The 104,522-nt window shown below is 54.1% G+C and carries 88 protein-coding genes and 1 other annotated feature (1 of these 89 only partly in view); of the genes, 10 read left to right on the top strand and 78 right to left on the bottom strand.

Annotated features, from left to right (window positions below):
• From BCV73_RS11035 to BCV73_RS11000, 8 genes are all read right to left on the bottom strand, one after another.
• Window positions 1-1,871, bottom strand: a 1,871-nt coding sequence (locus tag BCV73_RS11035) for a glycoside hydrolase family 95 protein (protein ID WP_256993136.1), incomplete at its 3' end; no start/stop codon positions are given.
• Window positions 1,872-1,903: 32 nt separating this feature from the next.
• Complete coding sequence (locus BCV73_RS11030; RefSeq protein ID WP_089550201.1) at window positions 1,904-3,568, bottom strand: ABC transporter substrate-binding protein; 1,665 nt, start codon at window positions 3,566-3,568, stop codon at window positions 1,904-1,906.
• A 70-nt stretch (window positions 3,569-3,638) separates the two neighbouring features.
• The gene (locus BCV73_RS11025) at window positions 3,639-4,559 is read right to left on the bottom strand and encodes a carbohydrate ABC transporter permease (RefSeq protein WP_076166224.1); all 921 of its coding nucleotides are present in this window, start codon (window positions 4,557-4,559) and stop codon (window positions 3,639-3,641) included.
• 25 nt (window positions 4,560-4,584) lie between these two features.
• Entirely contained in the window at window positions 4,585-5,439 is an 855-nt protein-coding gene (locus BCV73_RS11020) for an ABC transporter permease (protein WP_076169336.1), read from the bottom strand.
• Window positions 5,440-5,740: 301 nt separating this feature from the next.
• Window positions 5,741-8,053: a helix-turn-helix domain-containing protein gene (locus BCV73_RS11015; RefSeq protein ID WP_089547118.1), complete on the bottom strand. Its 2,313-nt coding sequence runs from the start codon at window positions 8,051-8,053 to the stop codon at window positions 5,741-5,743.
• A 134-nt stretch (window positions 8,054-8,187) separates the two neighbouring features.
• A complete protein-coding gene (locus BCV73_RS11010) occupies window positions 8,188-9,204 on the bottom strand; it encodes a zinc-binding alcohol dehydrogenase family protein (RefSeq protein ID WP_089547117.1) in 1,017 nt (338 codons plus the stop codon).
• Window position 9,205: 1 nt separating this feature from the next.
• On the bottom strand, window positions 9,206-10,153 hold the full coding sequence (locus BCV73_RS11005; protein WP_089547116.1) for an aldo/keto reductase: 948 nt from the start codon (window positions 10,151-10,153) through the stop codon (window positions 9,206-9,208).
• A gap of 52 nt (window positions 10,154-10,205) precedes the next feature.
• Window positions 10,206-11,051 (bottom strand): amidohydrolase family protein, encoded by an 846-nt coding sequence (locus BCV73_RS11000; RefSeq protein ID WP_179231955.1) that lies wholly within the window; start codon window positions 11,049-11,051, stop codon window positions 10,206-10,208.
• Window positions 11,052-11,263: 212 nt separating this feature from the next.
• On the opposite strand from BCV73_RS11000, the gene BCV73_RS10995 reads away from it, so the two are divergent.
• Entirely contained in the window at window positions 11,264-12,133 is an 870-nt protein-coding gene (locus BCV73_RS10995; protein ID WP_089547115.1) for an AraC family transcriptional regulator, read from the top strand.
• Between the two features lie 128 nt (window positions 12,134-12,261).
• On the opposite strand, the gene BCV73_RS10990 is transcribed toward BCV73_RS10995, so the two are convergent.
• From BCV73_RS10990 to BCV73_RS10940, 12 genes are all read right to left on the bottom strand, one after another.
• Window positions 12,262-12,672 carry a VOC family protein gene (locus BCV73_RS10990; RefSeq protein ID WP_089547114.1) on the bottom strand — a complete coding sequence of 137 codons (411 nt, stop codon included), beginning with the start codon at window positions 12,670-12,672 and terminating at the stop codon, window positions 12,262-12,264.
• Between the two features lie 206 nt (window positions 12,673-12,878).
• Window positions 12,879-14,165, bottom strand: a complete 1,287-nt coding sequence (locus tag BCV73_RS10985; RefSeq protein ID WP_089547113.1) for an ammonium transporter — start codon at window positions 14,163-14,165, stop codon at window positions 12,879-12,881.
• Window positions 14,162-14,578 carry a hypothetical protein gene (locus BCV73_RS10980; RefSeq protein WP_076166245.1) on the bottom strand — a complete coding sequence of 139 codons (417 nt, stop codon included), beginning with the start codon at window positions 14,576-14,578 and terminating at the stop codon, window positions 14,162-14,164. The genes BCV73_RS10985 and BCV73_RS10980 overlap by 4 nt, the downstream gene beginning before the upstream one ends.
• A gap of 281 nt (window positions 14,579-14,859) precedes the next feature.
• On the bottom strand, window positions 14,860-15,447 hold the full coding sequence (locus BCV73_RS10975; RefSeq protein ID WP_089547112.1) for a TetR/AcrR family transcriptional regulator: 588 nt from the start codon (window positions 15,445-15,447) through the stop codon (window positions 14,860-14,862).
• Complete coding sequence (locus BCV73_RS10970) at window positions 15,448-16,125, bottom strand: alpha/beta fold hydrolase (protein ID WP_343219893.1); 678 nt, start codon at window positions 16,123-16,125, stop codon at window positions 15,448-15,450. It lies immediately after the preceding gene.
• 252 nt (window positions 16,126-16,377) lie between these two features.
• Window positions 16,378-16,773 (bottom strand): VOC family protein, encoded by a 396-nt coding sequence (locus BCV73_RS10965; RefSeq protein ID WP_089547111.1) that lies wholly within the window; start codon window positions 16,771-16,773, stop codon window positions 16,378-16,380.
• Window positions 16,774-16,950: 177 nt separating this feature from the next.
• Window positions 16,951-17,124, bottom strand: coding sequence for a hypothetical protein (locus tag BCV73_RS35020; protein ID WP_167372827.1), 174 nt, complete (start codon window positions 17,122-17,124; stop codon window positions 16,951-16,953).
• A 16-nt stretch (window positions 17,125-17,140) separates the two neighbouring features.
• Window positions 17,141-17,335 (bottom strand): small acid-soluble spore protein H, encoded by a 195-nt coding sequence (locus BCV73_RS10960; RefSeq protein ID WP_076166259.1) that lies wholly within the window; start codon window positions 17,333-17,335, stop codon window positions 17,141-17,143.
• Between the two features lie 139 nt (window positions 17,336-17,474).
• Complete coding sequence (locus tag BCV73_RS10955; RefSeq protein WP_076166262.1) at window positions 17,475-17,777, bottom strand: putative quinol monooxygenase; 303 nt, start codon at window positions 17,775-17,777, stop codon at window positions 17,475-17,477.
• A 170-nt stretch (window positions 17,778-17,947) separates the two neighbouring features.
• On the bottom strand, window positions 17,948-19,033 hold the full coding sequence (asd, locus tag BCV73_RS10950; protein ID WP_089547110.1) for an aspartate-semialdehyde dehydrogenase: 1,086 nt from the start codon (window positions 19,031-19,033) through the stop codon (window positions 17,948-17,950).
• Window positions 19,034-19,232: 199 nt separating this feature from the next.
• Window positions 19,233-19,500 (bottom strand) — a binding site (T-box leader).
• 119 nt (window positions 19,501-19,619) lie between these two features.
• Window positions 19,620-20,537 (bottom strand): NAD(P)/FAD-dependent oxidoreductase, encoded by a 918-nt coding sequence (locus BCV73_RS10945; protein ID WP_089547109.1) that lies wholly within the window; start codon window positions 20,535-20,537, stop codon window positions 19,620-19,622.
• Window positions 20,538-20,593: 56 nt separating this feature from the next.
• Window positions 20,594-21,079, bottom strand: coding sequence for an RrF2 family transcriptional regulator (locus BCV73_RS10940; RefSeq protein WP_089547108.1), 486 nt, complete (start codon window positions 21,077-21,079; stop codon window positions 20,594-20,596).
• Between the two features lie 225 nt (window positions 21,080-21,304).
• On the opposite strand from BCV73_RS10940, the gene BCV73_RS10935 reads away from it, so the two are divergent.
• The 4 genes from BCV73_RS10935 (at window position 21,305) to BCV73_RS10920 (ending at window position 26,613) form a co-directional block, all read left to right on the top strand.
• A complete protein-coding gene (locus BCV73_RS10935; protein ID WP_089547107.1) occupies window positions 21,305-22,444 on the top strand; it encodes an NADH-dependent flavin oxidoreductase in 1,140 nt (379 codons plus the stop codon).
• 176 nt (window positions 22,445-22,620) lie between these two features.
• Window positions 22,621-24,228, top strand: coding sequence for a spore germination protein (locus BCV73_RS10930; RefSeq protein WP_089547106.1), 1,608 nt, complete (start codon window positions 22,621-22,623; stop codon window positions 24,226-24,228).
• A gap of 36 nt (window positions 24,229-24,264) precedes the next feature.
• Window positions 24,265-25,488, top strand: coding sequence for a Ger(x)C family spore germination protein (locus tag BCV73_RS10925; protein WP_076166282.1), 1,224 nt, complete (start codon window positions 24,265-24,267; stop codon window positions 25,486-25,488).
• An 18-nt stretch (window positions 25,489-25,506) separates the two neighbouring features.
• Complete coding sequence (locus BCV73_RS10920; protein WP_089547105.1) at window positions 25,507-26,613, top strand: GerAB/ArcD/ProY family transporter; 1,107 nt, start codon at window positions 25,507-25,509, stop codon at window positions 26,611-26,613.
• 158 nt (window positions 26,614-26,771) lie between these two features.
• On the opposite strand, the gene BCV73_RS10915 is transcribed toward BCV73_RS10920, so the two are convergent.
• From BCV73_RS10915 to rhaB, 27 genes are all read right to left on the bottom strand, one after another.
• Window positions 26,772-28,601 carry an alpha-L-fucosidase gene (locus tag BCV73_RS10915; RefSeq protein ID WP_089547104.1) on the bottom strand — a complete coding sequence of 610 codons (1,830 nt, stop codon included), beginning with the start codon at window positions 28,599-28,601 and terminating at the stop codon, window positions 26,772-26,774.
• 49 nt (window positions 28,602-28,650) lie between these two features.
• Window positions 28,651-29,826: a glycoside hydrolase family 88 protein gene (locus BCV73_RS10910; protein WP_256992817.1), complete on the bottom strand. Its 1,176-nt coding sequence runs from the start codon at window positions 29,824-29,826 to the stop codon at window positions 28,651-28,653.
• 37 nt (window positions 29,827-29,863) lie between these two features.
• Window positions 29,864-30,895 (bottom strand): glycoside hydrolase family protein, encoded by a 1,032-nt coding sequence (locus tag BCV73_RS10905; protein ID WP_256992816.1) that lies wholly within the window; start codon window positions 30,893-30,895, stop codon window positions 29,864-29,866.
• Between the two features lie 85 nt (window positions 30,896-30,980).
• Window positions 30,981-32,186, bottom strand: coding sequence for a glucuronate isomerase (locus tag BCV73_RS10900; protein WP_089547103.1), 1,206 nt, complete (start codon window positions 32,184-32,186; stop codon window positions 30,981-30,983).
• Between the two features lie 22 nt (window positions 32,187-32,208).
• Window positions 32,209-34,593 carry a glycoside hydrolase family 95 protein gene (locus BCV73_RS10895; protein WP_089547102.1) on the bottom strand — a complete coding sequence of 795 codons (2,385 nt, stop codon included), beginning with the start codon at window positions 34,591-34,593 and terminating at the stop codon, window positions 32,209-32,211.
• 57 nt (window positions 34,594-34,650) lie between these two features.
• Complete coding sequence (locus BCV73_RS10890) at window positions 34,651-36,213, bottom strand: extracellular solute-binding protein (RefSeq protein ID WP_089547101.1); 1,563 nt, start codon at window positions 36,211-36,213, stop codon at window positions 34,651-34,653.
• A gap of 209 nt (window positions 36,214-36,422) precedes the next feature.
• Window positions 36,423-38,264 carry a cache domain-containing sensor histidine kinase gene (locus BCV73_RS10885; protein WP_256992815.1) on the bottom strand — a complete coding sequence of 614 codons (1,842 nt, stop codon included), beginning with the start codon at window positions 38,262-38,264 and terminating at the stop codon, window positions 36,423-36,425.
• Between the two features lie 29 nt (window positions 38,265-38,293).
• Window positions 38,294-39,319, bottom strand: a complete 1,026-nt coding sequence (locus BCV73_RS10880) for a response regulator transcription factor (protein ID WP_089547099.1) — start codon at window positions 39,317-39,319, stop codon at window positions 38,294-38,296.
• A 76-nt stretch (window positions 39,320-39,395) separates the two neighbouring features.
• Entirely contained in the window at window positions 39,396-40,976 is a 1,581-nt protein-coding gene (locus BCV73_RS10875; RefSeq protein WP_089547098.1) for an extracellular solute-binding protein, read from the bottom strand.
• Window positions 40,977-41,193: 217 nt separating this feature from the next.
• Window positions 41,194-42,057: a carbohydrate ABC transporter permease gene (locus BCV73_RS10870; protein WP_076166310.1), complete on the bottom strand. Its 864-nt coding sequence runs from the start codon at window positions 42,055-42,057 to the stop codon at window positions 41,194-41,196.
• 19 nt (window positions 42,058-42,076) lie between these two features.
• Window positions 42,077-43,036: an ABC transporter permease gene (locus tag BCV73_RS10865; protein ID WP_084203699.1), complete on the bottom strand. Its 960-nt coding sequence runs from the start codon at window positions 43,034-43,036 to the stop codon at window positions 42,077-42,079.
• Window positions 43,037-43,145: 109 nt separating this feature from the next.
• Window positions 43,146-45,560 (bottom strand): glycoside hydrolase family 95 protein, encoded by a 2,415-nt coding sequence (locus BCV73_RS10860; RefSeq protein WP_256992814.1) that lies wholly within the window; start codon window positions 45,558-45,560, stop codon window positions 43,146-43,148.
• A gap of 44 nt (window positions 45,561-45,604) precedes the next feature.
• Window positions 45,605-46,897: a cupin domain-containing protein gene (locus tag BCV73_RS10855; protein WP_089547096.1), complete on the bottom strand. Its 1,293-nt coding sequence runs from the start codon at window positions 46,895-46,897 to the stop codon at window positions 45,605-45,607.
• Window positions 46,898-47,154: 257 nt separating this feature from the next.
• Window positions 47,155-49,836, bottom strand: coding sequence for a discoidin domain-containing protein (locus tag BCV73_RS10850; protein WP_089547095.1), 2,682 nt, complete (start codon window positions 49,834-49,836; stop codon window positions 47,155-47,157).
• A 270-nt stretch (window positions 49,837-50,106) separates the two neighbouring features.
• On the bottom strand, window positions 50,107-50,424 hold the full coding sequence (locus BCV73_RS10845) for a thioredoxin family protein (protein WP_089547094.1): 318 nt from the start codon (window positions 50,422-50,424) through the stop codon (window positions 50,107-50,109).
• Window positions 50,425-50,799 (bottom strand): MerR family transcriptional regulator, encoded by a 375-nt coding sequence (locus BCV73_RS10840; RefSeq protein WP_076166323.1) that lies wholly within the window; start codon window positions 50,797-50,799, stop codon window positions 50,425-50,427.
• Between the two features lie 79 nt (window positions 50,800-50,878).
• Window positions 50,879-51,559, bottom strand: coding sequence for a serine/threonine protein kinase (locus BCV73_RS10835; protein ID WP_089547093.1), 681 nt, complete (start codon window positions 51,557-51,559; stop codon window positions 50,879-50,881).
• A gap of 210 nt (window positions 51,560-51,769) precedes the next feature.
• Complete coding sequence (locus BCV73_RS10830) at window positions 51,770-53,845, bottom strand: serine hydrolase domain-containing protein (RefSeq protein ID WP_089547092.1); 2,076 nt, start codon at window positions 53,843-53,845, stop codon at window positions 51,770-51,772.
• 209 nt (window positions 53,846-54,054) lie between these two features.
• A complete protein-coding gene (locus BCV73_RS10825; RefSeq protein ID WP_089547091.1) occupies window positions 54,055-56,301 on the bottom strand; it encodes an FAD-dependent oxidoreductase in 2,247 nt (748 codons plus the stop codon).
• A 4-nt stretch (window positions 56,302-56,305) separates the two neighbouring features.
• Window positions 56,306-57,151: a carbohydrate ABC transporter permease gene (locus BCV73_RS10820; RefSeq protein ID WP_076166330.1), complete on the bottom strand. Its 846-nt coding sequence runs from the start codon at window positions 57,149-57,151 to the stop codon at window positions 56,306-56,308.
• A 23-nt stretch (window positions 57,152-57,174) separates the two neighbouring features.
• A complete protein-coding gene (locus BCV73_RS10815; protein ID WP_076166334.1) occupies window positions 57,175-58,056 on the bottom strand; it encodes a carbohydrate ABC transporter permease in 882 nt (293 codons plus the stop codon).
• A 349-nt stretch (window positions 58,057-58,405) separates the two neighbouring features.
• The gene (locus BCV73_RS10805) at window positions 58,406-59,746 is read right to left on the bottom strand and encodes an ABC transporter substrate-binding protein (protein WP_089547089.1); all 1,341 of its coding nucleotides are present in this window, start codon (window positions 59,744-59,746) and stop codon (window positions 58,406-58,408) included.
• 150 nt (window positions 59,747-59,896) lie between these two features.
• Window positions 59,897-60,646, bottom strand: a complete 750-nt coding sequence (locus BCV73_RS10800) for a response regulator (protein WP_076166342.1) — start codon at window positions 60,644-60,646, stop codon at window positions 59,897-59,899.
• A gap of 119 nt (window positions 60,647-60,765) precedes the next feature.
• Window positions 60,766-62,556: a sensor histidine kinase gene (locus BCV73_RS10795; RefSeq protein WP_089547088.1), complete on the bottom strand. Its 1,791-nt coding sequence runs from the start codon at window positions 62,554-62,556 to the stop codon at window positions 60,766-60,768.
• Window positions 62,557-62,796: 240 nt separating this feature from the next.
• On the bottom strand, window positions 62,797-64,071 hold the full coding sequence (locus BCV73_RS10790) for a BNR-4 repeat-containing protein (protein WP_218828125.1): 1,275 nt from the start codon (window positions 64,069-64,071) through the stop codon (window positions 62,797-62,799).
• A gap of 514 nt (window positions 64,072-64,585) precedes the next feature.
• Window positions 64,586-65,863: an L-rhamnose isomerase gene (gene rhaA / locus BCV73_RS10785; RefSeq protein ID WP_089547087.1), complete on the bottom strand. Its 1,278-nt coding sequence runs from the start codon at window positions 65,861-65,863 to the stop codon at window positions 64,586-64,588.
• Window positions 65,864-65,899: 36 nt separating this feature from the next.
• Entirely contained in the window at window positions 65,900-67,348 is a 1,449-nt protein-coding gene (gene rhaB / locus BCV73_RS10780; protein ID WP_089547086.1) for a rhamnulokinase, read from the bottom strand.
• Between the two features lie 254 nt (window positions 67,349-67,602).
• On the opposite strand from rhaB, the gene BCV73_RS34770 reads away from it, so the two are divergent.
• On the top strand, window positions 67,603-68,496 hold the full coding sequence (locus BCV73_RS34770) for an AraC family transcriptional regulator (protein WP_179231954.1): 894 nt from the start codon (window positions 67,603-67,605) through the stop codon (window positions 68,494-68,496).
• Between the two features lie 86 nt (window positions 68,497-68,582).
• Here the strand turns inward: BCV73_RS34770 and BCV73_RS10770 are convergent, their stop codons facing one another.
• From BCV73_RS10770 to BCV73_RS10760, 3 genes are all read right to left on the bottom strand, one after another.
• Window positions 68,583-70,301, bottom strand: a complete 1,719-nt coding sequence (locus BCV73_RS10770; protein ID WP_089547085.1) for a histidine kinase N-terminal 7TM domain-containing diguanylate cyclase — start codon at window positions 70,299-70,301, stop codon at window positions 68,583-68,585.
• Between the two features lie 200 nt (window positions 70,302-70,501).
• Window positions 70,502-71,371 (bottom strand): sugar phosphate isomerase/epimerase family protein, encoded by an 870-nt coding sequence (locus tag BCV73_RS10765; RefSeq protein ID WP_089547084.1) that lies wholly within the window; start codon window positions 71,369-71,371, stop codon window positions 70,502-70,504.
• On the bottom strand, window positions 71,371-72,363 hold the full coding sequence (locus tag BCV73_RS10760; RefSeq protein WP_076166373.1) for a Gfo/Idh/MocA family protein: 993 nt from the start codon (window positions 72,361-72,363) through the stop codon (window positions 71,371-71,373). The genes BCV73_RS10765 and BCV73_RS10760 overlap by 1 nt, the downstream gene beginning before the upstream one ends.
• Before the next feature lie 304 nt (window positions 72,364-72,667).
• On the opposite strand from BCV73_RS10760, the gene BCV73_RS10755 reads away from it, so the two are divergent.
• The gene (locus BCV73_RS10755) at window positions 72,668-72,868 is read left to right on the top strand and encodes a hypothetical protein (RefSeq protein WP_256992813.1); all 201 of its coding nucleotides are present in this window, start codon (window positions 72,668-72,670) and stop codon (window positions 72,866-72,868) included.
• A 67-nt stretch (window positions 72,869-72,935) separates the two neighbouring features.
• On the opposite strand, the gene BCV73_RS10750 is transcribed toward BCV73_RS10755, so the two are convergent.
• The 10 genes from BCV73_RS10750 to BCV73_RS10705 all read right to left on the bottom strand — a co-directional run bounded on the left by BCV73_RS10750 (window position 72,936) and on the right by BCV73_RS10705 (window position 84,974).
• Complete coding sequence (locus tag BCV73_RS10750) at window positions 72,936-73,313, bottom strand: discoidin domain-containing protein (protein ID WP_089550195.1); 378 nt, start codon at window positions 73,311-73,313, stop codon at window positions 72,936-72,938.
• 29 nt (window positions 73,314-73,342) lie between these two features.
• On the bottom strand, window positions 73,343-74,239 hold the full coding sequence (locus BCV73_RS10745) for a lysyl endopeptidase (protein WP_179231953.1): 897 nt from the start codon (window positions 74,237-74,239) through the stop codon (window positions 73,343-73,345).
• Window positions 74,240-74,416: 177 nt separating this feature from the next.
• A complete protein-coding gene (locus tag BCV73_RS10740) occupies window positions 74,417-76,369 on the bottom strand; it encodes an elongation factor G (protein ID WP_089547083.1) in 1,953 nt (650 codons plus the stop codon).
• A 262-nt stretch (window positions 76,370-76,631) separates the two neighbouring features.
• Window positions 76,632-77,189, bottom strand: coding sequence for a GNAT family N-acetyltransferase (locus BCV73_RS10735; protein WP_089547082.1), 558 nt, complete (start codon window positions 77,187-77,189; stop codon window positions 76,632-76,634).
• Between the two features lie 127 nt (window positions 77,190-77,316).
• Window positions 77,317-77,601: a DUF4183 domain-containing protein gene (locus BCV73_RS10730; RefSeq protein WP_076166384.1), complete on the bottom strand. Its 285-nt coding sequence runs from the start codon at window positions 77,599-77,601 to the stop codon at window positions 77,317-77,319.
• Between the two features lie 163 nt (window positions 77,602-77,764).
• Window positions 77,765-80,053, bottom strand: coding sequence for a 5-methyltetrahydropteroyltriglutamate--homocysteine S-methyltransferase (gene metE, locus BCV73_RS10725; protein ID WP_089547081.1), 2,289 nt, complete (start codon window positions 80,051-80,053; stop codon window positions 77,765-77,767).
• 177 nt (window positions 80,054-80,230) lie between these two features.
• A complete protein-coding gene (locus BCV73_RS10720) occupies window positions 80,231-81,268 on the bottom strand; it encodes an iron-hydroxamate ABC transporter substrate-binding protein (protein WP_256992812.1) in 1,038 nt (345 codons plus the stop codon).
• Between the two features lie 101 nt (window positions 81,269-81,369).
• A complete protein-coding gene (locus tag BCV73_RS10715; RefSeq protein ID WP_089547080.1) occupies window positions 81,370-82,302 on the bottom strand; it encodes a DMT family transporter in 933 nt (310 codons plus the stop codon).
• Window positions 82,299-83,159: an AraC family ligand binding domain-containing protein gene (locus BCV73_RS10710; RefSeq protein ID WP_076166395.1), complete on the bottom strand. Its 861-nt coding sequence runs from the start codon at window positions 83,157-83,159 to the stop codon at window positions 82,299-82,301. Before BCV73_RS10710 ends, BCV73_RS10715 begins: the two co-directional genes overlap by 4 nt.
• Before the next feature lie 207 nt (window positions 83,160-83,366).
• A complete protein-coding gene (locus BCV73_RS10705) occupies window positions 83,367-84,974 on the bottom strand; it encodes a gamma-glutamyltransferase family protein (protein ID WP_089547079.1) in 1,608 nt (535 codons plus the stop codon).
• Window positions 84,975-85,247: 273 nt separating this feature from the next.
• On the opposite strand from BCV73_RS10705, the gene BCV73_RS35015 reads away from it, so the two are divergent.
• Entirely contained in the window at window positions 85,248-85,391 is a 144-nt protein-coding gene (locus tag BCV73_RS35015; RefSeq protein ID WP_179231952.1) for a hypothetical protein, read from the top strand.
• On the opposite strand, the gene BCV73_RS10700 is transcribed toward BCV73_RS35015, so the two are convergent.
• On the bottom strand, window positions 85,372-86,337 hold the full coding sequence (locus tag BCV73_RS10700; RefSeq protein WP_089547078.1) for a DMT family transporter: 966 nt from the start codon (window positions 86,335-86,337) through the stop codon (window positions 85,372-85,374). The two genes, BCV73_RS35015 and BCV73_RS10700, sit on opposite strands and share 20 nt — an antisense overlap.
• 123 nt (window positions 86,338-86,460) lie before the next feature.
• Between BCV73_RS10700 and pdxR the strand changes: the two genes are divergently transcribed.
• The gene (pdxR, locus tag BCV73_RS10695) at window positions 86,461-87,876 is read left to right on the top strand and encodes a MocR-like pyridoxine biosynthesis transcription factor PdxR (protein WP_089547077.1); all 1,416 of its coding nucleotides are present in this window, start codon (window positions 86,461-86,463) and stop codon (window positions 87,874-87,876) included.
• On the opposite strand, the gene BCV73_RS10690 is transcribed toward pdxR, so the two are convergent.
• From BCV73_RS10690 to BCV73_RS10615, 15 genes are all read right to left on the bottom strand, one after another.
• Window positions 87,873-88,697, bottom strand: a complete 825-nt coding sequence (locus BCV73_RS10690) for an isocitrate lyase/PEP mutase family protein (RefSeq protein WP_089547076.1) — start codon at window positions 88,695-88,697, stop codon at window positions 87,873-87,875. The genes pdxR and BCV73_RS10690 overlap by 4 nt on opposite strands.
• Before the next feature lie 160 nt (window positions 88,698-88,857).
• On the bottom strand, window positions 88,858-89,091 hold the full coding sequence (locus BCV73_RS10685) for a hypothetical protein (RefSeq protein ID WP_076166411.1): 234 nt from the start codon (window positions 89,089-89,091) through the stop codon (window positions 88,858-88,860).
• On the bottom strand, window positions 89,081-89,521 hold the full coding sequence (locus BCV73_RS10680) for a hypothetical protein (RefSeq protein WP_076166414.1): 441 nt from the start codon (window positions 89,519-89,521) through the stop codon (window positions 89,081-89,083). Before BCV73_RS10680 ends, BCV73_RS10685 begins: the two co-directional genes overlap by 11 nt.
• Window positions 89,514-90,557, bottom strand: a complete 1,044-nt coding sequence (locus tag BCV73_RS10675; protein WP_089547075.1) for a discoidin domain-containing protein — start codon at window positions 90,555-90,557, stop codon at window positions 89,514-89,516. The genes BCV73_RS10680 and BCV73_RS10675 overlap by 8 nt, the downstream gene beginning before the upstream one ends.
• Before the next feature lie 12 nt (window positions 90,558-90,569).
• Window positions 90,570-91,160, bottom strand: coding sequence for a putative phage tail protein (locus BCV73_RS10670; RefSeq protein WP_244879256.1), 591 nt, complete (start codon window positions 91,158-91,160; stop codon window positions 90,570-90,572).
• Window positions 91,150-92,211 (bottom strand): baseplate J/gp47 family protein, encoded by a 1,062-nt coding sequence (locus tag BCV73_RS10665; RefSeq protein ID WP_089547074.1) that lies wholly within the window; start codon window positions 92,209-92,211, stop codon window positions 91,150-91,152. Before BCV73_RS10665 ends, BCV73_RS10670 begins: the two co-directional genes overlap by 11 nt.
• Window position 92,212: 1 nt before the next feature.
• Window positions 92,213-92,626, bottom strand: a complete 414-nt coding sequence (locus tag BCV73_RS10660) for a DUF2634 domain-containing protein (RefSeq protein ID WP_076166426.1) — start codon at window positions 92,624-92,626, stop codon at window positions 92,213-92,215.
• A complete protein-coding gene (locus BCV73_RS10655) occupies window positions 92,626-93,093 on the bottom strand; it encodes a DUF2577 family protein (RefSeq protein ID WP_076166430.1) in 468 nt (155 codons plus the stop codon). Before BCV73_RS10655 ends, BCV73_RS10660 begins: the two co-directional genes overlap by 1 nt.
• A 3-nt stretch (window positions 93,094-93,096) precedes the next feature.
• Window positions 93,097-94,107 (bottom strand): XkdQ/YqbQ family protein, encoded by a 1,011-nt coding sequence (locus BCV73_RS10650; RefSeq protein WP_076166433.1) that lies wholly within the window; start codon window positions 94,105-94,107, stop codon window positions 93,097-93,099.
• On the bottom strand, window positions 94,104-94,763 hold the full coding sequence (locus BCV73_RS10645; RefSeq protein WP_089547073.1) for a LysM peptidoglycan-binding domain-containing protein: 660 nt from the start codon (window positions 94,761-94,763) through the stop codon (window positions 94,104-94,106). The genes BCV73_RS10650 and BCV73_RS10645 overlap by 4 nt, the downstream gene beginning before the upstream one ends.
• On the bottom strand, window positions 94,763-96,769 hold the full coding sequence (locus BCV73_RS10640; RefSeq protein WP_089547072.1) for a phage tail tape measure protein: 2,007 nt from the start codon (window positions 96,767-96,769) through the stop codon (window positions 94,763-94,765). The genes BCV73_RS10645 and BCV73_RS10640 overlap by 1 nt, the downstream gene beginning before the upstream one ends.
• A 230-nt stretch (window positions 96,770-96,999) precedes the next feature.
• A complete protein-coding gene (locus tag BCV73_RS10630; protein WP_084203702.1) occupies window positions 97,000-97,398 on the bottom strand; it encodes a phage tail assembly chaperone in 399 nt (132 codons plus the stop codon).
• Between the two features lie 141 nt (window positions 97,399-97,539).
• Window positions 97,540-97,974 carry a phage tail tube protein gene (locus BCV73_RS10625; protein ID WP_306433663.1) on the bottom strand — a complete coding sequence of 145 codons (435 nt, stop codon included), beginning with the start codon at window positions 97,972-97,974 and terminating at the stop codon, window positions 97,540-97,542.
• A gap of 38 nt (window positions 97,975-98,012) precedes the next feature.
• Complete coding sequence (locus BCV73_RS10620; protein ID WP_089547070.1) at window positions 98,013-99,065, bottom strand: phage tail sheath subtilisin-like domain-containing protein; 1,053 nt, start codon at window positions 99,063-99,065, stop codon at window positions 98,013-98,015.
• Between the two features lie 18 nt (window positions 99,066-99,083).
• Complete coding sequence (locus BCV73_RS10615) at window positions 99,084-99,533, bottom strand: hypothetical protein (protein ID WP_089547069.1); 450 nt, start codon at window positions 99,531-99,533, stop codon at window positions 99,084-99,086.
• Between the two features lie 278 nt (window positions 99,534-99,811).
• Between BCV73_RS10615 and BCV73_RS10610 the strand changes: the two genes are divergently transcribed.
• On the top strand, window positions 99,812-100,399 hold the full coding sequence (locus tag BCV73_RS10610) for a response regulator transcription factor (RefSeq protein WP_089547068.1): 588 nt from the start codon (window positions 99,812-99,814) through the stop codon (window positions 100,397-100,399).
• On the opposite strand, the gene BCV73_RS10605 is transcribed toward BCV73_RS10610, so the two are convergent.
• Window positions 100,386-101,849 carry a sensor histidine kinase gene (locus BCV73_RS10605; protein ID WP_089547067.1) on the bottom strand — a complete coding sequence of 488 codons (1,464 nt, stop codon included), beginning with the start codon at window positions 101,847-101,849 and terminating at the stop codon, window positions 100,386-100,388. The genes BCV73_RS10610 and BCV73_RS10605 overlap by 14 nt on opposite strands.
• 662 nt (window positions 101,850-102,511) lie before the next feature.
• Window positions 102,512-104,522: the 3' portion of a glycoside hydrolase family 2 TIM barrel-domain containing protein gene (locus BCV73_RS10595; protein ID WP_089547065.1), read on the bottom strand. The gene runs 359 nt beyond the window's last position; only the last 2,011 of its 2,370 coding nucleotides appear in the window; its start codon lies off the right edge, out of view; it ends in the stop codon at window positions 102,512-102,514.

The following is a 104,522-nucleotide window of genomic DNA, read 5'->3' as shown; positions in this document are numbered from 1 at the left end:
CCGCCCCCCCCCCGCCGTTCTAGGGAACGGCGGGCGGCCTCGAATAAATCCGGCGACTGCCGCTTGGTGAGCTGCCGGCCCGGATATACGCCGAACATATGGGACGCGTGACGGTGGTGGACATCCTCGTCTTCGAAATCCTTGGACCATTCCTGAAGCTGTCCGTACTTCCCGACCTGCAGCGGCAGGAGACGCTCCCTGGCCTCCAGCCACTCCTGGCGCAGCGCTTCGTCTTCTTCCAGCGTCTCGGACGCTTCAATTAGATTGGTGAGCAGGTCCCAGATCAGCATCAGATCCATCGTCGATGCTTCGCTGACCGCAGCCAGACCGCCCGCCGGCGTTCTGAATTTATGCTCCGGCGAGGTCGACGGCGAAGTGATCAGGCGGCCGCTGCCGTCGTCCTGCAGCCAATCCAGGCAGAACAGAGCCGCGTCCTTCATCACCGGGTAGGCATGTTCCCGCAAATACTTCTCGTCCCGGCTGAACGCAAAATGCTCCCACAAGTGCTGGCACAGCCAGACACCGCCCATCGGCCACATGCACCATACCGGATCGCCATGCCCGTAATCGCCTACGGGATTGGACATCGCCCAAATGTCAGAATTGTGGTGGGCGGTCCAGCCGCGGGCGTCATAGTGAGTCTGTGCCGTTGTCCCGCCATTCCGGGCCAAGTCGCCGATAAAGCGAAGCAGCGGCTCATGCAGCTCGGACAGATTCGCCGTTTCGGCCGGCCAGTAATTCATTTCTGCATTGATATTCAGCGTCCAGTTGCTGCTCCACGGCGGGCGCATCTCCTGGTTCCAAATTCCCTGCAGATTCGCCGGCTGGGTGCCGGGCCGAGAACTAGCGATCATCAGGTATCGGCCATAATGAAACAGCAGTTCCACCAGCCCCGGATCGCCGGCTCCATAGCGGACAATCCGGTCCTCTGTCGATAGTTCTTCTCCTGCCTTGCTTGCCCCAAGCGACAACTGGACCCGGTCGAACAGCGAGCGGTGATCGGCAATATGCGTTTGGCGCTGGCCCTCATAATTGCCTTGAATAGCTCTGTCCAAATCGTCCTTGGCGGCCCGTTTCTCATCTTTGCCTTGGCTTCCGGGCAGTTTATCAAAGCCGCTAAAACTCGTCGCAGCGCTGAAATAAAGGGTTGCCGCCGTCGCGCCTTGAACGCGGATGTCCGTTTCGCTGACCGCTGCGCTGCCTCCCTCCGTTACAGCCGTCAGGCGTCCTTGAAAACGCACCGCTTCCGTCTTATCCGGGTCGCCGTAAATAATGGGATCATCGCTGCGGTAATAATTAGGCCAAACCTGTTCCGGCGCGGTACCCCGGAGGACTAAGGTGCCGTCCTGCGCCTCCGTCACGCTGCGCAGCGGACTGCTGAGCGATGCCCGAAAATTCAGCTTTCCTGCCTCGCTGGAAGTCAGACGGACGACCAGCACCTGGTCCGGATGGGATACGAACATCTCCCTCGTATACACAACGCCGCGAACCGTGTATTCAACACGGGTAATGCCCTCAGCGAGATCCAGTTCTCTTTTGTAGCCAGTAAACGAAGCTTCTCCCTCCTGCTTCAACTCAATATGCAGATCTCCGAGCGGAAGATAGGACTGGCTGTAGGCACCCATCATCCCTTTCGCCGCACGGTCAGCTTCCTCGTATTGCCCGCTGCGGATCAGCTCGCGCACCCGGGGCAGTACCTCCAAAGCCTCCGGATTATTCGTGTCTCGCGGATATCCCGACCACAGCGTGTCTTCGTTCAGCTGGATCCGCTCTTCGGCCACGCCTCCGAACACCATGGCGCCAATCCGGCCGTTGCCGATCGGAAGCGCTTCCGTCCATACTGTAGCAGGTTTGTCATATTGAAGTTTCATGCTTCCCCTCCGGTTCAATAAAAAGGTTCGTATTATTCTGCTTTTTTGGTCGTGTCATAAGCCTGCTGCATGATTTCCAAATACCGCTTCAGATTTAATGCATCCAACCCTTTGACGTAGGCATCCCAGTCTTTGTCCAGGTTCTTGGCGCCGGTGACAAACTGCAGGGCATTTTGATCCACGTAGTCCTTTATATTTTGCTGAAGCATGCTTTGCTCATCGGCAGCCGCTGGATCGATCCAGACCGACCAATTGGGATAGACCTCCTTAGGTTGTTTATTCTCGTACAGGTAGGTCGCTTCCTGCAATCTGCGCTCATAACCCGAATTTTTATAAATATCGGTTTCCTGAATCCAGCCATCGCGGAATTCCCGGGTATGGTTGTACTGGGCGGTGGCTCCCCACGCACTGTTTCGCGGCTCGGAGCCTGCCGGCTGCTCCAGCGTCTTGAAGATCGGTTTCGCTTTTTCGTTCAATGGCACGTCTCCGTCTTTCGGCTTCACCCAATCCTTGCCCTCCTCGCCGTAGTTGCCCAGCAGCTGTCCCTCTTCGGTATAAATGTAATCCAGCATTTTGATGGCGGCGATTTGTACTTCTTTGCTTGCCTTGTTGGTCAGGACGAAAGTAGCGCCAGGATCGACCGGGTAATTGAACGTAGCATATGCGGCATGTGGCCCCTGCAGCGGCGGAATGGCGTCGTAATGGGAGCTGTACTTGTTGCCTTCCCCGGTATCCGTAAATATCGCCGGATGCATCGATGCTCCTGCACCCAGAAGCTCGGTTGCGGTATTGTTGCCGATCAGCTTGAACGCGTCGGCGTTCTGTGTGAATGCCCCCGGGTCAATCAAGCCTTCGGCATACAGCGACCTGGCATAGGCAAGTCCTTCCTTCCATTCCGGCTTGTTGGCCGCGATGTCTACTTTATCGCCATTCACCGTCAGATAGTATTTATCGTCATCATAGATAAAGCCGTTCATTAGAAAAGGCAGAATGTGCACGCCAAAATTTTCGATGGAACCGCTCAGAGGAACCTCGTCGGCTTTGCCGTTGCCGTTTGGATCCTTGGTCTTGAAGGCTTCCAGCACCTTCTTGAAATCTTCCGTCGTTTTAGGGACCTCCAAATTGAGCTTTTTCAGCCAGCTGGTGTTAACCCACATTTTGTTGGGGTATGAGCAGTGAAAACATTCGTTCAGCATGGTCAGCCCGTAGATGTTGCCGTCCGGAGCGATGGACATCGATTTGTAATCCGGGTGGTCGTCCAGCGCCTTCTTGATATTGGGAGCATATTGATCGATCAAATCGTTCAGGGGAAGGATCACGCCCTGCTGCCCGAACTTCACCAGATCCGATTGGGAGAACTTGTCGACCCACGGGATCAGCATGTACAAATCAGGGTAGTCGCCGCTGGCGAGGGAAATTTGGCGTTTCTCCGCCGCGCCGTCATAAGGTACCTCGGTAAACTGCAGCTTGACGTTTGCTTTTTTCTCCAGCACTTTGGTGAACAGGTTTGTTTTATAGTCGATGTTGCCGTCGGTATTGACGAACACGCTGATCGGAACGGTTCCGGTTTCCCCGCCTGTACCCGCAGATCCTCCATCCGCTCCTGAATCATTCGGTGATGCACCTCCGGAACAACCTGCAAGCACCAGCACCAGTGCAATCAAGCTGAACCAGCCTCGGTAAACACGTTTCTTCATGAACACGACACGCCCCTTTTCCATCAAAAATTGAAAAGCTCCCCTGCTAAGTCATCCACTGTTATGCGGTTTAGCCCTTAATCGAACCGATCAGCATCCCTTGAACGAAATACCGCTGAATAAAGGGATACAGGATCAGCACAGGCAGACTTGCGACCACGATGAGAGAATATTTCATCAAATAGGCAAGCTCCTGCCGCTTGACCTGCTCGCTTGCGTCCATATTGCCGCCTGAGAAATTTTGAATCAGAATGCTGCGCAGCGTTAGCTGGAGCGGATACAAATGCTGCGACTTCAGATAGATCAGCGCGTCGAAAAAGGCGTTCCACTGCGCGACCGCATACACCAGCGTCAGCACGGCCAGGATCGGCTTGGACAGCGGAATGACGACGCTGAGTAAAAAGCGGATGTCGCTGCAGCCGTCGATTTCGGCGGCATCGTTCAGCTCTTCCGGAATGGACGCTTTAAAAAAAGTGCGGGCAATAATGACCTGGAACACGAAGATCGCATTCGGCAGCAGCAGCGCCCACCTTGTATCGATCAGATGCAGGCCTTTGACGACGAGATACGTCGGAATCAAGCCCCCGGAAAACAGAAAGGTGAACGTGATGAACATCATGAGCACATTGCGTCCAAAAAACGTCTTTTTCGATAACGGATAGGCGATCGCCACCGTTAAGATGACGCTGATCAAGGTCCCGCAGCAGGTATAGAACAGCGAGTTTCCGTAGCCGACCAGTATCTGGTCGTTGCTGAAGACCGTTTTATACCCGGCAAAAGAGATATCGACCGGCCACAGCCAGACTTTGCCGGATGCAACCGCCTGCGGGCTGCTGATCGATGAGCTGACAATATAGATGAGCGGGTAAAGTACGGCAACAAGGATTAAACTGAGCAGGATGTAGGTGATACCGAGGAAAACGCGGTCCCCCGCCGATTCGCGGATTTTTCCCCTTGTCGATATGGAAGCGGTCGTCTGTACAGCAGCCATAGCCTCCCCTCCTTGTTCATTGGAATTACCATAGGCTGTTCTCGGATATCCGGCGCGAGACGGCATTGACCGCCACGAGCAGAATCAGGTTGATCACCGAATTGAACAAGCCCACGGCTGTGGCAAAGCTGTAATTGGCGTTCAGCAAACCGATTTTGTAGACATACGTGGAAATGATCTCTGAAGACTGCAGGTTTAACGGGTTCTGCATGAGATATACTTTCTCAAAGCCCAGCGACATGATATTGCCGACGCTTAGGATCAGAATGATGACGGCGGCCGGCAGAATGCCCGGAATGTCCACATGGATGATTTTTTGCAGCCTGGAAGCCCCGTCCACTTTGGCCGCTTCATAGAGCGACGGGTCCACGCCAGCCAATGCCGCCAAATAAATGACACAGGAGTATCCGGTGGTTTGCCACACTTCCGACCATACGTAAACGGATCTGAACTTCGTCGGATCGCCGAGAAAATTCGTGGATTCCATACCCATTGCATTTAAAATCACGTTCAGCAGTCCGAGCCGCGGTGCCAGAAAGATCATAATAATGGAGACCATGACGACGGTCGAAATAAAAAACGGCGCATACGTAATCAGCTGTACCGCTTTTTTGAAACGGAGGCTTCGCACCTCATTGAGCAGCAGGGCCAGAATGATCGGGATCGGAAAAGTGGCTGCCAGCTGATACAGAGACAGAAACAACGTGTTCTTGATCAGCGTCCAGAATTGCGGATTGTTAAACAGCATGTCGAAGTACTTCGTCCCCACCCAGGGGCTTCCCCATATTCCCTTGGTCACCTGGTAATTCTTGAATGCAAGCACCGCGTTAGCCATCGGGAGGTATTTGAAAAGAATAAAGAACAGGACCGGCGGTATCACCAGTAAATACAGCTGCCAGTGCTTCCTCAGACTTTTCTTGGCTTCCTTCCAATAATTTTTGGAAGTGCTCCTCTCCCGGGTCTCCGTCTGCGGCTGAACCGATACAGCCTTCACAAGCATATTCCCCCTTCACGTTACGACTCCGGAGCCGTTTGTAATGGTAGCGCTTACAGAATTCATGGTAAAATCTCCGCGCCACGACCGTAAAGGTACAATTGCAGCGAATGCATCCACAGCCCGACCGTACAATCCGCGATAAAGCGTACATTTTTCGATGAAAGCGCATTCTATCGGTACTTGATCAACGAGCGTCCCCTAATTCGGCCGCCTCCCGGAACATGCTTGGGGAGATCCCCCGGACCCGCTTGAATGCCCGCCGGAATGAATGTGCGCTGTTATAGCCGACCCTTTCGGCAATATCGTCGATTTTTAAAGCCCGGTTCAGCAGCAGCTCGGACGCTTTATCGATGCGCAGCCGTTCCAGGTAATCGAACCAATGCTCCCCCTCGCTTTCCTTGAATACCGTGGAGACATACTTTTCCGGCCTTCCAACCTGCTTGGCGATGTGGTACAGCGTCAAGTCCGCATCCCCGTACGCAGATTCAAGATAATCCTTCACCTGCTGTACCGTCTGATGATGCAGGGCATTCCTTTTCTCCTCGATCATCGAACAATAGAGGCTGATCATTTCGCCCATTTGCCCGAGAAGCCTGTCAATCCCTTCAAACGGCTGGATTTGAGCGATCCGGCACTGGAGATTCTCTGTGAACTCGGGATCATCTCCCGCCTTTTGATCCAGCAGCTTGAGCATCGTCCCCTTAAGTTCGCCGATCAACTGCTCTGTCATTTCACGGGACAGCTCCCTCTCCTGAAAATTCCGTACGGCAATGTGTTCGAGGATCCGCATCGCTTCCCTGCCATCTCCTGATTTGATCGTGTTCAGCAGCCGCGTTTCCGTTTCGATCGGATAATAAAATAGCGACGCGTCCCTGCTTGAATCCTCATACCGAATGACGCCGCCATCATCGGTGAATGCCGCATAGTCCAGAGCCTCCGCCGCTTCGCCGAACGAACGCCCGACATCCGCCAGCGCTTCGAAGGGCCTCCCCATTCCGAACTGGACAGGCATGTGATAATGGCTGAACAGCGTGCACGCCAGATCCTGCAGCCTTTGTATCACCAAAGCCTCATCCGGGGCCAGCTTGCTTGTGCGCAGCAGCAAAAAGGCAAGCTTGTCCTGACCCCAATCCGTTACCAGCATATCGGGCTCGGCCTCCACGAGGGACTGACGCACAATAAGGCGGGCCACACTGGACTCCGCAAGCGATTCGCGGCTGTCTGAACCGCCATAGGTGTTGATTTTAGCCAGGCCGGCGTAACCTGCGTCACCCTTAATGGAGACACCTGCTTGCGCGGAAGCAGCGGCCAGCTCTTCTTCGTTGTAAAATTCTCCGACCAACAGCCGTTTGATGAAAGCGTCGCGGATCAACGGCACCTGGTTGTGGAGATCTTGTTCCAGCTGTCTGTTGCTCGCAATCAGGCTTGAAATGTTTCCCGCGATAAAATCGTAATCTTGGATCCCTGTACCAAGTTCCAATCCAAGCTGTTTCTTGAGTGAATTTATCAGATTGTTGATCGGAGCGCTGCTCCGGTATGCCAGCACAAGTCCGATGACAAGTCCGGAAATCAATGAAATCGCGGTAAGTATTCCGGTGATGTTCTTGATTCGGTTCGCGTTGATCATGAGGGCGGATTTCGGGACGCCGGCTGTGTAGACCCAGCCGCTTAATTCATCCCGGATGGATATGAGCAGCATGTCATCCGCCGCACGGCTGATATCACCGGGTTTACCTGAAGGAATATTTCGGATTTTGGCTATGTCGCTGCCAGTGATCCCCTCAGACAGGACTGTTTCTCCATCATGGTTCCTGACGAATGCCCATCCTCCATACTGATTGGTTATCCCTGATAGAGATGCGGACATTTTCTTCGTATCGATCAGGACCACGACGGAGGCGAGAGGTGTATCGAAGCTGTTCAGGGGCAGGGCTTGCACGAAGGTCACCACCATTTGCTGATGTGTCTTCGTCACGTAATCGTGCTGGGGAACGACCATGCTGAGGTTGCTCTTCTCGAGAAAGTTCTTTTTCCAAGTCTCAAAGGTCATGCCTTCATAATGGTTCGATTCGTAAAACAGTTCCGGCCGGTAATAGACCGTGCTTGGCGTAAGCACCAGATGGCTGTTGCGGAGGTAGATGTAAAAATTCGAAAGGAAGTCGTTGGTCTGGCTGTAGCTTGCGATATCCCGCATCATTTTCCACAGACCGTATACGTCGTAATTCTGCTCGTCCGAATGCGAAGTCATGAGCCTGGCTAAATCCTGATTAATGGCGAGCTGTTTGGTAAAGCCCTGAACTTCCGCGAGCCTGCGCTCCATCAGATCCTTGCTCTGCTGCAGCGTCATAATGCTGGTCTTCAGGGAACTTTGCTCCGCTACATCGATCGACGTCCGGTAAGACACATATCCCGCAATCAGCGGGATCATCAGCACGATTAGATAAGACATAAGGAATCTGCGAAATACCGGCGAAATGTTCAGCCACACCTGTTTCATGGAACCACCTGACCTTTCATGGATATCGAATGAGTCAGCCGCCTGCGGCTTGTTCCTGCCAAGCACCGTAAGTTGAGAAAAACGACCGTCTTTAAAGACGGCCGTTCTCTTTAATACTCCATCCAGCTATAAGTCTACATATCTACCATCGCTTTGATGACCTTGGCAGCCGGGTCCAGCCAATGGTTAAATTGTTCAATCATATCGTCAAACGCGGTCCGGTGCGTGACGTATGGAGCGACGTGGATCCCGCCGGACCGGATCGTATGCAGCACGTGCATGAAGTCTTCGCGCGTTGCGTTGCGGCTGGCCAGCAGCGTCAGCTCCCGTTTATGGAATTCCGGATCGTGGAACCGGATATCCGCTTTGACCAATCCGACATAGACCAATCTTCCGCCATGGGCGGTATAACGGAACGCGTCAGTCATCGACTGTGCATTTCCCGTAGCGTCAAACACCACCGAAGGCAGCTCTCCGCCGCAGGCCGCCGCAATTTGTTCATCGGGATTCTGCAATGCGTTAACAAGCGCATCCGCCTCAATCCATTGCTTGCAGAAAGCCAGGCGTTCGTCATTCACATCCATCGCGAGCACATGGGCACCGATGGCCTTTGCAAAGGCCATGACCCCGAGCCCAATCGGCCCGCCCCCGATGACGAGCGCCGTCTCGCCGGCCGCCAGCCCCGATCTACGCACGGCATGGGCACCTATGGCCAGCGGTTCAATGACCGCAGTCTGGTCCAGCGTCAGCCCGTTCGTGCGAATCAAGTGGGTCACCGGAACGGCAATCCGCTCACGCATGCCGCCGTCCGTATGAACGCCAAGGACCTGCATATTCGTACAGCAGTTGGTCTTCCCGCTTCGGCAGGCAATGCATGTCCCGCAGTGCAAATAAGGGATGATGCTCACCTGATCGCCGGCTTCAAGCCCTTCACTGTTAGGGCCGATTTCCTTAATGATACCTGCCAGCTCATGGCCAAGGATTCTCGGATAAGTAAAAAACGGCTGGTTGCCGCGGAATGCGTGCAGATCGGTTCCGCAAATCCCGACCCGCTTGATCTCGACCACCGCATGCCCCGGCTCCATCACGGGCTCCGGCAGATCCAGCGCCATGTCAAATCGGCCGACGGCTGAACATATGATGCCTTTCATCTCACGCCTCCCCTATTTTTGTGTTATATTCGGGCCTTCCGCTGGTCCAGGTCCGGTTATGCACAGGTTCCAAAATGGCGAGCACTTCGCTTAGCAGACGTTCATCCACCGGCTCCTCCACCCAGGAAGCATTCCTGCGGATATTTTCCGGATTGGCTGTGCTGACCAGCGTGGTGGGAATGCTATCATTTGAAGTGGAAAACTGCACCGCGAGCTTCGCGATATCCTCCCCTTGGTCCGCGCAGAACTGTGCCGCCTTCAAACAGGCCTCCTTGATTTCCGGATCGGCCGGATGCCAGGCAGGCGTTCCCCGGGTGCTCAGCAGTCCCATGGAGATAGGTGAGGCGTTAACGAGTCCCGTATTCCTTTCCTCAAGAAGCGGCAGTAAGTCCAGCAGACTGGTGTCATTCAGCGAATAATGGCAGTAGGAAATGATCGCGTCGACATCGATTTGCGGCAGCAGCGTTTCAAACAGCGCTAGCGGCAGTCCGCATATGCCGGCAAACCGGATTTTGCCCGCCTGCTTGAGCTTTTCAAGCGCAGGTATGGCTTCCTCCAGGATCATTTGCGCCGGGACGAACTCGATATCATGGAGGAACAGAATATCCACTTCATCCACGTTCAGACGCTTCAGGCTTTCATCCAGGCTTGTCACAATCCGGTTATGGGAAAAATCGAATTCGTGCTCCCCGTAGCGTCCGGCCTTGGTTGACAGCAGGTACCGGTCGCGCGGAATGTCCTTAAGCGCCTTGCCGAGTACCGTTTCGGCTTTAGTCAAACCGTAATAAGGCGAGACGTCAATGTAATTGATTCCGCTGTCAATCGCCTCGTGAACGGTTCGCAGGCTCTCCTGCTCATCCGTGTCGCGGAATACGGAGCCTAACGAGGAGGCGCCAAAACTAAGCGCCGATACTTCCAGCCCCGTTTTTCCTAGTTTCCGGTATTTCATTTCGGTTTCACCCAACCCTTCTATTCAGTCATTTCCCCCGCAGCGATGCGTGTCATCTTGTCTCATTCTTCAGCCGGTAAAATGCTGCGGCATTGCCCCCGAACAATTTCAAACTCTCATCTGCCCCCCAATTCGGTGGAAGCGTCTTCATAAGAGCATCCACGACACCGTCGTAGCTCGAAGCCATCAGGCATACCGGCCAGTCGCTGCCGAACATTACCCGGTCTGCGCCAAAACAGTCCAGAACATGACGGACATAAGGCATAAGCTGATCCGGCTTCCAGCCGTCATGGTCCGCCTCGGTCACCATGCCGGACAGCTTGCAGTACAGGTTCGGGTAAGACGCCAGCCTTTTCATGTAACCGGCCCAAGGCTCCATTTCCCCTGCTGCGATTCGCGGTTTCGCCAGATGGTCGATCACCGCATGCAGATCCGGAATTTGCTCGATCAGCCGGACCAGCGTATCCAATTGATCGGACCGGACGAGCAGATCGACCGGAACGCCAAGGCTCGCATAGTGTTTGAGCGAAGCTGCGTATGAAGGTTCCAGGATCGCATCTGCATCCTCCATATCCTGGATCATGAGGCGGAAGCCGACGAATTTGGGATGCTGCGCGAAGCGCTCAAAATGGCCCTTGTGATCATCATCCGCGAGATCCATATATCCGACCACGCCCAGAACCCGATCATCGTGTGCCGCGAGTTCAAGAATATAATCGGTTTCTTCATACGTTGGTGCGGCCTGCACGAGGATCGTTCCGTCGAGATGATGTTCTGCCAGATGCGGAAGCAGATCCGACGGCTGATAATCCCGGTACAGGACAGGAATGGACGGCGTAATCCAGCCATAGTCGTCCCGGGCGATACTCCAGTAATGCTGGTGAGCGTCTATTCGCATTGCAATTCCCTCCATTCATGTAAACCGATGTTCTTTTCTCAATATAACAACTATGGATCGGTTCTAAAAGAACGAAATCTTGCACAATCATATCCGATTTTGATATCTTCAAGACAACGAACCCATTTGCTGACCCTCCTTATCTGTTTTGAATCGTTTACGGAAGGTGAAGGTTCGGCTGATGGTTCCCAATACGCTCAAGGGGCAACGCTATGAATCCCATTCGCAAACAATTTGACGCGCAGCCGGAATTTCCTTTCTCATTCAATTACCGCGACCGCAAGACGGCGCAGCTGGAGCTGCCGCATCACCTTCACGATTGGCATGAGCTGGTGTATGTCCACTCAGGTATGGGCTCCTTTTTTATCGACCGGACGATTTACGAAATGCGCCGCGGGGATCTGTTTATTATCCCCGGCAGCACGATCCACCAGGCGTTTCCGGACAAAGACGATCCGGTCACGTCCACTGCCGTGTTTTTTAGTCCCGAACTCGTCCGGCAAACTTCTTTGGGAGAATCCTTTTCTTACTTACAGTGCTTTGACAGCTGCAGTTCGAACCATGCTTATAAGCTGGAATGCCCCGCTGCGCTGGAGTCGCAGCTCGAAGACAAGCTGGCCGCCATTCAGTCCGAGCTCACGGGGCAACCCCCGGGCTACCGCCACTCGATCGTGCTTTACGTTCAGTATCTATTGCTGCTGATCCACCGGGAACAAAGAGCCGGGAGCAGCGGCTCGCGCAGCCCGTTCGTTGGTCCGAACTGGATGCGGCAAAGCTTGCTGTATATCGATGGGCATTACTGCGAGCAGATCAGCCTAAGCTCTTTAAGCCGGCTCGCTTCCGTTAGCTCCGCCCATTTCAGCCGTGTGTTCAAACAGTTGACCGGGATGAGCGTAACGGATTACATCAACGTCAAACGGGTGATCCGGGCTAAAGAGCTGCTGCTTCACACCGACGACAGCATCAGCAGCATCGCCCCGGCCTGCGGGTTTGACAGTATGCCTCATTTTCACCGGAAATTCAAACAGATTGTCGGCCTGACTCCTTCGCATTACAGGCATAACTCTACGACAGCCCGATAGAAAGCACCGCTCATTGAAATAACAGAAGCACCCATCGGCGGGAATTTGCCGGAACAACAAAATAACCCCTGCTTAAACCTTAAGGTTCAAGCGGGGTTCCGGATACGGCCTATTGAATTGGAGAACGCTTAGGATTGGGTAGATACGGACGGTGCAGTAATCATCCAACGGACACCAAACCGGTCCGTAAGTTCGCCCAGGTACAACCCGAACGGCTGCTGTTCAAACGGATAGATGACGTGACCTCCGTCGGCAAGCTTCGAGAATGCCTCGCGGGCTTCGTCTGACGAAGGGTAGTCGATATTCAGAGACATATTGTTGCCTTGAAGATTCGATTCCATGGAGTCCGACATAAAAATATAGTTGCCTCCGGCGACCGATAAGCACATATGAATCACTTTATCCTGCAAGTCATTCTGGACTCCCATCGACTCCCCATGAGTGATAACGGATTCCAAGTTGCCGCCAAGCGAACGGATATAGAAATCCGCCTGACTTCTTGCTTCTTCCGAGTAAATAAAAGGTTTCAGTACGCCCATCTTGATTACTTCCTTTCCCTATGTATTGTTAACTCTTCCAGATCAGCGTATCACAGCGGATCACCTTCCGTTTCTTACTGATTGCTAACTTGGAATATGGCGGTGCGGTGCTTAGACGCAATGCCGGAATCTAAATAAAATGCTGCAAAATAAAAAGGAACACTTCGAAGGTGATTCGAAGTGTTCCTTTTGAACATTACAAACAGCTATACATTCCGATGTTCTTCGCTCATTGAATAGCGGACTTCATGATCGATAAACTCGTGGGACCGGTCTGCCGCCATAATGCCGTGATAACTGATGTCGAGGCCGATTTCCTCTTCCTCCTCGCTGGAACGAACAGGGACGAGGAGACCGATCAGCTTAAGGCCGACCCAAGTAAGGACAAAACCCCATGCCGCCAGCGCAGCCAGTCCGAGCGCCTGGACGCCAAGCAAATGCCAGCTGCCGCTGTAAAAGAGGCCGCCGTCTGTCGCGAACAGACCAACGGCAAGGGTTCCCCACGCACCGGATACGGCGTGGACCGGGAAGGCGCCGACGGGATCGTCAATCCGGCGTCCCTCCAACCAGCTCGTTGCCGCCATCATAAGCAGTCCCGAGATCGCACCGATCAGGATGGCGGCGCTGTCGCTGACAAAAGCGCATCCGGCCGTAATTCCGACCAGACCTGCCAAGGAGCCGTTAATCACGGATGGTGCGTCGGAGCGCTGGTAGCGGAACAGCGTATACACCAGTGTGACCGCTCCGCCGGATGCGGCAGACAGCATCGTTGTCAGCGCAATATGTCCGATGCGGACATCGGTTGCACTGAGCGTGCTGCCCGCATTGAAGCCAAACCAGCCAAACCAGAGAAGGAAAGCCCCTACCGAAGCGAGTGGCAGGTTGCTGGGCAGGGCGATCGTGCTGGCACCCGCTTTATTGAATTTCCCTTTCCGGGGACCTACGATCAGCGCAGCCGCCAGGGCCGAGAAGCCGCCGAGCGCGTGTATGACGGCAGAGCCGGCAAAATCCTGCATGCCTAGCTTCGTCAGCCATCCGCCGCCCCAGGCCCAGTGGCCGCCGATCGGATAGATCAGGCCGGTCATCAGGACGATGTACAGCAAATAGGCTCTAAAATTGATCCGCTCGGCCACAGCACCCGAAACGATCGAGATAACGGCGATGGTGAAGGCCGCCTGGAACAGCCAATACGTATCCAGCGATACCGGCAGCTGGAGGTGGGATAAATCGCCCCCAAGGACAAATCCGCTCGTCCCGATGATCCCTCCGGCGTCCTTTCCGTACATGAGCGCAAATCCGAATACATAAAAAACCAAGGTGCCGATCGTGATATCGGCGAACACCTTCATAATAATGTTGACGCTGTTCTTGTAGCGTACAAATCCTGCCTCAAGCAGGGCGAACCCGCCCTCCATCAACAGAATCATAGCGGCGCTGAGAACGACCCATACGGTATCCATTCCCGTACCTAAAGATTCAAGCGTTAAATTCATTCCTGTGAAGCCTCCATTTCCTGAAGCAGTCTGATTTCCCGGATCAGCTCAGGAGACAGAAATACCTCGTTCGAATCCCTTATCGGTAAACGCAGCTTATCAAGCACCTGATCCAGTTCCCGAATACTGCGCTTTATCGCGTCGATCTTCTTGAACCGTTCTTTGACATGGACCATATACTCAACTGCCTGATGATGGCTGGCTGGCCGCCCTGTAAACAAGCGCCGGATCGGGGACATGGATTGATACAACGCCTCTTCCGCCCGGCGTTTCTGCTCGTATTTATCGATTTTGTTTTTTAACTCTTCTACGTCTTCTTCTTTCTTCGCTTTAACGCGTTCAAGTAAAATAAATAATTCCTGTTCCGGCATATCAAAACTGATATTGCGGTACACTTCATCGATAATTACCATGTCAGGTCTCCTTACACGTCGGGTCACTTTAGTTGATTATATGGTCATTAAACGTAGAAGTCAATAGATTGATAGAGAAAAACACCTCTGCTGGCAAAAAAGCTTTCATGAAGTATTTCTACTCGTTTTGTCCTATAGTTACCTCCTGAATCAATAAACTTTATCGTTTAAACGCCCCCCCGTAAGACACACCTCGATCAGCAAAAAACAGCTGCATCAGCAGCTGTTCCCTGTTCATTTCGATTTATAAAAGGCGGGTGATTGCCGTCTTACAATTGGCGCTAAACTTGGCAGAAATCCTCGATGATTTGCCGCTTCATAGCCTCGACCGGAAATTGCTCCGGATAAGTCGAGATCATGAGCATGATTCCCTGCAGTGCGGAGGAAAAGTACAATGACCTCGCCACCGGGTCGGATGCTCCCAGTTTTTCGAACATGCGGCACTGGATTTGAAACTGGCGGGCACTTTCCTCAATCAGGAGCTTTCCGTATTTGGCGACGGTTTCATCGGCTTCCGGCTGGGTCTGCAGATGCAGATAGAACCGGAACACCTCGGGAGAACGCCGCACATTATCGACGGCCCCTTCTACGATATGTTTCAGCTGCTCTGCCGGCGTCTCCAATGCCTCTGCCTTCTCCATGACCTGTATCAATTCCCCGATTCTGGCTTCGACCATGGCACTGAGCAATTCTTCTTTCCCTTTGTAGTAGTTGTATAGAAGCCCTTTGGACACGCCGGCGTGTTTGGAGACGTCATCGATCGAGGTGGCATGGTAACCTTTTCTCATAAAAAGGTCTATGGCTGCTTCCCGGATCTTCGCCTTGGCCTGCTGACGTATTCGTTCATTCTCTTCCTGGGTGCGCGGCATTTAACGTCTCTCCTCCAAAAACTCGGTAATATAGCTGTACATCATCTCCGGATGGGTTAAGGGCATCATATGGTCCGCCCCCGGAATTTGGACATAACGAACATTCGGCAAGCTCCGGAACAGCTCTGCGACGCGTTCATTATCCGGGATCTCATTATCGCCGATCATAAACAGGGTTCTTATGTGAAGGTCTTCCAATCGGCCGATGGCTGGAGGCTGCGGCCAAACGGATTCGAAGCTCCCCCACTCGGCCGTTTTGGCCAGGTGATGCCTGAACATGTCAATCATCAAGCGGCGCTGCGGACTGGACATCACGATCCGGTACAGCGGAGCGCTGAACGCAAGCTCCATGATTTTATCGGCATCGGGGGCGGCCGCGTTCACCTCACTCATCCAGCGCTCAAACTCCGGTGATGGCTTATAGCCCGTCAACGATGGGCCGATGAGCACCAAGCCCGAAACACGATTCGGGTATTGAAGGCTGAAGTCAGTGGCGATTTGGCCGCCTCCTGAATGGCCGATGAGGACGGCGGTATCCAGGTGAAGGTCATCCATCAGCTCGCGCAAGTCCTCAACGTAGTTCGCCGGTTCCTTGGGAGAAGGAGATTTGCCTGCACCCCGGCCGTCATAAGTAATAGTCTGGTATTCTTTGGCGACTAATGGCGCCAGGATGACCACAGCCTGCTGTCCGTCCCGCCGCTGTGTATAAAAATGACGGGTTTTCCACTGCCATGAATCTCATAATACAAATCCATCCCGGATCCCTCCATCCATCATTTACCTGATCTTGCCATCATATTACTATTGGTTGAACGGTTAGTCAATGAAAAAAACGCCGACCCATTGGGTTCAGCGTATGAGGTTCAGCATATCATCATCTCTGAGCTTTATTCGTCATTCCCAGCTCCCTGCAATCCATATCCAGAGGAATCAACGCAGCTCCTGCGCGATTTCCCAGATGTGTCCGCCCGGATCCTGGAAACTTGCCGTACGTATTCCCCATGGGCGGTCCATCGGACCGTTCAGCAGCGCAACGCCGGCTGAATTCAGCTCTGAACACAACGCGTCCACGTCATCAACACGGATCGTGAACACAAACCTCGCTCCTGCCCCGCGGTCTGCCACTGGAGCCGGATGCGTAAGCTCGTCCGCTTCGGTTATTTTCAGCAGATTGACGCTCATGTTCCCGAAGTTATAAACTGCCGAGTTGTCGTCCTCGTAGACGGAGGAAAGGCCGAATACCCGCTCATAGAATGATTTGGCCTCCGGAAGATCTTCCACAAACAACGTGATGACATCGATGTTTTTGGCTCCCCATTGATTCATCGTCCATCTCTCCCTTTTGAAATGTGATCAGAAACACTCGTTCTCATGCTGATTCTATCAAATCATCATGAGCCGGATTTATTCCCGATTGCTATTCTTGCGTAATAAGGGAATACATTCGATCGGGAACAACAATAAAGCGCACAGGCTCGCCTGTACGCTTTAACAGCATTGTCGTTATTTTTCCTCCAGCTCATCGGGCACATCATACTTATTAATATGCGAAGTCATGGCCGCGACGGCATCACTGGCATCGGTCGTAGCAGGCACTTCGCGAACCACATCATCGGTGACGTCATAGTCGTTCAGCCGATCTGCCTCTTTTTCATTTTGTTTTGGCACTTCTTTCATCGCAATTCTCTCCTTTTTATCCCAGAAAATGATCCTGCTCCTCTAACGAATACAGCGGTACTTCCCGCTCAGCTTCCGGATTGTCGAGCGGATAGACACGTGCGGTTTCGCTAAGCTCGTCCACATGCTGTATATAGATGGGGGTTCCATCCAGCAGTACGTTTGCCATGACTGGCGAGGACGCGATTTCCTGCGCTCTTTGAACGTTCATTTTGTGTAATGCCTCCAAATGTTGAGTAGAGTTCGCTTATACTATGTACGGGGGCATGCGGTGTTATGCATCGCGCTCCCCGGAAACAAAAAAACCGCGACATCCGCGGTTTGCTGTCATACATGTTTTGTATCAGAAATCAGAATCCTTTGCCTCCGATCGGCCGAACCTTGATGCCGCCGGCTTCAGCAATGAGATGCCTGCAGCGTCCGATGAGCTCCAGCACCTTCTCATTCTTCAACGAGGCCGCGTGAGCCTCCTTGCTTTCCCATAGTTCCGTAATCCAAAGATCGTCCGGATTGTCCTCCGCTTCATGCAGGATATAATAGATGCAGCCTTCCATATCCTCCAGCGTCCCGCTGGACTCCAGCATCATTCTCGCGAGCTCATCGCGCTGTCCCGGCTTTGCCGTCAGTTTGCCGAACATGGCGTATTTTTCCATTCTCATCCTCCCCTTCATCACAACTCATACATGTGATTCATTCACTCGCATCTATCATCAGTATAGACGATAATACTGACAGATACGGTCAGTGATTGTGAGAACTTGTCCTAAAGTTCGTGTAAACAAATAGAAAAGGACCGGATACACCGATCCGATCCCTGTACTTGTTACTTGGCTTGAATATATCCTTCTTCCTTCAGCAGTTCGGCAATCAGCACAGCCCCGCCTGCGGCGCCGCGCAGCGTATTATGCGAAAGACCCACGAATTTGAAATCATAAATGGAATCCTCGCGCAGTCTGCCTGCCGAAACGCCCATGCCGCGTTCAATATCGCGATCCAGCTTCGTCTGCGGCCGGTTTTCTTCCTCAAAATACGTAATGAACTGCTTCGGTGCGCTTGGAAGGCCCAATTCCTGAGGTCTTCCTTGATACGCACTCCAGCGCTCAATAATTTCTTCCTTCGACGTCTTTTTCTCAAAAGAGACGAACACGGTCGCCAAATGCCCGTCTGTCACAGGAACGCGGATGCACTGGGTCGTGATGATCGGAGAGGACGCCTTCACGATTTGCCCGTTGTCGATGCTGCCCCAAATGCGCAGCGGCTCCTGCTCGCTCTTCTCTTCCTCACCGCCGATGTAAGGGATGACATTATCCAGCATTTCCGGCCAGTCCGTAAAGTTTTTGCCTGCGCCGGAGATGGCCTGGTAAGTCGACGCAACCACCTGAGTCGGTTTAAAATCAAGCAGCGCGTTCAGCTGCGGCACATAACTCTGAATCGAGCAGTTCGGTTTGACCGCGATAAACCCGGTTTTGGTACCGAGCCGCTGTCTTTGCGCTTCAATGACGCCGATGTGACCTGGATTGATTTCCGGAATCACCATAGGCACGTCAGGCGTCCACCGATGTGCGGAGTTGTTTGATATAACAGGCGTACCCGTTTTGGCATACGCTTCTTCAAGCGCTTTGATTTCGTCCTTCTTCATATCTACGGCGCAGAAAACAAAGTCAACTCCCGAAGCAACCTCTTCGACCTTCGAAGCGTCCTGAACGACAATTTGCTTGACGTCCTCAGGAATCGGCGTTGCCAGTTTCCATCGTCCCTGCACCGATTCTTCATAGGTTTTTCCGGCGGAACTGCTGCTTGCCGCAATCGCGGTCACCTGGAACCAAGGATGCTGATCCAAGAGCTGTACGAAACGCTGGCCAACCATACCGGTTCCACCGACAATACCGACTTTAAGTTTTTGTGACATGAGTGATTCCAATCCTTTCGAAGTAGAGTATGAGATGTTGTCTGCTAAACAAATACTATGGTGACAGGCGTGGCTCGTTAAACCGTCTATTAGACACTATTCAAACCGTTTGAATTGGTGTGCCCTTCCGCGCCTGTGAGCAGCGATATTTACAGGATCATGACGAAAAAATAAAAAATCCCACCCCCAAGACTGCCGTCTTAGGGACGAGATATCATACTCGTGGTACCACCCCAGATTCGCTAAAATGTCGCCATTTTAGCCTCTTCGAGTACGGCATCAGTCAACTGATGCATATACTCTAGCTCTGTAACAGGAGCTCCTGGCACACCATCCTCTTATTGAACATCGGGTTCCGGCGTGCTGCTCAGAGGCTTTATTCAATAAAGGACTCAATGCTCCTTTTCAGCGGACGGAGCTCTCTGGGAAATGCTTCCTTTACCTACTCTTCTCTTCATCGCATTTCAAATTAACGGTTCTTACATTACGCTTATAATATCGGAAGTTACGCCAGACGTAAACCTTTTTTCGCAAAAAAATTCCGATTTCACAAACCTGGCAAAAGAATGGATCCATCGGCTGCGATTCAGCGAACCGATTTCCATGCCTCATCCAACAGTTCGGCATTGATGCCCATGCCTGCCAACGCGCCCATGGAAGCCGCAGCAATGGCTTGATACATATCAGAAGCGGCATCTCCGGCACTGAATACACCGGGGATATTGGTCTTGCCGATCCGATCGGCCACAATGCTTCCGGATTCCGACACTTCGCAGCCCAGCGACTGCGGCAGGTCAGTGGCAGCGGCCAGTTTCGGCGCAAAGAAAATCCCGGTGCAGGCAACGGATTCGCCGTTCTCCAGGACAACCTGCTTTACGTTGCCTTCTTCAGACTCAATCTTGTGAATCGGCGAGTCCTTAACGGTAATGCCGTGGCGCTCCAGCTCTTCACTCTGCTCCGCATTCAATTCATCCGGGCCGTTCGTGCATAACGTTAAATTCGCAGACCATCCCATCAGCACTTTGGATAAATGCATCGCTCCTTCGCCCTTGGCAATCATCACGAGCTGCTGGTCCTGCAGTTCCCAGCCGTCACAATAAGGGCAGACAAACGCGGTTTTACCGTATACCTCGTCCAACCCGGAAATATCCAGAGGCAGGTCTCGTTTGCCGGTTGCAAACAACAGCTTCTTGCTGCGGAACACCTTTCCGTCAACCGTGCGGATCCGGAAGTCGCCGTCACTTCCTTCCACGGATTCCGTCTTCCCTTGAACAAACTTGATTGCAGGGTACTGACTGATTTGTTCTCTGGCGATCCGACGGAACTCCGCGGGAGCGATACCGTCCCGAGACAGGAAGTTATGCATCTCATGGGTTACCCGATTGCGCGGGCGACCTTCGTCAATGACCACCGCGGAACGTCTTGATCTGCCCAGCGCAAGCGCCGCACTCATGCCGGCTGGCCCGCCTCCGATAATAACCGCATCCAACAATACTTCTGACATTCTAATTCCTCCCTTTATAGATCCTTTTTATCCATAATAAACGCGCAAGAAGTTTATTACTTCTTGCCTGCTGCATGGACATCACATGAGCCCGCCTGGTTCAGTGCTGATTGAATCGTATGCTGCTGGAGATAACGGTTCATCTGCTGTTCCGCGGCATCCATCACTTGTTTGACCGGGCATCCTTCGCCGAAAGCAAATTCCGGCGTTTCCGGTTCGTCCCCCGCAGCTTCCAGGGCTGGCAGCGGATGGTTGCTTCCGTGGAAGCATTCATACAAGTGCTGACGTCCTTCGAGAACCTGAACCACATCCAGAAAAGTAATTTCACTGGCGGCCCGGGCAAGCTCATAGCCGCCGTTCACACCGGTAACTGCGCGAACAAGCCCATCCTGCCGCAGCTTGGACATAATTTTGGATAAATAGCTCTCGGAAGCGCCCAGGGACGAGGACAGTTCTTTAATGCCCACGTTGCGGCCCCGTTCCGATTTCGCCAGCAGCATCAAGGCGTGTAAACCGTATGCAGTACTTTTTGAAAATTGCATGCTGGATTCCTCCTTTTCAAGCAGCAAACCATAACAGCGCATTTATTATGGACCTGTAATGTCCATTATATGCAGAACATGATGATAAATCAAGCTTACTTTATGTTAGTTGGTCCAGGTACTTGGATTATATCCATAGATTTTGCGTTCTTACGGGATGTTGCTTCTCCACTTATAATCATAACAAGTTCAATAAAAGAATCGTTACGAAGGAGTTGTCACCCCATGAAAAAATCGTATTCCCCCCTTTTTGATCCATTTCATTTTCCGTCAGCCAACATTTCTTTAAAAAACCGGATCGTGATGTCTCCGATGACCCATATGAGTTCCAATGCGGACGGCTCCATTTCCGAACAGGAAATTCAATACTACAAACGGCGTTCTCATGGCGCTGCCATGGTCATCACAGCGGCAACATATGTCATGCAGCAAGGAGGAATGCCTGGTGCGCCCGGCGCCGACAACGACGCCCTCATTCCCGGACTCCGCCGGCTTGCCTCGACGATCCAGGGGAACGGAGCCAAGGCCGTGCTGCAAATTTTTCACGCAGGCAGACAAGGCTCCAAGACAGGCGATTATGTCAGCGCCGGAAACATCCCGGAAGATCGGGAAGGAGCCCCCGTCCCGCGCAGTCTCTCCGAGCAGGAAATGGAAGGCATCATTCATGCTTATGCAGAAGCGGCCCGAAGAGCGGTTGACGCCGGATTTGACGGGGTGGAAATTCACGGCGGCAACGGGAATTTGCTGCATCAATTTTTATCCCCGATGACGAACCGACGCACGGACCGTTATGGAGGGAGCCTGGGGAATCGAATGACGCTGGCCTTAGCCATTATTCGCGAGGTCCTTCGGACCGTTCGTAAAGAGTCTAATAAACCTTTCCTGGTCGGCTTCCGGTTTTCGCCTGAAGAGGCGGGAACGCCAGGCATTACGATGGCCGATACCCTCTCGTTCGTCGATGCATTGTCGGGCACGGGGATCGATTACCTTCATGTATCGTTGACCAGCTTCCGTTCCGTGCCGCGAAGGGGGATTCAGGACAGCCGGTCACGATTGGCGATTCTTCAGGAGCGCGTCGGCTCGCGTATCCCCATCATTGGCGTCGGCAGCATTTACACGCCCGATGATGCGCTGGAGGCGCTGTCCTCCGGCATCCCGCTCATCGCATTGGGACGCGAACTCATCATGGAACCGGATTGGGTACAGTTGGTATTGGAAGGCCGTGAACAGCAGATCCGAACGTCCATCTCCCCTCTGGACCTGCAGGAGTTATCGATTCCCGAACCGCTGTGGAACCTCATGATGAGTATTCCCGGCTGGTTCCCGCTGCGCAGCGACCCGCAAGTTGCGGACGCCGAAAGGTAATGATTTCCCCTCAGTCTATTGCTTGTTTATAAATCGCGACAGACGGCCGCCAGCCGTCTGTTTTGCTTTTTCCGGCACGTTTTCTGAAGAGCAATCCTCTTTCGATGCCCCTAGTTTAAGTTCCTCCGAAAAAGGCAACGATGAAGCAGAATATAAATTTCAAGGTGAGGATTAGGATGCGGCCTTTTTTCAAATCCAAACATGATTCCAGCGGTGATTCCAACCAAAATCAAGACAAAAATGAGCAGCCATCGGAATTTAATAGGCCTGAAACGCCTCTTTCCAAATACTTGGATGTTAACGTCCAAATGATCAAGGAAATGACGGGCGACAGTTCCGATATAATCATCCGTCGGTTGGACCAGGCCCTGGGGAAACCTGTCCACGTCGCCGTCATCTACACCGACGGTTTGGCCGATGAGCAGATTATCAACAATTCCATTTTGAAATCTTTGACGCAAATCCAGGCGGATGCGGATTGTTCGCTGGACCCGCCAAAACAGGTGCTGGGCTGGATCAAACACCGGTTTTTAGCCATTGGCCAAGTCACGGACATCGATACCATGAAGAAACTGTTTGACGCCATTCTTGCCGGCAATACAGTCATTCTGGTAGATGGCACAGCCAAGGGAATATCAGCATCCTCTGCCGGTGGGGAACAGCGCGGTGTAGACGAACCCCAGTCTCAAACCGTCATACGAGGACCAAGGGAAGGCTTTACGGAGAACCTTCGGATCAATACGTCATTAATCCGCCGTAAAATCAAAAATCCGAATCTATGGATCGTCGACCGAACGATCGGCCGCGTAACCCAAACGGACGTAGCCGTGATGTACATTCATGGTATCGCTAGTGAAGACGTGGTGCAGGAAATTTTAAGAAGGCTTGACCGGATTGACATCGACAGCGTTCTGGAGAGCGGATATATCGAGGAATTTATCCAGGACGCCACCTTTACGCCTTTTCCGACCCTTACGAATTCAGAACGTCCTGACGCCATTGCCGGAGCTATTTTGGAAGGAAAAGTAGCCATTCTCGTAGACGGGAGCCCCTTTGTGCTCATTGCCCCCATTACGATTTTTAAGCTGTTCCAGTCCAGCGAGGATTATTACCAAAAATTCGATATCGCGACATTTCTACGGTTGATGCGTATTATCGCATTTGTGTTTTCCATGCTCCTGCCCTCGATGTACATCGCGATCACAACATTTCATCAGCAGATGCTGCCGACAACCCTGCTCATCAGCCTTGCCGCCCAGCGGGAAGGCGTCCCGTTTCCTGCCTTTGTCGAAGCGCTTGCCATGGAAATCACTTTCGAAGTTTTGCGGGAAGCCGGGGTGCGGATGCCAAGGGCGATCGGGTCCGCGATTTCGATCGTCGGTGCGCTCGTGCTGGGGCAAGCGGCAGTTCAGGCAGGTTTGGTATCCGCCGCTATGGTTATTATAGTGGCTTTTACCGCCATTGCCGGCTTCGTCGCTCCATCAGTCAGCTTATCCAATTCGGCTAGGCTGCTTCGTTTCGGATTCATGCTGCTTGCGGCTACGCTGGGATTGTTCGGGATCATTGCAGGATTAATGGCGATGCTTATCCATTTGGCAGGGCTGCGGTCCTTCGGAATCCCTTATTTGATTCCGCTTGCGCCCTTCTCTCCTTCCGATCAAAAGGATGCGTTGGTACGTGTGCCTTGGTGGGCCATGCTGAAACGTCCAACCTTAATCAGTCAAAAAAATATCAAACGCCAAAAATCAATCCAAAAGCCGTCGCCATCGAAAGATGAACAATAGCTGTATACATCCAGGTCAAACAAAGAGGTGGAAAAGATGCTCCGGAGACTGGGCCTTATGATTCTCTCGCTGTCGGTCGCGCTGCTGACGGGCGGATGCTGGGACAGCCAGGAATTGAATACGCTGAGCATCATTTCGGCGACGTCCATCGACCGGAGCAACGGGAAATGGGAAATTTCGTTCCAGGTCGTCATTCCGCAGTCGATTGCCACCCAGACAGGCGGCGGCAGTGCAGGAAGCCAGTCTCCGACGACCATTTTCTCAACCAAGGGGCGCTCTATTGCCGAGGCGATGCAGAATGCCAGCCTGGAAACATCAAGGAAGCTTTTTTTCGCCCATAACTCCGTCCTTATTCTTAGCGAAGATGTGGCACGGAAAGAAGGTGTCGGAGAAATTCTTGATTTTTTCCTTCGTCCGTTCGAGAGCAGGGAGACCATGTCCGTCCTCTTGACCAAGGGCAAAGCTTCCAATTTGCTGGAAGTGCTGATCCCTTTGGAGAAAATATCCGGCAACGCTATCCAGCGGATCATCGATCAAAGCCAGAAAAATCTGTCCCAGGCTCAAAACATGCGGCTCATCGATTTCGCCAGAATGATAGCCAGCCCGGATGAAAGCGCCATGGCGCCCGAGCTCGAGGTATCCGGAGATCTGAGCAAGCAGTCCTCCCTCGATGCCCTGAAATCGACGCGAAATGATGCGGTCATTAAGCTCGGGGAGCTGGGCGTATTCCGTAAGGACAAGCTGGTGGGATGGATCGATCAAAAAGATAGCCGATCTGTCGCATGGCTTTCCAATCGTGTCAGCAGCATGATGGTTGTGTTTCCGTGCAGCGCAAAAGGCCAAGAAAATCAGCTGCTCAGCTATCGAGTGCTGAAATCGTCCACCAAACTGGAACCGAAGGTCATCCATGGAAAATCGATCATTCTCGCCAAGATTCAAGCAACGGGAGCGATCGACGAATCCGGCTGCAATCTGGACTTAAAGAATCCGGGGGTCATTCGCGACATAGAACGTACGATAAGTAAACAAATCGGCGGCGAAATCATGGAGACCTGGAGCCATCTGCAGGAAATGAACGTGGATCTGGCCGGATTCATGAACGCGATACACCGTAAAGATCCCTCTACTTGGAGAAAACTGATGAAAACGAAGCGTCCCATCGAGGAAATCAGCCTGCGCGTGCAGGTCAAGATTAACATTGAGCATACGAACATGATTACCAAGCCGTACTCCAGCTTGCTCAAAGACCAAAAATTCTAGCGGAAGGAGTGCCCCTACTTGCAAAAAATAGACAAATACGAGCTGATTGCGATGATGATCCTGTTTTTGATCGGAACTTCCCCATTATACGAATTGGGCGTGGGAGCCAAGCAGGACGCCTGGCTGGTCGTCATTGTCGCGATGCTGGCCGGACTGCTGCTGCTCCTGGTTTACCTTTTCATCCAAAAGGGGAACGAGGACCGCAATCTCTTTGAAATCCTGAACCAACATCTGGGTCGTATTTTGGGAACGATCGTCACCATCGCTTATATTTTCTATTTTTCCTATGAGTCCATGAGAAACACCAGGGAGTTTGGGGACATTATCAACATTTCCTTTCTTCCCAAAACGCCGCTGTCCGTCCTGATGCTGATCATGATTCTGCTGTCCGCCTATGCGATTTCCAAGGGAACGGAAGTTTTTTTCCGCGTCGTCGAATTTCTGCTCCCCTTTACCATCCTGGGTTATTTCCTGATTTTCTTGATGTTCATCGTCTCTAAAAATATTCATCTGGAGCGGCTTCAGCCGGTGCTCGAGCATGGCATCATGCCTGTGATCAGGGAAGCCATTCCGAAAGTCATCAGCTTCCCGTTTGGCGAGGTTGTCGTGTTTCTTGCGTTTTGGAAGCATTTGAACAACAAAAAAAACCTGTCCAAGCTGTCGATCTTTTCCTACCTGTTCGTGGGAATCCTGCTGCTGATCTTCAACTTGTTGAATTTAACGATATTGAGCCCCCAAATCTTAAGCATTACCACCCTCCCCATGCTCAGATCGGTTCGCTTGATCGAAATCGCTGATTTTCTCGAACGGCTCGATCCGGTCATTATTTTGCTGATTTATATCGGCATCTTTGTGAAAATGACGGCATTTTACTTGGGGGCGGTCATCGGCCTTTCCTATCTGGTAAAGATGAGCCACAAAAAATTAACAGTCATCGTCGGTGCGTTTATTTATACCATTTCTTTTGCCGCGCCCAATTTTATTTACCATACCTGGATCGGATTCACGCGAAACCTGATGTACGACTTTCCGGTTTTCCAAATCTGGATTCCCCTTGCTTTGGCAGCCGTTGTCCTAATGAAGAAGCTTTTTTCCCGAAAAGGAAAACAGACGGGAGGATCTTGAGAGAAACACCGACCGAAGTACATTCTAGGAAGACAGACCGCTTAAAGCGGCAGTTTCTCTTGCGATATAAGGAAGTCAAGTCAAGAAAAAAGGAACCGCTGCCTGCTGCTTGCAGAGCAATGGTTCCTTTTCCGTAATTCAACGCAATCCGGTTCGGGTTAACGCTGCAGCTTCAAGCATCTGGGCTGCATTAAATATTGGCCCGTAATTCTTTCCGCCTGAAGACGGATCAAATACTCCCCTGCTTCCGGAAAATGAAGCTTCCCTACGTAAAACTCACGGAAGTCATACGGTCCGCCGGTGGGCTGCACCTGAGCACGCAGTGACTGGTCTCCGGTGGTCACCAGGTAGGTCCCGCCTCCTCCCTCGGCGTCACCGCTGCCATATTCGATGCGCACGTCGAAATCTGCGGCCCCCAAGGTCCGGACAGACCAGACCGCCTCGGCACTTTCGTCTGTCCAATCCAGGAGGTTGTCACGGCCCTTTTTCCCGGTATCATACTTCAATCCGGCTCCTGATATTTCGGCATCGAATACGCCTAATTCAAGGATGCTGCCTTCCCGTGTGTCCAATAGTCCCACCGGATTGCCATCGATCGGACCGGAACAGAGGACGGCGATGACTTGTGGTTTGGAAAATTCGTTCACTTCGGAAAGCAGCGATTCAGGCAGCTCAATCTCCAAATCCTGTTCCGATAATCGGGTCAATTTCAGTTCCCTGCCGTCTTCCAGCATATAGGCCCGCAGAACGTCCGTCTTCAGGCCGGGAACGACCAGCTTCCGGTCCGTTGGCCAATCGAAGACATGCAGATACAGCGTGTTTCCTTTCACGGTGCACCTGCCCCAGGACGGCTTTGCCGTCGGGGATGCCCCCGCTCCGTAAATACTGTCTCCGTATGTATCTAACCAACCGCCGATTTCCAGCAAAATCGATTCGGATACCGGATCCCACTCTCCCGTCTCTGTCGGTCCGATATTGATGACCAAATTGCCGTTTTTGCTGACGACATCGATCATCTGCCGGATGATGGATGCGGGTGATTTCCAGTTGTGATCCGATTTTTTGTACCCCCACGAATCGTTTAGCGTGATGATGTTCTCCCAGTCCTGGCGCAAAGTCCGCGTGGTCAGCTGATTATCGGACGTGTTGGAGTAATCCCCAAGGGGAGCCTTCCACACCCGGCTGTTCACCAGACAGTCCGGCTGAAGCGAGTATACGGCGTCCAGAAACTGCTCCCCCTGCTCGCGGGTCAGCTTGCCGCCGCAGTCGAACCACATCAAGCCGACCTTCCCGTAATCCGTCAGCAGCTCGCGAACCTGAGGTAGTGATTTATTATTCAGATAACGCTCAAAGCGGCTTCGCTTATCCGGATCGTGCACCCAGCTCTCCACGTCGTCATAAGCACCGATATTGCCGGGGTAGTCCCAGGTGTTCCCCTGGGAATCGGGATCATGCCAGTCCATAGCGTGCGAGTAGTAAATACCCAGCACCATTTCTTCCTGCTCGCATGCTTCCGCCAGCTCCCGGAGCGGATCTCTTTGAAAAGCGGCATGCTGGACGATGGAGTAATTGGACACATGCGAATCATACATGGCGAATCCGTCATGATGCTTGGCCGTGAAAATGATATATTTCAAGCCGGCCCTTTTGGCGGTACGCACCCACTTCAGCGCGTCAAAAGATGAAGGATCCCAGCCTGCGGCCATCTCTTCATATTCGGCGGCCGGAATCTTTGCGCGCAGCATGATGTGCTCACTGTAGGAAGCTTGGATCTCCTCCCCTTTCCACTCGCCTGCCGGCCGCGCGTAGGGTCCCCAATGGATGAACAGGCCCAGCCGGGCTTCCCTCCACCATTCCATCCGGTGATTTTGCACTTCAGACTGAGGGCCTTCAGGAACTGTCTCTATAGGAAAAGGATCATCGAGCAGGTTCTCCGGCGCGAACCCTGCTGCTGTCTGATGGGCCAGTTGTTCGGATTGTCGTTTCATTCATCATGTCTCCTTTCGCGCTGAATTACTGCCTCAGCGCTGATACACATTACCACAATCTCAGCGTCGAGCCGCGCAACTTGGATACCGCCTCAACAAAGAAATAATCGCCGTAAATCAGCGGCGTATCGATATGCACACCACCCGGCAGATTGGATGTGCCGGACAGGATCAGGCCTTCTTCCCCCGGCATATCCCATGTCTCGTAATGTTCATGCAGAGAGCGCACGATGCGTTCTGCAGAACGGAGATACAGCCGCGCTTCCGCCTCGGGTACGAGACGGGATATCTCGATCAGCCCGCATGCCGCGCAGGCCCCGGCCGAAGTATCCCGCGGCTTGCCCCCTTCTTCAGGCGCCCGGAAATCCCAGTGCGGCACATGGTCCTCCGGCAGATTCGCCAGGAAAAAATGGGCGGCCCGCTTGGCGCCAGTCAAAAAGCGTTCTTCTCCCGTGTAAATATAAGACAGGGTGAGTCCGTAGATGGTCCAGGCGCTGCCTCTGGACCAGGCGGATTCTTCCGCATACCCCTGACCGGACATGGCGCCGATTCGTTCACCCGACTCGGGATCAAATTCGAGGATATGGTAACTGGATCCGTCCGGACGCAGAAAATGCGCCAGCACCGTATCTGCATGCGCCGCGGCGATATGGCGGAACCGGGGATCCTCCGTTACTTCAGAGGCCCAATACAGCAGCGGCAGATTCATCACCGTGTCGATGATGGACCAGCCTGCCCGGTTCACCTGCTCCAGGTCATGCCAGGCGCGGATGAAGCTGCCTTTTACATTAAAGCGGCTTGCCAGCTGGGCGGCGGCCATCAGCCCACGGTGTTTGGATCGCTCGCTGCCGGTAATCCGGTAGTCGGCCACGGCCGAAAGTGTCCATATAAATCCGGCATCATGATGCACAGCGAGCGAATACAGCGGTTCGTCCAGCTTCTCCTCGATCAGCTCGGCAATCCCCTGCAGCCCTGGATGGTGCCCGTCTTCGGCAATCTGCCACAAGATCCCCGGCCAAAAGCCGGCGGTCCACCAGGACGGGCGCATGTTGTCATAGACCCCGTTAACGGATGCATGCGGAAAACTGACGCCAATCCGCTGACTGGTGCGCTCCACTTTGTTTACGATTTGCTGCCAAGCCCCTTCCGCCCACTGCTGAACGGATTCCGAAATAAGCGCCGAGCTCCCTTCGCTCCCCATTTGTTTCGATACGGTTTCTCCCATATAATCTCCTCCTGTAATTGATTGTTCCATTCTAAATTCAAGGTGAAGTCCGCAGCGGAATAACCATGTTCCAGGTATGTTCGGCTTGCCGGAAGCCCCCCGGTCCGTCCGCAACCGCGGCGAACAGATGCGTCGGCAGTCCATCCTGAAACAGCAGGAAGGGCCGTTCGAAGCTGCCCATCCAACGTTCCGATCCGTCCTCCCATCGGACGCGCCGGGAATAGGATTTGGGCTGGTCTGCGAGCCTCCAGTCCCTGCCATCCGGAGAAAGTGCCAGAATGCCGCCGTGCTTCTCTCCACACAGCTTTCCATCCATGTCTTTCGCGATCATGGCGTACCCTTCCGCCGTGCGCCAAATGAACGGGTCTTCGATATGAAACCGTTCCGGCGGAAACAGCGGCGTATCCTGAGTTACGCGATAAGGCCCTTCATATCCTGCTGCCTCTGCCGCACCCAGCGTCATTTGCCCATGGGCTGTGCCCTCATACCGCCGGGCTTTATAAACCAGCAGCACGGAGCCATCCTCCCGGATACATGGCGCCGGATTCGAGGTCAGGAAGCTGTCGAACTTGCCCGGCCTCGTCGGCAGAATCGGCGTATCGAGGCGCTTCCACGGCCCATAGACGCTGTCGGCGACGGCCAGGCCGACACGCTTGTTCGCCCTTGCCGCAATGACGCGGCAGTCGTCCGCCTCCACCGTCTCTCCTGGCCGCGGCTCAGGGAAGGGATGCGTCGATCCCATGTAATACAGCAAATATTTGTCTCCATACCGGATGATGTGCGGGTTATGGGTGCTCCTTCCGTCCCAATACTCCGCTCCCCGCGCTGGGAACACGGTTTCTTCGTAGGTATAGGGCCCTTCCGGGGTATCGGACGAGGCTCGGACGATTTCCGAACGGAGCAGCCAGCCCGGGTGCATCGGCATCCACTTCGGCCACCGGGACGCAAACATATGAAAGCGTCCGTCCTCTCCGCGAACGACCGACCCGCACCATACCCACCAGCCTTCCTTCCGGAAGCCCCCTTCCATGGGGGCAGGCAGCATCCGGTCAAACAGTGAAAATGTCACGTTCTCCCTCCGTTCATCATTAAGTTTCTCGACCATCTGTATTTGCCAAATGGCACGCGTCATTCACGATTCAGCGGTCCCGGTTTCACAATGAGACCGCCGACTCCGCCAACCCGTACCGTTTTGCCGCGCTGCCATGCAGCCATTCCGCGGCCAGTGCCAGCGCATCCTCACGGCTCAGCCATTCATCCTTGATCTGTTCATCCAGAAAACGGGCAAGCAGCTGCTTCACGATCAGCAGCTTGCCGTACGTCCATTCGATGCAGCGCGCATCCGAGACGACCAGCGAGCTTTTGAGCGGAGATAACGCCTCGAGCCGGTACTGCATGCTCTGCGTGTATGTGCTGGCACGGAAGTTATACCACCACATGCCGCCTACGTGAACATTGGCAAAATTCCAGGCCGCCTGTACGACGTCCAAATTGTTCAGTTCCGATGCAACCACCAGCTCAAACGGGATGTTGTAACGCTCAAACAAGCCATACAGCTTTACGATCCGGAGCGGATCGTTCACAGGAGCGGCCGAACTGCTCCCCCATCTTCGTTCCACGCCGAGGAACAGCTGAAGGAACATGTCCCGCTCCTGCAGACCGGAGCAGATTTCATGGAGAAGCAGCATCATGACCTCATCGGTCCGCCCCGCGGTTTCAAGCTTATAATCCTCATGCGCCGCAGCCTCATAATGGGGAAGCGTCGTCATGATCCCCGGACAGCCCATCTCATGATAGGACTTCAATTGCTCGGAAATGAACGCTTTCGCCTGCGCGAAACGGTCCTGGCGTTCATTGGCTGCGGAGGAGACGATGCCGGCGGCAAGCTCCGGCAGCCATCCGTCGACCCGGGGCAGCAGCACGGCATCCTCGCGCATACCGTCAAATACGGCATGTTCAGGCCGGTTCACGACAAATCGCTTCACATGCAGCCGGTCGGCCACGCTTTGAGCCCAGCCTGGAGTATTTCTCTGCGTGCGTACAGCTTCGTCCGCCTGAAGCACAGACGCCGTGTCATGGATAGTGATTCCGTATAAATACCCCATGATCGCCGTAAAAGCACGATTCATCATCGTATTACGGGTAGCCTTGTATGCTCTGACGAAGGCTTCCGCCCGCTCCGAAACCGGCAGCTGTGCCGCATCCTTCGGATATCCCGCCGTCTGCAGTTCTTGGTTCAACCAGAAATAATCGGCGATCTCCCAAAAGTCGGCCGCGCACAGCTTATCGCCTATCAAATGCGTATGCGTATCGATCACTGGCAGACGCATAATTTCTTCTAATAATGAAGATATATTCATGATCCGTATCTCTCCCCTCTCATTAGCTGAACGTCAACTGCAAGGTTAGGGATTCTCCCTGTTCAAGCAAGATGTGGATTTGCCGATTCTCAGGCAGTCTGCCCCCGTCCCGGAAGCCGCTGCAAGCTTCGGGGAGCACGAGGGTAACGGAGCCTCCAGCCCTCAAAGATTGGAGCCGAACATCAAGCGTGCCATTCTTTCTGTCCCAGGCGATGTCTACCTCGTAGCCTCCACACGCCAGCATTCCAGCGGCGCTTCCGGAGAGGAATCGCTTCGGCAGGGCTGGGAGGATTCGGATCATGTTGGGATCGGAGTACAGCAGCATTTCCTGAAGCGCAGCCGTCATACCCATATTCGCATCAATCTGAAACGGAGCCCACTCCATATCCAGGCCGATGCCCATGCCGCGCCAATCGTTGTGAAGCGTGAAGAAATTATTGATCACGGCTGATCTGGCCAGCAGATCCAAACACTCCAGCGCCTTATCCGCTTCGCCCATGCGGGCGTACAAATTGGACATATGAGCAAGTGACCATCCTGTCTGCTCCTTTAATCCAACGACCAGCCTCTTTCTTAACGCGGTCTCGAAGGCTGCGAACAGACCGGGATCGGTCTCCCGCGTTACCTCCTTGCCTGGAAACACCGGATAAAGGTGCGACTGATGCCGGTGATGGTATTGATCCTCATAGGCAGGATGCATCCATTCACGGACAGCGCCGTCTGCATTAACCTGATACGCCGGGATTTTGGCAATCATGTCTTTCCAGCCCGTGACTTCCTCAGCATACAGGCCTTCCTGAGCGGCACCCTCAACCAGCCGGGTCAGCACTTCCTTGGCGATGGCAAAATCCATCGTTGCGTTCATTGCCGTTCCTTTAGGCCCACCCGCGCCGTTACCCGGCCGGTTCTCGGGCGAATTGGACGGGCAGCTGATGAACAGACCATCGTCCCCGGTAATCAGGAAGTCTTCATAGAACAAAGCGGCCTCCCGCAGGAACGGCAAGGCCCGGTTTCTTAAAAATTCCCTGTCGCCCGTGTACAGGTAATAATCATAATAGTGCTGCGCGATCCAGCCCGCCGCCCCGGTCCAGTGGACAATGTGGGGCGCGATCGTCTTCAGCAGGCCGGAGTCCGGCGCGGTTGGTGCGGGGATCCAGATCCCCCTGCAGCCATAGATACAGCGCGCGTTGCGGCGATAATCGTCCATCTGCCGCTCCACGTAATCGAATACGGGCAGCAGCAGCTCGGGCATATGTCCCGCGAGCGCCTGCCAATACATCATCTGCAGGTTCTCGTTGGCCATATGGAACGCCCAGAAGCCGCGATATTCCCCGCACCATAAGCCGTATAAATGGCATGGATCCCCGCCTTCGCGCGAGCTTGCAATCAGAAGATAACGCCCGTAGGCCCACATCTTCTCCAGCATGGCCAGCGGGGCTTCGCCGCGGTAGGCTTGCAGCAGCAGCTCTTCGTTCGATGCCTCTCGTCCGGGAGCATCCAGATTCAGCGTCATCCGCTGAAACAAGCGTTCATGCTCCTCAATGTGCGGCTGCAGCAGTTCGGTGTAAGACCGATGTTCTGCGGCTAGCTCGTGTTTCAACTGTTTCCAGGCCGCTTGACGCGGCTTATGAACGAACAGTTTAACCAGGATCAGTGCCTGAGTGGCGCCTTCAAGAACGAACTCGCTGCCTGTACTGCTTATCCTGCCATCGATCGTGACCACCCGGGCGACGGCACCGAAATCGCTGCCCTCGTCATGGCATGCGGCATACCATATGAACTCACCGTCGGACCCTGATTCGCTTCCAGTCGGCAATGGAGCGTCAGGTCTGCCAGGGGGACGCCTGACATCCCCGCGATGATGCAGGTCAAGGGCGATCTTCGCCGATATCGGGCCTGGCCCTGACGACCGCAGCTCATAGACGATCAAATCGTCCGCCCGGGATACGAACAACGCCCGCTCATAACGTGTATGCCCGTCCTGCCAGCGCACCGTTACTTCACCGGTTTCCATGTCCAGCTCCCGGCTGTAGTTCTTAAAGCCTTTACTTACGTCCATGCTCAAGTTCAGGTCGCCAAGCGGCAGCGGAACGGTCATGACCGGATCGTAGCCTTGCTCCTTCAAACCGTCGACCAATACATTTTCGGCCAGCGCCTCTTTCCCCTCCATCATCAACCGGCGCATCTCTCCAAGCCGGCCGCTCACGTCGGGCAGATCCGGCGTGCGGCTCTGCCACCACAAGCCGCCGTGCGTCAGCATAACTGTTTCCAAATGGACGCCGCCATACACGGCTGCTCCGGTTATTCCGTTGCCTGCCGGCAGCGCCTCCCTCCACTTGGCTCCCCACCAGGATGAAGGGGTCAGAAGCTTCAGCTTATTCCGTCCGTCTCCGGTTTTCCTGACCATATATTCCCCTCCTAACAGGAGGAAGCCCTTCGCGTGAAAGGCTTCCCCGAAATCAACCTATTTGCGGCTTTGCTGATCGATAATTCCGTCTTTGTTGTTGTAACGCTCCGTGGCCTCTTTGACGATCTCATCGCCGCCCTTTTGCTTATACTCCTCGATGACTTTAGGAAAATCGCTGATCGGCTCTTTGCCGTAGATCATTTTGACCATGTGGTCGATGATGAGCTTCGGCGCCTGGTCCGGACGCTTGGAAGCCAAGTCAGGGAACTGGCTGAAGGATTCCAGGTCCGGCACAAATCCGATCCCGCCCACGCCTTCTTTGGCCAGCGTATCATCGAGCGCCTTCAGCACGTCTTGTCCACCTGGGAGCAACTCCGTCCGTTCACGGTTAATCGTTCCGTCACCGACCCAGCGAAGCAGTGAGCGGAATCCGGCTTCGTCCTGAGCGGCTTTGCCTTCCGGCAGCTTGTAATCGATTTTTCCGTCTTTCACCGTGTAATCCTCGCCTTCGATGCCAAAGCTGTAGAAGTTTTTCGCTTCCGGCGTCTGCATCCACTCGAACATCTGGATGATCCGGGCCGCTTTCTCTTTGCTGACCTTGCTGTTGATATAGAGCGAGGTGTTAACCGAGCTGTACAATCCATAACCCTTCTGGCCGTTGTCCCCTATCGGTGACGGGATGATATCGACCTTGGCGCCGGGAACCGCCGCACCGATCTTCGTGCGGAAATCGAGAAGGCTGGCGGCGTTGGCCGTCCACATGCCGGCATTGCCTGCTTCGATATTTTCGCTGTACTGAGGCGCCTGGATCGTCGCGAAATCTTTCTGGATCAGGCCTTCGTCATACATCGTTTTGTAGACGGTCAGCGCCTTTTCCATATTTTCAGCGTTAAAAAACTTCGGTACGACCTGGCCGTTCATTTCGGTAAACTGATAGCCCAGGGCGTCATACGCACCAAATACGATGTCCGCGTATTTAAAATTCTCCCTCATCTGATACGGCGCGCTGAGGCCCAGTTTTTTAAACGCACGCAGGACGTTGAGGAAATCGTCCATCGTTTGGGGCGCCGGCAGGCCCGTTTTTTCCAGCAGGTCGGTCCGGATATAAGTGGCGCGGCGGGAAGGGTTGCTGAGCCAGGTTGGCACGCCGTAGATTTTCCCCTTGTAGCTCACCTCGTCCCACGCTTCCTTCGGAACGGCTTTCATCAAGTTCGGAGCATACTCTTTCAGCAAGTCATCCAGCGGCATAAACACGCCAGCCTGAACCGAACCGGCCATAGACTTATCCGTTGCCCCGCCGACGTTTTGCACGACGTCCGGAATATCGCCGCCGGCGAACATGACGGCCATCTTCGCATCGAAGTCTTTCAAGGGAATCAGCCTGATGTCCAAATCCACGTTGGCTCTCTTCTCGACCTCCTTGACCCATTTCTCGTTGTTGATGTCCTTGGAGCCTTCCGCGTAAGCGTTTCCACTTGTGGTTAAAGAAATGCTGAATTTCACCGGTTTCGATGCGTCGGCCGCATCGTCACTGCCGCTCGAGGCGCTTTTGTTTCCACAGCCTGCGGTCAGACCCGTGACAAGCGCTGCCGCGAGGATCAGACTGACCCATTTTTTCATCTTATAATCCCCTCTCTTCATGCAAAGTGCAAAAGGTATTCTCTTTGCTGCTGTCCCCATCATAAGGCTTAACCAGAGAAGCTCCCATGGGGCGGATTATTGTCGTGATGTGTTTTTTTGCGGTTTTTTACGGCTGTCTGACCATAAAAAAATCCCGTATTCCATGCTCCGGAATACAGGATTTGCTTAACTTTCTTCTTTGTTTGCGCCTAGCCGCTGCCCGCCATGGGCAGGGTCTGCATAGACGCGGCTGCCTCTTGCCCCGCTGGGCTGCTCAGTTCTTTTACGCCTGAAATCGGCATCCGCATGATCATCCGGGTTCCCCACTCGGGGCTGCTTTCCACAGTTACGCCGTAGTCCTCGCCGAACACCAGCTGAATCCGCCGGTGCACATTGGGTACGCCGATCCCGCCCGCGCTGCCCCGGTCCTCCTCGTCGGCAAGCCGGTTCTCGCTCAGCTTGGCGCGAAGCTCCTCAAGCCGCTCTGGGGCCATGCCGCAGCCGTTGTCTTGAACGCTGACCCAGAAGGAATCTCCCTCTTCACCGGCATCAATGATGATCGTATGATGATCCTCCACCCCTTGCCTGAAAGCATGCTGGAACACATTTTCCACCAGCGGCTGAAGCGTGAGTCGGACCATCTTCCGCAGAAGCAGCTCCGGCCTTACCCGCACATCAATCTCGAACGTCCGGCCGATCCGGTGATTGATAATGACCATGAAGTACATGACGTGCTTGAGCTCATTCGCTACCGTGATCTCTTCCAGATTGGTCCGTACCGAATAGTGCAGCATATAAGACAGAGCCCCGACGATTTCCGTAATTTCGTCCGAGTCCTGAATAACCGCGTAACATACGACCGTTTCCAGTGTATTGTACAGGAAATGCGGGTTGATCTGCAGCTGGAGCGACTGGAACTCGGCCTTCTGCCGTTCGGCCTGCATTTCCTTGTTCCTCAGCTCCGCACGATACACCGTATCGACCATCTCCGATAAGCGGTTCACCATCAGGTTGTAGCGGATCATCAGCTCGGTAATTTCGTCCCGGTGCTTCGGAAGCGGAATGAACTTCCAGTTTCCCTTTTCCGTCTGGCTCATCCCCTTCATCAGCGTCCGGATCGGGGTAGTAATCGACTTGCCGAACCGGCTCGCCAGGAACAACGCCGTCAGGAACGTAATGACCGCAACGACGATAATGGAGCTGCGTATCGTGTTAAGCGGTTTTTGCAGCTGGCTGTACGGAATGGACACCACCAGATTCCACCCGGAGTATTCGGCTTTGCGGCTGATATATACCCGGTCCATTCCCTCCGACGAACTGCGGAACATCTCGGTGCCTGCCTCGCTGATTTGCTTGCCCAGACTGGCCGGAACGATCGATCCTACCTTCGTCTGATCGTTGTGGTATTGAATCCTTCCTTCGCCGTCGACAATGAAAAAATAGCTGTCCTTCCCCAGATCAATCCCCTTCCACAGGGTGGACAGCTCCTCCGCCTTGACCTCGATCCCCACAAAACCTTTCATGTCCGTGGAACGAAGTCCGCGGATGCGGCGGATCAGCGTCATCATCGGCGTCTTTTCGCCCAAAATGCTGTAATTCATAATGGTCAACCGGCCGCTTTCATCCGTGTTCTCCTTAAAATATCGGATCTGTTTGGCAGTATCTTCCGGCTTAAAGGATGGTTCCGATCCGCCGTTATAATAATAGAGCGCATTCCCGGAATAACCGATGATGTATAGTGCTTCGATCTCGGGATTGCGGATCCACACCGGATCCACGATCGCATCCCGGATATCGGTCATGTAGCGGTAATTTTCGTACTCCTCCCGGTCAGCCGGCAGATCGATGTACCGTTTGACCCTGAGATCGGTCAGCAGCGCCACCATCGACCGCTGATAAGACGACAAATACAGATTGGTATGGTGTACGGCATTGTCCACGATTTGGACCATTTGGCTCTTTGCGCTTTTTTGCAGCTGCTTGGCTGAAATGCTGTAGAAGGCGATGCCAACCGCAGACAGGGAAAGAAGAATCACGATGGTAAAATACAAAAGCAGCTTCAGTCTCAGGGATACTCTCATCATTCAATGCCAAAGGAAGACCGGTACTCCGACGGGGATACGCCGACGAAATTTTTAAAGGTCTTCGTAAAATGGGGATAATCCTCGTACCCCACCTTGACCGCGATATCGGTGATCGTCAGGGTCGGTACGGCAAGCAGCCTGCGCGCTTCTTCCATCCGTTTTTTGATCCGGTAATGCACGAAGGTCTCCCCTGTCATTTTCTTGAAAAGAGCGCTGAAATAGGTCCTGGCGAGCCCCACCCGCTTGGCCACTTCCTCCAGTGTGATGTCCTCCGACAGATGCTGGTCGATAAAGGCTTTGGCCTCTTCGATCGGATCCTTGAAATTGCCTTTCCGTGTCAGCTGAAGCTCTTCGAGAATCCGGTCCATACTGGCGGTAAAAGCGATCATGACTTCCTTCTTCGTATTCGACGCGCCTTGTGTTCCCCGGCATCCGGAACGCGGCTTCCAGCCGCGGCTCTCCAGCCGTTCTGTGATCATGCCAAGGCAGTCGCTCAGCACCGCTTCCATGTTGATCACATTCAGCCCATCGAACAAGCCCGACCGTTCGCCCTCTTCGATGATGCGAATCGTTTCGTCCCGCTGCAGCAGCCAGATGCTCTGCTCGAGCTGATGCGCCCACTCCACATATTTTTGCACAGGAATAATGCTGCCGGTCATCCCTGATATCAGCTCCTTCAGCGTATCGTGTACGTCCTGCTGGGTCACCGGCTTCAACAAATAGCGCTTGACCCCGTACGCCATGGCCCGCTGTGCATACTGAAAGTCATTATAACCGGATATGACGACAACCTGGACATGACTGAATTCCCGGTGTATCCGTTCGCACAGCTCCAGTCCGTCCATCCGCTTCATCCGCAAATCCGTCAGCACCAGGTGCGGTTCCAGATTCCGGATCGTCTCGAAAGCGGCCTCCCCGTCATCGGCGGTATAAATCGCGGAGAAGGAAGCCGGATAACGCTGAACCATCTTCACCAATCCTTTTTGAATGACAGGCTCATCTTCCACAATTAAAACTCGCACTTGTATCAAACCCCTTCCTAGAGCGGATAGAAAAAGCGCAGCTGCATTATCGACAAGAGAAAGAAATGTCGCATCCCTATCGGTTGTGCTGGATCAGCACCCCCTGCTTGGCCCGGTACCTCGCCGTCGCTTCCTGAATAATCGCATTTCCGCCGCGTTCCCGGTACTCCCGGACGACCTTCGGCCAATCCGAGATCGGTTCCTTGCCGTAAATCATTTTGACCATATGGTCAACGATCACGGGCGGCGCCTGGTTCGGCCGCTCCGAAGCAAGATCGGGATAAGCGCTGAAGGACTCCAGCTCGGGAACAAAGACGATACTTCCCAGCCCTTCCTTCGGCAGCGTCACGTCCAAAGCATGAAGCAGATCCTTCCCGCCCGGCACCAGTTCCGTTCTGGCCCGGTTGATCGTCAGATCATGCGTCAGCCACAGCAGTTCGCGGAAGGTCTCCTCGTCCTGCTCCTCCCTCGTTTTCGGAAAATGATACGCGATCGTCCCATGGTCTTCCGTATAGGTGTCGCCCTCGATCCCGAACGAAAAAAAACGCTGAGCCTCGTCCGAGACCATCCAATCAAAAAATTGGAGAATACCGATCAATTTTTCCTTGGGCACATGCTTATTAATGTAGAACGAATTGATGACGGAGCTGTACAAGCCGTAGCCTTTCGTCCCTTCCGGTCCTTCCGGTGAGGGGATGATATCGATTTGCGCCCCGGGAACCGATGCCCTGAGCTTGGTGCGGAAGTCCAGCAATCCGGCGGCGTTCGCCGTCCAGCTTCCCACTCGGCCTGCTTCGATGTCATGGGTATATTCGGTTGACGAGACTGTCGCAAAATCCTCCGGGATGAGTCCCTCCATCAGCATCGTCCGGTATACCTGCAGCGCCTTCATCATATGCTTTTCATCCAAAAATTTCGGAACCACCTCACCGTTTCGGACTTCGAACTGGTAACCCAGCACGTCGTAGGCGCCAAAAATGACGTCTGCATACTTGAAGTTCTCCCGCATCTCATAGGGAATTTCGACTCCCAGCTTCTTGAAGGCGCGGAGCACGTCCAGAAATTCGTCTACGGTTCTCGGTATGTTCAGGCCCGTTTGTGCCAGCAGGTCCGATCGGATATACGTTGCCCGGCGCGACGGATTGCCGAGCCAGGCCGGAATTCCATAAATATGCCCCTCAAAGCTGGTTTCCTTCCAGGCTTCCGGCGGCACCGCTTTCCACAAATTCGGAGCATAAGTCTTGATCCAGTCGTCCAGCGGAAGGAACAGTCCCGCCTGGACCGATCCGGCCATGGCAGCCGAGCTTGCTCCGCCAATCATCTGCACGACATCCGGATAGGTATCTCCTGCAAGAATAACCGGCATGCGCCGGTCGAAATCTTTCAGCGAGATCAAAGAGATGAACAGCTTCGTATTTGTCAGCGCTTCCAATTGTTTGACCCAGCGGTCCTCGGATGGATCCGCCATATTCACCGCATAAGGGCTGGCACCGTTGGATATCGCCAAGCTGAAGGCCGTCGGCTGCGGAGAGGATTCTTTCACACCTTCCTGAGCCGGCTGCGGCGAAGGAGAGGCTAATCGGTCCTCACTTCCAGCCAGATAACAGAACAGGAGAATAACGGCTGCTGCCAGAACGAAATAAGCTGCTCTTTTCATGCCGTCTCTCCTCCCTGCATCCATTTGACTCCTGTTTGACTCGGCTTCGCTCTCCTGTTTTTAGCTGCGCGAAAAGCCAAATTCACTCACCAGTCCAACCCCTTGTCTGCCAGCCTATACTTGAGCGCCGCGCTAATAGCATAACACTGATGTTTAATATCTTATCACATTTCACATCTATGAAAACGTATACTTTTCTAGCTGTAAAAAGATAGTATCAAGCCTTGATCGACCCGATCAGCATCCCTTTGATAAAGTACTTCTGCAGGAACGGGTACACGATAATGATCGGTACGACGGAAACGACGATGACCGCCATTTGCACGCCAGCCGGAGAGATTTGGTTCACATTTTCAAGCAGGTTGCCGGCCTGACCGAGGTCATTGCTCAGAACGATCTCCCGGAGGCGAAGCTGCAGCGGGTAAAGCGCCCGGTTGTTGATAAAATACAGTGCCGACGAATACGAATTCCAGTGGGATACCGCATAGAACAGCCCCATGGTTGCCATGGCCGGTTTGGACAGCGGAAGAATGACGCTCCACATCGTGCGCAGCTCTCCTGCCCCGTCGATCCGGGCGCTGTCAATCAGCTCCGACGGAAGGGCGACGAAGAAGGAGCGCATGATGAACAGGTTGTACGCGCTGATCGCCGACGGAATGATCAAGGCCCATAACGAGTCAATCAGATGCAGGTTTTTGATCACCATGTAGTTAGGGATCAGCGGCGCCTGAAAGATCATCGTAATCAGTATAAAAATCAGCACGACTTTGCGCATCGAATACTCGGGTCTGGACAACGGATACGCCAGAGATGCGGTCAGGATCAAGTTGATCAGCGTCCCGACGACCGTGATGAATACGCTTACCATAAACGCTCGCCAGATGGAGCTGTCACCCAAAATTACATGGTAGTTTGTCAGCGTCCAATCGACCGGGATCAGCTTGACCTTGCCCGCATTGATCGCCTGGCTGCTGCTGAACGACTTGGCGAGCACATGGAGAAGAGGGAACACCATCAAGCATCCGACCAGCGTCAAGAAAATATAATTAAATCCGTCAAATAAGCTGCCTTTGTTTTTCATTGTGCCATCCTTCCCCTTTCTAGTATAGTCCTTCGCCCGAAGCCCGCTTGCTCAGCGTATTCCCGATCATGACGAGCACCAGTCCGACCACCGATTTGAAGAGGCCGATCGCCGTCGTGTAGCTGTACTGCTGATCAATGAGGCCGACCCGGTAAATGTAGGTGTCGAGGATGTCGCCCTTGCTTTCATTCAGCGAATTGACGAAGACGAATACGCGTTCGAAGCCGAAATCAAGGAAGTTGCCGATATGGAGCAGGAACATGATGGTGATGGTCGGCAGGATGGCCGGAATCGTGATCGACAGGGTTTGTCTCCAGCGGCTGGCACCGTCGATGCGCGCGGCTTCATACAGTTCAGGATTGACGCTGGCCAGTGCGGCCAAATACACGATTGTGCCCCAGCCGCTGTCTTTCCAGATCCCCGTTCCGACCAGGATGCTCCGGATATACGAATCCTCGCCCAGAAAATAAATCGATTTGAGTCCGAACGCATTCAATACCTGGTTCACGATTCCAGTCGTCGGCGATAATATGCCGATCATGATCCCCCCGATTATGACCCAGGAGAGGAAGTGCGGCAGATAGACGACCGTTTGGAGAATCCGCTTGTACACGACTTTCCTCAGTTCGTTGAGGAGCAGCGCAAAGATTATCGGAACCGGAAAGGCAAAAATCAGGTCATAAAATCCGATCAGAACCGTATTTTCAAGAATCCGCAGAAACTCCGGGTAAGTGAACATCCGGCGGAACTGATCGAGTCCGACCCATGGGCTGCCTGTAAAGCCCTTGAAAATGTTGTAGTTTTGAAACGCCATGACGGACCCCAGCAGGGGCAGGTATTTAAACACGATAAAATAAATGATTCCAGGCAGTGAGATCAGGTACAGCGCCTTGTATTTGCGCAGATTGCTCATCCGCCTTTTTGGTGCGGGCAAGGCCGGACTGGAGGCTGAGATGGCGGCTGGCGCTTGTTCTGGCATAAATATCGCTCCTTTTTGTATAGATCGCTTCATCGCTAATGTTAATCTTTTTGTCCGGACCCTCGGAATGGGGATTTGTCGCTTCACTTGTGTTTTATTACGGTCGCGTTCATCCTTTGCGTGCCCGAATGCCGCAGCTTTCCCCAGCTGCCAAGGTGATCACATATTCAAAACCGGAAGGGTCATCGTCGGACTTATTGCCCGAGACACCGGCTTCCAGGTGGCCGGAAACAGCAAGCTCCAAGGGGACAGGCGACCACAGGCGGCACAAGCCCGCCTTGGAGGAGCGGATCGTCACCTCGTCAAGCGCCCCTTTACTCCAAGACAGACCTACGGTATACCCCCCTCTTGCCCGAAGGCCTTCAACACGGCCGGAGGGCCACGCCTTTGGCAGGGCCGGCAGCAGCCGGATTTCCCCCGCATGGGATTGCAGCAGCATTTCCGCCGCTCCCGCTGTTCCGCCAAAATTGCCGTCGATTTGAAAAGGCGGATGGCAGTCCAGCAAATTCGGATACGTGGAAACCGCAAACAGCTTCATCAGATGCCCGTAAGCCTCCTCCCTCATGCCAAGCCGGGCATAGAAATTGACGATCCAGGCCCGGCTCCAGCCCGTATAGCCGCCGCCTGCGGCGAGGCGCCGCGCGAGCGTCCGCTCGGCAGCAGCCGCCAGCTCCGGCGTGCGACGAACATCAATCAGCTCACCCGGATGCAGAGCGAACAGCTGCGAAATATGCCGGTGTCCGGGATCGGCCTCCTCATCATCGCGCAGCCATTCCATAATTTGCCCGTGTTTACCAACAACCGGACGCGGAATGCGTTCGAGCGTCTCCCGCAACTCGCCGAGAAACGCCTGATCCTCCTCGCCGATGATCGCCGCCGCTTCCAAGCAGGCGGACAGCAGCGTCAGCGCGATTTGCGAATCCATCGCCGGACCGATGCACAGGCTGCCGCTGCCGCCGTCCGGGAGAAGAAACCGGTTCTCAGGAGAAACCGACGGTCCCGTAACCCGATAACCGTCCTCCTCGATCATGTAATCAAGAAGAAATAGCGCCGCTTCCTTCATCGCCGGGTATGCCCGTTCGGCAAGAAAAGCCGGATCATCCCCGAAACGGTAGTGCTCCCATAAATGGAGGCACAGCCACGCGGCGCCCATCGGCCACACCGTGCAGGTCATCAAAATCCCTTCCGGCCGGGTTTCAGCCCAAAGATTCGTGTTGTGGTGGGCGGTAAAGCCCCGGCAGCCGTACATCTCGCGAGCGGTAGCCCGTCCGTTAGCCCGCATCCGGTCGATCAGATCGAACAGCGGTTCATGGCAGTCGGATAAATGGAGCACTTCAGCCGGCCAGTAATTCATCTGGACGTTGATGTTGATCGTATACTTGGATTCCCACGGCGGGGTATAACTGTCGTTCCAAATCCCCTGCAGATTGGCCGCTAAGGTGCCCGGCCGGGAGCAGGATATCAGCAAATAGCGCCCATATTGAACGTAGAGGGCCGCCAGACCGGGATCTTCAATACCCGCTTCATTAGGCAGCAAATCGTTTCTGTTTCCTTCGCCGCTTCCATGTCCCAACGCATTCTGCAGCCGGAGCAGCCGCTGGTCTGTAGGAAGTGCGGCAAGCGGATCCCCGTCCGGCGTCAGATCGATCGCAAAGCGGCCGAACCGGGACGCGTACTCGTCTATATGCCGTTTCAGCAGCGTTTCAAACGGTTTGGCCGCCGCCTGCTCCAGCTGCTTCAGGCAAACCTCTGCCGGCTGCTTCACCCGAAACGTGCTGTGCGCTGCCAACAGCAGGGTCACGGCATCCGCTCCTTCGATCGAAAGGTAATCACCAATAACCCGCTGCCGTCCTCCCTGAATTACAGCACGAAAGGCTGCGCTAAACCGGACGCCGTCCGTTCCGCATTCCCCGTCCATGACGATGGCTCCCGAAGGGTCGGCCCGGCAGCCATAATCGAGCGGACGGCGCATGAGATTGACGGCCAGCGTAAGCTGTCCCGGCTGGTCCGCGGTCAATCGGATGACCAGAACCCCATCCGGTTCGCTGGCGAAATAGCTCCGCCGAAACCGGACGCCCTTGTGCCTGTATCGAACGTCCACAACGGCTTGCTCCAAATCCAGCTGCCGCTCGTAGTCTTCCGCAGGTCCTTCCTGATCAAGGAATTTGATCATCAGATCCCCTAGAGGCTGGTATGGCTGCTCATATTTTGGGGAAGCCGTCATCGCCATTCTCGCCAAGTGCTCCGCCTCTGCCTGCTTTCCTTCCTTAAGCAGCGTCCGGATCTCAGCCAAATAGGGCTGGGACGGGGGATTGGCCGCCCGTCCCGGACCGCCGTACCAAATCGAATCCTCGTTGAGCTGGACTTTTTCCAACCCCGGCGTGCCGAACACCATTGCACCCAGCCGCCCGTTCCCTATGGGCAGCGCTTCGTTCCACCCGGCTGCCGGCCGGGTGTACCATAATCGAAGGTCCTTCGTAGTTGCAGACGTATGCTCTTGCAAGTTGACATCCTGTTTGACCACATGCTTCACCTCTCCTCATCCTCCGGCTTTTGCTGCAGACACATCTATTTGGGTATACCCACCTCAAAAATGATCGCTTTTATCGGTACATCCCCGTCATTCCGTAGGCCGTGCCTCCACCAAGGCTTGTTCAGGACGATGTCCCCGGCTTCCACCCGGTACGTTCTTCCGTTCACCGTCATCAACCCGCTTCCTTCAAGCAGAATATACAGTTCTTCATCCTCACGGTGACCATGGAGGCCGATGGATGACCCCGGCGGGATGACCGTGTAATGCAAAAAATTCAGCGGCGTATCGAAATCGCCGCTCCCGAACAGCTTGCTGCCATGCACCAAGCCTTCCCCCCCATGGCTCACGGAGCCTGTAAGTTCGGCCCGAAGAAAATTGCGGATGACGGCCGGCCCATATCCCCAGCTGTCCGAAGGATCCACAGGGACACCTGTCCGGAGAGACCTTCTCGTGTAATAAGCCAAAGCCTGATTTTTTAAATAATCCCTGGCATTCGTTTCACCCGGGCGGTGCTCCTCCAGTGACCGCAAAAACTCGGTGAACGGGCCTGGAGCGTCTACATCACTAAAATCCTCCATCCGCCGGACGCCATCCGCCGTCACGAGTTCGAGCACGCCGCCCACAAAGGTCAAGCTGCCCAGCGATCCCTCGATCCTCCAATCGCCGGCCCACTGCGTTTCCCGCCCCTGGCTGGTCAAGGAGCAGCGGAACGAGGCCTGGATTCCGGCCTGCAGGTCCATAACAATATGGAACACATGCCTGCGCGAAGCATACAGCCTGCTCACTTCACGGCCGGACAAATACCGAAGCAGGTCAAAATGGTGAATGATGACTTCTTCCAGCACCTCGTCCCGTTCCAGCGTTATTTTTTGGCGCTGCCTGAAAAAATCGCATTCCATGGACCGCAGCTCTCCGATCGCCCCTTCGTCCAGGAGCTGCTTCAGCTTCCGGACCGCTGGAAACGTCCGGTAGTTTTCCGCGATCATAAACGGAATTTGCTCCTGTTCAGCACGCTGCACCATCCCGGCGGCATCCTCATAATTGTCAGCGATCGGCTTTTCGCAAAATACCGGCAGTTTATGATCGAACGCCAGCTCGTTAATGCGCTTGTGAACCTCCCTTGGGGTAACGTTGATCAATAGATCTGGCCGCTCCCTCTCGATGGCTTCCCGCACATTTTCGTAAAAAGGGATTCCATCTGCCTCTACCGCCGTCCTTTTACCAGAGTCTGTATCTGCAACGGCGAGTTCTATATCCGCGTACTGGGACCGGAGCTTCCGGTACCAGCCGCCTCCAAAACCTCCCAACCCAACGAGAAGCGCTTTCATAATTTGGCCTCCTTTTATTGAACAGCATCTTTCAGATTTATTCCGTTCACTGCGTGATTCCAGCCTCCATGCTACTCCTGATCCGTCTGTCTCTCCATGGCATAGATTCCTGGCGGTTGTGTTTTTTTATGCTTACATAAAAAAGAACCATGATTCCGCCCGCCGTACTCTAAAGAGAATAGGATGGGAATCATGGCTGCATCGTCTGGCTTCATTCAACAAATTGTGGATGCTGCTCAGCCGGAACTAACGGTTGGTTACTTTTGTATATTGTTCAGCGCTTTTTTGCCCAGCCGCTCCTCCAGCTGCTGCTTATACAAGCTCTCAACGGTCACATGCTGGCCGTAATTGTCCCAGTATCCGTCGCTGCGCGGGCGGGGATCATAGTCGCTCGGAACCAGTCCGGCAACCTTCTCGCCGACATGTCCGATGGCATAGTTCTGTGCTGTCGGCGGCTGCTGGGAGGTGAGCTCTCCTTCCGTGTTCCAGCTCACATAGTTGGCACCGGCCCAGCCATGGCCGCTGCCGAGCCAGGCTCTGTCCCGGATGGAAATCGGAGCCTTGATGTTATCGAACAGTCCGCCTACGGACCAGCGGTGATGCGGTTCGCTGGTGTTATAATTTTTGACCGCTTCACCGTCCAGAAACACGTTTGGCCCCTGCACCCTGCTGTCAACGACAAACGCATGCCGCGCGGTCTCCGTGTAGATCCGCTGCACAAAATTCAGCTGGCCCATCTGATGGATCACGTACCGGCGGCCGCCGGTGATGATGCTGACCATGTCGTACATCTTGCTGTCCTGAACGGTGATCCATTTGGAGTTGCGGCTCATCTGAACGAGAGAGTACGACAGATGATACCCCGTCACATCCCGGACCCAGCCGTTTTTAACACTGTTAAACACGACAAAGCGCTCGGCATGCTTCTCGTCCGCATAATACGGGTCGGTCGTATCGTTATCCATGACGGTATCGGTGACGCTCGGATCGAAGTCCGAATCCACCCGCATATTTTCGACGCCTACCTGCTGAATGCGGGCCTCATCCGTGTATTTGTAGATTTCACCGCCGCCCCACTGGCGCTCGATCGCGCTTGCCAGCGGTGCATCGACCGTAATGGAATTGCCGTCGACGGCTGTGATGACCCGGTCAAAATCCAGGTTGAACGGAGACCACTGGGTTGCCGTGCCGCCCGGACGGTTGTAAATGTAATCCATGCCGATCGCATGAATCCAGTTTTTATCCCCGATCCGGCGGACGACGATTTGGTCGCCTACATGATAGGCACTGGCGTCTTCCACATGAAAGGTTCGCGCACCCGATGGCACGTACAAATCGGAGATCGTCTGCTTTGAGCCACTGTCCAAAGTAAGGCCGACATTCTCCCCGATTTCGATCAAATTCCGTGGATTTGCCCCGGTGCCATAAATAAGCGTTCCTTTTTCGTCCTGACCCATGCCCCGCAGCACAATCCCGCTGGCTTTGACGGTCAGTGTGCCGCCGACGTCATATCTGCCTTTTTTCAGCAGGACCGTGCCGCGGAACCCGTCCTTGCCGAGCGGAAGCCGGGCCACCTCGTCGATCGCCGCCTGGATGCGTGCGGTATCATCTCCCTCTCCCGGAGATACGGTGGCTTGAACAGGCACGTTCGGTAGCTTTACACCGCCGCCCATATAGCCGACATTCGAGAAGTCGAGAATTTGGTTGCCGCGGTAATCGCCGACGTATACCATCTTCCCGTCTTTACCCCGGAAAGCGATTTGGCTTTGTCCCGCAGGAACGCTTTTGGGATCAAGTACGGTAAAATAATATGATTCGTACACCGGTTCCTTGCCGCTCTGTTCAATCGTCAACCGCAGCTGATAGGACCCTTGCCGGTCCGCTTTCCCCACAGGCGTCCATTCCACCGCTTCTCCTTTAGTCAGCGCCGTCTTTGGCAAGGCATCAACTGTCTCGTTTCCGTTATAAATCAATTCGCCTGTGACATTTCCGTTTACGGTAGGCGTCAGGGACACGGTCGGATAAACGTCCTGCGGTTCGATAACGGCCGGCTGTCCGATTTCCGTCTTCATCCGCGGATGCGTCAGCTTGGAGTTGACGACATAGGCTTCGCCTTGAAAGGCTGCGGGATCATCAACGACCACCCATAGGTCGCTGGTCTTCAAATCTTCCGTTGTATGTACGACCGCCTGCATCAGCGAAGCCCCGACCTGGTTCGCCGTCACGGTTCCCGAAGGGGATACGGACACGTCCATGGTGGAAGATTTAAAGGTTTTCGCCACTTCACTTAAATCCACGACGCTGCCGGATTTCAGTTCACCTTTCAAAAACAGCGCTGCTTCTTCTCCTTTGTTCAGCCGGATTTCGCTGTTGTTCGGGTATTCCTTTCCGGCCGCATCGGTAAAATAGATCCGCTGAAGGTCCGCCGGTGCAGGTGCCTCCGTACTGTTATACACGGACAGCTCGGACAGCTGCACGTTCAGGTCTTTGCTGAGATTCAGGCTCAGCTTCAAATACCGTGCGCTGACCGGCTCAAAGCTGGCGGTTTCCGATGCGCTTACATCCTTGTTTTTGCTGAATGCTTCATTCCAATTCGTCTGGTCGTTCGAATAGAGCAGCTGGTAATCCTTCAGATTGTCTGCCCGGTTCAGGTTGAACATCACCTTGTTGAAGGTTACCTCCTTACCCAAGTCGATGGAAAGCCACACGTTCATATCATCCTTTCTGTCAGCGGCTAATGGCTGCCATACGGTTTCGCCTTTGCCGTCCACCGCGTTCGCTGCGCTGCCCGAGCTTGCCGTCGCCGTACTGCCAACCGCCAAGTTCACATCCCCGTCCGCAGCAGCGTCAACTTCCTGCTTCCCTCCGGCCATTGCCGCTTGGGAGCAGATCATCAATACGATCAGACTGGCGCTGACCTTTTTCCTCCAACGCGTCAAATCATATCCCACCTTTCTTTTTTTGAAATCGCTTACATATTAACAAGGCTTTTCACTGTTTAACATGTCGTTTTTATCGATCGATTTGTGTTTTCTTATTCCTTCCTCCAAACAGACAAAGACGGCGCCCGGCCAACATGTGAACCATGCTTCCGGAACCGCCGTCTATTGATGACTTCATACTATTTATCAAATCTCAGCGCGGAGGCCACGATCCACCCTTCTTACCGGGAAAATCGTCCAGCTTCGCTTACCACTTCCTGCTTTTGATCAGCTATGCTTGGATACAACCTGCTCATAAACGCTCTTCGGCCGCAGGCCGACCAGCTTCTCGACAGCCTCCCCGTCGCGGAACACGATGACCGTCGGAACGGACATCACCTGATATTGGCTGGCAGTAGCAGGAGACTCATCGCAGTCCAACATCAAAAAATGCACCTGATCCCCCATCTCTTCAGACAATTCATCCAGCATGGGGAGCAGCTTCTTGCAGGGAGGGCACCATACCGCTCCAAATTCCACCAATGTGGTTCCCTGGGCTCTTATTTGCGACGCAAACGTCGTATCGTTAACCGCTTGAATACTCATTTAACCTTCCTCCTGACCGGATAGGGATCGTTCGAGCAGGATGGAATCGATGCGCTCGGTCAAATTGGCCCGGATGCTGGTCAGCACCTGAATCTGTTTATCGATCTCCTGAAGCTTTTGCTGGTAAATCGGCAGCACATCTTTACAAAAGGCTTCTTTATTCTGCAAGACACACTGCAATATTCCGGATATTTCGTCTGTAGACAATCCAAGGTTCAAATACAGCTGAATGGCCTGCACCTGCTCGACCGCAAACGGGGTATATTCCCTGTACCCGTTCTCCTTTCGCAGCGGCGTAAGCAGCCCCTTTTGTTCGTAGTAACGAAGGGAGCGAATGCTAACACCGGTCCGCTCCGCCAATTCTCCAATGTTCAAGGCCCCATCTCCTCCTTCCTGCCCGGTAGGTCTTTATTGTAAACCCTGACACTAATGTGAGGGTCAAGAGGCCGGCCAATTAATTTTTTATAAAAAGCTTTCGTATGCGTTCGGAAAATTCCTGTAAATTAATGTTCCACGGATCGAGATGGTTATAAGCCGTCTTCACGGCTTCAATCAGCCATAAGGGAATCCTTTTGCCTTCCAGCAGCGGATATACGTTATCATACGCCCATTCCAGATGCTCCCACCGCTTATCGTTTCCGCTCTGGATATATTCAGACACGTCAATGACTTTCCCGCGCCCGTCCTGAAGCAGCACATTTTTCAGATGAATGTCCCTTGGGTTAAGCCCTTTGCTCCTTACAAATGCACGAGCGGCATCCACGTCGTCGATGACCTGCCTTGGCACCGGGATCCCATACAGGAGGCAATCATACAGAGTCATACCTTCTTCCCGGCTGATGACCACATAGCGTTCTCCAGAACCGTAAAACACAGGAAAAAACGGACTGCCTTCCAGCCGGCTGTAGACATGAATTTCCGCCTGCTTCTTTGGAAGCGCAGCTTCCGTGTATAGCTTATATGCATACGCTGGAAGCGGTTCGTATACAAACACAGCCGCGTCGGTTCCGATGCCGATACAGACTAAATCCTCCGATTCACCGGTTATCGCCACCGGCTCGTTGCTGCCTTGTTTCAGCACTTCCATTCGGGATAGAGCATGTTCGGCCTGCTTCCACTCTTCACTGTTGTTCATTGTTCGACCGCCCCCTGCGAGCTTAGGTTTTACTTATTCTACTGTATTTGAGCCGGGTAATCCAAGTGAATGGCAGCTTGTTGGTTACAGCCAGGATTTTGCTCCCTCTGTAATATAAAACCACCGCCCCTAAGTAGATGAAGGATGCGGTGGTTCTGCATTCAATGGCTTTGAAATGATGAATGATGATAGCAGGTTACGTATTATACCTTACTTTTTATCAATTTTGACGTTGAACGAAGATCCGGCGTCTCCTGCGAAAACAACGGTTCCGTCCTTAGGCAGGACAACTTGGTTAGATCCGCTGACTTCACTCATATTTACGAGCTTGCCTTCGGCGTCATAAACGACGAATCCTCCTTCAACCGGAAGCTTCACCGTCATCGTTTTTCCGGCGGCTTGCTTCGGAACCGTGAACCATCTTGCATAACCATCGGCCTTGATGCTGACGGTCGATTGTTTGCCATGGTACAGCGGCTTCACCAGATCTTCGCTGACGAACACGCTGCCCGCGGCTTCCAGGTATTCGGCCCCGTCTTTTTTAGAGAAGCTGTATTCCGACGTGTCCCGGCCGCCCATGCCCGGAACCTGAAGAACGCTGGCTGCCGTATTCGGTCCGGTAATTTTTTTGTCGTTCAAATACCCTTGGAAATCTTGGGCCCGCTTGATCTCCAGCGTAGGCTTCATCAAATACATGACCGACGTGTATTTTTCGTTCACCGGATAATAGGTTTTACCTTCACGCTGATCCCAAGCTTTGGCCGCGTCTTTCGTCAGCGGGTTGCTGTCCAGCTTTTGAGCCAGATAATGGGACAACGCGATTTGCCCAAGCTCAGGAACGCTGCTGTATTCCTGGACCCATAGGTAAGTCAAGCCATTCTTTTCCTTCACAATGCTGACTTTCGCGGTACCCGCTTCGTTCACGAACGTTCCGTCCGAAGTGTACACATATTTCTCCGCAGGATACTCAGGTACATTCGGAACCGTGACGGACATCATTCCATCCTTCAAATCAACCTTGACCAGTTGATTGGTCGAGCCGTAATATCCGGCTTCCTTCTTCAGATCTTCCGGCATGCTGGACGGAACCGGTTTACCGAACGATTTGTCCGGCTTAATCTCTTTGATCGTCCCTTTTTCTTTCAGCGCTTCCAGCAGGATTTGTGTCGCAAGGAGCTGATTCGTCGAGCTGCTTCCGCCTGATGATACGACAGCCGCAGCCATATTCTGTTCCGGAAGGGCGATCAGCGAAGCGTGGTACAGAATCGTGTCCCCGCCTTTAACCACTGCTTTGATGCCATAGTCGTTAAACGGATACAGCCTAACGCTGTCCCAGCCCAGGCCGTAATCAAAGGAATTGTCCGCATCTTTTGGCCACAATCCTTTTTTGTATTCAGGCTGACCCATAGCTTCCACCGACTTGGCGGACAGGATGCCCTGCTGTTGTCCGGTAAAGATTTGCGAGAACCGCGCCAAATCCTCCGCTGTGGAATAAATGCCTCCCGTTCCGATCACGTTCACCGTTTCGTTCGGCAGCTGCTGCTGAATGCCCGGATAATAGAGACCTGCCGTTTGGGAAGGATCCACCATATCCTGCGAAGTTTTGGTATTCTTCATGTCCAGCGGTCCGGTGAAATATTGATGAACGAAGGCAGTAAATTTCATACCGCTTACACGTTCCACCAAGATCTCTGCCAGCGTAAAGCCGTCGTTGCAATACACCGAGAAAGCGCCAGGATCGGCCTTTAAGCTTTGTTTGGACAGCTGCTCAAGCAGAGTGTCGTGCGCATAAGGGTCCGAGTCTTCAAACAAAAACGCATTATTCAGGCTGGAACCTTGAATCCCGGAGGAATGGTTCAGCAGCATGCGCGGGGTAATTTGCTTGTAACGCTCATCCTTCATTTTGAAATCCGGTATGTACTGTACAAGCGGGGTATCCAGGTTGATTTTCCCCTCGTCAACCAGTTTCATGACGGCGGCGGTCGTAAACATTTTACTCGTTGAGCCGATGCCGTACATCGTGCCGCTCGTTAGCGGAACCTTGCCCCCTTGATCATTCGTTCCGGTTTGGCCGGAAACTTGAATCTTCCCTTGGTCGATGAGCGCGTACTGCACGCTGATCGTCCCGTACTGCTTCGTGAGCAGTTCCGCTTTCTCTGCGGCGATTTGTTTAAGCCCTTTGGCGGCTGGAACCGTCGCTTCCGTGCCGGACGCCATTGCAGCGGTTGGAACCAGCGGGGTCAATGTCAGTGCGGCGGCCAGAAGCCATGCCATCCTTTTTTTCATGAATGAACCTCCTTTTGTTGGACTATTCGGTACTACGTTCATCACCCCGAATTTGGTTCAGTTTTCCAACAAAAAGGGAACATCGTCTCATACTGCGGTTCGACATAGGACCAACTATCTAGCTTGCGCTAACTCGAAAAGGCAGCCATCTTGGTGGATGGCTGCCTCAAACCGTACTTTTGTGACGATGGGTTCCGTTGACCTTCCAATCAATATACCCGAATCTCCACGAGTTCGGCGGCAGGGGCACCGTTCGTTTCTTCGATCACGAGGCGCAGCGCGTCGCCGGAAATACGCTCATTCAAAGCGATCCGATTGCTTCTTCGCCGATTATTCTGAACACTGGCGATCGTGCCCCATTCCCCACGGATGCGTGCCTCGATCCGGTATGACTTGACCAGTTCAGGGATGATTTCGAACGGTGTACGGTGATGATGCAGATTGATCAGGTCTTCATTGACGTCATCGTTCCATGTCAGCCGCACCTCCTGCAGCGTGATTTCACTCTCCCATGTCAACTGCAGCCATGCCTCGTCTTCCGGCCCAAGCGAATCCGACGCCCACAGATTTGGTCCGCCGAACGGCCGCTTGTATCCGCCAATCGCCTTCGCCGGCGAATAGGCAGCGGTCGTACCCAGAACCTTGAAGCAGAACGGCTGCCGGACCAGCGCCTTCATGCTCCAGGCCACGACGGGCTGATTCTCGTCATGGTCCTCCAAATCAGCTGAAGCGTTAGGAACCGCCCCCTTCTCAAATGCGAGGACGCCGGTAAGGGGTTCAGCTGCCCGGTACAGGCTGATGTCCGGATTCCCGCGTATGATGACAAAAGCATTCTGCGGCGTGTCCGGTGCCCAAGCCAGCGGAAGGGATATCCACTGCGCTTCACCCTTGGAAACAGTTGCTTCGGCTTCAGCCACCTTTGTGCCGGGCACGTAGTTTTCCGGACGGCCGGTGTCCCACAACTCCACGGTCAGCCGTGTATCCCCGCTCGCGTCTACGAGCAGCTCCAGTCCCTGCATCGCCGGCTCCACCGGAAACAAAATTGCGGCATCCCGCTCCAGCCGGTAGGCTGAATGCGGTTTGGTGACGCCGATGCTGCCGCGGACCGACGAGGCCGATACCTTTGCCTGGCGGGCGAGGTCCCGGTCGTCTTCATGCCGCAGGCCGATGACGGACGCATCCTGGCGCAGCAGCGTCTGCTGCAGCTCGTGCAGATGTGAGCGGTAAATGGCCCGCGGCGGCACGCCCTTCGCCGCGCACAGCGCAGCGGCGGTTCCTGCCGCTTCCCCCATCACCGCGCATGTCGCCATGACGCGCGTTGTGCCAAAAGCCACGTGGGAAGCGCTGATGTTGCGGCCGGCGAACAGCAGGTTGGAGACGTTCGCCGAATACAGGCTGCGGTACGGAATATGGTAGATGCCGTCCGCGTGCATATGCTTGGATCCGCTGGCTTCGGCATACATCCCCTGCGGCGGGTGCAGATCGATGGACCAGCCGCCAAAGGCGATGCGGTCAGGGAACGGCTCCTGCGCGATGATGTCATTCTGGTTCAGCACATAGTCGCCGACAAAGCGGCGATATTCCCTTTTTCCCGGAATGGAACCGACCCATTCCAGCGTCATGGCGTCGGCATCAAACCGCCCTGAATTTTTAATATAATCCCAGATCCCATAGATAACCGACCATAGTTCATCCCGGATGACCTCGTTGTCATGGACCGTGTCCAGTTCGCCTCCCCACTCGATCCACCAGTAATGGCAGCCCGAGTCGCCGCTGCGGATGACCCGCTTGATCGGAATCGGCGTCTGCGTAATGTCCTTGGCGAAAGAAGGCGGAACGAACCGGACGGGATGACCCGCGTCCTTCGTGTAAAACAACAACGTACTGCCCAAGGTGATGCCGTCCGCCTCCTCCGGCGCCCACGCTTCCCCGTATTCACGGGAGGCTTCCCGGCCGATCCGGCAGCGGGCGCCCGCCATAAAGCCGACGAGACCGTCGCCGGTACAATCGAGAAAGACGGGGCTTTCCATTCGGATGCGCCGCTCGGAGCCCATCATCCAGCCGGTCACCGACCGGATCGTCCGGTTCTCCTCCGGACCGTCCGCCTCGACTTCATGCACATCGGTGTTCAGCAGCAGCGTAATGTTCGGCTCCGCCCGCACCGCTTCCAGGATCACCAAATCCCACAGGTACGGATTGCCTTCCGGATTGCGGTACTGGTTCTCGACGAACAGTTCGCCCATGATGCCGGTCTCCCTAGCGTACCGGTTAATGCCGTGCGCGGTCGCCCCGCACACCCACACCCGCACCTCACTGCTTGAATTGCCGCCGAGTACCGGGCGGTTGTTCACAAGCACGACCTGGCTGCCGAGCCTTGCCGCCGCAATTGCGGCACATACACCGGCCAGCCCGCCGCCAATGACGGTTACGTCGCTTCGTATCGTCTCGGTTTTCATCCTCTCACCCTTTCACCGCAGAGTTGGTCAAACCTTGAATAATGTAGCGCTGGCCGATCGCAAACACGACGATCATCGGGATAATGCCTGCGGACGCCGCGGCCATCATGCCGTTGTAGTCTACCGTATTTTCCAGGATAAAGTTCTGAAGTCCAAGCGGAATGGTGTACAGCCGCTCATCGATCAAAAAGACCAGCGCGTTCTCGTAATCGTTCCACTGCCAGGAGAAATCGATAATGGCCAAGGTGGCCAGCGCCGGTTTCGCGAGAGGCAGTATGAGCCGGAAGAAAATCCGGAAATGCCCCGCCCCGTCGATAAAGGCCGACTCGGAAATCTCATGGGGAATGGACAGGAAGAACTGGCGCAGCATGAATACACCGAAAATCGTAAACAGGCCGGGCAGAATCAGGGCGAGATGCGTATTATAAATGCCGGCCCATTCAAACATGATGAACTTGGGCACGAACAGTACCTGCGGGGGAATCATCATCATGGATAAATATAGCATGAACAGCGCGTTCCTTCCCTTGAATTCGATCCGGGCAAAACCGTAAGCCGCAAACGCGGACAGGAACGTGGCGCCCGCCATGCCGATCAGGGCAATTTTTAGCGAATTCAGGTAGTAAGTACCGAAGCTTTTCGGTCCGGTCCACACTTTGAGGTGGTGTTCCCATGTCGGATGCGCGGGAATCCACTCGATCGGGTATTTGAATACTTCGGTCGGTGTTTTCAAAGACGTGCTGATCATCCATAGAAAAGGCATAACCATCACGATGGCCAGCGCCAGCATAATCAGCGTTACCAGCAGCCTGCCCGGCGTGCCGGCCAGCAGTCGTTTTTGGAGTTCCATGATGCTTCAGGCCTCTCTTTCTCTTAGTAATGAACCCATCGTTTTTGGCCGATCCATTGGATCACCGTAATGATCAGGATGATGATGAACAGCGCCCACGATATCGTAGCGGCGTAGCCCATGTCGTAGTACCGGAAAGCGTTCTGGTAGACGTACAGGGACAAGATGGTCGTGCTGTTCCCGGGGCCGCCCTGCGTTGTCGCCTGAATAATGCCGAACGTCTTGATCGTCATGATCATTCCGGTCACCAGCAGCAAAAACGTGGTGGGGCTGACGAGCGGCCAGATGATTTTGCGGAGCAGCTGTCCCGGCCGGGCGCCGTCAATCTTCGCGGCTTCCAGCAGCTCCGGCGATACCTCCTGCAGCGCGGCTAAATAAATGATCATGTTATACCCCATCAGGAACCAGATCCAGATGATGTCGATCGCAAACATGGAGGAGGTGGTCGTCGACAGCCATCCGGGAGGATGATCGATTCCGATGCCGCGGAGAAATCCGTTGATCGGCCCCTGTTTCGGCTGGAACAGCAGCATCCACACAAACGCGACGGCCACCCCGCTCGTAATGTACGGCATAAAGTACAGGGCGCGCAGAAGCTTTTTCAAGTAGATCCGCTGGTTCAGGATGACCGCGACGACAAAGCCGAGCGCGATGGACACCGGCACCGCCACGAGGAACAGTACGGTGTTCTTCAAGGACAGGTAAAACAGCTTGTCGTGCAGCATCCGGGTTACATTATCGAGACCGACGAACCCGACCTTGGGATTCATGAATTTATAATCCGTGAAGACCAAGCCCAGGGAGTATGCGGCCGGTATGAGAAAGAACAGCAGCACGCCGATCATGCTGGGCCCGATGAAGACGTAACCCAGCCTGCGCTGCCTTCTCATCCAATGGTTGTTCATGCGTTTCGCCTACTTTCATATTTTTGATGTCCTCAGTCTAGCAAGCCGGGACGTTTCGCAGAAGGAACAAAACCATCGTCTTCATATCACAAAATGATGCAAAAAAAAGCGCCTCGAGGACGACTCGCTGCGCTTGTTCATCAAATCGTTCTATCGATAATCGGGAAATCGGATCCATGTAGGGGCAATTGCATGAAGTTTCCACCGATCGCTGTTGTTCGCCGTTTTTGTTCTCCCTTGCCTCGGCACTTTTTTTGCTTTGATCCAAGTATCCAGAATGCGCAAGGGACAGCCAATAGACTTGGCCATCCCTTGTGTTCAAATAGCGTACCACCTTCGAGGCAATAGGTCACTGCTGCGGATTGGATTTTAAATATTCGTCATGGCGTTTCACCATGGCCGCCACCGTCGCGTCCAGGTCCTGGGACCCCAGGAAGTACTTCTCATATTCCTGCGAGCGCAGATCCATAACCTCCTGCGGAACAGTACGGACGAAGGTCGGCGTCTTGTTGTCAAACATGACGTACATCAAGGATTCCTGATCGTAGGTGTCCCCCTTGTCTCCCAGCATGCTCTTCAGCGCCGTATCCTGATCCGCATCCTTGGATGCAGGCAGACGCCCGCCCGCTGCCATCGGTGCCATACCGCCGTCCGCGTACCATTTCAGGAACTCCCACGCTTCCTTCTGATACTTGGACTTGGCGTTAATCGATATATAATCGCCCAGTCCGCCGCGGGTCACGTAGTTTGCGGCGTCTTCTTCCAGCCGCGGTACCGGTGCAAACGCAATTTTGAAATCGCGCGGATAATCGGTAAAGTTGTTGGAGCTGCGGAGCAGCCAGGCCCCGATGTTCAGCATCGGCACTTCACCGCTGAGGAACATTTGCTCGACCGGCATTTTGGACGTCAGCTGCTCGCCGAGCGGAGGCGTCGTCTTGTCATCCTTCATCATGCCATACAAGCTTTCCAGCCATTTGCGCACAAGCGGATGATCCAGATTGGAACTGCCGTCCGCCTTGGTATAGCCTTCTTTGGCAAGCACGGAGTCGATCGGATCGACAAACGGCTCGGTATTCTGGATAAAACCGTAGCCTTCGCCTTTCTTCAACTTCTTGGCGTATTCCCTCATCTCATCCCAGGTCCAGTCCTTCGGAACCGGGAGGTTGGCTGCATCCAAGGCATCCTTGTTCAGCGCGACGAAAAAGGAGCTTTTTGTCGTCGGTACGCCATAATATTTGCCGTCGATCTTCCAGCCGGCCGCTTCGTGCCCCATTTTCTCATCGATATTATAGTCCGTGAAGGCGCTCAGGTCAGCCGCAGCCCCCGAAGCAACCCGTTTTGACGCCTGGGAAGCGGAATAGTTGACGAAGAGATCGACATCCTGTCCGGTCATAATCGCCGTATCCAGCTTCAAGTTGCCTTCATCGTCATTGACAAAGCGTACATACTCCACTTGAATATCCGGGTGATCCTTATTCCAGGCATCCACCACCTCTTGCGGACCGGCCTCCGGCGGAACCCCGCCCCACATTTTCAGTTTGACGGCGCCGCCTGAAGCGGACGAAGCGGCTTTTGCACTGCCCGCCGCCCCCTCGGCATCCCCCTTACTGCCGCCGCCGGAGCAGCCCGATACCACGCCCGCGATCAGCGCCAGCGATACGAATCCCGCAAGCCAACCTTTTTTTCTCAATTGAAGCCCCCCGTATCAAAATGAATTGTTTGTTGCAGCTCAAGGATAGCAAAGCGGCGGCCCCCGCCGTAAGTAACAGAATCATGATTCCCATGGAACAGAAATACGCAGTTCGGCGGCTCGTGACCGATACTGAATATGCATTTTGTTCTATTGCTTCATCCGGTATTGGCTCGGGGTCATCCCCGTCATCCGTTTAAAAATTTTAATAAAATAGTTGTCGTTCATAAAACCAACGTTCTGGCAGATCCGATTGACCGGAAGGTCCGTCGTCGTCAAGTATTCGATGGCCTTCTCGACCCTCGTCCGGTGCAGATAGTGGATCAAGGTCTCCCCGGTTTTCTTTTTAAACAAGGCGCTGACGTAGTTTTCACCCATCATGACATAACGGGCGAGCGATTTGAGCGTAATGTCCTGATCGTAGTTTTGTTCGATATACTCCATAATTTTGTTCACTTCCGGGTGCGTAATCTTCTCCCGGGCCGCCGGCTGCCGAACCGGACGTTCAACTTGCGGCTGCCGGGCAGACAGCTCCCTGCTCACTTTGGACAGCGTCTCCCGAAGATCCTTCACACTCATCGACAGCTTCAAAATATAGTTGGAGGCACCGTATTCCATCGCTCGGCGCATGGATTCAAAGTCCCCGATGCAGGTCAGCATGACGAACTTGGACCCGATGCCGGCTTTCCGCGTTTCCTGCAGAAGTTCAAGGCCGTCCATCTGCGGCATGACGATATCGCACAGCACCAGATCCGGCGGGTCGTTCTTGATCATCGGTAACGCTTCCAACCCATTGCTCGCCTCGCCCGCAAGCGTAAAGCCCATCTCCTCCCACCGGATGATCTCCTTGACCGACTCCCTCACGAAGGTTTCGTCTTCAACCAGCAGCACTTTCCACATGCGCGTTCACTCCTTAACAGCTAGATAGAAGGAACCAAAGAAAGTCACAGCTCAGACTTAGAACAGTTGCACATTCCAAGAAATCAGCCGGATCAACATTTTAGTTCCATTTAGATCGTTCATGATATCGATTGACGCGTATTCTCGTAGGGCTCGGACAGCAGCACGGGCAGGTGCATCCGGCACAGCGTACCCTGCTCAAGCGGGATGACCTCAAGCTCCCCTTTGTCCTTGAACAAAAGGCGCAGCCGCTCCCTCACATTTTGCAATCCGATGCTCGGACGCTTGCGGGCTTCGCCCTGATTTTTGCTGGACTGATCGATGCCGATGCCATTGTCTTCGACTTCCAGAGTGAGCCGGTCCTGCAGCAGCGGGCTGCGCCCCATCCGGATCAGAATCCGTCCGCCTTCGGCCATATTGCCGATGCCGTGCTTGATTGCATTGTCCACCAAGGGCTGCAGGCTCAGCTTCGGCACCAGCGCATACACCAGCTCCTCATCATAGCTGAACTCCACTTGAAAGCGGTTCCCATATCGCACCTGCTGAATATAAAGAAAGGCGCGCGTAAGCTCGATTTCATCCCGGAGATGAATCAGGTCCACGTCGGAGTTGAGGCTCGTCTCGAGCAGCTTTCCGAGCGACAGGCAGATCTCGACGGTTTCTTCGCTACCGCTCCGCAGGCCGATCCACTTGAGCGTATTCAGCGTATTCAGCAGGAAATGGGGGTTCATCTGCGCCAGCAGCATCTGAAAATGCACCGCATCCTTCTGCCGTTCTTCGGCTCTCAGCCGCTGGACCAAACCATTCATATCGACCATCATCGTGTTAAACGTCCGGGTCAGTTCCAAAATTTCTCCCTTGTACCGCTTCTCAGGCAGCCGGATCCGCAGATCCTTGCGGACCGCCTCCTTCATCTTGATCTGCATATGCGACAACGGCCTTGTAAACGCATGGGCAATCATGAACGCTACCGCAATAAACGCGGCGGTAATGGCATAAAAGGTTACAAAGTATTGCTTCTTCAGCGTTTCGATTTCCCGGAACAGCAGATGAAGCGGTATTCGATCCACCAAATACCAATCCAGGGAAGACAAATAGCTGTAATTCACCAGCGTGTCGGACTGCTGATCCGTCCAATGACCGCTCTGCGGCATGTCTGCGATTTCTTTGACGGCTGCGGCAGACAATGACGAATCGGGAATCGACCTTGCGATCACCTCACCGGTACGGGTCATGATAAAGTAGGCTTGATCGCTTTCGGATTTTTGCAGCATGGATTGAAACCAAAAGGAAAAATCGATGCTGATGCGTGCCAAGCCGTAGGCCTTGTTGCTCCGGTCGCGCAGTTCGGCGTACAAAGACAGCAGGCTCGGGCTCTTACTGATGTCACGTGACACGTAATTGGCGTCGTCGGACACCCAGAGATAAGAGGACTTGGATTCCTTAAGCGCCTTAAAAGATGCGTTAGATGCAATCTGGCTGTAATTCAGGGAAGTATTCGGCGGATAGGATGTATACACATGGCCGCTGTTGTCGAGAAGCGTGAAATAAACGGACGGATTGTACAGGAAAAAGCTGTTGTTGAGCCCTTTGAACTTGTCCTCCATGATCTCTTTGTTATCCAGGACCGACCGTTCCTCCGGCTTCTGCAGAATGCGCCTCACCTCGGTGTCCTGTTCCAGGAAAATCAGCGTCTTGAACGCAATGCTGAGCTGATCCTCGAGTGACCGGTGCAGATTGTCCAGCTGCTCGTGGCTCTGCTCGCTGATTTTATTTTGGACAAGCGATTCGATTTTCTGGTAATTGTACAAATTCAGCACGCTGAACGGAAGCAAAATGACGAGCGCAAACAGGGCAAACAACCGGTATTTCAGCTTGTGGGGAATGAGGTGACCGAGCCATTTCCGCATAACGAGAACTCCTTTTTTACACTTGGTGCTCCCATTATATCTCACACGATGTCCCTAGATAACAAGGTTTGTTTAAGAGCGTAAATTTGTAGTGTGCAACCCTGAAAAAAAGCATCAAATCGTTCTATTGACACGCTGCTGTTGGTCCTGCCGGTTAACGAAAAAAGAACCGCACCCTTATGCGGTCCTTCAGGAGATTTATACGTATAATTTGATCTCGCTTTCAGCAAGATCGCAGGCTCAGTTTCTACCGTAATACAGCTTGCGGTTCGTGACGTCCACAAGGTACATAATATCGACGCCGTTTTCATTGCGCTCCACGCTAAGCCGCTCGATCGGCTTGCCTGGCGCGATGGACGTTTGGCTCCAGCCCCCGCCCGTCGGTGCGGCCATAAATGCGCGGTCCGTACCGCTGCTCTTGGCGTAGTACACCCGCGGCACCGAGCCGGCCCATGTAATATCAATGGCTGCCTTGGTCTCGGAAGCGTTATACACGGTTTGCAGGTTCCAGCCGTCGACTCCATAGGATGCATACTTCACGGAAAAGGTCGTGCTGCCTTCCTCCCGGTAGCGGTAGGCTGCGACGGGATTGCCGGACGAATCGACGGCCAGTTTGGCGCTCTGCACACCGGGGCCACCGGGGTCACTTCCCGTCTGAACATAGGCTTCGGTCGGGGAGAGCGGCTGGATGATATCGGCGGTTCCCGGCGTCAGCGGCAGGGAAACGGCGCTGCCGTCGGCCTTGGTGAAGCTGCCTGTCGATGGGCTGTATTTGACGTAAGACAATTCATGCCGCAGCGGACTGGCTGCAAATGCGGACCACTCGAACAAAATGTGAAGGTCGCCGTTCGCATCAAAAACGAGATCGTCAGGGTAGAACGATTTGTTCAAGGACGAGCCGATCACGGCCACCTTGGACCATATGGAATCCGCGTTATCCCACCGGAACAGCTGCCCTGACCGGTAGCCGGCGGCGTCTTCGCCGGACCGGATCAACAGGTATACGTCTCCGTTCGGTGCCGTGGTCAAGACGGGATAGGTGCCTTTAAACGTGGAAGGCGTTGGCATATCGGCGGAATGGTTTTGCGGCGCGCCCCCTACCGTGTCGGACCGGAAATAATGCCATGCTTCGTGGTGCATCGAAGCGAACACGTGAAACCTACCGCTCCCGTCCCGCGCGATCGAGGGCTGATTATGTCCCAAATCATCGCTGTATTCTGCAACCGAGCTTCCGTTCATGACAGGAATATTGGACCATCCTCCGTTCCCGTCCCGCCTCGCGATATATACTTTATGCGTTGACTCGGCGCTTCCCGGCGCGTTATACGCCATGTAGGCGTACTCCAATCCCGTTCCATACGTTTCGAGGGGCGTCCACCAACCCGCTTGGTTGCTTGAATCCATGGCATATGGCACCTCGGTCAATGCCGCGTCAGCGCTGCCCATCCCGGACGGCAGGAGTGTAGCCAGCATCAACGCCGCCGCTCCGATTTTCCACGGTCTTCCTTTTTTCATATCTTCAGCCTCCTTTAGGTAAAGTAACCCCTTCATATGCCTGAAGCATGAGACTATATCCTGCCCACAATATAAAGCGCTTTCAAATTGTCAGAACGCTCATGCGCACGGTTATCGTAGCACGAGGCCCAACCCCCGTGTCATACACAAATTGATGCATCCCATAGAACAAATTCACGTCTTTTCATCCAGCCGGAAACAGATATAGAACGAATTAGCAGTGCGCGGATATCCCATTAATACGGTCAAGCCGCTTGTAGGACTAAACTTAGCAAGATGTATGATGCGAAAATAATTCTGCCCTGCCAGGCCAAACGATACGGTTATTGCCGACGTAAAAAACGTCTATCGACGTACTTTCAAAGAAGACAGACCGCGTTTAAAGGTAATTTTTCTTGCAATATCAGGAAGCCATCGCCCTGGAGTTTATACTTTCTGATATTATAAAAAAATGACGCCGGATGCGGCGTCGCTACTGTTATTTAAAGCACTTCATTCTACGCTCTGCCAGAAATTAAGAGTTCTGAACCAGGCTGTATCTAGCGGATAACACTTGCTCCTCATAGCGTTTCACTTCATGCAGCCACTGCTCACGCACGGGCACCCCTTGCGAAGCGCAGTAGTAATCCCACACGGCCCCGAAAGGGTAGGATTTGAACTCCTCGGTCAAAGCCAGCCGTGAGGTGAAATCGCCTGCAAGCTCGATCCTTTTCAGCTCATCCACCGGTTCCAGCATGGCCCGGAGGAGCGCTTTGATCGTATTGCGGGTGCCGATGACCCAAGCGGCAATATGATTGATGCTGCCGTCAAAGAAATCCAGGCCGATGCTCGTTCTCGGCAGCAAATCACCCCGGACCAACTCGCGGGCGATTTCGAGCAGCTCATCATCCATCGTTACGACATGGTCGCTGTCCCACCGCACGGGACGGCTGACATGCAGCAGCAAATGTTCACTGAACATCAGGATGGACGTCAGCTTGTTGCTGATCACTTCAGTCGGATGAAAATGCCCGGCATCGAGGCAGACCGATTTTCCCCGGGACAGCGCGTAGCCCATATAAAATTCGTGCGAACCCACAACGTAGCTCTCGGAGCCCAAACCAAACAACTTGCTTTCCACCGCGTCGATGTTATACAACGGATCGATCTCTTCGCTGAAAATCTCGTCAAGCGAATCGCGCAGCCGCTGGCGCGGTGACAGGCGGTCGACCGGCGTATCCTTGTACCCGTCAGGTACCCAGCTATTGGTCACGCAGGGCTGACCCAGCTCGCGGCCGAAATGCTCGGCAATCCTGCGGGATGCCTTGCCGTGGCGGATCCAGAACTGGCGGATTTCCTCATCCGCATGGCTGAGTGTAAAACCGTCGGCCGCTTTCGGATGGGAGAAATACGTAGGATTGAAATCCAGACCGAGTCCCTGATCTTTGGCCCAATCGACCCAACGCTGAAAATGGCGGGGCTCGAGCTCGTCAAGGTCAACCTTCTCTTCAGTGTCCGCATATATCGCATGGAGGTTTACTTTATGCTTGCCGGGGATCAAGGACAAGGCTTTCTCCAGATCGTCTCTCAGCTGATCCGGTGTGGCGGCGCGTCCCGGATAACTGCCGGTTACCGCAATTCCTCCGCTAAGCTCCGCGTCTCTGAACAGAAAACCCCGCACATCGTCACCCTGCCAGCAGTGGAGCGAAATTTTAATTTGCGCCAGCTTATCCAGCGCCTGGTCGACGTCGATCCCGTGCTGGAAATATAGCGTTTTGGCATCCTCATAACTCTTCTGAATTTGTTGATCCATATGACTTGCCTCCCGAAAATTGGATTTGGAAAATGATCATTTTTTTACGATCCTATTCCAGCGTTCCTTCACGCCGGCCGCAAGGGGGCCCGGTTTATAGCGGGTCACTTCAAAAGATTCGGCAACGGTTCTTCTGGCTTCATGGATATCCCTGAACACTCCAGTTTGAATCATTTGGACCATCAGGTTGCCGAGCGCCGTGGATTCGACGGGGCCTGCGCAGACCTCCCGGCCGGTGGCGTCCGCCGTCAGCTGGCAGAGCAGTTCGTTTTTCGCTCCGCCGCCTACAATGTGCAGGACGTCGACGGGTTCTCCGGTCAGCGCTTCCAGCTCATCCAAGTACGTGCCGTAGCTTAGAGCCAAGCTGTCGAAGATGCAGCGTGCCACCTGGGCCACCGACTCCGGAACCTTCTGCCCGGTGTCCCTGCAAAAGCGGCGGATCTCCTCCGCCATATCCGGCGGATTTAGGAACCGGTCTTCATTGCAGTCGATCAGACTGCGGTAAGGCTCGCTCTGCTCCGCCATTTGAACCAGCTCAGCAAAGCTGTACCAGTCTCCGCTCTGCCGGCGGACTTCCTGTATTAACCAGAGGCCCGTAATATTTTTCAAAAAACGATATGTTCCGTAAGCGCCCCATTCATTGGTGTAGTTCGCTGCCATCGTTTCCTTCGTGTTCAGGGGCTGATCCCGCTCCACGCCCAGAAGGGACCATGTACCGCTGCTCAAGTAGGCCCAGGAACTCCCCTCACGGGCGGGCACTCCAAGCACCGCGGAAGCGGTATCATGGGTTGCCGCAACGACTAGGCTGCATAACGGCAAATCGTACCGCTGCTGAAGTGCCGGGTCCAGCCCTCCAAGGGGGGTTCCCGGCTCGGTCAGCGCGGCAAACTGTTCCCGCCGCATCCCGAGAATGGACAACAGCTCTGCATCATAATCCCGGTTCTGCAAGTTCAGCAGCTGGGTGGTGGACGCGTTGGTCACTTCGTTGATCCGCCTGCCTGACAGACGGAAATACAAATAATCCGGTACGAGCAGAACTAGGTCGGCCCGTGCCCGTTCTTCCCGGTCATGTGCAAACAGCTGGTAGATCGTGTTGAACGTCAGCTGCTGGATGCCTGTCTTCTCATACAGGGCTTCGCGGGAAATCAGCTTTTCCAGCTCCGCCGGGGCCGAATCCGTCCGCCGGTCACGGTACGCGTAGACTTCCCTAAGCCTCCTGCCTTCCCGGTCGACCAGTGCATAATCCACTGCCCAGGTATCGATCCCCAAAGTACAGGAATCGACGCCGGCCTTTTTGGCTGCCTGCAGCCCTGCAACGATTTGCTCCAGCAAATGCTCGATATCCCAATACAGAGAGCCGTCCAGCTCACGGAAGCCGTTGTCGAATCGGTGGATTTCCTCCAGCGCCAGCTTGGAATCCTTCAGCCTTCCGAGAACGAGGCGCCCGCTTGATGCCCCGATGTCAACGGCGATATGAGCATCCATACCTCCATCCCCTTTCTGTACCAAGTTCGTCCCCTTTCATGGAAACGCTTTCGAATCACACTGCCATATCAGGAAAAGATTCTGCCGCCAGCCTTTCGGCTGCTTCCATACACCTTGTCGTGCGTCATTTCCCAGCGTTCCATGACCAGATCTTGTTCTATCCTCCTATTTATCATAAAATGATTAACACCCCGGGTAATTTAGGTGAAAGCGACATTTTACCCGGTAATTCCGACATAGCGAGGATAATCATCATGCCTAAGCGTACGGTAAGGCTGCTGAGCGGCAGGGAGTATTTCAACAATTGGGATGACTTCTCGATTTTCGTAAACCGCAACGCCGAGTCCTATGAGTTAACCGAACATCACCATGATTTTCTGGAAATGAGTTATGTCAGTGAAGGAACCGGGTATCACCATACAGGCGATGAGGTCATGCCCGTATCTGCGGGGGACCTGTTTGTCATTCCGCTCGGCGCTTCGCATGTGTTCCGGCCGGGGTCAACGGCCAAGGACCGTCAGCTGATCGTGTATAACTGCCTGACTTCCATGGAGAATGCCACCAAAATTTTGGAAATGGTGCCTGGAGGCGATGAGCTTGGAAGGCTTCTGGCTTTTAACGAAATCATGCACTACCGCGACCGTGACGGCGAAGCCAAAGGCTGGTTTGAACGGCTTTATCGTGAGTATTCGGTGGAGCGTACCGGAAGGGAAACCGCCTTGTATGCAGGCATGCTTCAGCTGATGATCTGCATCATCCGGATTCACGAAGCCACAGTGGAAGGGGCACCGCCACCCGCCGTAGGTATGGACCATGTGCTGTCTATGCTTCATGGCCATTACAGCCGTCCGTTTACCGTAGAGGAGCTTGCCGGTGAGCTGGGGATTGGGGAGCGGCAGTTTCAGAGGCTGTTCGTCAAACATACCGGGCTCACGCCTATCAAGTATCTGCAGCGGATCCGGATTCAGGAGGCTTGCCGCCTGCTCCTGTCAAGTCACCGCCGGATTCACGATATCTCAGGTGCCGTAGGGTATACGGACATCGCGTTTTTCAACGGGCTCTTCAAGAAGATTACCGGCATGACGCCAAGGGAATACCGGCAGTCACACGTATCCATAACGAGTACGGCCGCCGGAACGGAAGATTAGTGTAACAATGTAATATTCATATACACTATGCATATACACAAATAAAGCCAGTCCCCAAGGGGCTGGCTTCCTTCATTCCATATTGTTCAGGACGTTTCCGCGGCAATCCGCACCGTGTCTCTTCCGGCCCGCTTGGCATCGTACAGCGCCCGGTCGGCCAGCTTCAGCAGCCGCCGCAGCTCGGCATCCGGCCAATTGCCTCCTCCTATAGGGAGCACTCCCGCGGATGTGACTTCCATCCCCGCTGTAAGACCTCCATCACGGACCCAAGCTGACGACGGGCCAGTCTCGCCCGCCTCCGCGCTCGCCGCTGCTTCCATTCTCGCCAAGCCCGCCGCAGGCAAGCCGGCGGCACCAAAGCTTGCCGTCATCGACAGTGGGCCGCCCGCTGTCTCAAGCGGCTGCAGGGCAAGGCTGGCGCGTATGCGCTCCGCTGCTCCGGCAGCCTCTACCGGGCTGAGCCCCGGAAGGGCGACCACAAACTCCTCGCCCCCGTACCTGCCAAACACATCCTCGGGGCGCAGCTGCTCACGGCATACCGCGACGATGTGCATCAGGGCGTCATCGCCCGTATCATGCCCGAACTCATCGTTGATCCGCTTGAAGTGATCGATGTCGAACAGCAGCAGCGACATCGGCTCCTCCCCTTTTAGGCAGTCGTACAGCAGGCCGCTGGCCAGCTTCATAAAATGGGCACGGTTGTAAATCCGCGTCAACCCGTCATAGTAAGCCAGCTGGCGAAGCTCTTCCTGAAGACGCGCTTTCTCGGTGACATCGATCAGCACGATCAGCCGTCCGGCCGGCTGCCCGCCCTGATTGCGGATGACAGACGTCCGGATTTGATAGTTGAAGTCCCTCTCTCCAATATGCCAGTTCAATTCCTGAATATCCGCTGCTGAACTGCTATCCGTATCCGGATCGTAATGAAGCAGCGGTCCACCGGCGTGCTTTTCCCACAGCCCTTCCAGCGGCTCCCCGATGGACGAGAAGCCGAGCTCTGGAATCATGGCGCCGGCGGCAGGGTTGTAATCGACCAGCCGGTTGTCCCTGTCGAGTACCAGCACCCCGTCACGCATGCTGGCAAACAGCTTGTCCCGGGCAATCGGAGCGACGTGAAATAATCCTTTGGACACAAGCGCCCATAAGTAAAGCGCTGAAGTCACCGTCATGATCACCGGGATCGGATCCATCCCTTCAGGGGTTAGACCGCCCAGGTAAAGAAAGTCTCCGGCTAGCGGCAGCACCAGGCCGATCAGCATCGTGCCGAGCTGAAAGCGGTAAGAAGGCATTCTCCGCCAGTGCCTCAGCAGAAGCACGACACCGCCGATCATGCAGCCGAACGTGTAAGCACCTTGAATAATATACCAGGGACCCCCCACCACGTCCGCCTTAAGGCTGGACCCGCCTGCCCGCAGGACAATGTCGCGGTAATAGAGGTGATGCCACTCGTTCGTCATGACCAGCAGCAGTGTGACCGCGGGAATGATGAACATGGTTATCTTGAGACGCCTTCCCAAATAACGCTCCATACCGAGATAGGACATAATGATGAGCAGATTCAGCGGAGGCAGGAACGGCATGCCCAAGTATTCGAACTTGATCCAGAACTTGATTTCTTCGAGCGAACCGCTGGCAAGTTCAAGCGCGGACCCGAACGTATAAATGGCTGCCAAAAGGCTGAACGCAAAAAAGGTTCTCACCATGGTGAGCTTGGACCTTCCCGACAAGGCATATAAACCCATCAGAAGATTTAACACACCGGCGGATACGATCAGAGTCAGGACAGCGGAGTAAGGTGTTCCCATAAGGTTGCAGGCTCCAAATCATGTGTGGTTAGCCGGAGCCGTCGCGGTCCGGTCATTGTTATCCCGATGTTACCACAGGAAATAAGGGCAAGGATACAGAAAAATAATCATCCCGCCATCCGAGATGGCGGGATGATGACGGGATTGAATCCCCTGGATGCCTTTCATTCAAGACAGCCATATATATATGCCGGTCCAAATCATTTAAAATACTGAGCCAAATGTTCGGCAGCCTTCACGATCCCCTGCCGCTCCGCCTCGATCGATCCCCAGAACCGGTGATCTTCGAGCTCGATACTTACCGCTCCCTGATAACCAAGCCGGTCAAGCCTTACGGCAACCTTGCTCCATTCCACTTCGCCATGCCCAGGGATCGTATAGCGCCATGAGCCTTCAGAGAAGCCATATTTCTCCCCGAAGGTTGCCGGGATGACGCCGCACTCGTACAGCTCATCGTGCAAAATTTCCGTGTCCTTGCCGTGGCAGTGAACGACACGGTCCCCGAATTCGCTTAAAGCGCGGAGATAATCAATGCCCAGCCGGACCAGGTGGGAAGGATCATAGTTGAGCCCGAAATGCCGCGAAGGGATCGCTTCGAACATCGCTCTCCACATTTCCGGCGTACATCCCAGCGTCGGATAATACGGCGCCGGGCCGGGCCAGCCCTCGATCGCCATATAAACGCCCTTTTCCTCGGCATGGCGGACCAGTTCCGGAAACGTATCCTTCCAGATAGCGAAGCCCTCCCTGCGTGGGAGCGTATGGTCTTCCGGGACGAGACACATAAACATGACGCTGCCGCCGAGTTCCGAAATTCCGTCCATTTGCTGTTTTACTGAGGTCACAGCCGCCTCTCTTACAGAGTCGTCGCGGCTGAGAAGCTTCGCCGTCTGCTGGGCATCGACCGATCCGATCCCGATGCCGGCCTCCTCGCACGCCTGCTTTACTTCTGGAGTCAGCTGCGGAACATCCAGAATATCCAGTCCGGCTTCTGCTGCCCACAGAGCCGTTTGCCGGATACCTTCCGCACCGATTTTGGGTGGTATCCGCATTCCGATAGGATTGCTCATTAGACGTTTTCCTCCTCTGTTATCGATGCGGCCTGCGGAACATAGCCTGCCGCCTGGTAGATCATCTCGGACAGCTTGACAACCTTCAGGGCGAATTCTCCAGGCACCAATACTTCATGCCGCCCCAAAATCGCGTCGATGAAGCTTTTGTCCTGATTCGTCGTCTGCTCCGGCAGATCAGGGACGATCGGTTCCTGCTTCAGTCGCCGCAGCGTGATTTTTCCGTTGTCATAGAAGATACCGCCGTCCTCGCCGCAGAACACGAAGGTTTCATGCCAGCAAGGTGCATAGCCGACCAAATTCAATCCAGCCACAGCGCCTTCCGCAAACCGGATCGAGGTAAAGGTATCGATCTCGACCGGTGCACCATGCATATGCAGCTGCGGTTTGACGTCTACCGGCGTCAGCCCGGTGGTCCAGAGCAGCACGTCGATAATGTGGCTGCCGGAATCCATCAGGAAGCCGCCCCCGGAGAGCGCCGGGTCTTGCCGCCAGGAACCGGGCGTCCCCTGTCTCCATTCCTGATACAGCGAAGCGGTAACCGAGGTAACCTTGCCGATGACGCCGCTCGCAATGGCATCCCTTATGTACAGGAACTCGGGTTGAAAGTGGCGTTGATACGATACCTGCAAAATTTTCCCCGCCTGCTCGGCGGTATGAATCAGCAGCTCGGCCTCGGCCGAAGAGCAGGTCATCGGCTTCTCGATCAGAACATGCAGACCGCTGCTGAGCACATCCTGCGCCTGCTGAAAATGCTGGGTGTGCGGTGAACAGATCACGACCGCGTCCAGCTCTGCCTGTGCCAGCATGTCCTCGTAATTCGAGTACTGGCGGGCTTCGCGAAGCTCGAATTTTTCCACAAATGCATTCCGATTTTTGTCACTGGTGTCCGTCAAAGCCGTAATTTGAACCTCCGGTAGTTCCAGCAGTTGTCTGGCATGCCAAGCGGCGATGCCTCCCGTGCCGATGATGCCTACGCGAACTTTGCTCATGTACACAGCCTCCTCAATAAAATACGGTACAGTAAGGATACTTCCATACGGATTGCCGGCTTCATCTCAGCAGTATTTTATGTCATCCCCATTATAGAAATGAAAGCGCATCCGAACAATGCAATATAACGACAACTTGACGGCCGTCCTGTCACGATTTCACAGAAAGGCGGCACTTTTGAAACTGAAGCTATTACTTCTGTCAGCCGCTTATTTTCTAAACGCTCGATGATAAGCGGATATAATAGCTCCGATATGGAAAAAGCTGATATATACTCATTACAAGGACAAAGGAAGCTGGCCCATGGATATACATGCGATTAACAGCTGGATCAGGCAGCTCGCCCACAATTACTTTTTGATCGTCATCGCCGCGGTCGTCTTTTTTCTGTTCAAAGCGGTGCTCGGTTATTTAACCTACCGCCATTACGATAAGAAGCTGGAAGCATTAAATCGTAAGCTGGACAGGTTAACGGATGAGCTGGGCAATATCAAACGCGATTGACGGCAAAGCACCGCCAGCCTCTAAACGAGAGCTGACGGTGTTGAACGGTTCACGCGAGGTTAGCGGTTTACGGATACAGGCCAATTTCGGCGATCTGCAGCTCCGCGCCACCATTGTTCGCCGTCACGTTGAGCCGGTAATACGAATAAGCGGTCGTGTTGCTAAAGGTATACGTTTTCGTCAGGAAGCGGCTTGCAAAGGTTTGGCCTGTACGGGTATCCAGCGTCGTCCAGCTCGTGCCGTTATTCGATCCCTGAAGTGACCAATTCTTCGGATCCCTTGCTGGAAAATCATTAGCTGACGTTACCGAGTAGGAAGTGGCGATATGGGATGCCCCCCCGCCGAATTGATACTGAATCCATCCCGCATTCGTAAAAATCAGCCATTTCGTTGAGCTGCTCCCGTCAAACGCCTTCTCCTTCTCTTCGCCGGATGGACTACCCATTGCGCTGGCGGATACCGTGCCGCCCGTCGTCAACGATCCGTTAGCGGGTGCGCCCAGCGCACTGTTGATCGCCGCCGCGTAGTCCGCGCCGACCCTCCGCCCGGATTGTTCAAAATGGCGTCATAATACCAGATAAAACCTCCCTGGATGCCCGCCGACGACTTCCACGCGCTCATCCGGCTGTTGACTTGAGCTGGGGTGTTGCCGCCGCTGGACGTTTTGCTGTCCAATCCCGGCATTACCGTCATTCCGAGCTGGCTGCTCCAGGCTGCCGGATCATTCCCCGCTCCTCCGTCGTATACCTGCAAATACACACGGTCCACGCTGGATCCCAGTTGGGATTTGACGCTCTGCCAATAGCTGACGTTGGTATAAGGACACAGCGTGATCTTCAAGCCCATCCCGGACAGCATCTTGCCAAAGGCGACCGCCGAATTAACGTCGTATAAGTCCTCGTTGTCAAAGCTCACCGCATCAACCCCAAGCGCCGACTTGAGCGCAGCAAAGTTTTTGTACAAAATGCTTCCGGTTCCCGTCCCTTGAGTGGCGACGAGATTTTTGATGTTCTGGAAATCGCTCACGCCCCATGAACCAACGCTAATCTCAAGGCGCTTCACCGAGGTGGGCGCCTGCTTGAGCGAAGCCAGCTCGGCAGGCCATGATGCTTTGCCGACATAGGTGCCGTTAGATACCACCGGTTGATCGTTATACACCAGATCCCCGTTGCTGTTGACATGGATAGTCCACAGCATGACCGTCGTGAAACCGGAAGCTTTCAGCGTGTTCATCGTGTCGGTTCCCCCTGCATAGAACGGACCGCCGCCGTAAATCACGGATTCGGGTACCGTCTCTGCCGATGCGCTCCAGGGCAGCAGTCCAAGGAGCAGAAGGCAGCTCATGAGCGCTTTGAATGCTTTTCCTTTCAAACCAGTTCACCTCTCTACACAAAATGGATGGTTTCGGCTAATATACAGCAGATGAAACGTGGTGCCATCTAACGATATGTGTCATATTCGGCGTTCAGAATCAGATCTTGCATGACGGCTTGCGGGCATGCCAACAATCCGACGTTCGCCCGGAACCTCGGATTGTGGATGTACCATTTATTTTATTTTGTTGATATGCAGCATGTATTCACCGCGCTGGAGCGGATTCAGCTGCCTCCGTTGGTTGACGGGGATCGGCGAGGCAGCGGTGATGTATCCGCCCGGCTTAACCGACATCACGCCTTCTCCCCCTGTGAGCCCGTGCAGCTCGGTTTTTAAGATGTCGGCATTTCGCACCGGAATCGTTCCCGTGACATATACGCTGCCGTGATCGAACTTCGGTTCTTCAAACGTCCCGTCCAGCGCCGTGACCCGAAACAGCACTTTGCTGATGCTCGATTCGGGAAGGCTGATCTGCAGCTCGCTGACTGGTTCGTACACCTGGGTCCCCGCTCTTTCTAGCGCTTTCATCAGAACAAGCGGTGTCAGCAGGCGGAAATCCTTTGCCGTAGATACGGGACTGCTGTAACCGCTGTGGGTCAGGGTAACCGTGATATCAGTAACGCCCCACCCGTACAGCCCTTCCTGGAGGACCTCCGTTACGGTTTCCCGGATCGCCTTTTGAAAAGACAGCGGAAGCGATCCCAGTTCAACCTCCAGGCGGTATACCAGACCGGAATTTACTGGGCCAGGATCGACGCGGAAGCCGACCGTTGCCCAGAACGGGTTGTCCGGCTCACCAATGCTTTCCGCAGCCTCCCCGGAAGATACCGGTTTTTCGATGCAGATCACTTGCGGTGCCGAGAAAGCAGCCTCAATCGCATACCTCTCCCGCAGCGTTTCGAGCAGCACTTCCTGCTGCACCTTGCCGAAGACATGGATGATATTTTCGTGGGTTTGAGAGTCGTATACATACTGCAAAAACGGGTCTTCCACGGTCAGTTCGCTCAGCGCCTGATGAAGCGGGTGTCCATCTTCCGGCCGGACCGCGGATACCTGCACTTGAATCGGAGGCTTCTGAAAACGAAATACCTTCATGCTCTCTGACACGCAGCCGATCACATCCCCTACCTTCACCTGCTCGCTGCCAAAAATCGCGATATCCCCGGCATCGACGTGCCGAACCGGTTTCCTTTCGCCATCCTTCAGCCCGTACAGCTGCTTGATTTTAATCCGTTCCGACAGGCCATCCTGCGCGATGACCGTCACATCAGCCCGTGCCTGCAGCTGTCCGCCAAACAATCGGACAAAAACGAGCCGTTCCCCACCCGCCTGGACAACCACTTTGAAGACCAATCCTGACAGCGGCAGAGCGGAAAGCGCCTGCGATGCTTGGACAGGAAAATAACGGGCCAGCCCGGAGAGCAGCTCCCGAACCCCCAAACCTCTCGCCGCCGATCCGGCAAACAGCGGAAACGCAAGTCCCTGCCGGCTTTGTCTGCTCAGCTCTTGCCTCAGCCGCTCTTCAGTTATAACCTCATTATTTGCGAAATCCTCCATCAGCGCTTCGCTGCCCAAAGCCAGCACTTCGATCCAGCCGGAACCTCCAGGATCCGCCGGAACCACTTGAACAGACTCGGTTCCCTCTTGCTGGGCAACTGACACCTCACATATGCGTTCATCCAGCAGCTTGCGGATTAAATTCCGCACCCGAATGAAATCCGCACCCAGCCGATCGATTTTATTAATAAAGAAAATAACCGGGATTCCGTGCTCCTTGAGTGTCTGCATCAGCACCCGTGTCTGTGCCTGAACTCCCTCAACCGCGGATACGACCAGAATCACGCCGTCCAGAACGCCAAGGGAATGTTCGACTTCGGAGATGAAGTCCGCATGCCCCGGTGTATCGATTACATTCACCTTCAGATCGCCCAGCATAAACGACACGGCTGCCGCTTTGATGGTGATCCCCCTTCTCCGTTCCATGTCCAAAGAGTCGGTGATCGTACTGCCTTGGTCGACCGATCCCGCTTCCTCGATTACCCCTGCCTGATACAGAATTTGCTCCGTCAAAGTCGTTTTGCCGGCGTCAACATGGGCCAAAACTCCAATATTTATCGTATCGTTCATATCGCTCTAACCTCACAGGTTTCATTAGATTGGATCCTTTCGGTTTCGTGTCGATATAGCGTTGCCGCATGCGTACCGCCTCCTGTATCATTTGTAAACTTATTGTATCCCTCTTCCGGACATCCGGAACGGGTATAAAATGCTTATAGCTAAAAAATATCCGGCCATGCATTTTAAATAGCGCCAAAAAAAGACCGCTCCCATCAGGCCGGTAACCGGCTTGATGGGGCGATCCCAACAAAATTGCAGCAATTCAGTGATATTATATTTTGAACGAGATGGATATATCCTCGACTTTTCGGGACCAGATCATATGATGCTGCCCCTCTCCCCAATGGTTGTCCAGCACATAGTCCGCCTCGCCAAATTTCCGGGTCCAGATCCGCTGGGCGTTCCGATACCCGCTGTCCAGGCAGAATTGCGAGATGCCTTTTGCCTGCAGCGTGAGCAGCATGGTGCTCCAGAGCGTGCTGCCGATACCCTGGCCATGGAGCTCGGGGTGAACCAGAACGGTCCCGACTTCGATCACATCCCTTAGCGCATGGCCGGTGGATTCATCAATCAGGGAACTGGAAGGCCCATACTCGATCGTTCCGGCGATCTTGCCTTCCAACCATGCGATGAGAAAATAACGCTGGCGGCCTTGCGATTCCAAATCCTGTCTGAGGTAATCATTCTTAGAGGCGATTTCATGTTCGATATCATCGTACTGGTCGGCTATGCCTTCCTTCTCAAACGTATCCGTGATAACCAGCCTAAAAAACGTATGTATCGCCTCGACATCCGCTGCCTTTGGTCTTCTGATCTCCAATTTCCCCATATGCCAACCCCCAAACCGGCTTCAGTATTCTATTAATATATCATGAAAGGGGATACCGGATGGATGAAAAAAACCGCCCGGAAGAATCCGGACGATTCATTGCACTGCGCTTGCACCGTGATAACCGTTAGGAGACGACGAACTGAACGACGAGAGGAGTTCCTCCGTCCAGTGCATCACCTCCTGGAATGGTGATGGCGGTCGTCGTGACCGAGGACGTGTCCGCCGTCTGGAGCATTCCGTTGATAAAAAGATTGTAATATTTATACGCTCCAGGAAAAGCCGTGGCCGCCGTGCCTGCATCATTCGTAAATGCCGTAGCGGCCACGGTGAACGCAGCCCCTGTTCCGGTCCCCGAACCGATCGTGGACGTATACCGCAGGCTGTTCTGGTATGGTGTTACAATAGGCATCCTTGCTCACCTCCCTTCTCTATCAATAGATGCGATAGGATCAGAGAAGTGAGGGCAAGTCTATAAAAATGGATGAAAACAGCGGTAGATTCATAGCAGGCTTTACCGCGCCTATTGCCTTCGCAGCAACAAAGGCGATTAACGCATTTTGGGTTATATCAATTTACACCTGCAAAGCGTATTTTTCACGGGCAAGGCGCGTAGCTTCAACCATGTTCCGGAGCGAGGCTACGGTCTCTCCGATTCCCCGGGTTTTGAGTCCGCAGTCCGGGTTGATCCAGAAGAGCTTCGGATCCAGCACCCGCAGAGCCCGGTCGATCATCCGGGTCATCTCCTCTACGTCCGGAACGCGGGGACTATGAATGTCATAAACGCCGAGGCCGATACCCAGCGGGTAAGTATTCTCTTCGAAGCTCTGAATAAGCTCCCCGTGGCTCCGCGAGGTTTCAATGGAGATGACGTCCGCGTCCATGTCAATGATGGAATCGATCATGTCATGGAATTCGCAATAGCACATATGGGTATGGATTTGCGTCGAATTCTGCACCGTGCACGTGGTCAGCCGGAACGCCTTCACCGCCCATTCGAGATAGCCTTTCTGGTCCTGTTCCTTCAGAGGGAGCCCTTCACGAACGGCCGGCTCATCCACCTGGATCATGCCAATCCCCGCACTCTCCAGCGCCTCGACCTCTTGCCGTAATGCATAAGCCAATTGGTAGGCGATTTGCTCGCGGCTGATGTCATCGCGGACGAATGACCAGTTCATTATGGTGATCGGCCCGGTGAGCATGCCCTTGACCGGCAGCTTCGTCTTGGATTGGGCATACGCGGTCTCCTTGACCGTCATCGGGTTCTCCCAAGCGACGTCGCCGAAAATAATCGGCGGTTTGACGCAGCGGGAACCGTAGGACTGAACCCAGCCGTTCTGCGTAAAGGCAAATCCCGCGAGCTTTTCCCCGAAAAATTCGACCATGTCCGTCCGTTCAAATTCGCCGTGAACGAGCACATCAAGTCCGATTTCCTCCTGCAGCTGAATCCAGAGGTCGATTTGTTCCCGAATAAAATTCGTGTACTGCTCGGCGTTCCATTCGCCTTTGCGCCACAGCTGGCGTGCCTTGCGCACTTCCGCCGACTGCGGGAAGCTGCCGATAGTCGTCGTTGGCAGAATAGGCAGCTGCCACCGTTCCTGCTGCACGTCGAGGCGCTTCGCAAAAGCAGCCTCACGCTGCGCAGGTTCCGCGCTGACAGCGGCCACCGCCTGCTGGATATCGGTGCGGTTGCGTTCGCCGGAACGCTTGAGCGCGGTTACCGCCGCTTCACTCTTTTCCAGCTCAGCAGAAATCACCGATGCTCCGGATTGAACGGCCTTGCTCAGCAGCACGATTTCTTCCAGCTTCTCATCGGCAAAAGCCAGCGCACCCAGAAGTTCGGGCTGAAGCTTCGTTTCTGCCTGAACCGTGACGGGTACGTGCAGCAGGCTGCAGGAGGACTGAATCACCAGCCGTTCAGACGGCACGGTCGCCGTGATCTCGTTCAGCAGATCGAGCTTTTCGCGCAGGGATGCTTTCCAAATGCCGCGTCCATCGATGACACCCGCTCCAAGCACTTTATCCTGCGGAAACCCGAAGTCACGGATGGATTGCCGGTTCCCTGCCCCTCCGTGGACCAGATCCAGCCCGATACCGTCGACCGGCAGCTGTGTAACCTCTTGATAACGTTCGACTGCTTCAAAATAGGTCTGCAGCATGACTTTGACGCCTGGCGCCGCAGCTTTGAGCGTTCGGTAAATCTTCTGCAGCCGGCTGACGTCTGTATCGCTTAGCTTCGTTACGAGAATCGGCTCATCCACCTGCACCCAGTTGACGCCTTCCTGTTCCAGCTCCTTCAGAACCTGCACGTACAGCGGCAGCAGACGATCAAGCCAGGCGTCCGTTTCCGATGCGGCATACCCTTTGGACAGCTTCAGAAAAGTGAGCGGTCCGAGGATGACCGGTTTTCCTTCGATGCCAAGCTTGTCCTTGGCCTCACGGTAAGCCGCAAGTGGTTTGTTCTCGGTAAGGACAGGCGTGATGCCGCCCAGTTCCGGCACGATGTAATGGTAGTTCGTATTGAACCATTTGGTCATTTCGCAGGCGGTGGCGTCTTTGCTTCCTCTCGCCATCGCGAAGTAGACGGATACGGGAACGGGCCCGCCGTTGTATTCAAAACGTTCCGGAATCATCCCGAACATGGCTGCCGTGTCCAACACATGATCATAATAGCTGAAATCGTTGACCGGGATCAGATCGATTCCTTTGTCCCGTTGTTTGCTCAGATGATTCAAACGAATGTCCTGCAGCTGCGTGTGCAGCTCCGATTCTTCGATTTTACCGGACCAAAACGCCTCCAGCGCCTTCTTCCATTCCCGGTTTGCGCCGATGCGCGGATATCCCAAACTGCTGCTGTATGCCATCTTCGTTACCCCTTTGCAAATTGTTACCAAAAAGATAACACGTGACGTCTGCTGCCGTATAACTGGAAATAACTATATCTAGTTATAGCCGCAAGCTATAACGACCGCTCTTGTTCTAACAAAAATAAGCTCCACAGGCGGCTTGTTTACCCGCAGCTGCAGAGCTTTATCCATACTTTATTTAACGGACAGCAGACTGTCCGATATGAACGTCAGCTGAGCTTCCAATGATACTGGATCGTTGTATGTGTCCGCCTTCGGATTCAGCTGAAATACATGACCTGCTTTAACCGCGGGCAAGCTTTTCCATACCGGATTATCATAGACGATGTTCGGGTCGCTTGTGTCTCCTGACCACGGACATGTGAAAATGATATCTCCGGCAAATTCCGGGAGCTTCTCCATAGAGATTGTGGCCCAGCCGGTCCCGCTGTCAATCGCTTCCTTCTGTGCTTCCGGCGGCGCCTTCAAGCCGAATTCGTCATATATGATTTCTCCGCCGCGGCCGAAGTTATGTCCAAACACGTACAGCCCTTTGGCATAAGGGTTCAGGATGGACACCGTTTTGCTGCCTACCGCTTCCTGAATCTTGGGCTTCAGTTCATTGATCTTGTTTTCCCACTGCTCGACCCAAGCCTTCGCTTCTGCTTCTTTACCGGTCAGTTTTCCGAAGTCGATCATCTGATCCTTGTAATTCTTTTTACCGTATTCAATGGCGACAACCGGTGCAATCTGCTCCAGCTGATCGATTCCGTCCGTCCCGGTATAGGTGATGATCAGATCCGGTTTCAGCGACAGAATTTTTTCGGGCGATGGCTCGCTGCCGACGCTTTCGACGCCGTCCAGCATGCCCTCGAAATACGGATTCTCCATAGCGCCTTCCAACACGCCGACCGGCTTGACGCCTAGCGCCAGAAAGTACCCTGTATAGAAATTCGTCAAATCGACGATCCGCTGCGGATGCTCGGGTACCTGGACATCGCCGTTGCCCGCTTGGAACGTCACCGTTTTACCCGTTCCGGAAGACTCATTCCCCCTGGCTTGGGATGGAGCCGTGTCAGACGATGATCCTGCTGAAGCAGTTCCAGCGGCCTCTCCTCCGCTTCCCGACGTCCCCGACCCTGCATTGGATCCGTTCCCGCCGCAGGCCGCCAGCAGCAGGGCTATTCCTAACACACAGACCATCAGCGTGTATGGTCTTATAAATTTAAACAACTGAATCCACCCCTATGTATTTGATATTGAGAATCATTATCAATATAACATGACACTTCGGAGGTGGCAATCCATTTTTTAAGTCATCTGTATTATCTGTTTTACAGTGGCTTCCCAGATGTTTCTTTGTCCATCCCCGCTCTCGTTTGTATTCCCCTTCGTTCGGAAAGAACCAGTCCGGCGACGGTTAACAATGCGCCCCAGACCGCAGCTGCTGTGATCTCCTCGTGGAGAATCAAGGCCGCCGCTGCCACGGTGATGACCGGCACGAGATAAATATATACACTGGTCTGTACGGGCCCCAGTACACCAACGCTCCAGTTCCAGGTGACAAAGCATACCGCCGATGCACCCAGCCCAAGAAACAGCAGATTGGCTATATTGGCGCCATCGGACAAACGCTCGAGGTTACCGGGCAGACCCTCAGTAAGCAAGAACGGAAGCATAAACAGAAGACCATAAAAAAAGATCCGCCGCGTACAAGCAATGGTATGATACCCCAGCCGGCTTATTTTGCGCGTGAGGATCGAATAGATTCCCCAAAACACGCATGCCAGTGCTGCCAGAGAATCCCCGATCGGATTCAGCTTCAGCACTGCGCTTCCTTGCAGCGTGAGCAGCACCACACCGCTCATGGCCACCGCGAAACCTGCGAAAAACAGCCCATCCAGCCTCCCTTCTTTTAAGATAAGCCTGGACGTTACCGCGGTGACAAAAGGGGCAACCGATACGATGATGCCGACGTTGGAAGCAAGCGTATAGGTTAACGCCACATTTTCCAGCAAAAAATACAAGGTTACCCCGCAAAGGCCCGCTCCCGCAAACAGCAGCTCTTCCCGGATCCGTCGGAATGGAATCATTCGGGGATGAACGGCAAGCAGTGCCACATATCCGACTGCGAAACGCAGCAGCAAAATGTCGAAGGGTTGAAAATCGTCCAGAAGCACTTTGGTCGATATGAATGTCGTCCCCCAAATCAGAATCGTCAATAAGGCGGTCATATGGCCAGCGTTCCGGCTTTCGGACAGCTTCATACGCCTTTGGCCCCCTTAGTTGGCAGGACAGGCTCCATCTGCCGTTCATTCCCGAAAATTCGCATATACTGGCGCGGCGTTAGCCCGATAAATCGCTTGAAAAAGTTGCTGAAATGGCTTTGATCGCTGAACCCGGTCAGCAGTGCCGTATCCGCCGGAGGCGTTCCCTGTTCCAGCAGTTTCTTGGCGTGTCCGATCCGCACCGTCTCCAGGTAGCTGTATGGGGATATGCCCCGTTCCCGGGTAAACGAGCGTAAAAAGTGGTACTTGCTGAGCCCTGCCAAAGCGCTTAAGTCATCCAGTGAAATGGCCCCTGCGAAGTTCGTCTCCATGTAATCACACACGTCCTGAAAGCCCGCTCCCCCCTCATAAGCCTCGCAGGCCGAGACATCCGTATATTCATGAATCAGCTGTCCCATGAGCAAAAAGAACTGTTCTTCCTTGATAAAATCAGACTCTCCCTCACAGATCATGGCATGAATATCCCTCAGTGAAGGGGCAAGCTCACTCTGGTACAGAACGGTTTGCGCAAACGCCGGCAAATAGCTTCGGCCCGTAATTTCCTGCGCGATTTCCATCATCCGCTGAGACTGGATATTTATGCAGCGGTAATCCAGGGCACGTCCGTCCACTTGCTCGCAGGCATGAACATCACGCGGATTGAAAATGATGATATCGCCAGGATTGATAATATATTCCCGCTGCCGGCATTCCAAATAGCGCTGCCCGCCTTCTATAAATCCGATCACGTAATAGTCGTGAAAATGAGGGGGGAATTTCTGTTTGACACCCACAAATCGGTATGCCTCGACCTGCAGGCTGGCGTCATAATAAACGGTTCGAATTTCGTCCGGCATGCCGTCACCTCCTTCTTGGTTTCTCTATAAAGGTAACCGAATGTTCACCCGCAAGGATTGCATAATATTGCTCTAGGTACGATTCAAGCATGTCGCCATGACGAAGCAATACGATCAAAAGGAACAAGCCCGCCAACATCCAGATTGGCGAGCTTCGTATCCCTTTCTATATGGTCCGAGATCGGCCGAACTAAATGCTGAAATCTATTACCAGACGGCAACGCCCCCGTCGGTCCGGGGGTCGGTTCCTCCGCACAGCACCCCGGTATCCGGATCTCTCCAGATGACCTGCCCCCGCCCAAACGAGCCGAAGTCGTGTGCAACCTGAACGTCATGTCCCATACGCTGGAGACGTCTGACCATATGCATCGGAAAGTGAGGCTCGACCGTCACCGTCTTCCCCTTTACCCACTGCCATCTTGGGGCATCGAGCGCCGCCTGCGGATGAAGGCCGTAATCAATCAGGTTCATCGCAACCTGAACATGTCCCTGCGGCTGCATATACCCGCCCATCACGCCAAAAGGCCCCACCGGCTGTTCTCCTTTGGTGATAAAACCCGGGATGATCGTGTGGTACGTCCGTTTTCCCGGCACCAGGCGGTTGGCATGATCCTCCTCCAGTGAAAATTCCAGCCCGCGGTTTTGCAGGGCGATCCCCGTACCGGGAACGACGATCCCTGATCCGAAGCCGGTATAGTTGCTCTGAATAAAAGAAACCATGTTGCCTTCTCCATCTGCGGCCGCCAAGTACACCGTTCCGCTTGCGCGCGGCTCGCCTGCCGCCGGAACCATCGCCTCGGCGCCGATCAGCCCTCTTCTCAGCTCCCCGTACTCTTCCGTCAATAATACATGCGGATCGACGGACATATGCGCAGCATCCGTTATGTAACGGGCACCGTCTGCAAACGCCAGCTTCATCGCCTCGATCTGACGGTGATATGATTCGGCCGATTCCTGGGATGCCGCCGGAAATCCCTTTAAAATATTGAGCGCAATCAAGGCAATCAAGCCTTGCCCGTTCGGAGGGATCTCCCAAATGTCGTAGCCGCGGTACGGTACCGACATCGGCTTCACCCACTCCGGTTTGAAGGCAGCCAGATCTTCTTCGCTCAAAAAGCCGCCGGATTGGGATATAAATCCGGCGATCCGCTCGGCCAGCTCCCCGCGGTAGAATGCTTCCGCTTCCGTCGAGCCGATCAGGCGGAGCGTCCGCGCATGGTCGGGCGAGCGCCACATCTCGCCGGCCGCCGGCGGCCTGCCCCCCGGCGCAAACACGCTCAGCCACGGCGAAAATTCCTCGCCTTCGAGCGTGCTGTAGCGCCGGAAGGCGGCGTGCCAGTTGGCTGCGGCCGTTGGCGATACCGGGTAGCCATCCTCCGCGTAGCGGATGGCCGGCTCCAGCGACTCGGCCAGCGGCAGCCGGCCGAACTTGCGCGATAGCTCCGCCCAGGCGGCCGGCGTGCCCGGCACGGTCACCGGAATCGCGCCGTAGCGGGGCATCTCGTGATGCCCCAGCGCTTTCACCGCCTCGATCGAGATCGAGGCCGGCGCCGGACCGCTGCTGTTCAGCCCATGCAGCTGGCCTTTCATCCAAACGAGGGCAAAGGCGTCACCGCCGATTCCATTCGAGCACGGCTCCACTACCGTCAACGCCGCAGCCGTAGCGATCGCCGCATCGACGGCGTTGCCCCCGCGCTTCAGAATGTCCAAGCCTGCCGCTGAGGCGAGCGCCTGCGAAGTGGCCACCATGCCTTTATTCGCGTAAACCGGCAGCCGGTAAGAAGGATACGGATGGTATAGAGGATCAAAGGACATGAATGCTTCAGCCTCCTGATTTCTTCGGTTTTGCCGGTAAACATATCATCCGGGTTTTAAACTGTCAATCATCTTTTCATAAGCCACGTGCAGGATTCTGGCAGCGGGGCTGCTGTTCTTACTCCCTATTTTCAGTCATATACTGAACTAGAAGAATGAACCAGAACCTTGCGGATCTACGGGCCGCAGCGGCTCCGACTCTTATCAGAAGCGATTCTGATCAGGGTCTTTTTTCATCCCTGCCCTATTAAAATTTTGAAGGAGTGATCGAGAATGAATATGCTGACCAGATTTCTCCTCTATTTCGGCAAAGGCCTGCTGATCGCGGTCATCGCCGTTCCATTCCTTGTGTTCGTCATTATCGGCAGTTATGAAGACACGACGGCCATTGATGAATTTATGTCCCGCTTTTTTTAGGTAAACCTGCAGGCATCTGGGTCTGCCTTACAAGCTTGGATTCCCAATCCATGCCGATCAGAACCATGCCGGCAATGACAAGGAGGCCCCCTGCCCACTGCGGCCATCCGGCCTGTTCGTGCAGCAGCCACACGGAGAGTGTCAGGGAAGTGAACGGCATCATGCCCGAAAAGGCGGCCGCGGTCGAAGCCCTGCATCGCCGGATGCCGGCATACCAGCAAATAAACGCCAGGGCGGTCACCACAGGACCATACCAGACAAGAGCCAGCCACCCTTGCCATCCCATTCCGGAGAGAGCCGCTAAAGGCTGCTCCGCCAAACAGGGTACCAGGCTGATCAGCCATGCCATCGCGGAGACGAGCGTCGTCTGCACGACAGGATGTATAGCTTCGTGTTTCCCGCTGCTTTGGACTGCCGCTGCGCGGGACAGAACGTTGAACAGCGACTCGCAGCCGGCGGCACCCAGGACCAGAATGTTTCCAACCATATGTTCATTGCTGAAACGGCTTTCCGGCATAAACACGCCCTGGATCAGCAATATGCCGCAGACCGTGCCGGCGACGCCTAGTAAATGGGCGGCTCTCATCTTTTCGCGCAGGAACAGCACGGCCAACAATACTGTAATCGCGGGGGTCGCGCCGGTTAATATACCGGCCTCCACCGAGCTTGTACGGGTGAGACCGTAAAGCAAAAACATGCGGAACAGCAGGACGCCGAACATCGCCTGGCAGAACAGCAGCAGCCACTGCCTGGCAGACAGGGCCCGGATCGTTCTCAGCAGCTGCCCCATACAGAACGGCAGCAGGCAGACCAGCGAGAACAAAAGGCCCATGGAAGTAATCGTAAACGCTCCAAGCTTACCGTTTACAAACGAAGCCGCCACGACAGAGGTGCCGGCAAGCCCAAATGCGCACAGCAGATACACATATCCTTTGATTCGTTCCATTTTCAGCATCATCCCCGGTTCAGTAGTTTCGTTTCTCAAAGGCTGTTACAATCATAGTGGAACAAACTGGTACGGAAAAGGACCAGTTCATCCCGAAATGATACCAACCAGTTGGAGGATGCCATGTGGGGAATCGAGTTGGACCGGAGCTTGGACATTTCATTGAAACGTCAGATTTATCAGAGGCTGAGGGATCAAATGATAAACGGGATTCTGAAGGAGGGCTCCCCCCTCCCTTCGACCCGTGAATTGGCCCAGACGCTGGCCGTATCACGGAATACCGTGAATGAAGCGTATGACATGCTGATCGCTGAAGGGTACGCGGAAAGCCGGCAGGGGGCGCCTACCCGGGTTGTTGGAGGGTTAATACTGGATCAAGCGAAGCAGAGCGCATTCCAGCAGCATCAAGAAGCGATCCCTGTTCCTTCCTTTCGGGCGGACTTCAAAACAGGCCAGCCGGATCTTCGCGAGTTTCCGCGTTACGCTTGGCAGAGGGTATTCCAGAAGGCCTTGGGCGAATTGCCGGTGGAACATCTGGGATATGGCGGCCCTCAAGGCCTGGTACAGCTGCGCGAAGAGATTGCCGCCTGGCTTTTGCGCAGCAAAGGACTGACCGTTGACGCCGGTGATATTTATATTACCGCTGGCGCCACGCAGGCGCTTCACTTGGTTGCCGACCTGCTCCATACGGACCATCCGGAAATATTGGCCGAGGATCCCTGTAATATTGAGATGATCCAGACTTTTATTCAAAAAGGTTACAAGGTGACGCCGGTTCCCGTCGATGCCCATGGGATTGAGACCAATGCCTTATCCCTGGATCACCGCGGGCCGATATACGTTACACCGTCGCATCAATTTCCTCTTGGGGGTATTTTGCCTGCAGCCAGGCGAGCCGAGCTGATCCGCTTTGCGCGCCGCTGCGGCAGCTATGTCATTGAGGACGACTATGACAGCGAATACAGATATTACGGGGAACCGGCAGCACCACTGTATGCGATGGCCCCGGACCGGGTCATTTATATCGGCACGTTCAGTAAAGTTCTGTTTCCTGCGCTCCGGATCGGGTATGTTCTAGTTCCCCGCGAGCTGCAAAGCCGCTGGAGAAGGCTGCGCACCTATACGGACGTGCAAAATCCGCCATTTGAACAAGCGGCGCTGGCCGAGTTTTTGCGTACCCGCAAATTCGACCGGCATATCGCAAGGATGAAGAAGCTGTACAGAGAACGGCGCCAGGTTCTCCTCGATGCGCTGGCGGACTGTTTTGGAGAGCAATGGCGTCCTTGGGGCGATGCGGCAGGGCTGCATTTGGCCGTCGAGTTTGCCGGCATGGCATTCGATGATTCGTTTCGGAATCATGCACGCCGGAGCGGGATACGCACGGTCCCCGTGGAGCATCACTGCATACGGAGAGGAAGGCACACCGACAAGCTGCTGCTTGGCTACGGTCATCTGGAACCCGGTGAAATCCGCTATAGCGTTCAACATCTTCAGCAGTTTGCAGCCGAGTATTTTAAGGAACATGCCCGTCATCGTTAGAGCTGCAATAAATCATCATACGTGAGGACATTCGATGTCATTCGCTCAAACGAGCCGTGTTCCAGCATGTCGGCGCCGATCCGGTGGAGCAGCGAAATCACGGCGCGGAAAGGGCCGGAGCCGGTGCTGATCCGTTCAATCCCCATCGACTGCAGCTCATGAAAGGACGGCATGCCGGCGCCGACCAGCAGGTTGACCGGACCACCGATTTCTTTCCGAAGGATGCGGATCGCAGCAATATCTGCAACGCCGGGCACAAAGACGCCGTCGGCCCCCGCTTCCCTGTAAGCCTGAGTTCGTTTAAGCGTTTCCTCCAGCATGTCGGCCGGCGTTCCCTTTCGAATCCAATAAAGATCCGTCCGGGCGTTAAGAAACACCGGGATGCCCAACCGGTTGATGGACTGCCGGATGGCGGCTATTTTCTGCTGCTGCTCGGAAATGTCATACAGCCCGTCTCGGGGATTCATCTTGCTGTCTTCCAGGTTGATCCCTACTGCGCCTGATTCGATCACTTGTCTAACCGAATTCGCGACTTCTTCCGGCGTCGATCCATACCCGTCTTCCATATCTATGGAAACCGGGATGCTCACGGCCTGAACGATCTCCCGGACCGCGGCCAACATCGTGTCAAACGGCATGCTCCGGTCCGTGTAACCATGGGCGGCGGCAATGCCTGCGCTGGTCGTTCCTACGGCCTTGAATCCGCACTGCTCGAAGACCTTGGCGCTTGCCGCATCCCAAGCGTTGGGCAAAACGAAGGTCTGCTTATGAAACTGTCTGAAATCCAGTGCTTTGCGGATGTGCTGCTCAATATCCACCATTCACCCATCCTTTCTCTTTCACTTTTTGATCAACCTGACTCCATGATAAACCGGAAACCCTTCGGTCATCATCGAAATATGGATTGCATTCACCGGAAGGCCTTCACTACATAACAAAGACCTCTATCCGCCGCTCTGTGCGGAGAGATAGAGGTCAGAATCAGTTCAACGGTTTTCCCCTCATATACTGCTCCAACCGTTGTTCCAGTATGGACTGTTTCTCCAAAATATCCGTTAACAATTCGTATAGCATGTCGTTGGTGACTTCCACTTTCTTCAGACTGCGCTGGCTTCTCCCTTCATGGCGGGCTTGTATCTCTTCCGACTTGACCCGAAGCGGGTCCTTCGGAATGTGAAAATGGGTTTTTGAAGACACTGCCTTCTTAGCCGGCATCGGCAACCACCACCTTCAGCTCCGCATTTCGGTCCAATCCGTGTGTCTTTAAAACGAACGCGCCGGGCTCATCACTGGTAACCGTGATATGAGCCACGCCTTTTTCTGTTTTCACGGACTGCAGCACCCCGTTCAGCTCCACCTGGATCACTTCATTGTATTGGTCCTGCACGTTCCCCTCCCAATCGGTTATGATGATCTGGGCAGACAGGGTATCTTCACCTGTTGCCGCAATGGAGGATTTATCCGCCTCGATCCGCGCAAAGGCTCCTTGGAACTTGCCTTCGACGAAGCGGGTAAACAGGAGCCGCCGATCTTGATATTGCTCGAAAGTAATCGGGATCATAAGCGGAGAATCCACAACGCCAGCCAGTTCGCTAACCGCAAACACCTTGCCATCCCCATCCAATTCCGCGTAGTAATTAGGCAAATTCGATCACCTCCCAGGAAATTTCCGCATATGCCTCGTAAAATCCGTCCATGAAATTAAATTTGACCTTGTTATTTCCCACAAGGGTTGCACATACCGAGCCGTCCATCATCGGCGAGGTTTGAGACCAATGCGACAAGCCGGTTGTGGTGATATTAACAAAGCTTTTTTGCGGATTAACTGCCGTAATGGTCACTTCTTTAACCAATGAGCCGTTTCCATTCGGATAGAAAAAAGAAATATTCGTCGTTCCGCGCTGTACGCTTTTAATTCCCACGCCCTTCCACCCCGATCCGTCATGAAATTTCAAAACACCATTCTCGACTTTAAAATCGGGACTGCTCTCCGGACAAGCCCTGCTGAGCACACCGAAACCGGCGATAATCGTATTGCCCGAGCTGTCTGGAGCGGTCACCGTTAACCGGATGTAAGAACCGGCTGACGCTTGATCAAAGGGATGATACCTTGGGAATTCGTCCGTTACGCTGCGCGAATAGGTGTAAACCTTTCTCCAATTGGTGTTGTCGCTGCTGGTTTCGATATAGAAGCTGACGGGATCCGCGTTCCAACCCTTTTCAAAAGAAACGCCTTCGATATCCGAATATTCGTCGCCCAGCATCACTGTCATGGATTGAGGAAACTTGTTATAGGCTGAATACAAAGCCCAAAAATGTTCGCCGGATTGGAAATACGGCACCGTCGGCAGCCCGCTGAGCTGTCCGGCAGTTACGGTAACCGGCTTGTATTTGGCAGCATTCCTGCTGATCCGGCCGGATTTCAGATGCCTGCGGCACAATGTGTAGCGTGCCACTTTGTCTCCAGTGACAGCTGTGGATGCGATCTTATCACCTGTGACAGCGCCGCCGGCGATGCCTTCGGCGCCGATGAGCGGCGCATCCCCTGCTTTTCCCGTATGCCGGTGCCCGCCTGTTCCGTGAAACAGCGCATCGGTCGCTTCAATATTTTCATTTTGCGCGATCCTCCTGACCGTATCAGAAGGCTCGTAAGTCTGCAGTCCGCTTGGCAGTTTTGCCATGTCTACTCCCCCTTACATTTCAAGCTCTGTTCCTGGATGATCCGGCTTCCAGACCTCCAGTTCGTCCCATGTCATTCCAAGCGCTTCTAGCTCCTCCCAGGTTAAATCTGCGGCATCCAGTTCCTCCCACCTCAAGTAGGTAAACTGGAAGTTCAGGTGCAGATGCGCCGGGACGATCTCCCGCAGCGCCTTCTGGACGTCATTCAAATTCGGCGGCACGCCGCGCTTGCCGATAAAGGTGACGACAACTTCATAACCTCCGAAGTTTTCCTGGATGTCGACTTCTCCGTTTTCAAACGAGTCGACGACGCTGCGAATGACAGCCAGAGTGACTGTTCCGGCACCGCGCAGCTTCGTCTTGATGACGGATCGCCGTTGATCGTCGGGTTTGCCCGGCGTATGCGGAATGCCGCAAATGTTCTCCCATGTATCCAGCCCCCATGTGGCCGTATCAATAAAAAATTGTTTAAGGACGTCTTGAATGCCTTCATGCAGGCGGTTCACTTCATCCGCTTCACGGCCGGTCAGATTACCAACGATCCGGGAATCCGAATAATACTTGGGGAGATACTCCAGCATATCCGACGAAATGTTACGCAACAACGAAATTCACCGTCCCTGCCACAGCAACCTGCTCTTCGGCGAGTTCCAGATTCCCGGAAGTACCATTGATTGTTAGCTGGCTGAAATCCAATATTTCTTCAACGTCCAGCAGCAGACCAAACACCCGGTTATAGGGAACCAGCGTTTGGTGAAAAGCAAGACCCGCCAAAAATGCCGCCAACTGCCGCTGAAATTTGGTTTTAACGTCTTCAAGCACCGCACCCGGCATCAGCTTGATCGCCGCCGACACATCAATCTTCACCTCCACCGCAGGAGTCACCGTGACCTGAGCCCCAACCGGACGCCGTTCTTCCACGGCCGCACGCACACGCTCAATAATGGTGGGGACTGGGGCGCGTTTGTCGTCGGACAAAACGGACAGTTTGACCGTCCCGCCCCCGTTCCATACCGGGAATACTTTGACGTCGCCCACGCCTGGAACTTCGAGAGCCCATTCCCGATAATGCCACGCATTACCGCTCGTCGCCGGCCTTCTGACGCGGTCGAAATACCGTCCAAGAAGCGATTCGTCCGACTCCGTGTCAGCCCCATTGACAAAAGGCTGTATATTGGTCACCGTCAGAACTCCAGATAAGTTGCCTCGTACTAGCGAAATCCTGCCAGCAGCCACGTTCCCATGCCTGCCTCCCATGGCCGCGGCGGCTTTCACGACAGCGCTCCCCTGCTTGATGGTCGCCTCTTCGACCGTGACGAACACTACCGGATCCTCGTCTTCCGTCGAGACGGCAGTTCCCCGCGGAATCACGATATGGTCGTCACCTTTAAAGCGAAGCTCTCCTTCCGCCTTTACGCTCGGACGGCGAGCCAGGCCAAATTCGGCGGCCCGGAGATCTAGAAACTCGGAGGGCTGCTGTGGGCCGGCAAAGCCAAACTTCAGCACATTGTCGAGTTCAATATAGGCATGCGCCAGCTCGATGGCCGCTGGCGACAGCAGGTCATACGTTACCGAACCTTGGCGCTTGTCGAGATCGGCAGGCGAAGCATCCAGCATCCGCTGCAAGATGGCCCCTTTCGTCTGCTGTTCATACATATCAGATCGTCACCTCTTGTTCTAAGATCCCTTCACTGGTCCATACGGTAAATGTCACAAACAACCGGTCACCGTCACGCACAATGGCAAACTGCTCCACCGATGTGACGCGGTCATCCGCCAAAATCGCCTCGGTAATTACTCTCGTAATTTCGCTCTTCAGCAGCTGATGGGAAATATCCTGGCCCAGCAAACTTTCAAGCTCGCAGCCGTACTGACTGTCGTAAATAAGATATCGGTACCTGGCCGTGAGAATGGCCTTCCGGATCCATTGCCGAAGCGCCTCCTGCCCGTCGATGATCCGCCCTCCGACCTCTCCTGTATCAAAATCAAGGCTATAAGTCCGCGACGGTGCGGAGAGATGCTTTACTTCAACAAATCGCTCCTCGCGGTTGCGCAATGGTGATAGTGCCATCAGTACATCACCGCCCGGTCCAAAATAATATAAATTTGTCCTTGCTGTATCCCTGCCACGACCACGCGGTCGCCTTCCTCCAGTTCGTCGATAAATTCCAGCTCGGCTTCCTCGGTGGAGAAATCGGCGGACGACACATTTATTCCGGTAAACGATATCTTGCCTTGGCCCACAAACACGGCGCCAGGATCGAAGTTGAAAGGAGGCACCTCCGGATTCATGTTCGTTGCGGACACTTTCGTCTTGCTTTCACTCTTCAGATTCACTTTTCGCTTATATTTGGTTAGAGACTGGGCCACGATGAGATCATCTTTTTCTAGCTCGACATTCATGTGATCGACTTTGATTTTGAGCTCGGGAGGCGCAGCCGTCACGGTCGCAAGTTCAATGGACATATCGGAATTGTATCCGATCGCACGAATCAGCTGCACAAGCTGGCTGGCTCCCGATCCTTCGATTCGTTCCATCGTTTAGCCTCCCTTCGCTTCCTTGTATTCCATCCTAGGGATGTCGTCCGTCGCCGACAGCGTGAGCGACATCGTATGGTTGCCCCGTTCGAACCGATGATCGTCCGCAGATACGTAATAGCCTCCCAGGATGCCGGTGACGCTTTCCTTTACATATACGCAGGAACCCGAAATGACCTCAGGGATACCAAGACAATCGATCCGTGCCTGATCCTCAATGGTGCCCAAATCGGCAAGGAGCTGCTTCGCCCGCTGCTCCATTTGGGATTTGGTCATACTTTGTTCGGGCTTTTCCAAGTGCTGCATGACACCGAACCTCCGTATTAATTCCCCATCCTTGGCTGCTGCCGATATTTCTTTTTTGGCTGCATCCCCTCCAGCCACTTTAATTTGGGTCTTTGTGTCTTCGATGGATTGGGAATAACTCGCGTCCAGCACATTTACCCCGTTTTCCAGCACCCATTTGACCGACTGCTCTTTACGGGCAAGCAGCTGGAGTTTGCCCTCCCGTGAAGTCAGATGATACCACTCCCCGTTTTGCTTCTGGGACTCGGTCAGCGACATGACCATCATCTCAAACAACGTTTTGTCGCGGAACACGAGCTTAGGGATTACATAACCGGTATCCTGGATTTCACCGGTAGAAATTGAAAATTCGCCGCACAGTTTCTTGATCACAGAGGAAGCGGTCATGTTCCGAAATATTTTGGTATCCTTGCTTTTGGTCAGGTAAATGTTCTCATCATACGCTGTCAGCGTCATCTGTCCTTTAGAGTTAAGCTGATCCGCAAACAGCACACCCCGGAACAATTCCAGCTTCTCATCCCAGATCAGGCGAAGCTCGCCGCCCTTCTTATAGGTCATGTATATCTCCCGCTGATCACCGGTGTTGGACAGCTCCACAACCAGCTTGCGGGCAGCCTGCTTAATATCGCCGGACCAGCTGACCGATTTGACGATCGGGTCCAAATGAACGTTCTGTTGATCATCTTGGTACTCCACGCTCCAGCTCATGATGGAATCACCAGCTTCTGGCCTGGGACAATCCGGTTTGGATTTTTTCCAATGACCGTTTCATTTGCCGCATAAACCTCTCTCCACCGATCCCCGTTTCCCAGCGTTCTTTGGGATATTTTCCACAGGGTATCGCCGGGAACCACAACATACGCTGCGGGTCTGACTCTGGCATCTGGACGCTGTTCTCCAGAAATGATCGTTGCTTTACCCGAACCGGTGGTTTCAACCTGACGGAACCGGACTTCGGCATACTCTTTTAACTCCAGCTCGTAAAAAACGTCCCCTGGATTACCTGCCCGTTCCGTGTACTGGAAGGAACGGATGGTAACCAGCCCTTTGATTTTCGTCCCCGTAATATCCAGCCGTACAGGGCGCCGGCTTTTGATCCATTTCTCGATCATCTCCACCGTTTCCCAAGGATCCCGAATATCTTCGTACTCGCAGAACCCAGGGTGGTAATCGCGTGGAAAGAAGGAGGCAAGCGAATATTCTTTAAGCAGTGCCTCACCGATGACCGTATATTCCCCCAGCTGCGTGACCTGGACATCCTCATAACCATGCGAGGTTTTGACCGATATTTGCTCAGGATTTACAGGCAGCTGCAGCCATTCCGTCTCATCCATCGTTTTCAGCCAAAATTCCAATGAGGCCATTACGCCATCAAACCTCCTGCCGCTTTGATTTCCCTGGCAAGCGCCCGCGCAATCGCATCGATGTCCGACTCCTGGCGAACATGAAAAGTGTTGCCTGTGATAGATATCGACCCGCTTCCGGCAGATCCGCCGGTAAATTCACGGTTTTCGCTGGCCGTCATAATTCGCTCCCCTTTGTGAAGCCTGGCGATCATCCCGTCATATGGCACATAATCCATACCATGATAATGTCCCGGAACAGGTCCACCGTTTGCGGTGATCTGCCCGGCGCTCTTCCGGTTTACATCGATGGAGACTTTTTTCTCCTCGTCTCCAAAACCAAAAAACGACCCGATGGCATTGGCTACTTTTGTGACGGACTCCATGATCGCATCCATGTGGTATTTGAACAGGTACGCTAGCCCCGCGACGGCAGCGCCGACGAGCAGGACCGTAGCGATGATCGGCAGGAACGGCGCGACTAATGCCCACCCGGCCACTGCCGAAGCCCACAATGCAGGGGCGAACACGCCAAGAAGCAGAGCTGCCATCGAACCGATGGTGGCCAGCACGATGTCCGAATCTCTGGCAAGTACTTCGATCACGGAAGCCATCGCTTCACCAAATGGAAGAAGCGCCTCCCCGAGCGGGGCCAGGGCAATCGTAATCCGGTTCTGAAGTTGATCCCATTGATCACCGAACGTCTTCACCTGACCGGATTGCTGTTGGATAGCTCCATTGGCCGAATTCATTGCGGCAATAACACCCGCAAACTCGACTTGCCCGCTCCGGAGGGCCGTGACCAACCCGGAACCGGCCTTTTCGCCGAAATATTTGGTGGCGATGCTAGCCGCATCCGCCGCCGTCGCAGCATCCTTGATGTCGCTTGCGATCTTCGCAATCCCCCCGTTGGGGAGATCCTTCTTCAAAGCATCCTGTATGGGCGTAAGGCCTTGGGCCTGCCACTGGGCGAGAAGAGCCATCGACTGTTCAAATCCGAGGCCCATCGACTGGAGCGGTGCACCGATCTGGGTCATGTTTTTCATTAAGTCGCCCATTCCCACGCCGCTTGCCCGGCTGGCCGCGTAGAACTGGTCCATCATTCCGGTTCCCTCGTTCGCTTTTTTGCCCCAAATGTCCATCACTTTGGCTGCCGCTTCCGCCGCTTCCCCGCTGCCCGCACCGGCTAACCTGGAGGCATCAAGCACCGCTTTGGACATGGCTTCCAGCTGAGAGCCCGACATTTTTGCCTTTCCGCTGAGGGTCCCCATCACTTTTGCGACCTCGTTCAGGTTCTGCGGCACCTGACCGCCGACTTTCTTCAGCGATTCCGTCAGCCCCTGGATTTGACCGGGCCCCGCACCTGAGGAAGCGCGCAGCGTGCCCATGGCGGTACTGAACACCTTGGCCGCTTCGAAAGATTTGTCTTTTAGCGCACCGAGCATGCTGCTGGCAGTACCCGTAACCGTAGAGAGCATCTTCATCTGCTTCTCCGAATCCTGGATCGGGCTTGATCCGACGATCTTCTGCAGCCGCTTGATCCCTTTCTTCTTCGGAATCGGCGTGCCGTACAAATAATTCGCCCTTTCCGCAGCGGCATCTTCATCCGCTTCCTTCTGATCGGCTGCTGCTTTCATCGCTTTTACCTTACTCCAGACCGCAGCAAACGGTTTGGCTGCCGTCCTGGCACCAACCGAGATTCCCTTGGACACACCCTGGCCAATTTTCGAGAATGCCCCGGAAATTCCGCTGTAGATCGTCGAGGCCGCTCCGGAGACCCCTTTCGTCACCGTCGTGACCGCGTCGCCGGCCGCCATTTTGACCGCAAACAGCTGCCTCGTGACCTGAGCGCTCAAATCGCCTGCCTTCCACATTTCCTCGCTCATTTGGGCGATTCCGTTAAACTGCTCCAGGCTGATCGTCGTCGTCTGCAGCTGTTTCATCATTTTGTTATATTGCTTGAGGCTGTTCATGCTTTTACCCGATATCTGAACGCCGCCTCCGTTGTTGTTCGAAGACGAAGCCAATCTTCCTCACCTCCCTGCCTGCCGTGTAGACCGTCTAAGGTCCTACGGCGTTTTTCTGCGGGCAGCCCTCGCTTCTTCTCGCCGTATCTTCTCCTCTTCCTCCAGCTGCAGCATCATCGAAGCATACATAAACCGCTTCGTCCCTTCATCCTTGTTGAATACCTCGTCAGGCGGAAGATGATGCCGCTGAAAGATCAGATGCAGCAGAAAAGCCTCGCCGCCCGCCTTAATCAGTTTTTTATTTCGTCTTCGTCACTGTCGAAACCGCTGATCTCCAAAATTTCGGAGGACAGCTTTGCAATCTCGCCGGCCAGCAGTACTCCCAAAATGGCTTCCGTTGGCGACCCGTATTTGTCGATAAGCTCTCTGGCGCTCCAGTCCGGGATTAGACAGGCCCGTTGAATCACCAGGGCGCCGAACTGTTCCTCGTCGAGTACTTTTTCCCGTTTTGCTCCTTTGCCGGTATAATGCGTGCATTGTTCCTGGATTTTATGGATCGTTTTCCCGTCCAGCGCCTGGATTTGGAAGTCCACCCCGAGCCTTTTCATCGGGATGTCGCGCTTCGGCTTGCTGTCCGCGCTGAGCAGCGCCTGCAGCACACTGATTTGTCGGTTATCCGTTATCGTCATGGTTCATACATCTCCTTTATATATCGTCGTTGTATATGTTTCCGCAGCGGGTGAAGCGGAGAGCCCTGCGGCGAGTAGATGTGCCCGCCTCTTCGCCAGGTCCCTTCCGGCTTCGTGTCTCCACCGCATTCCGAGCAGGTTTTACTCAGCTGTTATTTTGTCAAGAAGCTCATAGCCTGTGAAATTAAAGGGAAGCTCCTCCTCCACGATGGCTCCGACTTCAAAATGCATCAGGGGAATTTTATCGAATGTCACGCCTTTGAGCCGAACACGGTATGCTCCATACGATTCGGGATCCTCCAGCTTCAGAATCAGCTCGGTAATGAATGTGCCCTGGCTGTCATCAGCGATCTTGCCAATCCGTTCGACGAACTCGGAAGTCACCTTGTAACCGGAAATGGTGCCTGTTCCGCTAAGTCCGGTCACCTTGTGCGCTGTCCAGCGGGTTCCTGCCCTTTTAATCTCTTCCTTCGTAATTTCGACGTTTGCCTCGGCTGATTTGATGTTGGTCAGCCAGGTTCCATCATGGTACACATATCCATAAGTCCCGTTAATTACGCGGGTCGAATCCAGCACAATAATCCCTCCCAGTTATATTAGGCATTTATCGTTGTCTACACCTTAATCGTTAAGAATATCCGCTCCATACTGTCAATTTCCGTAAAGCCGATCAGAAGAAATACGCTGTCTCCTTCAGACTTGCGGTCCGGATCCAGGGTAACGACGATATCGGTCAGCACGTTGTTCAGTTCCAGTCGTTCCAGATAGGCTTTCACGGCGGAGATTAGCGCAGCCTGCCCGTCCGCGTTATTATCGAGCCTGCCGATATAAGCCTCCGCCGCCGCTTTCGGAATATCGGTCGAAATCGCCTGGCGTGCGCGCATGGCCCGGATCTTTTTCTTGCCTGTTACGAGCCCCTGCTCGACCTTTACTTTCTCCCCGTCGTGGACAAGAACGAGCGAACCCTTCTGCAGTGACGCATTGATTTCGCTGTTTTTAAGGCGTTTAACGACATCCGCCGCCATGACCGGCGTATATGTTATCGATTTGTTGATGCCTGTTCCGGCGATCAGTCCGGCAATGTATGGGGCATAGCGGGCCGAGCTGTACGCTGTTCCGCCAATCTCTACGCCCGTAATCAAGTTCACCGCGTATTCGTCGGCGAGGTCCGTGCTGCGCTTGTTTCCCACAGCCGGATCCAGATCATCTTCGAGTGACCCGCCGAACACGGTCATAAAATGCTTGCCTTCGTCTTCACGGTTGTCCTTACACCACAGCTGGGTGGCTTTGCGCTCTTCGGCAGGAACTTCATCCGGATACACAAATACGTTAAACGGCCGTGATCCAAAGACGTCCCGAATGGATGTGTATACAGCCGGCGTGACGTTGCCCTCTACCGGAGGCACCGTATATACCAATACTTCTTTGGCACCACCCTGCAAAATCAGCCGGATGGGGCCCACCGCTTCCGCACCGAACAGCTGAATGGCTTCAGCCTCTTTCTGAATTGTGTAAAATTTACCCGCTTCGGCTCCTGCATATTGGAACAGCGGAAGGGCGACCGTTCCGCGAGTCCCTCCTTTGATTTGTGCGGCAGCCGCCTCCACAAAGTTAATGTACAGCCCCGGCCTAACCGGTAAACTGATCGGATCCCATGCTCCACCCATTTTCTACATGCCACCTTCCTATAAATTGTTTGTGCGTACTTCGACGCGTCTTACTTTCTCGAACATCGGGCCGGACACAGTTTCCCGTGACTGGATTTGTATCGTTCCAGGGCACCGAAACACCCCGTTATCCAGCTTTTCGGGCGCGGTCAGCGTCATCGTGTCGATTCTAAACTGGGATGGTCCAGCTTCCGGGGGAGCGGCAGGATATTCATTCATCAAAAACTTGCTTAAAGCTTCCATTGCCTGTACCGCCTGCTCCGCATCACGGCCAAACCCCTGGATCACATACTCCCGATCGACCAGCGTGTGGTCCCGGTTCACCGCTTTCCTCGTTTCCTGTTTGAACAAAACGGTAAAATCGCCCGGCGATGCTGCGGCAGGCTCCTGATACCGGTGGATCCCCGCTCCCGGAAATTTGGCCAGAATCAGCGCCGACATTCGGTTGATGCTGTCGCTTACCGACACATGTTTTCACCTCTTCCGGGCCGGACCGGACACAAAGCATAGAGCAGTGTATCCTTTACCGAGCATAATTCCATTATCAAATCATCCGTTCCCCACTTCCTTCAGTCAGCTTCTGCACGGGTTCTCCGACCCGCTGCATTTCGGATTATAGGCGGAAGGAGCGCATGACGAACAGGATGAACTTTCTTCACCTGGGGGTGAGAAGAATTCATCCTCCTGCGGACTCGTAGGTTCTGCTATACTTTATGCAACTGTAATCTTCTGTAAGGGGGTTTGAAATGGAGCGGATTCGAGTGATGCTGGTCGAGGACGATCCTTTTTGGCGGGATCACATCAGCAGCGATTTGTCCGATGAGCCTGATATTGAGATGATTGCCGCCTGCGCAACCAAAGAAGAGGCTGTCGAGACCGCTGCAAAATCAAGGATCGACATCGTCCTGATGGACATCAATCTGACCGGCAACAACCTGGACGGGCTGGAAGCGGCCGAGCTTATTTTGCGCCTGCCCGGAAATGAGCCCGTGAAGATCATCATGCTCACCTCCATTACGGAAGCGGAAGTCGTCATGAAATCTTTCAGGCTCGGCGCGCTGAATTATATTAATAAATCGAGTTATCAGGATATCGTTCACGCGATTAGGGAAGCGCATCATGGCCGGGCAGCGATCCATTCCGATGCCGCCCGGATCATGCGGAGCGAGGTTCAGCTCATGGAGCTGACGCCAATGGAGAGAGAAGTGTTTGATCTGAGGAAGAACGGATTAAGCAAGCGGGAAATTTCCGAGAAGCTGCACAAATCGACGAATACGATCAAGTCCCAGCTGCGCAGCATCAAAAACAAACTGACCCATTTCAAAATGGATTGACCTGGTCAAGCGTCCGGGAATCCGCTTGCCGTTTGAATGCAGGCGCCAATGGCTTGAACCTGGCGTAAGGAAAATGCAGGACGATCGTCGTGCCCTTCCCGGGTTCGCTTGCGGCAACGGATAACCTCCCGCCGTGTTTGGACATGACGCTGGTGCAATAGGACAGACCCAGTCCATAGTTCAGAGCATGTTTTTTTGTCGTAAAGAACGGCTCGAATATTTTGGCCAGATGTTCGGGAGGAATGCCTGCGCCGTTATCCTGTACGGTAATCCGGAACTCCCGTCTGGTGGAAGCCGTATGGAGTTCAATACCTCCGCCGGAGGCAGGCAGCGCGTCAAGCGCGTTGCGGATCAGGTTGGATAGCGTCTCCGCGACGTGAACCGAATCGCAGTATAGCCGCCCTTCTGCGTCGTAACGCGAGGTTATCGTGGCCGGACGGCGCTCGATCAGCGAGCCGGCGGACGCGACGACGGAATCGATCAGCTGCCGGATATCGTGCTCCCCCTCATGCAGGACGACGTCCTCCGCTTTATCCTTGATCCGGTTGACCATGTGCAGTAAATGGGCGGTTAAGCCATGAACCTGTGCGATCGTATGCGAAGCCTTATCCGATTGTCCCGATTCCAGCTGAACCCGGCTTTTCTCGGCCAAATAATCGATTTTCTGGATTTCGTTCTTGATGGAATGGTTCAGGATGGAGACGCCCATGGTCAGCGTCCGGATGGAATAGTCAATGCGCTCCCGTTCGATTCGCAGCTTGATGCCGAGAAACCCGGATCTCGCGATATAAAAAATAATAAACCCCACCGTCCCCAAAATCATGATAAAGTTAGCCTCCCACATTCCGTTGCTGTCCAGGCGAAACGACCACCAGCCCAGCTCCAGACGTTCGAAACCGATGTAATCGCTTGTATATGCCCACAGCATTGCCAGCGGCAGCACGAAGGTCCGCCACTGTCTGCGTCTCGCCGCTTCGCTCTTCTCCTTAAAATAGGCAAGGATGTAGCCAAAGCTACCGGCGGCGATATAGAGTCCGTCCCACCAGCGAAAACGGGCGACTTCAAACTGATTCCAAGGTTCATGGGCCCAATGGTCCGCCATCAGCAGCCATGGACCAGGCAGCAGCGCGAGCGTCAGCACCTTTTTAACAAAACCGGTAACGCTCTCATTCAGCCATAACCCTCCCATACAGTAAACGTACGGCAGGACGTAAAAATAAATATGCATGGCGGCTACCGTAAGCCAATAAAGAAAGTAACTCAGCCCGGGGGATAACCAATCGGCTGGAATGTAGGGGATGATAGACAGATGCAACGCAAATGCGAAGCTGGCAGATCCGCCAAGCAGTATAGTCAAGCCGATCCATACCGTCGAGCGGGTGCGGTTGGCCAAAAAAAACAGGCCTAAAGACCATAAAGAAACAAACATGAGTATGTATATTATTTTCATGGGTTGGGTGCTAACCCATCCACCTCCGTGCCAGAATCACAGACCTCCATGCCATGTTCGCAAAAGTATTACACTTACTTTCTGACCTTCTATTCCCCTCCTTTTTTACAATATCCAAGCTCTTGGATAAGCTATTCGGCATATGCTATGATTCGGACTTTAACATATATGTCACTGCCCTCTTCCCCATGCTCGCGGGTCCAAAACAGGCTCACCCATTCAGCAAGACCATTGACATCTTGATGGCAAAAAAAACGGATTCCGGCCTATTCTCTTTCAGGTTACCTTTCATGGCAATAGGGTATCCTTTCGGTTACTTCTCGGGGAATCAACATATTGCCGTATTGCCGGATACATATACATAATCGGGCTGCACTGCACAATCTTACCAGATCCCAATCAAAAAAAGTATCCTTCCCGATACCTTAATTTATAATGGAATAGTATACCGCAAGCGGGATCCCCCAGCCATATACATAAGCATCCGCAATACTATGGATTTCTTCAAAACCCATACTGTGTCGAGCGTATCCCTAAAATTTTCCGAGCTGCGGCTGCTACGCAAATCTGCCCGAACCGGTGAAACGGCGATGAGTCCGGCTTAACAGAATAAAGGGCAGCAAAGAACGAATTTCATCGTCCTTGCTGCCCTTTTCATTTGCTTATTCTTCCACCTTAATCCGCAGTTCACCCTCAGCCAGACCGTCTCCAGCTGCGCGGATCACCACTTCGCCGGCCTCCAGGCCCGACTGAACGACCAGGAGGCATCGGCCCCCGCGGGTTTCCCTGCGGCTGCTCTTATAAGGCTCGTGGTCGCGCAAATCCCCGTTATCAGCGCCAATGATCTCGCCTTTACCTTGAATGTCGAAGCTTAACTCGAAGTCCAAATTCGGGACGACGATCCCCTGCTCATCCACGACGCTGACTTCGATATGTGCGATATCATGGGCGTCCGCCCTCAGCAGGGAGCGGTCGGTGTCCAGCACGATCCGATGCGGCGCCCCTGCCGTTTTCATCTCATACTCGGATACTATCGCATCGCCGTTACGGCCGACCGCACGAATGGTGCCGGCATGGTAGGGCACATGCCATTCCATGAGGCGGTTCGGGTAATCCGTCAGCTTCCGCACGCCATACGATTCGTTGTTAACGATTAGCTCCACGCTCTCGCAATTGGTGAACGTAACAAGCCTCATCAATCTGCCCGCCTGCTCGGGAAAGGTCCAGTGGCTCGCGAGCCCAGGTGATTTCCAATGCAGCGTCCACTGCGCGCCGGCATCCTCTTGTGCCGGATCGAACACGGCGATATGAACCATCGGCTCTTCCGACCAGAAGCTTTGCTGCAAATAAGAGATCGGTTTGCGGAAGCCGCAGGTATCGATCAGTCCAGATGCCCAGCCTTTGTACGGGTATGAAGCCTCTCCCAGATAATCAATCCCGGCCCAGACGAATTGCCCGATAACATAGTCATGCTTCTCGACATCAAACCAAGGATTGACCGGAAGGTAGCCCTTCACGCGGTTGCCTTCCCCCCGGTAGTAGGGAAACGTCTCGGTGCCGACGATCAGCGTATCCGGCATCGCTTCGCGGTAATGCTCGTACCACTGCTCCTGATAATTAAGCCCCAAAATATCGACCAGCTCCGCCATCTTTTTCGTGTGCAGGACCTTGTCTTCAATCGGACCTTCGCGCAGGCTGATCGGCACGTTATGCGGTTCGAGCGCGCAGGTGACAGGGCGTGTTGGATCCAGCTTGCGGCAGTAGTCGGTAAGCTGCTTCAGCATAACCAGCATGGATGGCTGTCCCTGGTTTTCGACCTCATTGCCGACACTCCACAGGAAAATGCTCGGATGGTTCCGGTCCCGGATCAGCATCGCCTCCAGATCCTTCTCCCACCAATCATCATACAGGTGCTCATAATACAGCGACTTCCACTTGTCGAACGCTTCATCAATGACCAGAAAGCCCATGCGGTCGCATAAATCAAGCAGCTCCGGGGCCATCGGGTTATGGGCGAAGCGAATTGCATTGCAGCCCATTTCCTTCAGTCTCTCCAGCCTGCGCTTCATGGCCTGATTATTGTAGGCCGCACCCAGGCAGCCCAGATCGTGATGGATGCACACGCCCTTCAGCTTCAAAGGCACCCCGTTGAGAATGAGGCCCCGGTTCGGGTCCAGAACGACTTCACGGATACCAAACGGCGTTATATATTCATCGGTTTCAGATCCATCCCGAACAATCGTTGTCCGGGCATAATACATGTCCGGCTGGTCCGGCGACCACAAATGCGGAGAGGGGATCACCGTTTCCTGATCGACCGTAACCTCCCCGGAAGGAGATACGGTCACCGGAGACTCACATTTCCCCAAGACTACACCCCGGCTGTCCACGAATTCGGTAATAACCGTACAATCCGCAGGCTCTTCGCCATGATGGTTAACCCGGATTTGTGCCTGGACCGTTGCTTTATCCGGGTGGATCTCCGGTGTTGTTATGAAAGTTCCCCACGCTGCAACATGCAGCTCATCCGTCCGAATCATCCATACGTTGCGGTAAATACCCGAGCCCGAATACCACCGGTCGGATGGCATCGGCGTATTGTCCACCTTGACCGCGATCACATTGTCCTGATCCCACTTGATGTAAGGCGTCAGATCGTATTGGAAGCTGACA

Source organism: Paenibacillus sp. SSG-1 (assembly GCF_002224835.1).
Classification (GTDB): domain Bacteria; phylum Bacillota; class Bacilli; order Paenibacillales; family Paenibacillaceae; genus Paenibacillus_AQ; species Paenibacillus_AQ favisporus.
This window is presented reverse-complemented; position numbering and strand designations above follow the sequence as displayed.

Bases quoted from the DNA above. Each gene is read 5' to 3' on its own strand.
- BCV73_RS11030 (WP_089550201.1), bottom strand. From the start codon at position 3,568: ATGAAGAAACGTGTTTACCGAGGCTGGTTCAGCTTGATTGCACTGGTG.
- BCV73_RS11025 (WP_076166224.1), bottom strand. From the start codon at position 4,559: ATGGCTGCTGTACAGACGACCGCTTCCATATCGACAAGGGGAAAAATC.
- BCV73_RS11015 (WP_089547118.1), bottom strand. From the start codon at position 8,053: ATGAAACAGGTGTGGCTGAACATTTCGCCGGTATTTCGCAGATTCCTT.
- BCV73_RS11010 (WP_089547117.1), bottom strand. From the start codon at position 9,204: ATGAAAGGCATCATATGTTCAGCCGTCGGCCGATTTGACATGGCGCTG.
- BCV73_RS11005 (WP_089547116.1), bottom strand. From the start codon at position 10,153: ATGAAATACCGGAAACTAGGAAAAACGGGGCTGGAAGTATCGGCGCTT.
- BCV73_RS11000 (WP_179231955.1), bottom strand. From the start codon at position 11,051: ATGCGAATAGACGCTCACCAGCATTACTGGAGTATCGCCCGGGACGAC.
- BCV73_RS10995 (WP_089547115.1), top strand. From the start codon at position 11,264: ATGAATCCCATTCGCAAACAATTTGACGCGCAGCCGGAATTTCCTTTC.
- BCV73_RS10990 (WP_089547114.1), bottom strand. From the start codon at position 12,672: ATGGGCGTACTGAAACCTTTTATTTACTCGGAAGAAGCAAGAAGTCAG.
- BCV73_RS10985 (WP_089547113.1), bottom strand. From the start codon at position 14,165: ATGAATTTAACGCTTGAATCTTTAGGTACGGGAATGGATACCGTATGG.
- BCV73_RS10980 (WP_076166245.1), bottom strand. From the start codon at position 14,578: ATGGTAATTATCGATGAAGTGTACCGCAATATCAGTTTTGATATGCCG.
- BCV73_RS10975 (WP_089547112.1), bottom strand. From the start codon at position 15,447: ATGCCGCGCACCCAGGAAGAGAATGAACGAATACGTCAGCAGGCCAAG.
- BCV73_RS10965 (WP_089547111.1), bottom strand. From the start codon at position 16,773: ATGAATCAATGGGGAGCCAAAAACATCGATGTCATCACGTTGTTTGTG.
- BCV73_RS35020 (WP_167372827.1), bottom strand. From the start codon at position 17,124: ATGAAAGAAGTGCCAAAACAAAATGAAAAAGAGGCAGATCGGCTGAAC.
- BCV73_RS10960 (WP_076166259.1), bottom strand. From the start codon at position 17,335: ATGAACGTTCAAAGAGCGCAGGAAATCGCGTCCTCGCCAGTCATGGCA.
- BCV73_RS10955 (WP_076166262.1), bottom strand. From the start codon at position 17,777: ATGGAAAAATACGCCATGTTCGGCAAACTGACGGCAAAGCCGGGACAG.
- asd (WP_089547110.1), bottom strand. From the start codon at position 19,033: ATGTCACAAAAACTTAAAGTCGGTATTGTCGGTGGAACCGGTATGGTT.
- BCV73_RS10945 (WP_089547109.1), bottom strand. From the start codon at position 20,537: ATGTCAGAAGTATTGTTGGATGCGGTTATTATCGGAGGCGGGCCAGCC.
- BCV73_RS10940 (WP_089547108.1), bottom strand. From the start codon at position 21,079: ATGCAATTTTCAAAAAGTACTGCATACGGTTTACACGCCTTGATGCTG.
- BCV73_RS10935 (WP_089547107.1), top strand. From the start codon at position 21,305: ATGAAAAAATCGTATTCCCCCCTTTTTGATCCATTTCATTTTCCGTCA.
- BCV73_RS10930 (WP_089547106.1), top strand. From the start codon at position 22,621: ATGCGGCCTTTTTTCAAATCCAAACATGATTCCAGCGGTGATTCCAAC.
- BCV73_RS10925 (WP_076166282.1), top strand. From the start codon at position 24,265: ATGCTCCGGAGACTGGGCCTTATGATTCTCTCGCTGTCGGTCGCGCTG.
- BCV73_RS10915 (WP_089547104.1), bottom strand. From the start codon at position 28,601: ATGAAACGACAATCCGAACAACTGGCCCATCAGACAGCAGCAGGGTTC.
- BCV73_RS10910 (WP_256992817.1), bottom strand. From the start codon at position 29,826: ATGGGAGAAACCGTATCGAAACAAATGGGGAGCGAAGGGAGCTCGGCG.
- BCV73_RS10900 (WP_089547103.1), bottom strand. From the start codon at position 32,186: ATGAATATATCTTCATTATTAGAAGAAATTATGCGTCTGCCAGTGATC.
- BCV73_RS10895 (WP_089547102.1), bottom strand. From the start codon at position 34,593: ATGGTCAGGAAAACCGGAGACGGACGGAATAAGCTGAAGCTTCTGACC.
- BCV73_RS10890 (WP_089547101.1), bottom strand. From the start codon at position 36,213: ATGAAAAAATGGGTCAGTCTGATCCTCGCGGCAGCGCTTGTCACGGGT.
- BCV73_RS10875 (WP_089547098.1), bottom strand. From the start codon at position 40,976: ATGAAAAGAGCAGCTTATTTCGTTCTGGCAGCAGCCGTTATTCTCCTG.
- BCV73_RS10870 (WP_076166310.1), bottom strand. From the start codon at position 42,057: ATGAAAAACAAAGGCAGCTTATTTGACGGATTTAATTATATTTTCTTG.
- BCV73_RS10865 (WP_084203699.1), bottom strand. From the start codon at position 43,036: ATGCCAGAACAAGCGCCAGCCGCCATCTCAGCCTCCAGTCCGGCCTTG.
- BCV73_RS10855 (WP_089547096.1), bottom strand. From the start codon at position 46,897: ATGAAAGCGCTTCTCGTTGGGTTGGGAGGTTTTGGAGGCGGCTGGTAC.
- BCV73_RS10845 (WP_089547094.1), bottom strand. From the start codon at position 50,424: ATGAGTATTCAAGCGGTTAACGATACGACGTTTGCGTCGCAAATAAGA.
- BCV73_RS10835 (WP_089547093.1), bottom strand. From the start codon at position 51,559: ATGAACAACAGTGAAGAGTGGAAGCAGGCCGAACATGCTCTATCCCGA.
- BCV73_RS10830 (WP_089547092.1), bottom strand. From the start codon at position 53,845: ATGAAAAAAAGGATGGCATGGCTTCTGGCCGCCGCACTGACATTGACC.
- BCV73_RS10825 (WP_089547091.1), bottom strand. From the start codon at position 56,301: ATGAAAACCGAGACGATACGAAGCGACGTAACCGTCATTGGCGGCGGG.
- BCV73_RS10820 (WP_076166330.1), bottom strand. From the start codon at position 57,151: ATGGAACTCCAAAAACGACTGCTGGCCGGCACGCCGGGCAGGCTGCTG.
- BCV73_RS10815 (WP_076166334.1), bottom strand. From the start codon at position 58,056: ATGAACAACCATTGGATGAGAAGGCAGCGCAGGCTGGGTTACGTCTTC.
- BCV73_RS10800 (WP_076166342.1), bottom strand. From the start codon at position 60,646: ATGTGGAAAGTGCTGCTGGTTGAAGACGAAACCTTCGTGAGGGAGTCG.
- BCV73_RS10795 (WP_089547088.1), bottom strand. From the start codon at position 62,556: ATGCGGAAATGGCTCGGTCACCTCATTCCCCACAAGCTGAAATACCGG.
- BCV73_RS10790 (WP_218828125.1), bottom strand. From the start codon at position 64,071: ATGAAAAAAGGAAGACCGTGGAAAATCGGAGCGGCGGCGTTGATGCTG.
- rhaA (WP_089547087.1), bottom strand. From the start codon at position 65,863: ATGGATCAACAAATTCAGAAGAGTTATGAGGATGCCAAAACGCTATAT.
- rhaB (WP_089547086.1), bottom strand. From the start codon at position 67,348: ATGGATGCTCATATCGCCGTTGACATCGGGGCATCAAGCGGGCGCCTC.
- BCV73_RS34770 (WP_179231954.1), top strand. From the start codon at position 67,603: ATGCCTAAGCGTACGGTAAGGCTGCTGAGCGGCAGGGAGTATTTCAAC.
- BCV73_RS10770 (WP_089547085.1), bottom strand. From the start codon at position 70,301: ATGGGAACACCTTACTCCGCTGTCCTGACTCTGATCGTATCCGCCGGT.
- BCV73_RS10765 (WP_089547084.1), bottom strand. From the start codon at position 71,371: ATGAGCAATCCTATCGGAATGCGGATACCACCCAAAATCGGTGCGGAA.
- BCV73_RS10760 (WP_076166373.1), bottom strand. From the start codon at position 72,363: ATGAGCAAAGTTCGCGTAGGCATCATCGGCACGGGAGGCATCGCCGCT.
- BCV73_RS10755 (WP_256992813.1), top strand. From the start codon at position 72,668: ATGGATATACATGCGATTAACAGCTGGATCAGGCAGCTCGCCCACAAT.
- BCV73_RS10750 (WP_089550195.1), bottom strand. From the start codon at position 73,313: ATGGGTAGTCCATCCGGCGAAGAGAAGGAGAAGGCGTTTGACGGGAGC.
- BCV73_RS10740 (WP_089547083.1), bottom strand. From the start codon at position 76,369: ATGAACGATACGATAAATATTGGAGTTTTGGCCCATGTTGACGCCGGC.
- BCV73_RS10735 (WP_089547082.1), bottom strand. From the start codon at position 77,189: ATGGGGAAATTGGAGATCAGAAGACCAAAGGCAGCGGATGTCGAGGCG.
- BCV73_RS10730 (WP_076166384.1), bottom strand. From the start codon at position 77,601: ATGCCTATTGTAACACCATACCAGAACAGCCTGCGGTATACGTCCACG.
- metE (WP_089547081.1), bottom strand. From the start codon at position 80,053: ATGGCATACAGCAGCAGTTTGGGATATCCGCGCATCGGCGCAAACCGG.
- BCV73_RS10715 (WP_089547080.1), bottom strand. From the start codon at position 82,302: ATGAAGCTGTCCGAAAGCCGGAACGCTGGCCATATGACCGCCTTATTG.
- BCV73_RS10710 (WP_076166395.1), bottom strand. From the start codon at position 83,159: ATGCCGGACGAAATTCGAACCGTTTATTATGACGCCAGCCTGCAGGTC.
- BCV73_RS10705 (WP_089547079.1), bottom strand. From the start codon at position 84,974: ATGTCCTTTGATCCTCTATACCATCCGTATCCTTCTTACCGGCTGCCG.
- BCV73_RS35015 (WP_179231952.1), top strand. From the start codon at position 85,248: ATGAATATGCTGACCAGATTTCTCCTCTATTTCGGCAAAGGCCTGCTG.
- BCV73_RS10700 (WP_089547078.1), bottom strand. From the start codon at position 86,337: ATGGAACGAATCAAAGGATATGTGTATCTGCTGTGCGCATTTGGGCTT.
- pdxR (WP_089547077.1), top strand. From the start codon at position 86,461: ATGTGGGGAATCGAGTTGGACCGGAGCTTGGACATTTCATTGAAACGT.
- BCV73_RS10690 (WP_089547076.1), bottom strand. From the start codon at position 88,697: ATGGTGGATATTGAGCAGCACATCCGCAAAGCACTGGATTTCAGACAG.
- BCV73_RS10685 (WP_076166411.1), bottom strand. From the start codon at position 89,091: ATGCCGGCTAAGAAGGCAGTGTCTTCAAAAACCCATTTTCACATTCCG.
- BCV73_RS10675 (WP_089547075.1), bottom strand. From the start codon at position 90,557: ATGGCAAAACTGCCAAGCGGACTGCAGACTTACGAGCCTTCTGATACG.
- BCV73_RS10665 (WP_089547074.1), bottom strand. From the start codon at position 92,211: ATGTATGAACAGCAGACGAAAGGGGCCATCTTGCAGCGGATGCTGGAT.
- BCV73_RS10660 (WP_076166426.1), bottom strand. From the start codon at position 92,626: ATGGCACTATCACCATTGCGCAACCGCGAGGAGCGATTTGTTGAAGTA.
- BCV73_RS10655 (WP_076166430.1), bottom strand. From the start codon at position 93,093: ATGGAACGAATCGAAGGATCGGGAGCCAGCCAGCTTGTGCAGCTGATT.
- BCV73_RS10650 (WP_076166433.1), bottom strand. From the start codon at position 94,107: ATGAGCTGGAGCGTGGAGTACCAAGATGATCAACAGAACGTTCATTTG.
- BCV73_RS10645 (WP_089547073.1), bottom strand. From the start codon at position 94,763: ATGGCCTCATTGGAATTTTGGCTGAAAACGATGGATGAGACGGAATGG.
- BCV73_RS10630 (WP_084203702.1), bottom strand. From the start codon at position 97,398: ATGACGATAACGGATAACCGACAAATCAGTGTGCTGCAGGCGCTGCTC.
- BCV73_RS10620 (WP_089547070.1), bottom strand. From the start codon at position 99,065: ATGGGTGGAGCATGGGATCCGATCAGTTTACCGGTTAGGCCGGGGCTG.
- BCV73_RS10610 (WP_089547068.1), top strand. From the start codon at position 99,812: ATGGAGCGGATTCGAGTGATGCTGGTCGAGGACGATCCTTTTTGGCGG.
- BCV73_RS10605 (WP_089547067.1), bottom strand. From the start codon at position 101,849: ATGAAAATAATATACATACTCATGTTTGTTTCTTTATGGTCTTTAGGC.